This is a genomic window from Streptomyces pilosus (assembly GCF_014649835.1).
Classification (GTDB): domain Bacteria; phylum Actinomycetota; class Actinomycetes; order Streptomycetales; family Streptomycetaceae; genus Streptomyces; species Streptomyces pilosus.
The window spans coordinates 288358-398829 of sequence record NZ_BMTU01000002.1; the positions used below are offsets into that span (position 1 = coordinate 288358).

At 73.4% G+C, this 110472-nt stretch carries 115 protein-coding genes and 1 pseudogene (1 of these 116 only partly in view); 54 read left to right on the forward strand and 62 right to left on the reverse strand.

Annotation, left to right across the window (positions count from 1 at the left end):
* Nucleotides 1-655 carry the 3' portion of an Fpg/Nei family DNA glycosylase gene (locus IE118_RS06175; RefSeq protein WP_189556250.1) on the forward strand. It extends 209 nt beyond the left edge of the window, so the window shows 655 of its 864 coding nt (coding positions 210-864); the start codon falls outside the window, past its left edge; it ends in the stop codon at nt 653-655.
* Nucleotides 656-704: 49 nt separating this feature from the next.
* Here the strand turns inward: IE118_RS06175 and IE118_RS06180 are convergent, their stop codons facing one another.
* From IE118_RS06180 to IE118_RS06190, 3 genes are all read right to left on the reverse strand, one after another.
* Entirely contained in the window at nt 705-1364 is a 660-nt protein-coding gene (locus tag IE118_RS06180) for a zf-HC2 domain-containing protein (RefSeq protein WP_189556251.1), read from the reverse strand.
* Nucleotides 1365-1514: 150 nt separating this feature from the next.
* Nucleotides 1515-2027 (reverse strand): hypothetical protein, encoded by a 513-nt coding sequence (locus tag IE118_RS06185; protein ID WP_189556252.1) that lies wholly within the window; start codon nt 2025-2027, stop codon nt 1515-1517.
* 136 nt (nt 2028-2163) lie between these two features.
* The gene (locus tag IE118_RS06190) at nt 2164-2709 is read right to left on the reverse strand and encodes a sigma-70 family RNA polymerase sigma factor (protein WP_189556253.1); all 546 of its coding nucleotides are present in this window, start codon (nt 2707-2709) and stop codon (nt 2164-2166) included.
* 211 nt (nt 2710-2920) lie between these two features.
* Here IE118_RS06190 and IE118_RS06195 point away from each other — a divergent pair, with 211 nt between their 5' ends.
* Nucleotides 2921-4075 (forward strand): CapA family protein, encoded by a 1155-nt coding sequence (locus tag IE118_RS06195; protein ID WP_189556254.1) that lies wholly within the window; start codon nt 2921-2923, stop codon nt 4073-4075.
* A 6-nt stretch (nt 4076-4081) separates the two neighbouring features.
* Here IE118_RS06195 and IE118_RS06200 read toward each other — a convergent pair whose 3' ends face one another.
* Nucleotides 4082-4555, reverse strand: coding sequence for a MarR family winged helix-turn-helix transcriptional regulator (locus IE118_RS06200; RefSeq protein ID WP_189556255.1), 474 nt, complete (start codon nt 4553-4555; stop codon nt 4082-4084).
* A 57-nt stretch (nt 4556-4612) separates the two neighbouring features.
* Between IE118_RS06200 and IE118_RS06205 the strand changes: the two genes are divergently transcribed.
* Nucleotides 4613-5428, forward strand: coding sequence for an alpha/beta fold hydrolase (locus tag IE118_RS06205; protein WP_189556256.1), 816 nt, complete (start codon nt 4613-4615; stop codon nt 5426-5428).
* Nucleotides 5429-5493: 65 nt separating this feature from the next.
* Here the strand turns inward: IE118_RS06205 and IE118_RS06210 are convergent, their stop codons facing one another.
* Nucleotides 5494-5814, reverse strand: a complete 321-nt coding sequence (locus IE118_RS06210) for a universal stress protein (RefSeq protein WP_189556257.1) — start codon at nt 5812-5814, stop codon at nt 5494-5496.
* 145 nt (nt 5815-5959) lie between these two features.
* Here IE118_RS06210 and IE118_RS06215 point away from each other — a divergent pair, with 145 nt between their 5' ends.
* Nucleotides 5960-6796 carry a polysaccharide deacetylase family protein gene (locus IE118_RS06215; protein ID WP_189556258.1) on the forward strand — a complete coding sequence of 279 codons (837 nt, stop codon included), beginning with the start codon at nt 5960-5962 and terminating at the stop codon, nt 6794-6796.
* Nucleotides 6797-6826: 30 nt separating this feature from the next.
* Here IE118_RS06215 and IE118_RS06220 read toward each other — a convergent pair whose 3' ends face one another.
* Nucleotides 6827-7495 (reverse strand): class F sortase, encoded by a 669-nt coding sequence (locus IE118_RS06220; RefSeq protein ID WP_189556259.1) that lies wholly within the window; start codon nt 7493-7495, stop codon nt 6827-6829.
* A gap of 335 nt (nt 7496-7830) precedes the next feature.
* Between IE118_RS06220 and IE118_RS06225 the strand changes: the two genes are divergently transcribed.
* The gene (locus IE118_RS06225) at nt 7831-8328 is read left to right on the forward strand and encodes a hypothetical protein (protein ID WP_189556260.1); all 498 of its coding nucleotides are present in this window, start codon (nt 7831-7833) and stop codon (nt 8326-8328) included.
* Nucleotides 8329-8424: 96 nt separating this feature from the next.
* On the opposite strand, the gene IE118_RS06230 is transcribed toward IE118_RS06225, so the two are convergent.
* Nucleotides 8425-9189, reverse strand: a complete 765-nt coding sequence (locus tag IE118_RS06230) for a bestrophin-like domain (protein ID WP_189556261.1) — start codon at nt 9187-9189, stop codon at nt 8425-8427.
* A 31-nt stretch (nt 9190-9220) separates the two neighbouring features.
* Nucleotides 9221-9349 carry a hypothetical protein gene (locus IE118_RS34440; RefSeq protein ID WP_268248927.1) on the reverse strand — a complete coding sequence of 43 codons (129 nt, stop codon included), beginning with the start codon at nt 9347-9349 and terminating at the stop codon, nt 9221-9223.
* A gap of 625 nt (nt 9350-9974) precedes the next feature.
* On the opposite strand from IE118_RS34440, the gene IE118_RS06235 reads away from it, so the two are divergent.
* The 4 genes from IE118_RS06235 to IE118_RS06250 all read left to right on the forward strand — a co-directional run bounded on the left by IE118_RS06235 (nt 9975) and on the right by IE118_RS06250 (nt 14579).
* The gene (locus IE118_RS06235) at nt 9975-10919 is read left to right on the forward strand and encodes an SCO0930 family lipoprotein (protein WP_189556955.1); all 945 of its coding nucleotides are present in this window, start codon (nt 9975-9977) and stop codon (nt 10917-10919) included.
* Nucleotides 10920-11241: 322 nt separating this feature from the next.
* On the forward strand, nt 11242-12054 hold the full coding sequence (locus IE118_RS06240; protein ID WP_189556262.1) for an SAM-dependent methyltransferase: 813 nt from the start codon (nt 11242-11244) through the stop codon (nt 12052-12054).
* Nucleotides 12051-14195 (forward strand): putative bifunctional diguanylate cyclase/phosphodiesterase, encoded by a 2145-nt coding sequence (locus IE118_RS06245; RefSeq protein ID WP_189556263.1) that lies wholly within the window; start codon nt 12051-12053, stop codon nt 14193-14195. Before IE118_RS06240 ends, IE118_RS06245 begins: the two co-directional genes overlap by 4 nt.
* A gap of 63 nt (nt 14196-14258) precedes the next feature.
* Nucleotides 14259-14579, forward strand: coding sequence for a nuclear transport factor 2 family protein (locus IE118_RS06250; RefSeq protein WP_189556957.1), 321 nt, complete (start codon nt 14259-14261; stop codon nt 14577-14579).
* Between the two features lie 93 nt (nt 14580-14672).
* Here IE118_RS06250 and IE118_RS06255 read toward each other — a convergent pair whose 3' ends face one another.
* Nucleotides 14673-15557 carry a LysR family transcriptional regulator gene (locus IE118_RS06255; RefSeq protein ID WP_189556264.1) on the reverse strand — a complete coding sequence of 295 codons (885 nt, stop codon included), beginning with the start codon at nt 15555-15557 and terminating at the stop codon, nt 14673-14675.
* A 120-nt stretch (nt 15558-15677) separates the two neighbouring features.
* Here IE118_RS06255 and IE118_RS06260 point away from each other — a divergent pair, with 120 nt between their 5' ends.
* From IE118_RS06260 to IE118_RS06285, 6 genes are all read left to right on the forward strand, one after another.
* Nucleotides 15678-16349: a succinate dehydrogenase gene (locus tag IE118_RS06260; protein ID WP_189556265.1), complete on the forward strand. Its 672-nt coding sequence runs from the start codon at nt 15678-15680 to the stop codon at nt 16347-16349.
* Nucleotides 16350-16351: 2 nt separating this feature from the next.
* Nucleotides 16352-18301 (forward strand): fumarate reductase/succinate dehydrogenase flavoprotein subunit, encoded by a 1950-nt coding sequence (locus IE118_RS06265; RefSeq protein WP_189556266.1) that lies wholly within the window; start codon nt 16352-16354, stop codon nt 18299-18301.
* The gene (locus tag IE118_RS06270) at nt 18298-19047 is read left to right on the forward strand and encodes a succinate dehydrogenase/fumarate reductase iron-sulfur subunit (RefSeq protein ID WP_189556267.1); all 750 of its coding nucleotides are present in this window, start codon (nt 18298-18300) and stop codon (nt 19045-19047) included. The genes IE118_RS06265 and IE118_RS06270 overlap by 4 nt, the downstream gene beginning before the upstream one ends.
* A 268-nt stretch (nt 19048-19315) precedes the next feature.
* Nucleotides 19316-20104, forward strand: coding sequence for a GNAT family N-acetyltransferase (locus IE118_RS06275; RefSeq protein WP_189556268.1), 789 nt, complete (start codon nt 19316-19318; stop codon nt 20102-20104).
* Nucleotides 20101-20913, forward strand: coding sequence for a lysophospholipid acyltransferase family protein (locus tag IE118_RS06280; RefSeq protein WP_189556269.1), 813 nt, complete (start codon nt 20101-20103; stop codon nt 20911-20913). The genes IE118_RS06275 and IE118_RS06280 overlap by 4 nt, the downstream gene beginning before the upstream one ends.
* Before the next feature lie 103 nt (nt 20914-21016).
* Complete coding sequence (locus tag IE118_RS06285) at nt 21017-21946, forward strand: DUF2382 domain-containing protein (protein ID WP_189556270.1); 930 nt, start codon at nt 21017-21019, stop codon at nt 21944-21946.
* 40 nt (nt 21947-21986) lie between these two features.
* On the opposite strand, the gene IE118_RS06290 is transcribed toward IE118_RS06285, so the two are convergent.
* A complete protein-coding gene (locus IE118_RS06290; protein WP_189556271.1) occupies nt 21987-23006 on the reverse strand; it encodes an LLM class flavin-dependent oxidoreductase in 1020 nt (339 codons plus the stop codon).
* 60 nt (nt 23007-23066) lie between these two features.
* Here IE118_RS06290 and IE118_RS06295 point away from each other — a divergent pair, with 60 nt between their 5' ends.
* Entirely contained in the window at nt 23067-23558 is a 492-nt protein-coding gene (locus IE118_RS06295; protein WP_189556272.1) for a phosphatase domain-containing protein, read from the forward strand.
* 40 nt (nt 23559-23598) lie between these two features.
* On the opposite strand, the gene IE118_RS06300 is transcribed toward IE118_RS06295, so the two are convergent.
* The gene (locus tag IE118_RS06300) at nt 23599-23814 is read right to left on the reverse strand and encodes a dodecin (protein ID WP_189556273.1); all 216 of its coding nucleotides are present in this window, start codon (nt 23812-23814) and stop codon (nt 23599-23601) included.
* A 228-nt stretch (nt 23815-24042) separates the two neighbouring features.
* On the opposite strand from IE118_RS06300, the gene IE118_RS06305 reads away from it, so the two are divergent.
* Nucleotides 24043-25296 (forward strand): extracellular solute-binding protein, encoded by a 1254-nt coding sequence (locus IE118_RS06305; protein WP_189556274.1) that lies wholly within the window; start codon nt 24043-24045, stop codon nt 25294-25296.
* 22 nt (nt 25297-25318) lie between these two features.
* On the opposite strand, the gene egtD is transcribed toward IE118_RS06305, so the two are convergent.
* From egtD to egtA, 4 genes are read right to left on the reverse strand one after another with little or no spacing between them, the layout of a single operon-like run.
* Complete coding sequence (gene egtD, locus IE118_RS06310) at nt 25319-26281, reverse strand: L-histidine N(alpha)-methyltransferase (RefSeq protein ID WP_189556275.1); 963 nt, start codon at nt 26279-26281, stop codon at nt 25319-25321.
* Nucleotides 26278-27081, reverse strand: a complete 804-nt coding sequence (egtC, locus tag IE118_RS06315; protein ID WP_189556276.1) for an ergothioneine biosynthesis protein EgtC — start codon at nt 27079-27081, stop codon at nt 26278-26280. The genes egtD and egtC overlap by 4 nt, the downstream gene beginning before the upstream one ends.
* Nucleotides 27081-28397 carry an ergothioneine biosynthesis protein EgtB gene (gene egtB, locus IE118_RS06320; RefSeq protein ID WP_189556277.1) on the reverse strand — a complete coding sequence of 439 codons (1317 nt, stop codon included), beginning with the start codon at nt 28395-28397 and terminating at the stop codon, nt 27081-27083. Before egtB ends, egtC begins: the two co-directional genes overlap by 1 nt.
* Complete coding sequence (gene egtA / locus IE118_RS06325; protein WP_189556278.1) at nt 28394-29710, reverse strand: ergothioneine biosynthesis glutamate--cysteine ligase EgtA; 1317 nt, start codon at nt 29708-29710, stop codon at nt 28394-28396. The genes egtB and egtA overlap by 4 nt, the downstream gene beginning before the upstream one ends.
* A gap of 302 nt (nt 29711-30012) precedes the next feature.
* On the opposite strand from egtA, the gene IE118_RS06330 reads away from it, so the two are divergent.
* Nucleotides 30013-30888 carry a TIGR02452 family protein gene (locus IE118_RS06330; RefSeq protein ID WP_189556279.1) on the forward strand — a complete coding sequence of 292 codons (876 nt, stop codon included), beginning with the start codon at nt 30013-30015 and terminating at the stop codon, nt 30886-30888.
* On the opposite strand, the gene IE118_RS06335 is transcribed toward IE118_RS06330, so the two are convergent.
* Nucleotides 30842-31297, reverse strand: coding sequence for a type II toxin-antitoxin system PemK/MazF family toxin (locus IE118_RS06335; RefSeq protein WP_189556280.1), 456 nt, complete (start codon nt 31295-31297; stop codon nt 30842-30844). The two genes, IE118_RS06330 and IE118_RS06335, sit on opposite strands and share 47 nt — an antisense overlap.
* A gap of 73 nt (nt 31298-31370) precedes the next feature.
* Entirely contained in the window at nt 31371-31787 is a 417-nt protein-coding gene (locus IE118_RS06340) for a pyridoxamine 5'-phosphate oxidase family protein (protein ID WP_189556281.1), read from the reverse strand.
* Between the two features lie 130 nt (nt 31788-31917).
* Here IE118_RS06340 and IE118_RS06345 point away from each other — a divergent pair, with 130 nt between their 5' ends.
* From IE118_RS06345 to IE118_RS06360, 4 genes are all read left to right on the forward strand, one after another.
* A complete protein-coding gene (locus IE118_RS06345) occupies nt 31918-32454 on the forward strand; it encodes a cysteine hydrolase family protein (RefSeq protein ID WP_189556282.1) in 537 nt (178 codons plus the stop codon).
* Nucleotides 32445-33323, forward strand: coding sequence for a nucleotidyltransferase domain-containing protein (locus IE118_RS06350; RefSeq protein WP_229846688.1), 879 nt, complete (start codon nt 32445-32447; stop codon nt 33321-33323). Before IE118_RS06345 ends, IE118_RS06350 begins: the two co-directional genes overlap by 10 nt.
* A 114-nt stretch (nt 33324-33437) precedes the next feature.
* Nucleotides 33438-33866 (forward strand): VOC family protein, encoded by a 429-nt coding sequence (locus IE118_RS06355; RefSeq protein WP_189556283.1) that lies wholly within the window; start codon nt 33438-33440, stop codon nt 33864-33866.
* A gap of 166 nt (nt 33867-34032) precedes the next feature.
* Nucleotides 34033-34680 carry a phosphoribosyltransferase gene (locus IE118_RS06360; RefSeq protein WP_189556284.1) on the forward strand — a complete coding sequence of 216 codons (648 nt, stop codon included), beginning with the start codon at nt 34033-34035 and terminating at the stop codon, nt 34678-34680.
* A 51-nt stretch (nt 34681-34731) separates the two neighbouring features.
* Here the strand turns inward: IE118_RS06360 and IE118_RS06365 are convergent, their stop codons facing one another.
* Both IE118_RS06365 and IE118_RS06370 read right to left on the reverse strand, forming a co-directional pair.
* Nucleotides 34732-35922, reverse strand: coding sequence for a CaiB/BaiF CoA transferase family protein (locus tag IE118_RS06365; RefSeq protein WP_189556285.1), 1191 nt, complete (start codon nt 35920-35922; stop codon nt 34732-34734).
* An 80-nt stretch (nt 35923-36002) separates the two neighbouring features.
* Nucleotides 36003-36248 (reverse strand): hypothetical protein, encoded by a 246-nt coding sequence (locus IE118_RS06370; RefSeq protein WP_189556286.1) that lies wholly within the window; start codon nt 36246-36248, stop codon nt 36003-36005.
* Nucleotides 36249-36371: 123 nt separating this feature from the next.
* Here IE118_RS06370 and IE118_RS06375 point away from each other — a divergent pair, with 123 nt between their 5' ends.
* The gene (locus IE118_RS06375) at nt 36372-37277 is read left to right on the forward strand and encodes a LysR family transcriptional regulator (protein ID WP_189556287.1); all 906 of its coding nucleotides are present in this window, start codon (nt 36372-36374) and stop codon (nt 37275-37277) included.
* Between the two features lie 171 nt (nt 37278-37448).
* On the opposite strand, the gene IE118_RS06380 is transcribed toward IE118_RS06375, so the two are convergent.
* Entirely contained in the window at nt 37449-38012 is a 564-nt protein-coding gene (locus tag IE118_RS06380) for an NADPH-dependent FMN reductase (RefSeq protein WP_189556288.1), read from the reverse strand.
* Nucleotides 38013-38134: 122 nt separating this feature from the next.
* On the opposite strand from IE118_RS06380, the gene IE118_RS06385 reads away from it, so the two are divergent.
* Nucleotides 38135-38797 (forward strand): TetR/AcrR family transcriptional regulator, encoded by a 663-nt coding sequence (locus IE118_RS06385; protein ID WP_189556289.1) that lies wholly within the window; start codon nt 38135-38137, stop codon nt 38795-38797.
* An 85-nt stretch (nt 38798-38882) separates the two neighbouring features.
* Nucleotides 38883-39920 carry a LacI family DNA-binding transcriptional regulator gene (locus IE118_RS06390; RefSeq protein WP_229846689.1) on the forward strand — a complete coding sequence of 346 codons (1038 nt, stop codon included), beginning with the start codon at nt 38883-38885 and terminating at the stop codon, nt 39918-39920.
* Between the two features lie 18 nt (nt 39921-39938).
* Here the strand turns inward: IE118_RS06390 and trxA are convergent, their stop codons facing one another.
* Entirely contained in the window at nt 39939-40334 is a 396-nt protein-coding gene (trxA, locus tag IE118_RS06395) for a thioredoxin (RefSeq protein ID WP_189556291.1), read from the reverse strand.
* 118 nt (nt 40335-40452) lie between these two features.
* On the opposite strand from trxA, the gene IE118_RS06400 reads away from it, so the two are divergent.
* The gene (locus tag IE118_RS06400) at nt 40453-41898 is read left to right on the forward strand and encodes a dihydrolipoyl dehydrogenase family protein (protein WP_189556292.1); all 1446 of its coding nucleotides are present in this window, start codon (nt 40453-40455) and stop codon (nt 41896-41898) included.
* Between the two features lie 58 nt (nt 41899-41956).
* On the opposite strand, the pseudogene IE118_RS06405 reads toward IE118_RS06400, so the two are convergent.
* Nucleotides 41957-42598: pseudogene (locus IE118_RS06405) on the reverse strand (peptide deformylase); the annotation flags it as partial.
* Nucleotides 42599-42724: 126 nt separating this feature from the next.
* Here IE118_RS06405 and IE118_RS06410 point away from each other — a divergent pair.
* Nucleotides 42725-44134 carry a PepSY-associated TM helix domain-containing protein gene (locus IE118_RS06410; protein WP_189556294.1) on the forward strand — a complete coding sequence of 470 codons (1410 nt, stop codon included), beginning with the start codon at nt 42725-42727 and terminating at the stop codon, nt 44132-44134.
* Between the two features lie 76 nt (nt 44135-44210).
* Here IE118_RS06410 and IE118_RS06415 read toward each other — a convergent pair whose 3' ends face one another.
* The 3 genes from IE118_RS06415 to IE118_RS06425 are packed head-to-tail and all read right to left on the reverse strand — an operon-like array spanning nt 44211 to nt 45552.
* On the reverse strand, nt 44211-44558 hold the full coding sequence (locus IE118_RS06415) for a tetratricopeptide repeat protein (protein ID WP_189556295.1): 348 nt from the start codon (nt 44556-44558) through the stop codon (nt 44211-44213).
* A 50-nt stretch (nt 44559-44608) separates the two neighbouring features.
* Complete coding sequence (locus IE118_RS06420; protein ID WP_189556296.1) at nt 44609-45064, reverse strand: winged helix DNA-binding protein; 456 nt, start codon at nt 45062-45064, stop codon at nt 44609-44611.
* Nucleotides 45061-45552 carry a MarR family winged helix-turn-helix transcriptional regulator gene (locus IE118_RS06425; protein WP_189556297.1) on the reverse strand — a complete coding sequence of 164 codons (492 nt, stop codon included), beginning with the start codon at nt 45550-45552 and terminating at the stop codon, nt 45061-45063. The genes IE118_RS06420 and IE118_RS06425 overlap by 4 nt, the downstream gene beginning before the upstream one ends.
* A 138-nt stretch (nt 45553-45690) precedes the next feature.
* Here IE118_RS06425 and IE118_RS06430 point away from each other — a divergent pair, with 138 nt between their 5' ends.
* The 3 genes from IE118_RS06430 (at nt 45691) to IE118_RS06440 (ending at nt 47820) form a co-directional block, all read left to right on the forward strand.
* Nucleotides 45691-46380 (forward strand): helix-turn-helix transcriptional regulator, encoded by a 690-nt coding sequence (locus IE118_RS06430; protein WP_189556298.1) that lies wholly within the window; start codon nt 45691-45693, stop codon nt 46378-46380.
* Entirely contained in the window at nt 46377-47354 is a 978-nt protein-coding gene (locus IE118_RS06435) for a pyridoxal-phosphate dependent enzyme (protein WP_189556299.1), read from the forward strand. The genes IE118_RS06430 and IE118_RS06435 overlap by 4 nt, the downstream gene beginning before the upstream one ends.
* Nucleotides 47355-47445: 91 nt before the next feature.
* Nucleotides 47446-47820 carry a cupin domain-containing protein gene (locus IE118_RS06440; protein WP_189556300.1) on the forward strand — a complete coding sequence of 125 codons (375 nt, stop codon included), beginning with the start codon at nt 47446-47448 and terminating at the stop codon, nt 47818-47820.
* An 89-nt stretch (nt 47821-47909) separates the two neighbouring features.
* Here the strand turns inward: IE118_RS06440 and IE118_RS06445 are convergent, their stop codons facing one another.
* From IE118_RS06445 to rhaI, 10 genes are all read right to left on the reverse strand, one after another.
* Nucleotides 47910-49274, reverse strand: a complete 1365-nt coding sequence (locus IE118_RS06445) for a vWA domain-containing protein (protein WP_189556301.1) — start codon at nt 49272-49274, stop codon at nt 47910-47912.
* Nucleotides 49271-50128, reverse strand: coding sequence for an AAA family ATPase (locus IE118_RS06450; protein WP_189556302.1), 858 nt, complete (start codon nt 50126-50128; stop codon nt 49271-49273). The genes IE118_RS06445 and IE118_RS06450 overlap by 4 nt, the downstream gene beginning before the upstream one ends.
* Before the next feature lie 134 nt (nt 50129-50262).
* Complete coding sequence (locus IE118_RS06455; RefSeq protein WP_189556303.1) at nt 50263-51573, reverse strand: FtsX-like permease family protein; 1311 nt, start codon at nt 51571-51573, stop codon at nt 50263-50265.
* Between the two features lie 3 nt (nt 51574-51576).
* Entirely contained in the window at nt 51577-52362 is a 786-nt protein-coding gene (locus IE118_RS06460) for an ABC transporter ATP-binding protein (protein WP_189556304.1), read from the reverse strand.
* Between the two features lie 122 nt (nt 52363-52484).
* Complete coding sequence (locus tag IE118_RS06465) at nt 52485-53126, reverse strand: LutC/YkgG family protein (RefSeq protein ID WP_189556305.1); 642 nt, start codon at nt 53124-53126, stop codon at nt 52485-52487.
* Nucleotides 53123-54601: a lactate utilization protein B gene (locus tag IE118_RS06470; protein WP_189556306.1), complete on the reverse strand. Its 1479-nt coding sequence runs from the start codon at nt 54599-54601 to the stop codon at nt 53123-53125. The genes IE118_RS06465 and IE118_RS06470 overlap by 4 nt, the downstream gene beginning before the upstream one ends.
* Nucleotides 54598-55353: a (Fe-S)-binding protein gene (locus tag IE118_RS06475; protein WP_189556307.1), complete on the reverse strand. Its 756-nt coding sequence runs from the start codon at nt 55351-55353 to the stop codon at nt 54598-54600. Before IE118_RS06475 ends, IE118_RS06470 begins: the two co-directional genes overlap by 4 nt.
* A 70-nt stretch (nt 55354-55423) precedes the next feature.
* A complete protein-coding gene (locus IE118_RS06480) occupies nt 55424-56869 on the reverse strand; it encodes a rhamnulokinase (RefSeq protein ID WP_189556308.1) in 1446 nt (481 codons plus the stop codon).
* A complete protein-coding gene (locus IE118_RS06485; RefSeq protein ID WP_189556309.1) occupies nt 56866-58905 on the reverse strand; it encodes a bifunctional aldolase/short-chain dehydrogenase in 2040 nt (679 codons plus the stop codon). The genes IE118_RS06480 and IE118_RS06485 overlap by 4 nt, the downstream gene beginning before the upstream one ends.
* 108 nt (nt 58906-59013) lie before the next feature.
* Complete coding sequence (rhaI, locus tag IE118_RS06490) at nt 59014-60174, reverse strand: L-rhamnose isomerase (RefSeq protein ID WP_189556310.1); 1161 nt, start codon at nt 60172-60174, stop codon at nt 59014-59016.
* 261 nt (nt 60175-60435) lie between these two features.
* On the opposite strand from rhaI, the gene IE118_RS06495 reads away from it, so the two are divergent.
* From IE118_RS06495 to IE118_RS06540, 10 genes are all read left to right on the forward strand, one after another.
* Nucleotides 60436-61953, forward strand: a complete 1518-nt coding sequence (locus tag IE118_RS06495) for a sugar ABC transporter ATP-binding protein (protein WP_189556311.1) — start codon at nt 60436-60438, stop codon at nt 61951-61953.
* Nucleotides 61950-62990: an ABC transporter permease gene (locus tag IE118_RS06500; protein WP_189556312.1), complete on the forward strand. Its 1041-nt coding sequence runs from the start codon at nt 61950-61952 to the stop codon at nt 62988-62990. Before IE118_RS06495 ends, IE118_RS06500 begins: the two co-directional genes overlap by 4 nt.
* Nucleotides 62983-63996 carry an ABC transporter permease gene (locus IE118_RS06505; RefSeq protein WP_189556313.1) on the forward strand — a complete coding sequence of 338 codons (1014 nt, stop codon included), beginning with the start codon at nt 62983-62985 and terminating at the stop codon, nt 63994-63996. Before IE118_RS06500 ends, IE118_RS06505 begins: the two co-directional genes overlap by 8 nt.
* Nucleotides 63997-64024: 28 nt before the next feature.
* Entirely contained in the window at nt 64025-65107 is a 1083-nt protein-coding gene (gene rhaS, locus IE118_RS06510; protein WP_189556314.1) for a rhamnose ABC transporter substrate-binding protein, read from the forward strand.
* A 31-nt stretch (nt 65108-65138) separates the two neighbouring features.
* Nucleotides 65139-65459, forward strand: a complete 321-nt coding sequence (locus IE118_RS06515) for an L-rhamnose mutarotase (RefSeq protein WP_189556315.1) — start codon at nt 65139-65141, stop codon at nt 65457-65459.
* A gap of 158 nt (nt 65460-65617) precedes the next feature.
* Nucleotides 65618-65788 (forward strand): hypothetical protein, encoded by a 171-nt coding sequence (locus tag IE118_RS06520; protein WP_189556316.1) that lies wholly within the window; start codon nt 65618-65620, stop codon nt 65786-65788.
* A gap of 75 nt (nt 65789-65863) precedes the next feature.
* The gene (locus tag IE118_RS06525; protein WP_189556318.1) at nt 65864-66889 is read left to right on the forward strand and encodes a LacI family DNA-binding transcriptional regulator; all 1026 of its coding nucleotides are present in this window, start codon (nt 65864-65866) and stop codon (nt 66887-66889) included.
* A 101-nt stretch (nt 66890-66990) separates the two neighbouring features.
* Nucleotides 66991-68292, forward strand: a complete 1302-nt coding sequence (locus tag IE118_RS06530) for an alpha/beta fold hydrolase (protein WP_189556320.1) — start codon at nt 66991-66993, stop codon at nt 68290-68292.
* 44 nt (nt 68293-68336) lie between these two features.
* Entirely contained in the window at nt 68337-69101 is a 765-nt protein-coding gene (locus tag IE118_RS06535) for a PIG-L deacetylase family protein (protein WP_189556322.1), read from the forward strand.
* A complete protein-coding gene (locus IE118_RS06540; RefSeq protein ID WP_189556324.1) occupies nt 69098-70006 on the forward strand; it encodes a sigma-70 family RNA polymerase sigma factor in 909 nt (302 codons plus the stop codon). Before IE118_RS06535 ends, IE118_RS06540 begins: the two co-directional genes overlap by 4 nt.
* 81 nt (nt 70007-70087) lie before the next feature.
* Here IE118_RS06540 and IE118_RS06545 read toward each other — a convergent pair whose 3' ends face one another.
* A complete protein-coding gene (locus IE118_RS06545) occupies nt 70088-71575 on the reverse strand; it encodes a cytochrome P450 (RefSeq protein WP_189556327.1) in 1488 nt (495 codons plus the stop codon).
* 110 nt (nt 71576-71685) lie between these two features.
* Here IE118_RS06545 and IE118_RS06550 point away from each other — a divergent pair, with 110 nt between their 5' ends.
* Together IE118_RS06550 and IE118_RS06555 are read left to right on the forward strand one after the other, a co-directional pair.
* Nucleotides 71686-72294, forward strand: coding sequence for a TetR/AcrR family transcriptional regulator (locus IE118_RS06550; RefSeq protein WP_189556329.1), 609 nt, complete (start codon nt 71686-71688; stop codon nt 72292-72294).
* Between the two features lie 87 nt (nt 72295-72381).
* Nucleotides 72382-73131, forward strand: coding sequence for a DUF2470 domain-containing protein (locus tag IE118_RS06555; RefSeq protein ID WP_189556331.1), 750 nt, complete (start codon nt 72382-72384; stop codon nt 73129-73131).
* 81 nt (nt 73132-73212) lie between these two features.
* Here IE118_RS06555 and IE118_RS06560 read toward each other — a convergent pair whose 3' ends face one another.
* Nucleotides 73213-74445 carry an aromatic acid exporter family protein gene (locus tag IE118_RS06560; RefSeq protein WP_189556333.1) on the reverse strand — a complete coding sequence of 411 codons (1233 nt, stop codon included), beginning with the start codon at nt 74443-74445 and terminating at the stop codon, nt 73213-73215.
* An 81-nt stretch (nt 74446-74526) separates the two neighbouring features.
* Nucleotides 74527-75015 carry an FBP domain-containing protein gene (locus IE118_RS06565; protein ID WP_189556335.1) on the reverse strand — a complete coding sequence of 163 codons (489 nt, stop codon included), beginning with the start codon at nt 75013-75015 and terminating at the stop codon, nt 74527-74529.
* Between the two features lie 341 nt (nt 75016-75356).
* On the opposite strand from IE118_RS06565, the gene IE118_RS06570 reads away from it, so the two are divergent.
* Nucleotides 75357-76646, forward strand: a complete 1290-nt coding sequence (locus IE118_RS06570) for an ROK family transcriptional regulator (protein WP_189556337.1) — start codon at nt 75357-75359, stop codon at nt 76644-76646.
* 63 nt (nt 76647-76709) lie between these two features.
* Here the strand turns inward: IE118_RS06570 and IE118_RS06575 are convergent, their stop codons facing one another.
* From IE118_RS06575 to IE118_RS06595, 5 genes are all read right to left on the reverse strand, one after another.
* Entirely contained in the window at nt 76710-76991 is a 282-nt protein-coding gene (locus IE118_RS06575) for a hypothetical protein (RefSeq protein ID WP_189556339.1), read from the reverse strand.
* A 56-nt stretch (nt 76992-77047) separates the two neighbouring features.
* Complete coding sequence (locus tag IE118_RS06580) at nt 77048-78079, reverse strand: SDR family oxidoreductase (RefSeq protein ID WP_189556341.1); 1032 nt, start codon at nt 78077-78079, stop codon at nt 77048-77050.
* A 363-nt stretch (nt 78080-78442) separates the two neighbouring features.
* Nucleotides 78443-79636: an FUSC family protein gene (locus tag IE118_RS06585; protein WP_189556961.1), complete on the reverse strand. Its 1194-nt coding sequence runs from the start codon at nt 79634-79636 to the stop codon at nt 78443-78445.
* 51 nt (nt 79637-79687) lie between these two features.
* On the reverse strand, nt 79688-80344 hold the full coding sequence (locus IE118_RS06590) for an HAD family hydrolase (RefSeq protein ID WP_189556343.1): 657 nt from the start codon (nt 80342-80344) through the stop codon (nt 79688-79690).
* 37 nt (nt 80345-80381) lie between these two features.
* Entirely contained in the window at nt 80382-81422 is a 1041-nt protein-coding gene (locus IE118_RS06595) for a PHP domain-containing protein (RefSeq protein WP_189556344.1), read from the reverse strand.
* A 92-nt stretch (nt 81423-81514) separates the two neighbouring features.
* Here IE118_RS06595 and IE118_RS06600 point away from each other — a divergent pair, with 92 nt between their 5' ends.
* Nucleotides 81515-81790, forward strand: a complete 276-nt coding sequence (locus tag IE118_RS06600; protein WP_189556346.1) for a hypothetical protein — start codon at nt 81515-81517, stop codon at nt 81788-81790.
* 113 nt (nt 81791-81903) lie between these two features.
* Here the strand turns inward: IE118_RS06600 and IE118_RS06605 are convergent, their stop codons facing one another.
* The 3 genes from IE118_RS06605 to IE118_RS06615 all read right to left on the reverse strand — a co-directional run bounded on the left by IE118_RS06605 (nt 81904) and on the right by IE118_RS06615 (nt 83634).
* A complete protein-coding gene (locus IE118_RS06605; protein ID WP_189556348.1) occupies nt 81904-82380 on the reverse strand; it encodes a VanZ family protein in 477 nt (158 codons plus the stop codon).
* 59 nt (nt 82381-82439) lie between these two features.
* A complete protein-coding gene (locus IE118_RS06610) occupies nt 82440-83102 on the reverse strand; it encodes a DUF4230 domain-containing protein (RefSeq protein WP_189556350.1) in 663 nt (220 codons plus the stop codon).
* A 151-nt stretch (nt 83103-83253) separates the two neighbouring features.
* Nucleotides 83254-83634, reverse strand: coding sequence for an anti-sigma factor antagonist (locus tag IE118_RS06615; RefSeq protein ID WP_229846690.1), 381 nt, complete (start codon nt 83632-83634; stop codon nt 83254-83256).
* A 247-nt stretch (nt 83635-83881) separates the two neighbouring features.
* Here IE118_RS06615 and IE118_RS06620 point away from each other — a divergent pair, with 247 nt between their 5' ends.
* A complete protein-coding gene (locus IE118_RS06620) occupies nt 83882-84274 on the forward strand; it encodes a VOC family protein (protein ID WP_189556354.1) in 393 nt (130 codons plus the stop codon).
* Between the two features lie 9 nt (nt 84275-84283).
* Here IE118_RS06620 and IE118_RS06625 read toward each other — a convergent pair whose 3' ends face one another.
* On the reverse strand, nt 84284-84595 hold the full coding sequence (locus tag IE118_RS06625; RefSeq protein WP_189556356.1) for a DUF4235 domain-containing protein: 312 nt from the start codon (nt 84593-84595) through the stop codon (nt 84284-84286).
* Nucleotides 84596-84658: 63 nt separating this feature from the next.
* On the reverse strand, nt 84659-85684 hold the full coding sequence (locus IE118_RS06630; protein WP_189556358.1) for a glutathione S-transferase family protein: 1026 nt from the start codon (nt 85682-85684) through the stop codon (nt 84659-84661).
* 101 nt (nt 85685-85785) lie between these two features.
* On the opposite strand from IE118_RS06630, the gene IE118_RS06635 reads away from it, so the two are divergent.
* Complete coding sequence (locus IE118_RS06635; protein WP_229846691.1) at nt 85786-86754, forward strand: cation diffusion facilitator family transporter; 969 nt, start codon at nt 85786-85788, stop codon at nt 86752-86754.
* A gap of 75 nt (nt 86755-86829) precedes the next feature.
* Here IE118_RS06635 and IE118_RS06640 read toward each other — a convergent pair whose 3' ends face one another.
* Complete coding sequence (locus tag IE118_RS06640; protein WP_189556360.1) at nt 86830-87279, reverse strand: nitroreductase family deazaflavin-dependent oxidoreductase; 450 nt, start codon at nt 87277-87279, stop codon at nt 86830-86832.
* 89 nt (nt 87280-87368) lie between these two features.
* Nucleotides 87369-88001, reverse strand: a complete 633-nt coding sequence (locus IE118_RS06645; protein ID WP_189556361.1) for a LysE family transporter — start codon at nt 87999-88001, stop codon at nt 87369-87371.
* A gap of 169 nt (nt 88002-88170) precedes the next feature.
* Here IE118_RS06645 and IE118_RS06650 point away from each other — a divergent pair, with 169 nt between their 5' ends.
* Nucleotides 88171-88692, forward strand: coding sequence for a flavoprotein (locus IE118_RS06650; protein WP_189556363.1), 522 nt, complete (start codon nt 88171-88173; stop codon nt 88690-88692).
* Between the two features lie 135 nt (nt 88693-88827).
* Here IE118_RS06650 and IE118_RS06655 read toward each other — a convergent pair whose 3' ends face one another.
* Complete coding sequence (locus IE118_RS06655; RefSeq protein ID WP_189556365.1) at nt 88828-91206, reverse strand: SpoIIE family protein phosphatase; 2379 nt, start codon at nt 91204-91206, stop codon at nt 88828-88830.
* A gap of 241 nt (nt 91207-91447) precedes the next feature.
* Here IE118_RS06655 and IE118_RS06660 point away from each other — a divergent pair, with 241 nt between their 5' ends.
* The 5 genes from IE118_RS06660 (at nt 91448) to IE118_RS06680 (ending at nt 97215) form a co-directional block, all read left to right on the forward strand.
* Nucleotides 91448-93691 (forward strand): glycoside hydrolase family 9 protein, encoded by a 2244-nt coding sequence (locus tag IE118_RS06660; RefSeq protein WP_189556368.1) that lies wholly within the window; start codon nt 91448-91450, stop codon nt 93689-93691.
* A gap of 163 nt (nt 93692-93854) precedes the next feature.
* On the forward strand, nt 93855-94100 hold the full coding sequence (locus tag IE118_RS06665) for a hypothetical protein (protein ID WP_189556370.1): 246 nt from the start codon (nt 93855-93857) through the stop codon (nt 94098-94100).
* A 3-nt stretch (nt 94101-94103) separates the two neighbouring features.
* Nucleotides 94104-94481: a toxin Doc gene (locus tag IE118_RS06670; protein WP_189556372.1), complete on the forward strand. Its 378-nt coding sequence runs from the start codon at nt 94104-94106 to the stop codon at nt 94479-94481.
* Nucleotides 94482-95060: 579 nt separating this feature from the next.
* Nucleotides 95061-96707, forward strand: a complete 1647-nt coding sequence (locus tag IE118_RS06675) for an RICIN domain-containing protein (RefSeq protein ID WP_189556373.1) — start codon at nt 95061-95063, stop codon at nt 96705-96707.
* A 169-nt stretch (nt 96708-96876) separates the two neighbouring features.
* Nucleotides 96877-97215: an inner-membrane translocator gene (locus IE118_RS06680; RefSeq protein ID WP_189556374.1), complete on the forward strand. Its 339-nt coding sequence runs from the start codon at nt 96877-96879 to the stop codon at nt 97213-97215.
* A gap of 15 nt (nt 97216-97230) precedes the next feature.
* Here the strand turns inward: IE118_RS06680 and IE118_RS06685 are convergent, their stop codons facing one another.
* Nucleotides 97231-98400 carry a lactate 2-monooxygenase gene (locus tag IE118_RS06685; protein ID WP_189556375.1) on the reverse strand — a complete coding sequence of 390 codons (1170 nt, stop codon included), beginning with the start codon at nt 98398-98400 and terminating at the stop codon, nt 97231-97233.
* Nucleotides 98401-98488: 88 nt separating this feature from the next.
* Nucleotides 98489-99184, reverse strand: a complete 696-nt coding sequence (locus IE118_RS06690) for an alpha/beta fold hydrolase (RefSeq protein WP_189556376.1) — start codon at nt 99182-99184, stop codon at nt 98489-98491.
* Between the two features lie 408 nt (nt 99185-99592).
* On the opposite strand from IE118_RS06690, the gene IE118_RS06695 reads away from it, so the two are divergent.
* Nucleotides 99593-100027, forward strand: coding sequence for a subtilase-type protease inhibitor (locus IE118_RS06695; protein WP_189556377.1), 435 nt, complete (start codon nt 99593-99595; stop codon nt 100025-100027).
* Between the two features lie 160 nt (nt 100028-100187).
* Here IE118_RS06695 and IE118_RS06700 read toward each other — a convergent pair whose 3' ends face one another.
* Genes IE118_RS06700 through IE118_RS06710 form a run of 3 tightly spaced genes read right to left on the reverse strand, consistent with a single transcriptional unit; the run spans nt 100188 to nt 102064 of the window.
* Nucleotides 100188-100385 (reverse strand): CDGSH iron-sulfur domain-containing protein, encoded by a 198-nt coding sequence (locus tag IE118_RS06700; protein WP_189556379.1) that lies wholly within the window; start codon nt 100383-100385, stop codon nt 100188-100190.
* Complete coding sequence (locus tag IE118_RS06705) at nt 100366-101019, reverse strand: HemK2/MTQ2 family protein methyltransferase (RefSeq protein ID WP_373303159.1); 654 nt, start codon at nt 101017-101019, stop codon at nt 100366-100368. Before IE118_RS06705 ends, IE118_RS06700 begins: the two co-directional genes overlap by 20 nt.
* Before the next feature lie 22 nt (nt 101020-101041).
* Nucleotides 101042-102064, reverse strand: coding sequence for an iron-containing redox enzyme family protein (locus IE118_RS06710; RefSeq protein ID WP_189556381.1), 1023 nt, complete (start codon nt 102062-102064; stop codon nt 101042-101044).
* Nucleotides 102065-102144: 80 nt separating this feature from the next.
* Here IE118_RS06710 and IE118_RS06715 point away from each other — a divergent pair, with 80 nt between their 5' ends.
* On the forward strand, nt 102145-102753 hold the full coding sequence (locus IE118_RS06715; protein ID WP_189556383.1) for a flavodoxin family protein: 609 nt from the start codon (nt 102145-102147) through the stop codon (nt 102751-102753).
* 36 nt (nt 102754-102789) lie between these two features.
* On the opposite strand, the gene IE118_RS06720 is transcribed toward IE118_RS06715, so the two are convergent.
* From IE118_RS06720 to IE118_RS06745, 6 genes are all read right to left on the reverse strand, one after another.
* Nucleotides 102790-102969 carry a hypothetical protein gene (locus IE118_RS06720; protein ID WP_189556385.1) on the reverse strand — a complete coding sequence of 60 codons (180 nt, stop codon included), beginning with the start codon at nt 102967-102969 and terminating at the stop codon, nt 102790-102792.
* 45 nt (nt 102970-103014) lie between these two features.
* On the reverse strand, nt 103015-104025 hold the full coding sequence (locus tag IE118_RS06725) for a Ppx/GppA family phosphatase (protein WP_189556387.1): 1011 nt from the start codon (nt 104023-104025) through the stop codon (nt 103015-103017).
* A gap of 87 nt (nt 104026-104112) precedes the next feature.
* Nucleotides 104113-106944: an NHLP bacteriocin export ABC transporter permease/ATPase subunit gene (locus tag IE118_RS06730; protein WP_189556389.1), complete on the reverse strand. Its 2832-nt coding sequence runs from the start codon at nt 106942-106944 to the stop codon at nt 104113-104115.
* Between the two features lies 1 nt (nt 106945).
* Nucleotides 106946-109168: an NHLP family bacteriocin export ABC transporter peptidase/permease/ATPase subunit gene (locus IE118_RS06735; RefSeq protein ID WP_189556391.1), complete on the reverse strand. Its 2223-nt coding sequence runs from the start codon at nt 109166-109168 to the stop codon at nt 106946-106948.
* Nucleotides 109165-109971, reverse strand: coding sequence for an HlyD family efflux transporter periplasmic adaptor subunit (locus IE118_RS06740; RefSeq protein WP_189556393.1), 807 nt, complete (start codon nt 109969-109971; stop codon nt 109165-109167). The genes IE118_RS06735 and IE118_RS06740 overlap by 4 nt, the downstream gene beginning before the upstream one ends.
* A 110-nt stretch (nt 109972-110081) precedes the next feature.
* Nucleotides 110082-110297, reverse strand: coding sequence for a type A2 lantipeptide (locus IE118_RS06745; protein ID WP_189556395.1), 216 nt, complete (start codon nt 110295-110297; stop codon nt 110082-110084).
* Nucleotides 110298-110472: the final 175 nt, after the last annotated feature.

Sequence of the window (110472 nt, forward strand, 5' to 3'; positions counted from 1 at the left end):
CACCCATCTGGCCCGCGCGGGCTGGCTGCAGTGGCGGGACCCGCTGCCCGGCGGGCCGCCCCGCCCCGGCAGGGGACCGCTCGCGCTGCGGGTCGCGCTGGAGACCGGAGCGGGCTTCGATCTGACCGAGGCCGGCACCCAGAAGCGGCTCGCGGTGTACGTCGTGGCCGATCCCGGGGAGGTCGCGGGCATCGCCCGGCTGGGGCCGGACCCGCTGGCCGACGACTTCGACGAGCGGCGCCTGGCGGACCTGCTGGCCGGGGAACGCCGTCGGATCAAGGGCGCGCTGCGGGACCAGGGCCTCATCGCGGGTGTCGGGAACGCCTACAGCGACGAGATCCTGCACGCCGCCCGCATGTCCCCCTACAAGCCGGCCGGCTCGCTCACCCCGGAGGAGACCACCCGGCTGTACGAGGCCCTGCGGACCACCCTCGCCGAGGCGGTGGAACGCTCGCGGGGGGTCGCGGCCGGGCGGCTGAAGGCCGAGAAGAAGAGCGGCCTCAGGGTGCACGGCCGCACGGGCGAGGCCTGCCCGGTGTGCGGGGACACCGTCCGCGAGGTCTCCTTCAGCGACTCCTCGCTGCAGTACTGCCCCACCTGCCAGACCGGCGGCAGGCCCCTGGCCGACCGCAGGCTCTCCCGCCTGCTGAAGTGAGCCCCGGGCCGTGGCCCCCGAGGGCCGCGGCGTCACGGGGGCGCGGGCGTCACCGGGGCTGCAGTGTCACCAGATGCTCGCCCTGTGCCGTGCGCACCTCGTAGCGGGCGATCTCGTCGGGGTGCAGGGCCGAACCGCTCAGCATGGTGTTGGGGCGCGCGTCGTGACGGGCCACGCTCCAGCTGGTCACCGTCTCCTCGGAGCCGTCCCGGCCGACCACCACCAGACGGCAGACCCGGGGGCCCGCGCCGTCCTTCACCTTCAGCCGCACGTGGCTGCCCCACGCCTCGTCCGCCGCGGTCACCTCCGCCCACACCCCGGACCGCTCGTCGGTCGCCGCGACGCTCACGGCGCTCTCGCCGCCGCCACCGTCCTGCGCCATCACCGCGACCGAGGGCGCGGACACCGCGAGCACCACCGAGGCGGCCAGTGCGAGCAGCAGCCGGCGGCGCCCCGTGCGGTTGCGTGCCGCCACCTGGGACACGAGCCGGTCCAGCATCCGGGGGCCGGGCTTGGCCAGCGGGTGCACCGGGCGCGGTGTCGCGCTCCGGTACAACATCAACTGACGTGCCACAGGCCCGAATTCGGTCACCTGGACAGCGCAGCTCGGGCACTCCATGAGGTGGTCCTCGAAGCGGAACGCCTCCGCCTCGTCCAGCACGCCGAGCGCGTAGGCGCCGACGTCGCGATGCCTTTCCAGGGACCTCATGCCGAATCCTCGTGCCGTTGGGTGCGGGTGGGGTTACTCCTTGCTCCCACCGGTACGCACCAGTCGGCCGAATCACTCAAGCCACGTGCCGAATCGTGACCAAAGGATTCGGAGCCCTCCGGCCCGCGGATTGGTCGGATTCCGAGGAACCTAGAAAAGATGGATGGCGAGGTGGCCGAGCGGCAGTCCGAGCTCCCAGGCGGGCGTCCACACCTCGGGTCCCTCACCCTCGCCGCCCGCCGCGCCACCCGGTACCGCGTCGAGGTCCGGGGCGAGCAGTTCCGTCTCCCGCAGCCAGCGCCACGCCTCCCGGGCCAGCTCCAGATCCGGGTCCGGCGTCCCGCGGCCGGCCGCGCCCCGGGCCACGTCGGCCAGGCGGCCCTGCACCCATTCCTGCCAGGGCTGGTCGTACGCGGTCAGCGACAGCCAGGTCTCCAGCTGGGTGATCACCCGGATCCCGGACAGCTCGCCCTCGGTGTCGGACAGGAAGACGGTGAGCGCCAGCGCGTCCCGGCCGGCCCGGAACTCGAACGACGTCGGCGGCATGAGATCGCCGCTGCGCAGCAGCTCGTCGGCGATGTACTCGGCGTACAACCAGGCCATCGGGACGGTCAGTTCACCGTCACCGGTGTCGTCCGTGCTCTCTCGACCTCTGTGCAGCATCCCTTCCTGCCTTCCTCCGGTGCGTGCGCGTCGCCCGAACCCGGGCCCCCGGTCCGGAACACGGATGAGGACAGCCGATTACTCAACCGGGGTCGTCGGCAAGGCGCTTTACGGAGGCTTGACTCGGCAGTCGGTTTCACCGCATGTCGGGGGCGTATCCGGGAAGCACCCGGCGCAGGGCGCGCAGCGCGTAGTACGCGCGGGACTTCACGGTACCGGGCGGGATCCCGAGGGCCGTCGCGGCTTCCGCCACACTCGCCCCCTGGAAGTACACCAGCACCAGGACGTCACGGTGCTCCGGAGTGAGTGTCTTCACAGCCTCACGGACGTCGAGCGCCGCCGCGGCCCGCTCGGCGTGATCCGAGATCACCCGGGCGTTCTCCAGCACCGCGTCCCCGACCTCGGGCGGACGGGCCTGCCGGGCCCGCCGCGCGTCGATCGCGAGCCGCCGCCCCACGGTCAGCAGCCAGGGCCGTACGGAGTCGAAGTTCTCGGCGCGCAATGCCTCGGGGTGCTGCCACGCGCGCACCAGCGTCTCCTGCACCAGATCCTCCGCGCGCTGCCGGTCGCCGTCGCAGAGCCGGAGCAGCAGCGCGAAGAGGGGCCGGCCGTGCTCGCGCTGCAGTGCGGCGAGCTCGTGCTCGGCGGTCGTCCCGTTCGTGAGTGTGATTCCGGCCGTCATGGCCGTATGCCAGCGCACGGCGCCCGCCGGGGACAGGGCGCGTGCAGCGGCGTGCGGCGGACGGTCGATCGCGTCGGCGAACGGTTCGACGAACGGTCGGGACGGGCGTTCGCGCACGCCGGACGGCCTAAAGGGCGTGTCGGAGCGACCGTCGTCAGGACGCGGCTTCTTACCTGTTTATCCACAAATACGACTACAGCGGGGTGAAGTGATGATCGCACGCAGTCGGCAGGTGGCCCTCGTCCTGACCGTCGTCCTCGCCGCGGGGGCCGCCTGCCAGGCCCGCGACCACCGGCCGCCGGAACCGGGGCGTCCGGCCCCCTCCGCGCCGGGCCGCCCCGGCTTCACCCTCGTCGCCTCCGGTGACGTGCTGCCCCACACCTCGATCATCGAGCGCGCCCGCTACGACGCCGGCGGCACCGGGTACGACTTCCGGCCGATGCTCTCCGGCATCCGCTCCGTCGTCGCCCCCGCGGACGTGGCGCTGTGCCACATGGAGACCGTCTACGGCGCCGACGGCGACTACACCGGCTATCCCCTCTTCAAGTCGCCGCCCGAGATCGCCGACGCCCTCGCCGCGACCGGCTACGACGGCTGCTCCACCGCCTCCAACCACAGCCTCGACGACGGCGCGGAGGGCATCCGCCGCACGCTCGACGCCCTCGACCGGGCGGGCGTCCGGCACGCCGGCTCGGCGCGCAGCGAGCGGGAGGCCCGCACCGCCACCGTGCTCCGCGCGGGCGGGGCGCGTCTCGCCCATCTCGCCTACACCTACGACACCAACGGCCTGGCGATGCCCCCCGGCCGGCCCTGGGCGGTCAACCTGGTCGACGAGGCCCGGATCGTCGAGGACGCGCGGGCCGCCCGCCGGGCCGGAGCCGATGTCGTCGTGGTCTCGGTGCACTGGGGCACCGAGTGGCAGGACGCCCCCGACGAGCGGCAGACCGGGCTGGCCCGCTCGCTCACCGCCTCGACCACCGGCGGCCGCCCCGACATCGACCTGATCCTCGGCACCCACGCCCATGTGCCGCAGGCGTACGAGAAGGTCAACGGCACCTGGGTGGTCTACGGCATGGGCGATCAGATCGCCGGTGAGATGACCGGCCCCGACGGCGTGCGGGACGCCCGCGGCAACCAGTCCACCCTCGCCCGCTTCACCTTCGCCCCGCCCGCCCGCGAGGGCGGGCGCTGGGAGGTCGCCCGTGCCGAGTTCGTTCCGCAGTTCTTCGACGTGGACGCCGGGCGGGTGGTCGACCTCAACCGGGCGCTCGCCCGCGGGGCCGAGGTGCGCCCGGTGCGCGACCGGATCCGGGACGTGGTGCTGAGCCGTGGCGCGGCGCAGGACGGCCTGACGATGGGGGAGTAGGGGCCGTCAGTCGGTGTCGACGTGGTCCAGTGCCCGGAGCAGTTCGCCCAGCACCCGCAGACAGGCCGTCACGTCGGCCTCCGTCAGGCCCCCGCCGGTCTCCCGCAGCAGCCGGTGCTCGCTCTCCAGGACGGCGGCGATCGCCTCGGCGCCCTGCCGCGTCGGACGGATCAGGGGGGAGCGCCGGTGGGCGGGATTGGGGACGCTCTCCACCAGGTGCTGCGCCGCCGCGTCGTTCACCATGCGCTGGACGAACTGCCGGCTGATCGCCTGTGCCCGGCCCATCTGCGGCACCGTCATGGGCCCGTTGCGGTGCAGCAGCGTCAGCACGGCACGGACGCCCAGCGACAGTCTCGCGCCGTCCAGCCCCTGCTCCACGCTGCGCTGGGCGCGCCGGTAGAGGGGGCCGACCAGGTCGTACACCTCGGTGAGGCGGCGGCCGAGTTCGTCCGGGGGGAGGGGGGTGTCGATGTCCTTCACCCCGCCATCATGACATCCAGGTTGTCAAACTCGGCGCAAGATGACACCTTGGTTGTCATGACTGCTGCTTCGGACCTGCGTTTCCTGTCCACCGACGACGGTGATCTGGCCTACCTGGACACCGGTTCCGGCGATCCCGTCGTCCTGATCCACTCGGGGTACGTGGACCACCGGGTCTGGCGGGACCAGATCCCCGCCCTGGCCGCACACCACCGGGTGATCGCCCCGGACGTGCGCGGCCACGGTTTCTCGGCCAACGCGACCGCGCCGTTCCGCTGGGCCGACGACCTGGCCGCGCTGCTGCGCCACCTGGACGCGGGACCCGCCGTCCTCGTGGGCCTGTCCATGGGCGGTGTGATCGCCACCGACACGGTGCTGGAACATCCCGGGCTGGTCCGCGCCGTGGTCACCTCCGGCGCCGTGACCGGGGACTTCCAGTACACCGATCCCTGGCACGAGGAGCTCCGGGCGGAGAGCGCCCGGGCGCTGGCCGCAGGCGACCCGGAGGCCTGGCTGCGGTCCTTCCTGCGCGTGGTGCCCGGCCCGTACCGCAGCGAGGACGACATGGATCCGGACATCGTGCGCAGGCTGCGCGAGATGGCCCTCCACACGCTCGCCAAGCACACCCCGGACGAGAAGGACTGGCTGGTGCGCCTGACCGGCTCCTGGGACCGGGTGGCGGAGATCGGCGTCCCGGTGCTCGCCCTCAACGGATCCCTCGAACCCGCCGACCTGCACGCCGCGGCCGAGCGGCTCACCGCCGCCGTCCCCGACGGCCGGTCGGTCACCGTCGAGGGAACCGGCCACTACCCGAACCTGGAGCGGCCGCGGCTCTTCAACGACACCGTCCTCGGTTTCCTGCGCTCCCTCTGACGCGGCGTCGGCCGTGCCGCGGCGTGCCGGGCGGGCGGCAGCCCGTCCCCCCGGCACCCGCCGCGCTACGGCACCACCGTCACCGGCCGGCGCCCGGCCTTCACCAGGCGCACCGCGACCGATCCGGCGAACCTCGCCTCCCGGATCCGGGCCACCAGGTCCTCGGCGACCTCCTCCGTGGCGGCCGCCACCGGCGCGCCCAGGGCGACTCCGGCCGCGGCCACCCGCTGCACGTACACGGGGGCGAGCAGCGTGCCCTGACGCCGCGCCAGGCCGGTGGCGGACGCCGCGGCCCGCAGCGAGGAGTCGGAGCCGTCCACCCCGGCCACGATGACCTTCGGACCGTCCGTGCCCCGTTCGAACCGGGAGGACTGCTGTTCCGTCACGCGGACGAGGCCGGCGAACCGTCCGGTCCGGACCGCCGTTCACCCACCCCGTCCACCGGGCCGCGCTGCGCCGGCCGGGTGAAAAAGTGCCGCCGCACCAGTGTCGTCGAGGTGCGTCGGCCCTCCGCGGGGCGACTGATGAGTCATGCAGAAGGATCAGTTGCTCACCCGGCGCCGGGCGTTGCTCACCGGCGCCGCCGCCCTGGGTGCGGCGGGTGTCGCCGCGGCGCTCGTGCCGGGCACCGGGAACAGGGCCGCGCCCCCGGCGCCGCCCGCGCCCGGAGCCCAGGCCGCCCGCCGCCCGCTCAAGCCCTCCGAGTACCGCCTGAGGCCGCTGACCGGCTACGGCCCGCCGAGCGCGACCGGCAGCACACCGGTGCGCACGGAACCGCTGCTGCGGATGTCCGGGCGCGGCCGCACCATGGTGCTGACCTTCGACGACGGACCCGACCCCCGCTACACCACGCCGATCCTGGACACCCTGGCCCGCTACGAGGTGCGGGCCATGTTCTTCGTGTGCGGGGAGATGGCGGCCGAGAACCCGGACCTCCTGGCCCGGATGGCGGACGAGGGGCACGTGGTCGGCAACCACACCTGGAGCCACCCCCTGCTCACGCGCCTCGGCCGCCGCCGGATCCGCCTGGAGATGGAACGCACCTGCGACATCATCGAGAAGGCGCACGGCGAACGCCCCCAGTGGTTCCGCGCGCCCTACGGCGCATGGAACCGCGCCGCCTTCCAGCTCGGCGCCGAGCTGGGCATGGAGCCCCTTGCCTGGACGGTCGACACCCTGGACTGGACCACACCGGGCACCGCCACCATCGTCGACCGGGTGGAGGACGGCGCCGCCCCCGGCGTCGTGGTGCTCTCGCACGACGCCGGGGGCGATCGCTCGCAGAGCGTGCGGGCCCTGCGCGCCTACCTGCCCGGACTGCTCGACTCCGGCTACCACATCAGCGTGCCCCGCCGGCAGTACGCCTGAGCGCCCCCGCCCGCCCGGGCGGGGGACCGCTCAGCGGACCTCGGCCAGGCGGGCGAAGACGACGACGTTCCCGTCGTAGCCGTCCTGCGGGGAGAAGCCGCCGCCGCAGGTGATGACCCGCAGCTCCGCCGTCCCCTTGGAGGCGTAGACCCGGTCACCGGGGAAGTCGTTCTTCGCGAACACCTCGACCCCGTAGATCTCGAACACGGCCGTCTTCCCGTCCCTGCGGGCGATCTCGACGCGGCTGCCCTTCTGCAGCGCCCCCAGCCCGTAGAACACCGCCGGGCCCTGCGCGTTGTCGACATGGCCGACGACGACCGCCGTGCCCTTCTCGCCCGGCGCGACCGCGCCGGTGAACCAGCCCGCCAGATTCGGGTCCTCGGGCGGCGGCGCGTCCACCCAGCCCTCCACGTCCAGACCCACCGGCATGACCGGCGCGTCCACCTGGATCGCCGGGATGCGGACCCGTTCCGGCACGGCGTACGGCAGCGGCCCCACCGCGGGCACCGTGACCTCGCCGGGGGTCCGGACGTCGGCGGCGGCCGCGCCGGCCGGCTGGGGCGGACCGGTGTCGAACTCTCCCGAACCGTTGCGCAGGAGCGCGAGGCCGGTGAGCAGGACCAGCGCTATCACGCCCCACGGGGCGCGTCTTCTCCGCCGGGCCTCCCACTCGGCTTCGTCCGGCTCGAAAGCAGACATTCGCCTTCCCCTCTCGACACGGCCGTCGCCGTACCACTCGCGCATGACGAAAACGCTAGGCGGCGCGCGCGCAACCGGCGACGGGACGGCGGCGAACGGGTGGCCGGGACCCGACCCGGTGCGCCATCCGGGGCGGGACCCGACGAAGATTTTCTGACGGTCCGTGACCTGCGGTGATATCCCCTGGCGCGGTGGTCCGCCGGGGGCTGCGCTCACCGGTACGGACCATTCCCGAAATGCGGTGCGGCGCAGGGCAACTGAGGGTCTTTCCGGGAGGTGCTTTCTCGCCGATCGGACCGGGGACGGGCCCCGGGGCGCCTTCCGCGGAGGATCACATGCGCAACTCACGTGCCCTGGCGGTCGCCGGTGTCGCGGCCGCCGTCCTGGGGGCCGCCGCCCCGGCGGCCGTCGCGGACTCCGGCCGGGTCCCCAACCCGTCCAACATCGTCGCCCTGCCCAGCGTCATCGCCCGCGGGGGCCAGCTGACCATCACCGTCGACGGCTGCCCCAACGGCGGCACGGCGACCTCCAACGCCTTCCCCCGGACCAACCTGACGCCCATCCACGGTGCCAACAGCACCTCCAAGGGAACCGCCACCGTCGACGAGGACGCCCGCGCCGGTTCCTACGACATCACGGTCCACTGCTCCGGCAGGAGCCTGACCCGTCCGGCCGCCTTCACCGTCATCGGCGGTGTGCGCGGCGGCATCGGCGGCAGCAGCACCAGCGGTGCCACCCCCACCGACGTGGCGATCGGCGGGGCGCTGGTGGCCGCGGCGGTCGCCGGCAGCGGTGTCTTCTGGATGCGCCGTCGCGCCGAGAAGCGGATCTGAGCCGCTGTTCCCCTCGGTCCCGATGCGCACGTGTTCGACAGGCCGCGCCCCGGATCCCGCCGGATCCGGGGCGTCGCTCCGTCCCCGCGAGGCGGCTCAGCCGCCGACGTGCGGGAAGAGCCGCAGGAACGGGTCCGCCGACGTGGCCAGGCCCCTGCCGTACGGTGCGTCGAAGTCCCAGATGAGGAAGAGCAGGAAGGCGATCAGCGCGGAGAACAGCCCGGCGAGGACCATCTCCCGGGCGGTGCGCCGGATCTGCAGCGCGAAGATCATCCCGATGGTGATGACGGCCCCCGCGATCAGACCGAACCACACGACGCCCGGCATGGTCTCCCCGGTCGACTCGGCCCGCGCGCTGCGCGCCTCGTCGGCGGCGGCCACCTGGTCCACCAGCGGCTGGTAGGCCTGGGCCTCGAAGTCCGTCCGCGGCTGGTAGTCGGTGACGTCCCGGCGGACCCGGTCGAGCAGGGCGGTACCGCGCTCGGTGACCCGGCTGTCGTCGGCCATGGACCGCCACTCGGTGGTGACGACGTGTCCGACATAGGCGTTGACATCGTCCCGGATGCGGTCACGCACCTCGGCGGGATAGACCCGTACCCGCTCGCTGATCTCGTGCAGGGCGACCGCCTCCGCCCGTACGTGCTCCTGGGCGGCGCTGCGGCCCTCCCAGACACCGGCGATGGCGAGACCCAGGACGATGGCGTACACCACGCCGATCCACATCGTCATGTACTCGATGACGTCCGGGGTCTCGCTGGTGTCCTCGTCGTCGGCCGCCCTGCGGTGCCGCAGCAGCGTGATGACGACCACGACGGCACAGGCGGCGAGCATCGCGAGGGTGAGAACAAGCCATTCCGGCAAGAGGTGCCTCCAGAAAGGGGTCGGACGGGTCTCAGCGCGGACGCAGCGCGGCGATGGCGACCACCGCGGGCGTCGTGATGAGCAGGACGAAGGTGAGCGGCGAGGTGGTGCTGTTGCCGGGCTTGCGTGCCGGGGCCGCGCGGTACGCCGGGTAGTGCACGGGCGCGGCGGACGGCCGCGGCTTCGGCGGGTCCGGCGGCGGGGCCGGCGGTGGTGGCGGTGGTGGCGCCGGCCGGGGAGGCGAGGGCGGTGGGGCCGGCGGCGCGGGGGCCGGCGGCGGTACCGGACGGGCCCTGGGCGGAGGCGGTGGCGGTTCCGGCGTCGGGTCGGGACTCGGCGGGGGAGTGGGAGTCGGTGTGGGTGGGGGCGGTGGTGTCGGCGTGGGAGTGGGCGTCGGCGTCGGCGTCGGTACGCAGGGCGGGGGATCCGTCCAGGTGAGGCTGCCCGCGATCGCCACCGCCTCGGTGCCGCCCGGTCCCGTCGAGGCGTAGGCGCAGGCGTCGGCCACCGCCGCGCCGGGCGCCCCGGCGAGCGCCCAGACCAGCGCCGACGCGGCCAACGCGCGGGTCACCAAGCGGGATTGGGTCCGTACGAGAGGGTGCACGACGAGGATCATGAGTCGGGAACCGGCCGGTCACGCGTGGGAGCCCGGTGATTGCCCCGAAGGAGTTAAAGAAAGAAATACGGGCCGCCGTTGAACACGACGCGTGCTTCCGTGCGTACCCATCGTCGAGCGGCGGCACAGCAGGGCGCTGCAAGACCCTGGCGATGATCTGGAGTTGACGATGAAGACCACCTGGCGGACCGCCTCACTGGTGGCGAGCGCCGCGGCGGTGCTGGCCCTGACCACCGCGTGCGGTCAGGACGCCCCGCCGCCCCCCGTCAGCCAGAACGTGGGTGCCACGGCCGCGGCCGGCAGCGGGGGCGACCAGGCCGGCGGCGACCAGGCCGGTGCCGGACAGGCCGGCGGCGGGCAGGCCGCCGCGAGCCCCTCCGACACCGCGGGCGAGCTGAACGTCTCCACCAACGCCGAACTGGGCAAGGTGGTGACGGACAACCTCGGCCTGACCCTGTACCGCTTCGACCAGGACACCGCGAAGCCGCCCAAGTCCAACTGCGAGGACGACTGCGCCAAGACCTGGCCGCCGGTGCCCGCCGACGACGCCTCGGCCGGCGAGGGGATCGACGAGGCGCTGCTCGGGGAGGTCACCCGGGCCGACGGCACCAAGCAGCTCACCGTCGACGGCTGGCCCGCCTACCGGTACGTCAAGGACGTCAACGCCGGGGACGCCAAGGGCCAGGGCGTGGGCGGCAAGTGGTTCGCGTTCACCCCCGAGGGCAAGAAGGCGCGGGGCGCCGAACAGGCGGGGCTGTCCACCCGCCAGGACCCGAAGCTGGGCGAGATCGTCGTCGACAGGAACGGCATGACGGTCTACCGCTTCATGAAGGACGAGGCCTGGCCGAAGCCCGTCTCGGCCTGCACCGGCGCCTGCCTGGAGAAGTGGCCGGCGGTGGCACCGGTGGACTTCGCGGACACCAAGGGCATCCAGAAGAAGGGCTACATGACCTTCACCCGCCCGGACGGCGCCGCCCAGCAGACCATCAACTGCTGGCCCATCTACACCTTCGCCGGTGACAAGGCCGCCGGCGACACCAACGGTCAGGGCGTGGGCGGCACGTGGTACGCCGTACGCCCCGACGGCAAGCCGGTCGGCGCTCCGGAGAAGTAACAACCTCCCCAGGGTGTCGTCCGCTCCGGATGCCGCCGGCCGAGCGTCCGCCCCTCCGCAGCCCGCGGAGGGGCGGACCGTTTTGCCGTGATTCACCGGTACCCGTGGAAATACCGCCGGTCTTCACCGGTACTTCTCGGCCTGTCGGAACTCTCCGGAATGCCGCCGGCACTTCTCGTCACGCATACGGGTATACCGATTCGGCACGTGCCATTGGCAGTGACCGGGAACGGATGGTCAATTTCCGTTTGGGCTCGCCCGATTGGCAGGCGATCAGTAGCCTCTGCTCGAACACCGGATCGCCTACGTTGTGGAGAGTTGCATGGAGCGTCCCGCCTGGGCTCCCCGGAGCATCGACATCTCGGTGCCCAGCGTCTCCCGGATGTACGACTACTACCTGGGCGGATCGCACAACTTCGAGGTCGACCGGCAAGCGGCCCGCAGGGCCATGGAGTTCATGCCGGGACTCCCCAAGATCATGCAGGCGAACCGGGCGTTCATGCGCCGGGCGGTGCGTTTCGCCGTCGCCGGGGGCATCACCCAGTTCCTGGACATCGGCTCCGGCATTCCGACCTTCGGCAACGTCCACGAAGCGGCACAGGCGGCCGCTCCGGACGCCCGTGTGATGTACGTCGACCACGACCCGGTGGCGGTGGCACACAGCCAGGCGGTTCTCGAAGGCAACGACGGCGCGGGCATCCTCGCCGCGGACCTCCGAAAGCCCCGGGAGATCCTGGACAGTCCCGAACTGCTCCGGCTGATCGACCTGAATCGGCCGGTGGCGCTGCTTCTCGTTGCCATACTGCATTTCGTGGAGGACGCGGACGACCCGTATGCGGCGGTGGCCGAACTGCGCGAGGCACTCGCGCCCGGCAGCATGCTGGTGCTCAGCCACGCCTCCTACGACGGGATCCCGTTGCCGCCGGAGCGGGCCGAGGGCGCGGTGGACGTGTACCGGAACATCCGCAACCCGCTGATCATGCGCACGCGCGACGAGATCGCGCGGTTCTTCGAGGGGTACGACATGGTGGAACCCGGACTGGTGCCGATGCCGCAGTGGCGGCCCGACACCGCACCGGAGGACGAGGATCCCTACGCCTTCTCCGGTTTCGCGGGCGTGGGGCGTACGGCGTGAGCGCGGAGCCGGACGGGCCGGAGGACAGACTGCGCCGGTTCGCGACGATCTGGAGCCGGGCCGTCTTCCCGGTGACCTCGACCTCCTCGACCCGCCCCGAGTTCGAGGCGCGGCTGCTGCCGCTGGCCCGGCTGCTGAGCGAGGCGCTGCGGGCCAGGTCGTTCGACGCGGACGCGGGCAGGCAGGCCGGCGCGGGCCTGGTCCGGGAGCACTGCACCGACCCCGAGGCGCTCAGCCGCACCCTGGACTGCGTGGACGCCTACCTCGTCCTGTACTGCGGCGAGGGCGGCGACCGCGAGGACCTCAGGGCGCGCAGCGCCCGGCTCCAGCACGCCATGGCCGCGGGTTTCGCGCAGGCGCTGCGCGAGCGGACGCTGGCCGAGCAGGAGGCCATCGCGCAGGCCGCGCTGGAGGCCCAGGGCGTGGTGGCCCAGGCGCTGCACGCCACCGAGGCCCGCTTCCGCGCGGTCTTCGAGGGCGCGGCCATAGGCATCGGCATCGCCGACCTGGAGGGCAACATCCTCCAGGTCAACAACGCGCTGCGGCGCATGTTCGGCCTGTCCGAGCAGGGACTGCGCGGCCGCAACGTCAGGGACTGGGTCCACCCGGACGACCCTCCGCAGACCTGGCGGCTCTACGAGGAGCTGGTGAGCGGCGAGCGCGAGCACTACCACCTCGAGAAGGCCTTCTACCGCCCCGACGGAACGGTCCTGTGGACCAACCTGACGGTGTCCCTGCTGCGCGACGCCGACGGCGACCCGCAGTACCAGCTCGCCCTCATGGAGGACACCACCGAGCGGCGGTTGCTCAACCTCCGGCTGCGCTACGAGGCCACCCACGACGCGCTCACCGGGCTGCCCAACCGGACCTTCTTCTTCGAGCGTCTGGAGAAGGCGCTCGGCGCGGGCGAGGGCCAGCGGTTCGGGCTGTGCTACCTCGACCTGGACGGTTTCAAGACCGTCAACGACAGCCTCGGGCACGCTGCCGGCGACCGGCTGCTCGTCGAGGTCGCCGACCGGCTCCAGGCCTGCGCGACCGCACCCGGCGAGATGGTGGCGCGGCTCGGCGGCGACGAGTTCGTGGCGCTCACCACCGGCCCGGACACCCAGCGCACGGTCGACGAGCTCGCCGCCCGCATCATGAACGCGCTGCTCGCCCCGATCAGCGTCGACGGCCGGGAGCTGACCGTGCGCGGCAGCATCGGCATCGTCGAGGGGCCGGCCGGTGAGCGCAGCCCGGCGGAGATCCTGCGCAGCGCCGACATCACCATGTACCGGGCCAAGTCGGCGGGCGGCAACCGTTTCGAGCTCGCCGACCCGGAGGCCGACGCCCGCGCCATCACCCGGCACGGGCTCACCACGGCGCTGCCGACGGCCCTGGACCGGGGCGAGTTCTTCATCGAGTACCAGCCCCTGGTGCACCTCGGTGACGGCAGCGTCCGGGGCGCCGAGGCGCTGGTGCGCTGGCTGCATCCGCAGCACGGGGTGCTCTCCCCGGACCGGTTCATCCCGCTCGCCGAGCACACGGGACTCATCGTGCCGCTGGGCCGCTGGGTGCTGGAGCAGTCCGTGCGCCAGGCCAGGGAGTGGCAGGACCGGCACGGCGGTGCGGAGGCCCTCGGCCCGCTGCGCATCAACGTCAACCTCTCGCCCTGCCAGCTCACCCACCCCGGCCTGGTCCAGGACACCGTCGACATCCTGGAACGCACGGGGGTCGAGCCCGACGCGCTGTGCCTGGAGGTGACCGAGTCGGCGCTGATCGGAGCGGACGACGACCTGCTGAAGCCGCTGCGCCGCCTGGCGGAGATGGGCGTCGACATCGCCCTCGACGACTTCGGCACCGGTTACTCCAACCTGGCCAATCTGCGCCGGCTCCCGGTGAGCGTCCTGAAGCTGGACCGTTCCTTCACGCAGAGCATGCAGCAGTTCCCGGCCGACCCCGTCGACCTCAAGATCGTCGAGGGCATCGTCTCCCTGGCGCACAGCCTCGACCTCGCGGTCACGGTGGAGGGCGTGGAGACCGGCGCCCAGGCCGAGCAGCTCCGCATCCTGGGCTGCGACACGGCCCAGGGCTGGTACTACGCCCGCCCGGGACCGCCGGACCGGCTGCACGAACTGGCGCTCGTCGACGCGACGGGTTGAGCAGTGCGGACGAGCCAGGAGAGGGACCCGGTGCGCGCGGCGATCGAGGGTGAGCTGCGGCTCATGGACCCGGCGGTGCGGTCCTCCCGTACCGAGGTCGTGCGCCTGCTGGATCCGGAGTTCACCGAGGTGGGCGCCTCGGGCCGGCGCTACACGTACGAGGAGATGGTCGCCGAGCTGCACGACCAGCCGGGCAGTTCGGCGGACGGGCCTGTCCACGAGCCGTCGGGGATCACCGGGATGCTCCTGGCCCCCGGGCTGGTGCACCTCACGTACGAGACCCGCTTCGGCGGGCGCCGGGCCCTGCGCAGCTCCCTGTGGCGCGAGCGCGACGACCGCACCGGCTGGCGCATGTACTACCACCAGGCCACGCCGGCCCCCTGAGGCGCGCGATCGACGGCGCACGGGGACCGGGGGCGAAGCCCTCGGTGGCGGGACGGGCAGGGGCGGCGGGAGCGAGGGACTCGCACCCCGTCGTCAGCGCTCCAGCAGCATCCGCTGCAGCTCCCGCGCCGCGCGGGGCGGGGCCACGTCACTGCGGTGGGCCAGGGCGATGGCCCGGTGCAGCCCCGGCCGCGCCAGCGGAGTGACCCGCAGTCCGTGCCCCGACCGCGCGGCGACCATCCGCGGCACCACCGCCACCCCCAGCCCCGCCCGCACGAATCCCAGCACCGCGTCCATCTCCCCGCCCTCCACCGCGAACTCCGGCTCGAAGCCCTCCGCCCGGCAGGCCGCCACCGTCAGCTCCCGCAGGTCGTAGCCGTGCCGGAACATCACCAGCCGCTCACCCTCCAGATCGGCGATCCGCACCGTGCCCCGGCCCCGCCCCGGCCGCGTGGCGTCCGGCGACGACACCACCACCAGGTCCTCCCGCAGCAGCTCCACCGTGGTCAGCGCGGGCGACGGCGTCGGCAACGGCAGCACCACCAGGGCCAGGTCCAGCGCGCCCCGCGCCAGCTCCCGCACCAGGTCGTGCGAGCCGCCCTCCTCGATCAGCAGACGCACACCCGGATACCGGTCGTGAAAGGCGCGCAGCACGTCGGGCAGCAGGCCGGTGCACAGGCTCGGCGTCGCCCCCAGCCGCACCCGCCCGCCGCGCAGCTGTGCCACCTCCTGCACCTCGTGCCGCGCCGTCTCCGTGTCGGCCAGGATCCGCCGCGCCAGCGGCAGCAGCGCCTCGCCCGCGTCGGTCAGCGTGATGTTCCCCCGTGCCCGCCGGAACAGGTCCGCCCCCAGCTCCCGCTCCAGCGCCTTGATCTGCTGGGAGAGGGACGGCTGTGCGACGTGGACCAGTTCGGCGGCCCGGGTGAAGTGCCGGGTCTCGGCGACCGCCACGAAGTACTGGAGCTGCTGGAACTGCATACAGCCACCATAGCCCCTGCCTATCAAAACAAGGCGGACCATGTCTTGGACCGATGGGGCCTTCCGGCCCTAGCGTCTGATGCCATGGCTCTGGCAACGCGGACGGACCGACGACCGTCCATGGCACGCACCGTGTGGAACTCGACCGTCGGCAAGAAGACAGTGATGGCGGTCAGCGGCCTCGTCATGCTGCTCTACCTGGTCGCCCACATGATCGGGAACCTGAAGATCTTCTTCGGGGCAGGGGAGTTCAACCACTACGCCCACTGGCTGCGCACGGTCGGCGAACCGTTCATGCACTACGAGTGGACGCTCTGGCTGATCCGCGTCGTCCTCGTGGTCGCGGTGATCGCGCATGCCGTCTCCGCCTACCAGCTCAGCCGCCGCGACATCAAGGCGCGCCCCAGCAAGTACGTGCACAGGAAGCCGCGGGCGAGCTACGCCACCCGCACCATGCGCTGGGGCGGGATCATCCTCGCCCTGTTCATCGTCTGGCACCTCCTCGACCTGACCACCGGAACCGTGCACTCCGGTGGATTCGAGACCGGAAAGCCCTATCAGAACGTCGTCGACACCTTCTCCACCTGGTACGGCAACACCATCTACGTCGTCGCGATGATCGCCGTCGGCCTGCACATCCGGCACGGCTTCTGGAGCGCGGCCCAGACCCTCGGCGTCGGCAGCCGCACCCGTGACCGCGCCCTGAAGACCACCGCCAATGCCCTCGCGCTGCTGCTCACGGCCGGCTTCCTCGCCGTCCCCGTGGGCGTCATGACCGGAGTGGTGAGCTGACCATGACCTCCTACACCGCCTACACGACCGGCGAGCCCGTCGCCGACACCAAGGCCCCCGCGGGCCCGGTCCACGAGCGCTGGGACAGGCGCCGCTTCGAGGCCAAGCTGGTCAACCCCGCCAACCGGCGCGGCAAGACCGTCATCGTCGTCGGCACCGGCCTCGCGGGCGGCTCCGCCGGCGCCACGCTCGCCGAACAGGGCTACCACGTGGTCCAGTTCTGCTACCAGGACTCCCCGCGCCGCGCCCACTCCATCGCCGCGCAGGGAGGCATCAACGCGGCGAAGAACTACCGCAACGACGGCGACTCCGTCCACCGGCTGTTCTACGACACCGTCAAGGGCGGCGACTTCCGCTCCCGCGAGTCCAACGTCCACCGCCTCGCGCAGATCTCCGTCGAGATCATCGACCAGTGCGTCGCCCAGGGCGTGCCCTTCGCCCGCGAGTACGGCGGTCTCCTGGACACCCGCTCCTTCGGCGGTGTCCAGGTCTCCCGCACCTTCTACGCCCGCGGCCAGACGGGCCAGCAGCTCCTCCTCGGCGCCTACCAGGCGCTCAGCCGGCAGATCGCCGCCGGCAACGTCGAGATGCACCCGCGCACCGAGATGCTCGACCTGATCGTCGTCGACGGCCGGGCCCGCGGCATCGTCGCGCGCGACCTGATCACCGGGAGGATCGACACGTACTTCGCGGACGCCGTCGTCCTCGCGAGCGGCGGCTACGGCAACGTCTTCTACCTGTCGACGAACGCCATGAACTCCAACGCCACCGCGATCTGGCGGGCGCACCGGCGCGGCGCCCACTTCGCCAACCCCTGCTTCACCCAGATCCACCCCACCTGCATCCCGCGCACCGGTGACCACCAGTCCAAGCTCACCCTGATGAGCGAGTCGCTGCGCAACGACGGCCGGATCTGGGTGCCCAAGGCCAAGGGCGACACCCGCCCGGCCGACCGGATCCCCGAGGACGAGCGCGACTACTACCTGGAGCGCATCTACCCCTCCTTCGGCAACCTGGTGCCCCGCGACATCGCCTCCCGGGCCGCCAAGAACGTCTGCGACGAGGGCAGGGGAGTGGGCCCCGGGGGCCAGGGCGTCTACCTGGACTTCGCCGACGCCGTCAAGCGCATGGGACGTGAGGCGGTCGAGGCGAAGTACGGCAACCTCTTCGACATGTACCAGCGCATCACCGACGAGGACCCGTACCGGGTGCCGATGCGCATCTACCCCGCCGTGCACTACACGATGGGCGGACTGTGGGTCGACTACGACCTCCAGACCACCGTTCCGGGCCTGTTCGCGATCGGTGAGGCCAACTTCTCCGACCACGGCGCCAACCGGCTAGGAGCCTCCGCGCTGATGCAGGGCCTGGCCGACGGCTACTTCGTCCTCCCGGCCACCATCAACGACTACCTGGCCCGCAACCCGCACCAGGACGCGGTGACCGACGGGCACCCGGCGGTGCAGGAGGTGGTGGCCGAGACCCAGGACCGGCTGCACCTGCTCCTGTCGGTGGACGGCGACCGCACCCCCGACTCCTTCCACCGCGAGGTCGGCGAACTCATGTGGGAGTTCTGCGGCATGGCGCGCACCGACTCCGGGCTGCGCAAGGCCCTGGAGCGGATTCCGCAGATCCGCGAGGAGTTCTGGCGCCGCATCAAGGTCCCCGGCACCGGGGAGGAGTTCAACCAGTCACTGGAGAAGGCCAACCGCGTCGTCGACTATCTGGAGCTCGCCGAGCTGATGTGCCTCGACGCGCTGCACCGCTCCGAGTCCTGCGGCGGCCACTTCCGTGAGGAGTCGCAGACCCCGGACGGCGAGGCCGCCCGCAGGGACGACGCCTTCTCCTACGTGGCCGCCTGGGAGTTCACCGGCACCGGCGAGGCTCCCGTCCTGCACAAGGAAGACCTGGTCTTCGAGTACGTCCACCCCACCCAGCGGAGCTACGCATGAAGCTCACCCTGCGCGTCTGGCGGCAGAAGAACGCCGACGCCGACGGCGCCATGTCCACGTACGAGGTGGACGGCATCTCTCCCGACATGTCCTTCCTGGAGATGCTCGACACCCTCAACGAGGAACTCATCCTCAGTGGCGAGGACCCCGTCGCCTTCGACCACGACTGCCGCGAGGGCATCTGCGGCGCCTGCTCGCTGGTCATCAACGGCGACGCCCACGGGCCCGAGCGCACCACCACCTGCCAGCTGCACATGCGGTCCTTCGCGGACGGCGACACCATCGACGTCGAGCCGTGGCGGGCGTCCGCCTTCCCGGTCGTGAAGGACCTGGTGGTCGACCGGTCGGCCTTCGACCGCATCATCGAGGCGGGCGGCTACATCACCGCGCCCACCGGATCCGCGCCCGAGGCCCACGCCACACCGGTGCCCAAGCCGGACGCCGATTTCGCCTTCGAGCACGCGGAGTGCATCGGGTGCGGGGCGTGCGTCGCGGCCTGCCCCAACGGGGCGGCGATGCTGTTCACCTCCGCGAAGATCAACCACCTGAACGTGCTGCCGCAGGGGGCTCCCGAGCGCGAGACGCGGGTCCTGGACATGGTGGCGCAGATGGACGAGGAGGGGTTCGGCGGCTGCACCCTCGCGGGGGAGTGCGCCACGGCCTGCCCCAAGGGGATCCCGCTGACCTCCATCACAGGGATGAACAAGGAGTGGCTGCGGGCCACGCGCAAGGCCGGCAGGCGGTAACGCCTCCGCACCAGGGCACGCCCCGCGCCCGCGGGGCGCACCGGACGTTCGCCGGAGGTGCGGACGGACGGGGCCGGGAGAGGTGCTCCTCCCGGCCCCGTCCCGCGCGGCCGGGAGCGGTGCTCCTGCCGGCCCGTCCCGCGCGGTCGCTCCCGGCATTCAGCATCTCCACATCCGCACACCCGGCTCCGGTCACGTACCGGCCAACCCGGCTCGGGACAACGGGGGTGTCCCCACTCCCGCTCCGGTGCGTGATCAGGAGAGAGCCATGACCGGCGTACTGACCGTCGCCCAGCCCCCGCGGCCCACCGCCCCCGTCCGCTACACCGTCACCCTCGCCCGCGACGAGGAGCAGGTGCGGGCCGCCCAGCGCCTGCGCCACGACGTCTTCGCGGGAGAGATGGGCGCCCTGCTGTCCGGCTCCGAGCCGGGCCTGGACGCCGACCCCTTCGACGCCTACTGCGACCACCTGCTGGTGCGCGAGGAGGCGACCGGGCAGGTCGTCGGCACGTACCGGCTGCTGCCGCCCGAACGCGCGGGCATCGCCGGACGGCTCTACGCGGAGGGCGAGTTCGACCTGTCGGCGCTCGACGCGATGCGGCCGTCGCTGGTCGAGGTCGGCCGCTCCTGCGTGCACCCGGACCACCGGGACGGCGCCGTCATCGGCCTCATCTGGGCGGGCATCGCCCGCTACATGACCGACCGCGGCCACGGCTGGCTGGCCGGCTGCTGCTCCGTCCCGCTCGCCGACGGCGGCGCGCTCGCCTCCGCCGCCTGGGACCGGGTGCGGACCGGGCATCTGGCGCCCGAGGAGTACCGGGTGCGTCCGCTGCTGCCCTGGCGACCGCGGAACACGGCACCCGCCGTGGCCCCGGCCGGGCTTCCCGCCCTGCTGCGCGGCTACCTCAGGCTCGGCGCCTGGGTCTGCGGGGAGCCCGCGCACGACGTGGACTTCGGGGTGGCCGACTTCTACGTGCTGCTGCCGATGGACCGCGTCAACCCCCGCTACCTGCGCCACTTCCTCTCCCTCGCCCCCGCCCCCGTTCCCGTCCGGTGAGCGTCTGGCTGCCGGGCGCGCCGTGCACGCCCCGGGGCTGCGTGGACCGCACGGCGAGCGTGGCGTCCGCACTGCCGGCCGTGCTGCGGCTGGCCGCGGTCGGGCTGCTGCTGTTCGCCGGGACGGCGCTGCTGCCGTTCGGGCGGTGGATCCCGGCCGGCCCGGTGCGCCGGTGGTGCCGGTGGCTCGTGCGGGCGGCCGGGGTCCGGGTCCGTGTCGTCGGCGCCGCCCCGCCCACCGGCGGGCTGCTGCTGGTCGCCAACCACATCTCGTGGCTGGACGTCCCCCTGCTCACCGCGGTCCGCCCGGCACGGCTGCTGGCCAAGTCCGAGATACGGCGCTGGCCCGTCGCGGGAGCCCTGGCCGCCCGGGCGGGCGTGCTGTTCATCGACCGCGACCGGTTGCGGGGCCTGCCGGACACGGTCGCCGCGCTCACCGGGATCCTGCGCGCCGGTGCGGCGGTCGCGGCCTTCCCGGAGGGCAGCACCTGGTGCGGGCGGGGCCGGGGGGAGTTCCGCCGCGCGGTGTTCCAGGCCGCGCTGGACGCCGGGGTCCCGGTGCTGCCGGTCCGCATCCGTTACCGGAACGGACGGGGCGCACCGGCCACCGCGCCCGCCTTCGTCGGCGACGACACCCTGCTCGCCTCCCTGTGGCGGGTGGCGTCGGCCCGTGGCGTGACGGCCGAGATCGAGGTGGAGCGCCCCATCCCGCCGGGGCGTCACGCCGACCGCCGCGCCCTGGCCCGTGCGGCACAGCCGCCGGGCGCACCGGGTCACCGCCCGCCTCCCGTGGACGGGCACCACGAGTGAGCACTGTCGAAAATTCAGTGCTTTTTGTGCCATTTGGTCCGTTTTCTGGCCCCTGATCAGGAGAACCGGGGAGCAGAGACCCCCGAAAGGAGGGTGATGGAAGATGATCACCCGCGATGAGATCTCGATCCTGCTGGATCACCCCGTGTACGACGGGGACGGCAACAAGATCGGCGACGCGAAGCACGTCTTCCTCGACGACGCGAGTGGACGCCCCGAGTGGGTGACCGTCAAAACGGGCATGTTCGGATCCAGCGAGTCGTTCGTCCCCATGCGCGACGCCGCGCTGGTGAAGGACCACCTCGAGGTCCCCTACCGCAAGGACAAGGTCAAGGGCGCTCCCAATGTCGACATCGACGCGGGCGGCCATCTGTCGGTGGACGAGGAGCAGCGCCTGTACGAGTACTACGGCATCAACTGGGACTCCGTCCTGACCGACCCCGGGGAGCACGACCGGGGGACCGGCACGGGCACGGCGGACACGGGCACGGCGGGTGCCGCCGGGGCCGCGGGCGCGGCTGGTGCGGCCGGAGCCGCCGCCAGGCCGGGCGGGGCCGCCGGAACGCCCGGGGCCGCGGGAGGCGCGGGCCACCGCGCCGAGGCCCGCACCGGACCGCGCGACGACGCCATGACCCGCTCCGAGGAGCAGATGCACGTCGGCGTCGAGCGCCGCGAGGCCGGACGGGCCAGGCTGCGCAAGTACGTGGTCACCGAGGAGGTGCAGCAGACCGTGCCCGTGCGCCACGAGGAAGTGCGCGTGGAGCGCGAGCCGATCACGGAGGCCAACCGGGGCGAGGCCATGGAGGGCCCGGAGATCTCGGAGGCCGAGCACGAGGTCACCCTGCACGAGGAACGTCCCGTCGTGACCACCGAGACGGTCCCGGTGGAACGGGTCAGGATGACCACGGAGGAGAAGTCGGAGGACACGACGGTCCGCGGCAGCGTCCGCAAGGAGCGCATCGAGGCCGAGACCGAGATGGACGAGGAGTCCGGGCGCCGGGGCCGCGACGTCCCCGGCAGGGGCAGGGAATGACTCCCTCACCCACCTCGTGACCCCGTGGGCCGGTGACGCGTCACCGGCCCACGGAGCCGTCCCGGAGACCCGCGATCGCGGCCAGCCGCCGGTAGGAGTCCAGCAGTGCCTCCCGGTCGTGGGTGCTGGTGGTGACGAGCACCTCCTGCGCACCCGTCTCCGCGAGCAGCGACTCCAGCCCCCGGGCCACCTCGTCCTCCGTGCCCGCGAGCTGACCGGCCAGCCCGGCCTCGTAGAATCCGCGCTCCTTCGCCGTCATGGCGAGCGACTCGACGCGCTCGGCGGGCGGCAGCGGCGGGAATGTGCCGTGCGTGCGGGAGTACGCCATCGACCAGGCCTCCGGCACCAGCAGCCGCCGGGCCCGCTCGGCGGTGGCGGCCACCGCGACCGTGCCGGAGACGACGACGTACGGTTCGCTCGCCCACCGGGACGGGCGGAAGTGCTCGCGGTAGTGGTCGATGCCGCGCCGCATCCGGTCGCGGTCCCGCAGGTCACCGATGACCATCGGCAGGCCCGCTCGGGCCGCGACGGCGGCGCCCTCGCCCATGGCCAGCATGAAGGGTGGCACGGTGAGGCCCTCGGACGGCCGTGCGCGCACCCCCGTGGGGGAGGTGCCCAGGAACCAGCCGAGCAGTTCGTCGAGCTGCCCGGCGAAGTCCTCCGCGTCGCCCTTGCCGCGGCCCAGCGCCCTGCGCACCCCGTCGGTGAAGCCGACCGAACGCCCCAGCCCCATGTCGACGCGCCCCGGGAACAGCGATTCGAGCACCCCGAACTGCTCGGCCACGACGAGCGGCCGGTGGTTGGGCAGCATGACCCCGCCGGTCCCGACGCGGATCGTCCGGGTCGCGCCGGCCACGGCGGCGGCCAGCACCGTCGGCGCGGAGCCGGCCACCCCGGGCACGCCGTGGTGCTCCGACACCCAGAACCGGTGGTAGCCGAGCCGCTCCGCCTCCCGCGCCAGCGCGACGGTGTCCCGCAGCGCCTCGGGGGCGGTGTGCCCCTCACGCGTGCGGCTGCGGTCGAGGACGGAGAATCGGGCGGAGGCGATGACGGAGCTCATACCGGGTTCAACACCCGCCCGCCCGCGGGATTCCGCCCGGCCGGTGTCTAGAGTGGCGGTGTGACCGACCGTGACGAGCGGCCGCTGGCCGTGTTCGACCTCGACAACACCCTCGCCGACACCGCGCACCGGCAGCACTTCCTGGAGCGCCGGCCGCGCGACTGGAACGCGTTCTTCGCCGCGGCGCCCGCGGACCCGCCGCTGGCCGAGGGCATCGCGCTGGTGCGGGAGAGCGCGCGGGAGTGCGAGATCGTCTACCTCACCGGGCGCCCCGAGCGCTGCCGGCGCGACACGCTCGACTGGCTCGCCGCGCAGGGGCTGCCCGAGGGCGCCGTGCACATGCGCGGCAACGCCGACCGCCGGCCCGCCCGGCACACCAAGCTGGCCGTCCTGCGCCGTCTCGCCCGCACCCGGGACATCCGCGTCCTGGTGGACGACGACGAACTGGTCTGCCTGGACGCCCGGCGGGCCGGTTTCACCGTCGTGCAGGCCCGCTGGACGGCTCCGTCCGGGGAACTGAAGGACGCTCAGGAGCGCGAGGGGCGGACCTGAGCCGCACGGCCCGGGCCGCACGGCCCGGCGGTGGCCCCGCTCAGTCCGTCTCCTCCAGGCGGAAACCGACCTTGAGCCCCACCTGGTAGTGGGCGACCCGCCCGTCCTCGATCTGGCCGCGCACCTGGGTCACCTCGAACCAGTCCAGGTTGCGCAGTGTCTGCGACGCGCGCTCGATGCCGTTGCGCACGGCCTGGTCGACGCCTTCGGGCGACGTGCCGACGATCTCCGTGACCCGGTAGGTGTGGTCCGACATGCTGCCGCTCCTCTCCCCGGGGGCCGTCCGGCCGCACCGGGTGCCGCTCCTGTCACACGTCACTCCACGGTGCCCCACCCCGCGGCGGAGCGCGAGATGTCGGCCCCGTCCGCCTGACGGCTTGACCTACTCATTGGTCCATACCAAGATGCTGAGCACCCGCCCGAGCATCCGCTCGCCCCCCACGTCGGGCCCCGCCCTGTCCGTCAGACAGAAACAGGACCCCACGTGAAACGCCGTCTGCTCGCCCTCGCCTGTGTGTCCGCCACCCTGCTCAGCGGCTGCGGACTGGTGCCCGGCAGCGAACCGGAACGGCAGACGGTCACCGTGTGGGTGATGCAGCACAGCGCGTCGCAGGAGTATCTGGACCGCTTCACCGAGGAGTTCGAGCGCGAGCACACGCAGATCGACCTCGACGTCCGCGTCCAGGAGTGGACCGGCATCGGCGAGAAGGTGCAGCAGGCGCTGGAGACCGCCGACCCGGGCGGCCCCGACGTCATCGAGGTCGGCAACACCCAGGTCGCCACGTACGCGGAGGGCGACGGACTGCTCGACCTCACCCTTGAGTCGATGCGGGACTGGGGGCGCGACGAGTGGCTGCCCGGCCTCGCCGAACCCGGCCGGTGGGGCTCCCAGCAGTACGGCATCCCCTGGTACGCGGCCAACCGCGTGGTCGTCTACCGCAAGGACCTCTTCCGGGAGGCGGGCATCACCGCGCCGCCGAAGACCCGCGACGAGTGGCTCACCCTCACCGAGAAGCTCGACACCGGCGACGACCAGGGCATCTACCTCGCCGGTCAGGACTGGTACACGCTGGCCGGATTCATCTGGGAGGAGGGCGGCGAACTCGCCACGGAGCGGAACGGCGTGTGGCGCGGCACCCTCGACAGCCCGGAGGCGCTGCGCGGCATGGACTTCTACCGCCGGCTCCAGGCACTGGGCGACGGACCGGTCGACGCCGACGAGGAACACCCCCCGCAGGCCGGGGTGTTCGCCGACGGCCGGGTCGCGCAGATCGTGGCCGTGCCCGGGGTGGTGCGGGCCGTCCTGAAGCAGAACCCGGAGCTGGAGGGCAAGTTGGGCTACTTCCCCGTCCCCGGCAGGACGGCCGGCACCCCGGGCGCCGTCTTCACCGGCGGCTCCGACCTCGTCGTGCCCGCCAACACCGACGCCAGGGAGGCCGCGATCGAGGTGGTGGCGGCACTCACCGGCAAGCGCTGGAACACCGAACTGGCCCGCACCATGAACTACGTCCCCAACAAGACCTCCCTCGCCGGCGCGGTGGCGGAGGAGGAGGGGATCGCGGCCATGGCGGCCGGCGCCGCACAGGGCCGGGCGACCCCCGGAACACCCCAGTGGAGCGCGGTCGAGGCGGACAACCCGATCAAGGAGTACATGACGAAGGTGCTCCGGGGCGCGGACCCGGCCAGGGAGGCCGAACGCGCCGCCGAGCGCATCACCGAGGCCCTGGCCTTCGACTAGGGCCCGGCGCGTGCCGACCCGCTCAGCGTGCCGTACTCAGGGACAGCGCGAACCGCCGCTCCTCGTCCGTCCACCAGCGGGTCAGCTCCAGTCCCGCCGAGGCCAGTTCCGTACGCACCCCGTCCTGGCGGAACTTCGCCGACACCTCGGTGCGCAGGTCCTCGCCCGCCGCGAAGTCCACGACGAGCCCCAGGGCGGGGATCTTCACCGTCTGCGCCGTACGGGAACGCAGCCGCATCTCGATCCACTCCCGGCCGGCGTCCCACACCGCCACGTGGTCGAAGGCGCCCGGATCGAAGTCCGCGCCCAGCTCCCGGTTGATGACGGACAGGACGTTCTTGTTGAACGCGGCCGTCACCCCGGCCGCGTCGTCGTACGCCCGGACCAGCACCTCCTCGTCCTTCACCAGGTCGGTGCCCAGCAGCAGGGCGTCGCCCGGGGTGAGCAGGGCGCGGACGGAGGCGAGGAACGCGGCGCGCTCGGCGGGCAGCAGATTGCCGATGGTGCCGCCGAGGAACGCCACCAGCCGCGGCCCCGGAGTGGCGGGCAGCACCAGCCGGGCGGTGAAGTCGGCGATCAGCGCGTGCACGTCGAGCCCCGGCCGCTCGGCGGCCAGCGCCTGCCCCGCCCTGGTGAGCGCGCTCTCGCTGACGTCGACGGGGACGTACGCGCGCAGGTCCGTCAGCGCGTCGATCAGGTAGCGCGTCTTCTCCGAGGACCCGGAGCCCAGTTCGACCAGGGTGCGGGCCCCGGACGCCTCGGCGATCCCATCGGCGCGGGCGCGCAGGATCTCGCGCTCGCAACGGGTCGGGTAGTACTCGGGCAGCGCGGTGATCTCCTCGAAGAGTTCACTGCCCCGGGCGTCGTAGAACCACTTGGGCGGCAGCGTCTTCGGGCTGCCGGTCAGGCCCTCGCGGACGTCGGCGCGCAGGGCGGCGCCGGTGGTGTCCTCGGGCAGGGTGCGGGTGAGGTGGAACGGACTCACGTAAGGGGCTCCCTCGATGGTGCGGGCGCGTTGGCGGACGTCAGGGCGTCGCCGGGCTCCTTGAGCGGGGTCAGCAGGACGTCCGTACGGCTCGCGGCGAGCAGCGTGCGGTCGGGGACCTCCCGCCAGTGCGGGTCGTCGTCGTAGGGCTCGGACGCCACGACGGTGCCGCCGCCGGTCCGGGTGAGGTACCACAGCGTGTCGCCCCAGGCGGTCGCGGTGACGGTGTCGCCGTTGGTGAGCAGCAGGTTGAGCCGGGCGCCCGGGGCCGCCGCGGCGATGTCCAGGACCGTGTCGGCGAGCGCCTGGCCCTCCTCGTCGCCGGCCCGCAGCCGGGCCAGCACCAGCGCCCACACGAACGCCGAGTCGTTGCGCGCCTCCAGCGACAGCAGGTCCTCGGCGGGCAGGGCGGTGACCAGGGACGCGAGCGAGCCCGGCCAGCCGGGCACCGCCCCGTTGTGGCTGAACAGCCAGGTGCCGGCCGCGAACGGGGCCGCCGCGGCCTCCGCGTCGGCACCCGACAGCGTGGCGTCCCGCACCGCGGCCAGCAGCGCCCGGGTGCGCACGACACGGGCCAGGTCCGCGAACGACAGGTCCGCCCAGACGGGACCGGCCCTGCGGTACCGGGCCGGCACCGGATCGTCCTGCGCGTACCAGCCCACCCCGAACCCGTCGGCGTTGACCGTTCCGTACCGCTGCCGCCGGGGCGCCCAGGACTGCCGGTACAGGCCGTGCGGCGGCGCCACCAGCAGCTCGCCCAGCGAGACCTGCGGCCCCACGTAAGCTACATGACGGCACATCAGACATCCCCCGAGCGTGCCGTGCGGAACCCGGAGAAGATCTGCCGCCGCACCGGCAGGTCCCAGTTGCGGAAGGTGCCCCGGCAGGCCACCGCGTCCACGGCGAACGAACCGCCCCGCAGCACCTTGTACTCCGGCCCGAAGAACACCTCCGAGTACTCCTTGTACGGGAACGCCCGGAAGCCGGGGTAGGGCAGGAAGTCGCTGGCCGTCCACTCCCACACGTCCCCGATCAGCTGCCGAACGCCGAGCGGCGACTCACCGGCCGGATAGCTCCCCGCCGGCGCCGGACGCAGGTGCCGCTGGCCGAGGTTGGCGTGACCGGGCTCCGGGTCGGCTTCGCCCCAGGGGTAACGCATCGAGCGGTCGCCGGCCGGGTCGTGGCGAGCCGCCTTCTCCCACTCGGCCTCGGTGGGCAGCCGGCGCCCGGCCCAGCGGGCGTAGGCGTCCGCCTCGTACCAGCACACGTGCAGCACCGGCTCGTCGGGCGGCACCACCTCGGTGACACCGAACCTGCGCCGCAGCCACTGTCCGCCGTCCCGGCGCCAGAACAGCGGCGCGGTGACGGAGTTGCGGCGGATGTGGGCCCAGCCCTCGGCGGTCCACCAGCGGGGCTCGTCGTAACCGCCGTCCTCGATGAACGCCTGGTAGGCGGAGTTCGTCACCGGCGTGGTGTCGATGTGGAAGGGCGCCACCTCCCGCCGGTGCGCGGGGCGTTCGTTGTCCAGCGCCCACGGCTCGTCCGAGGTGCCCATCGTGAACGGGCCCCCGGGGACGAGCACCTCCGCCGGGCCCGTGTACAGCGGTACCGGGTCCGGGTCCGGGGCGGTGAGGGCCCGCGGCCCCCTGCGGAGCTGGTGGGTGATCAGCATCGTCTCGTCGTGCTGCTGTTCGTGCTGGGCGATCATCCCGAACGCGAAGCCCGCCTCGGTCAGCCGCGTCCCGTGGAACGCCGCCCCCTCCAGCACGTCCAGCGCCCGGCCGCGCACGTCGGCGGCGTACCGGCGGGCCTCCCGCGGCGGCAGCAGCGGCAGGCCGGGACGCTCGGCCCGCGGGTGCTCGAAGGCGTCGTACAGACCGTCGATCTCGGGCCGGATCGCCTCGTGGCCGGCGACGGCCCGCAGCAGCCACTGCTCCTCCTGGTTGCCGATGTGGGCCAGGTCCCACACCAGCGGGGACATCAGCGGCGAGTGCTGTGCGGTCAGGTCGGCCTCCTCGACGCAGCTGGTGAGCAGCGTCGTGCGGTCCCGCGCGGTGATCAGCGAGGCGACCGCGCGCTCGCGCAGGGCCTCGGCGTCGAGGGCGGGGTCGGTCATGAGGGGGTGTCCTTCCCGTGCGGGGAGTGGTGACGAGGGCGGCCGCCGGCCGTGGCGCGCAGGGTTTCGAGCAGGTCGTCGGCGGGGCAGCGGCCCCGGGCGACGTAACGGTCCCGGTACGCCTCCACCGCGTCGACGACCACCCGGCCGGCGCCGAGGCGGGGAAGGGCGCGCAGTGCGGCCGCGAAACAGCCGGCGGCCACCTCGCGCAGTTCCGGGTCGGCCAGTCCCACCCGGGCCGCGTCCCGCCACAGCGCGTTGTGCGGGGCGGGCAGGCCGTGCGTCCGCTCGGCCAGCGGTTTCACCGCGCGGTAGGCGGTCTCGGTGGCCTCCGGATCGTCGAACAGCGCCGTCGTCACCGCCAGCGGCACGATCCAGCCGTCGTCCCCCGGCTGCGCGTCGATCATGCGCAGCTCCAGGTGCCCGCGCGGCCGGACCGGCGGGAACAGGGTGGTCGCGTGGTAGTCGAGGTCCTCCCGGGTGGGCGGGCGCGGAGCGCCGGTCCTGATCCACTCGCGGAAGGTCAGGTCGCGGGGCACCTGCCACGGGCCGCCGTCGTCGCGCACGCACATGACGGGGGAGTCCAGTACGTGCCGGGCCCACGCCGCGCGCGGGTCGGTGTCCAGTGCGGGTCCGCCCGCCCGGCCGGTGCCGATCTGCTCCCAGCGCAGCTGCCGCGTGGACAGCCAGCCGGTCGGGCGGCCGTCGGCGAAGGGAGAGTTGGCGAACGCGGCGACCAGGACCGGGCCCAGCCGGTGCGCGAGCCACCAGCGCCGCACGTGGCCGAGGGGCCCGGGCTCCTCGTACCCGGCGTCCAGGCACACCTGCACGGAGGCGGAGGCGCGCATCATGGCGCGGCCCGCGGGGCCGCCGCGGTCGAGGCAGTCCTCCATGGCGTCGTACCGCGGTTCGCGCAGGAAGCGCGGGGGTGTCCGCCAGGGGTCGTGGCCGAGACCGGCGAGGACCAGGCCGTCCCGGCGGAGCACCGCGCGGACGGCGTCGAGGTCGGCGGAGACGGTGCCGACGCACTCCATCAGGGAGGCGGCGGGCGGCGAGCTCAGCTCCAGTTGGCCGCCGGGTTCGACGGTGAGCGCCGACCTCAGGGGCACCGTCCGTACGGCGGCGTGGGCGGCCGCGAGGCGCTCGGGGGACACGGGGAGCCGCGGGTCCCGCAGCTCGTGGACGAGCCATTCCACCTCGACACCGAGGCGGCGCGGCGGTCCGGTCTTGAAGCAGATGCCCCGCACCAGGGCGTCCACCTCGGCTTCGGTGACGGTTCGTGGCTGCGCACAGCCGTCTGACGCATCGGACATGTGAGGGATCCTCCTGAGATTCCACCATGTCGCCGACCCGGACCCTCGTCGGTCCCGGCCGGCACCAACCCGTCCACCCAAAACCTTCGCGCCGCCGGGCACAAGTGCGCCTCGCGGGCGTACCGGTTCACCCGTCCTTCCCTCCGGCCCGCTCACCGGGGCTTCCGCGCCCGGGGGGCCGGGCCTTCGCGACGCGGGGAAACTCCGTTGCGCCGCATCACCAGCATCGCTCAGGATGCGTGCATGAGCACGACGGGGGAGATCGCGCGGCGCGCGGACACGGCGGCTACGGGGGTGGCGCCGTGAGCGCGCGCCTGCGGGAGATCGCCCGGGAGACCGAGGGGATCGTCGCGGCGGGGGGCTATCGCGCGCCCGGTGGGCACGAGGTGTCCCTCGCGGCGCGGATCGACGCGGCGCGGGACGGCACGCGGACGTACGGGCCGGAACCGGTCGCGGTCCCGGCGTTCCGACCGGCCGTCACGCGGTTCGAGGTCACCGGTGAGAGCAGCTTCGAGGCCGCCCGCCGGCTCGCCGGTGCCACGGCCGTACTGAACTTCGCCTCCGCCCGGAATCCGGGCGGGGGATACCTGAACGGCGCCCAGGCCCAGGAAGAGGCCCTGTGCCGGGCGTCCGCGCTGTACACCTGCCTGCGGCGGGCGCCCGGCTTCTACGACCACCACCGCGCCCACCGCGACCCGTTCTACACCGACCGGGTGATCCACTCACCGGCCGTGCCGGTCTTCCGCGACGACCGGGGCCGACTGCTGGACGTGCCCTTCACGGCCGGGTTCCTCACCTCGCCCGCGCCCAACGCGGGCGTCGTCCTGCGCACCGCGCCGGAGCGGGCGGGCGAGCTGCCGCACGCCCTGGGGGCGCGGGCCGGACGGGTGCTGGAGACCGCCGCCGTCCACGGCTACCGGCGGCTGGTGCTGGGCGCCTGGGGCTGCGGGGTGTTCCGCAACGATCCGGCGCAGGTCGCGGCGGCCTTCCGCACCCATCTCGCGCCGGGCGGCCGGTTCGCCGGGGCCTTCGAGCACGTCGCCTTCGCGATCCTGGACCGCACCCGGGAGGGCACCGTCCGTGCCGCGTTCGAGCGGACCCTCGCGGACCTGCTGTCCGGGCCGCCGGGGGTCAGCTCCAGCCGTACCGCTCCCGCAGCCGCTGACGTACGAGGTTGAAGCGCATCCGGTCCAGGGCGCACGCCTCGCGGCGCATGCCGTCGTCGTGCAGCCGCAGCACCCGGTCCACGGCCACCCACGAGTCGCGGCCCGACCGGTCCCACGGCCCGCTGCCGATCGGCACCCACTCCCGGGCGCTCCCCCCGGCCGCGGGCCGCCTGCTGGACAGCTGGACGGCGAGCACCGTCCCGCCCGCCTCCCGGGCGACGACGAGCACCGGACGGTCCTTGCCCCGGCCGTCGTTCTCCTCATAGGGCACCCAGGTCCAGACGATCTCCCCGGGATCGGGGTCGCCGTCGTGTGCGGGCGCGTACTCGGTGCGCACCCGGCCCACCTCACGGGGCTCGGCCTCGACGGTGGCGGACGGGCCGTGGCGGCCGGGGGCGTCATCAGGGGTGAAGGCGGTCACAGCCGTACCGTACGGCACGGCGGGGACGCTCCCACGGGGTGCCCCGGCCACCGCCCGAGCGGGGACGGGACGCTCAGCCGGGTGTGCCCGTGAGTTCGCGGCCCGTGACCATCTCGGCCTCGATGCGGACGAACACGCCGTCGTGCATGGGCATCCAGGACCGCGGTCCGGTCCGCAGCAGACGTTCGTGCTCGGCCGGGTCGGTGATCACGGCGGCCCGGCCCGTGACCACCACGCTCCAGCCGGCCCGGCGCTCGGCCCGGAAGTCGTCGGCCTCGAAGGCGACCACCACCCCGTCGATCGCCCGCACCAGTTCGGAGGCCGCGGAGGTGCACAGCACCACGGAGGAGTCCGTGTCCAGGGAGAAGTTCAGGGGCAGGACCGCCGGCAGCGCCTGCCGGGTGTAGACGACGCGACCGACCGGCGCCTTGGTCAGCAGGCGCAAACACTCCTGCCGGTCGAGCAGGCGGAAGCCATCGGTATGGATCATTCGTCCATCGTCGGTGCCACGACCCGGCGCGGCTAGGGCCGGACGGCCCTGATGGCGGGTGCCTCGGGGCCTCGTGCCGTCTCCACGGCGGAACATGTTCGACTCGCTTCCCCGGTGGAACCCTGGACGCATGGGCAAGACCGCGCTGACCGTCATCGACATGATCAACACCTACGACCATCCGGACGCCGAGCAGCTGATCCCCTCCGCCGAATCGGTCGTACCGGTCGTCTCCGGCCTGCTGAAACGCGCGCGGGAGCAGGACGTCCCGGTCATCTACGTCAACGACAACTTCGGCGAGTGGCGCTCCCACCACGGTGAGCTGCTCGACAAGGCCCTGTCGGGACCCCACGCGCAGCTCGTGGAGCCGCTGCGGCCGGACGACTCCTCCCTCTTCGTGGTCAAGGCCCGCCATTCGATCTTCTTCGAGACGCCGCTGGGCTACCTGCTCAACCAGCAGGGCATCGACCGGCTCGTGCTCTGCGGCCAGGTGACGGAGCAGTGCGTCCTGTACTCCGCGCTCGACGCGCACATCCGGCACCTCGACGTGATCGTTCCCCGGGACGCCGTCGCCCACATCCACGCCGATCTGGCGGACGCCGCCCTGCGGATGATGGAGCGCAACATGGGGGCGCGGGTGTGCGCCGCCGACGAACTGTGGACCTGACCCCGGCGTCGTACGGACCGGGGGACGTCCGCCCCCCGAGCGGTCCCGCCGGTCCGCCGCGCGAGCTCCGTCCCTACCTGGACGAACTGGTGCGCCGCATCCGTGCCGTCTGCGGCCCCCGCCCGGTGAGCGTCCTGGCCGTCGGATCCGTCGCGCTCGGCGACTACCGGCACGGGCGCAGTGACGTCGACGTGACGGTGGTGGTCGAGGGCTCGCTCCCGCACCGGGAGCGGGCCGAACTGGCCGCCCGGCTGGTTCATCCCGCCCTGCCCTGTCCCGCGGCGGGCCTGGAGCTGGTCGTGTACCCGGCCGCCTTCACCGCCCGCCCGTCCGGCGACGCCGGCTACCTGATGGATCTCAACACGGGACCGTCCCTTCCCGAACGGGTCAGCTACGACCCCGGGGAGTCGCCCGCGTTCTGGTACGTCCTGGACCGCTCCGTCGCCCGTCAGTGCGGCCTCTCCCTGGCCGGCCGGCCGGTGCGGGAGGTGATCGCGGCGCCACGGCGTCCCGCCGTGCTCGCCGCGCTGCGCGCCTCGGTGCGCGAGCACGCCGGGGGCGAGGGGCACGTGGCCGACAACCGGGTGCTCAACGGCTGCCGCTCCGTGGTGTACTGCCGCACCGGTCACTGGTACGCCAAGCGCGGGGCGGCGGAGATCGTGGCGGCCGCCGAGGCGGGCTTCCGGCCACTGATCTCCGACGCGTTGCGCAGCTTCTCGCGGCCCCGTGAGTCGGCGCTCGCGCTGCCCGGCGCGCGGGTGCGGGACTTCCTGGGCTGGGTGGCGGACCGGGTGGACGAGAGCGTCGAGGCGGAGGTCGGGGACGGCGTCCGCGCCGAGGACGCCGATCGGCCCGGTGGCGGCGGTTAACCACCTCGACAGTCACCGGGCGGGACGTCTACGCTCTTCCGCGCGGCATCGCGTGCCGGTCACCGACCGGGTGAGGCATGGAGGCGCCGCGGATGCCCGTGGAGGCATTGCACCGTGTCAGTCGAGTTCAACCACACCATCGTGCTCACCCGTGACCGGGAGAGGTCCGCCCGTTTCCTCGCCGAGATCCTCGGACTGGAGGTCGGAGAGCCGGCCGGGATGTTCCTCCCGGTGACGACCGCCAACGGCGTCACCCTGGACTTCGCCACCGTCGACATCGACATCCCGGTCCAGCACTACGCGTTCCTCGTCTCCGAGGACGAGTTCGACGCCGTCCTCGGCCGGCTCGTGGCCGGCGGGGTCCCGCTGCAGGCCGACCCGCACGGCAGGCACCCTCGCCGCATCAACCGCAACGACGGGGGGCGCGGCGTGTACTTCCCGGATCCGTCCGGTCACGGGCTGGAGGTCATCACCCGGCCCTACGGGAGCGAGCCGGAGTCACCGCTGAACGGGGTCACCGAGGTGGTCGCCGGGGCGGTCTAGGCGGCAGGGGAGGGGCGGTGGGGTGTGTTCACCATCCCGACGCCCCTCCCGTCTCCCCGGCGGCGCTGCACCCCGGACCCCCGGCTCCCGGAACTCCCCGGAGGGGTGCTTCCCGGGCTGGAGGGCGCGGGCGCTTCGGGTGCCGGGAAAGGGGTACGCGGGAGGCATGCGGTTCCGTGATCGCCGGGAGGCCGGGCGGGAACTGGCCGCGCTGCTGCGGGAGCGGCAGGACGCTGGAGCCCTGCCCGACCCGGTCGTGCTGGCGCTGCCCCGGGGCGGTGTCGCCGTGGCCGCCGAGGTCGCCGGGACGCTCGGCGCGCCGCTCGACGTCCTCGTCGTACGGAAGGTCGGCGCCCCCTTCCACGAGGAGTTCGGGGTCGGCGCGATGGCCGGTGACGGGGTTCCGCTGTACGACGCCGAGGCCCTGCGCGGCCTGGGCCTGGACGAAGCCGATCTCGCGCCCGTCGTCGACCGGGAGCGCGCGGAGCTGCGCCGCAGGGAACGGCTCTACCGCGAGGGCCGGCCCGCCCCCGAGGTGCGCGGGCGGACCGTGGTCGTCGTCGACGACGGGCTCGCGACCGGTTCCACCGCCCGGGCCGCGCTGCGCTCCCTGCGCGCCGTCGGCCCCGGCCGGCTGGTGCTGGCCGTCCCGGTCGGCTCGCCCCAGGGCGTGGCGGCGATGCGGGCCGAGGCCGACGAGGTGGTGTGTCTCCACGAGCCCACCGCGTTCATGTCCGTGGGCCAGTGGTACGACGAATTCGGCCAGCTCACCGACGAGGACGTCCTGGGCGCGCTGCGCGCCGGGCGGGCGTAGCCGGGTCCGCCGTCCCCGCCCTGCCGTCCCCCCCCGCTGACCGCGGGGCCCTCAGACGACGGCGTCCGCGCGCAGGGCCTCGATCTCCTCGGGGCCGTGACCCAGTTCCGCCAGGATCGCGTCCGTGTGCTCGCCCACGGCGGGCACCGGGTCCATGCGGGCGGGGACGCCCGCGAGGTCGGCCGGCGGGAGCAGGGCCTCCACCGTCGCCCCCGGCACCGCGACCTCGCGCCGGCGGCCGCGGGCGGTGAGCACCGGATGGTCGAGGAACGCCGCGACGTCGTTGACCCCGGCGCAGGCGATGCCGATCGACTCGAGTTCCTTCAGCAGCTCCTCCGCGCCGTCGCGGGCGAAACGCTCCGCGATGACCGCGTTCAGCTCGTCCCGGTGCGCCACGCGGTCCGAAGCGGTCGCGAACCGCGGATCGCCGGCCAGCTCCGGCCGGCCGAGGAACCGGGCGCACAGGACCACCCACTCGCGTTCGTTCTGGACCGAGAACAGCACCTCGCGGCCGTCCGCCGCCGGGTAGGTCCCGTACGGGGCGATGGTGGCGTGCTGGGTGCCCAGGCGAGGGGGCTGGCTGCCGCCGTAGCGGGTGTAGTAGGCGGGCTGGCCCATCCACTCGGCCAGCGCCTCGAACAGGGACACCTCCACCGGATGGACCGTGCCGCTGGTGGCACGGGTGTAGAGGGCGGTCAGCACACCGCTGTACGCGTACATCCCGGCGGCGATGTCGGCGACGGAGATCCCGGTGCGTGCGGTCTCCTCCGGTGTGCCGGTCAGGGACACCAGGCCCGTCTGGCACTGCATCAGCATGTCGTAGGCCTTGCGGTCCGCCCACGGGCCGCTCGTGCCGTAGCCGGAGATCGTGCAGGGGATCAGCCGGGGGTGGCGGCGGGTCAGCTCCCCGGTCCCCAGACCGAGCCGGCCGGCGGCGCCGGGTGCGAGGTTCTGCACGAACACGTCGGCGTCCGCGAGCAGCCGGTGCAGGATCGCGCGGCCCCGCGGGTCCTTCAGGTCCAGGGTGAGGGACTCCTTGGAGCGGTTGATCCACACGAAGTAGCTGGAGTGGCCGTGGACGGTGGTGTCGTAGCGCCGCGCGAAGTCGCCCTCGCCCGGCCGCTCCACCTTGATCACACGCGCGCCCAGGTCGGCCAGCTGACGGGTGGCATAGGGCGCCGCCACCGCCTGCTCCACGCTGACCACCGTCACCCCGGACAAGGGGAGTCCCCGCACGTCCACGCCTTCCCGCCGGTTTCCGGAACACCGCCCGACGATTAGTACGGCGGGGGCGGCCGCCTGTCAACGGCCGCCCGGTCCGTTCACCGGCCGGTCCGGCCGGACGGGGCGTCGGCCGGACGGCTGCGCGACACGACGCGGGAGCCGCGCCCGTCGACCGCGCGGACCTGGAGAGAGCCGCAGCCGCAGCGGGTCCACACCGTGCTGCCCGACCCGGTGCCGTGCCGGGACACCACCCGGAACGGCTCGGCGTCGTCCGGCCACCCGCAGTACGGGCAGCGGGTGGCGGTCGTCCCCGTGGCGCCGGTGGTGCCAGTGGTGCCGGTCATGATGACTCCTCGGTTCCTCGACGGCTCGGTCCGTGCGGGTCGTCGCGACACAGCCAGGGTGCGTCGGCACATCCGTACACGTCCAGGTTGACTTTCCGCACCTCACCGTGAAGCGTGAGCTACATGATCGATCTGCGCCGGCTGCACGTCCTCAGGGCGGTCGCCCACTACGGCACGGTCACCGCGGCGGCCCGTGCCCTGCACTTCACCCCGTCGGCGGCCTCCCAGCAGATCCGTCAGCTCGCGCGCGACCTGGACGTCGTCCTCCTGGAGCCGCAGGGGCGCGGGGTACGGCTCACCCCGGCCGCCGAGAGCCTGCTGGCGCACGCCGACGCCATCGAGGCGCGCTGGGACCAGGCGGAGCAGGACCTGCGGGCCGGCCGCGACGCCCCGGCGGGCGTCCTGCGCGTGACCGGCTTCCCGGTGGCCGTCTCGGTGCTGCTGGCACCGATGGCCGCCCGGCTGCGCGAGCGGCACCCGCGGCTGTCGGTGCGGATCACCGAGGCGGCCGTCGGGCGGAGCTTCGACCTGCTCTTCGAAGGGGCCGTCGATCTGGCCGTGGTGGAGGCCACGCCGCTCGATCCTCCGCCGGGCGACGCCCGGTTCGACCGGCAGCCGCTGCTGGACGACCCGTTCGACCTGGTGGTCCCGGCCGGGCACCGGCTGGCCGGCGCCGAGCGGATCGACCTCGCCGAGGCGGCACGCGAGCCGTGGATCGCGCCGGCGCCGGAGATCCCCTGCCGGCTGCACGTCATGTCGGCCTGCGGCGCCGCCGGTTTCGCCCCGGACGTCGTCCACCACGCCCACGACTGGAACGCGATCGCCCATCTCGTGGCCCACGGACTGGGCGTCGCCCTGATCCCGCGCCTGGCCCGTCCCGCCCCGGACCTGCCGATCGTCCGGGTGCCCTGTGCGGGCGACCCGCACCGCGCGCTGCTGACCTGCACCCGTGCCGGCGGCCACGCCCGCCCCGCGGTGGACGCCGCCGTGCGCGAACTGGGTGAACTGGCGCGGGCCGCGGTCGCCTGAGCAACCCCGGCCGACGGGCGGACGGTGCCGTGCGCCGGCCACGGAGCGAGACGGCGCGGAGGGGCCGCGGTCCTCAGGACCGCGGCCCCTCCGCGCCGCGTGGCCGGCGTCCCGCCGGTGGAACGGCGGGTGCGGGACCGGAGGCCGCGTGCCGCCGCCCCGGGGGGTGGGTCAGGCGGCCGTCGGCCGGTCGAGCAGGATCTGCAGGCGGCTGATGACGTCGGTCAGCTGCTCGGTGACCTCGGCGTCGTCGGCGGGGTGGGTCTCGGCGAAGCGGGTCACCGAGCCGGGGATGGACAGCTTGATGTCCTCGATGACCTTGCCGCCGGCGATGCCCACGGCCTTGCGGGCCTCGTCCTGCGCCCAGACGCCGCCGTACTGGCCGAACGCGGTGCCGACGACGACGACCGGCTTGCCGCCGATGGCGCCGGCGCCGAACGGGCGGGAGAGCCAGTCGATGGCGTTCTTCAGGACGGCCGGGATCGTGCCGTTGTACTCCGGCGTGAAGAGCAGCAGCGCGTCGGCGCCGGCGGCGGTCTCCCGCAGCTTGGCGGCGGCGGCCGGGACGCTGCCCTCGACGTCGATGTCCTCGTTGTAGAAGGGAATCTCGGCCAGACCCTCGTAGAGGGCCACCTCGGTGCCGGCGGGCGCGAGCTTCACCGCGGCCTCGGCGAGCTGCCGGTTGTGCGAACCGGAACGAAGGCTGCCGACGAGGGCGAGGATGCGAACAGACATGACGAAACTCCTGGGGGGGATGAGAACGAGGCCTCGATAATCCGGACCGGGGTCCGGTTTGTAGTTGTAGCACTCCAACCGGACCCCGGTCCAGTTTCTTCCCGATGCTTTACGCTGGCTTCATGTCCGCCGCGACGCCGCCCGTCCCCAGGCCCCAGGAGCCCGTCGAGCCGCAGGAGTTGTTCCGGCTCGGCACCGACGCCGACGAGCCCTGCCTGCGCGCCGACGCCGCCCGCAACCGCGCCCGGTTGCTGGAGGCGGCCGCCCGGCTCGTCGCCGAGCGCGGGGCCGACGGCATCACCATGGAGGAGGTGGCGGCCGCCGCCCGCGTCGGCAAGGGGACGGTCTTCCGCCGGTTCGGCGACCGCACCGGGCTGCTCACCGCGCTGCTCGACCACTCCGAGAAGAAGTTCCAGGCCGCTTTCCTCAGCGGCCCCGCGCCGCTCGGCCCGGGAGCGCCCCCGGTCGACCGGTTGCGGGCGTTCGGTCTCGCCATGCTCCGCCGCACCGCGGACGAGCTGGAACTGCAACTGGCCGCCGAGGCGGACGCCGGACGCCGCTACACCGTGGCTCCCCGCCGGGTGCTGCGCCACCACGTCACCCTGCTGCTGCGCGAGGCGGTCCCGGACGCGGACTGCGAGCTCCTGGCCTACACGCTGATGGCCCAGCTCGACCCCGCCCTGGTCCACCACCTGGTCCGCCAGTGCGGCATGCCGCCGGAGCGTCTCGAAGCCGCGTGGACCGACCTGGTCGACCGGGTCACGGGTTCCGCCGCCGCCCGCTGACACTCCCCGGCGCCCACTCCGCCGGGGAGCGTCAACTCACCCGCCGCGAAGCCCCGTTACCGCTTCTGCAAGGATGCGGTACGTCATGGTGCAGATATCGAACCCGCCCGCGCCCGCGACCCCGGCACCGACGCGCTCCGTACCCACGAGCGCCGATGTGGCCCGCCTGGCCGGCGTCTCGCGCGCGACCGTCTCCTACGTCCTGAACAACGCCGGCGCCGTGCGGATCAGCGAGCCCACCCGACGCAGGGTCCGCGAGGCCGCGAGGGAACTCGGCTACGTGCCGCACGCCGCGGCCCGCAGCCTGCGCGCCGGGCACAGCCGCATGGTCCTGATGCCGGCGCCCGCCTTCCCGGTGGGCCCGCTCTACAGCCAGTTCATCAACGATCTCCAGGCCGCCCTCGGCCGCCTCGACTACACGGTCGTGCAGTACGGCACCGTCGGCCTGCACGACGACGAGGCCGCCCGGGCCTGGGCGGAGCTGCGGCCGGTGGCCGTGCTGGTCCCCGGCTCGGGTCTCGGCCCGCGCGGTGTCGAGGTGCTCAAGCGCTCGGGGGCGCGGGCCGTCGTCACGCTCGGCCCCGAGCCGGTGGAAGGGGCGCACGCCCTGCTCATGGACCACGACGTGGTCGGCCACAGCGCCGGCGCGCACCTGTTCGACCGGGGGCGCCGCCGGATCGGCGTGGTCGTCCCGCGCGAGCCCGGCCTGGAGGCGTTCTCCGCGCCCCGGCTGGCCGGCGTGCGCGCCGCCCTGAGCGGGACCGGCGCGACGGTCACCGAGCTGCCGCTGGCCCACGACGAGGGAGCCGCCGCCCGGCTCGCCGGCCGCTGGCGCGCTCTCGGCCTCGACGCCGTGTTCACCTACAACGACGAGTACGCGATGCTGCTGATGCGCGCGCTCCAGGACGAGGGTGTGCGCATCCCCGAGGAGACGGCCGTGCTCGGCGCCGACAACCTGATGCTCGGCAGGCTGCTGCGGCCCCGGCTGAGCACCGTCCACCTCGACCTGCCCACCGGCCGCGAACTGGCCGACCTGGTCGACCGCGCGGTGCGCGACCCGGCCGCGGCACCCGAGGCGCACAAGGTGCTCGGGGCGTCGGTCGTGCGGCGCGAGTCCAGCTGACCCCGCCGCGCCGCGGCGTCAGGCGCTCGCGTCGGGCGCCTGACCCTGCTGCGCCTGCTGCTCGGCGATCTGCTTGCGCACGTCGTCCATGTCCAGCTTGCGCGCCTGCCCGATCACGTCCGTCAGCGCCGCCTCCGGCAGCGCACCCGGCTGGGCGAACACGGCCACCTGGTCACGCACGATCATCAGCGTGGGGATCGACTGGATGCCGAAGGCCGCGGCCAGCTCCGGCTGCGCCTCCGTGTCCACCTTGCCGAAGACCAGGTCGGGGTTCTCCTCCGCCGCCTTCTCGTACACGGGGGCGAACTGCCGGCAGGGACCGCACCAGGCCGCCCAGAAGTCGATCAGCACGAACTCGTTGTCCGTGACCATCTGGTCGAAGTTCTCCTTGGTGAGCTCCACGGTGCTGCTCATGGCGTGTTCCCTCTTCCTGGTGTGGGGGGCGGGGTTCGGCACAACACGGCCGGCCGGTCGCGTATTCCGCGCCCCTACCCATGTGGTCACGGAGCACACCGCCCACCAGACTGACGTCATGACGGAAACGCAACCGACGCAACCGGAATCAGCCGCCTACGACGTCGTGGTGCTCGGGGCCGGGCCCGTGGGCGAGAACGTCGCCGACCGGACCCGGGCCGCCGGACTCACCACCGCGGTCGTGGAGGGCGAACTGGTCGGCGGCGAGTGCTCCTACTGGGCGTGCTCGCCCAGCAAGGCACTGCTCCGCCCGGTCATCACCCGTGCCGACGCCCGCCGCACCCCCGGTCTGAAACAGGCGGTCCAGGGGCCCCTGGACACCGCCGCCGTCCTCGCCCACCGGGACGCGTACGCGTCCCACTGGAAGGACGACGGCCAGGTCCAGTGGCTGGACGGCACCGGAGCGGACCTGTACCGGGGCCACGGACGGCTCACCGGCCCGCGCACCCTCACCGTCACCGGACCTGACGGCGGGGAACGCGTCCTGACCGCCCGGCACGCCGTCGCCGTCTGCACCGGCAGCCGCGCCAAGCTGCCCGACCTGCCCGGACTCGCCGAGGTCAGGCCCTGGACCAGCCGGGAGGCCACCAGCGCCCGGTCGGTTCCCGGCCGGCTGGTCGTGGTCGGCGGCGGCGTCGTCGCCACCGAGATGGCCTGCGCCTGGCAGGCGCTCGGCTCCCGGGTCACCCTCCTCGTCCGCGGCGGAGGGCTGCTGGACCGCATGGAGCCCTTCGCCGGGGAGCTGGTCGCCGAAGCGCTCACGGAGGCCGGCGCCGAGATCCGCACCGGCACCTCCGTGAAGTCGGTGACCCGGGAGAACGGCACCGTCCACGTCGTCACCGACGGCGGTGACCGGATCGAGGCCGACGAGATCCTCTTCGCCACCGGCCGCGCCCCGCGCACCGACGACATCGGCCTGGAGACGATCGGCCTGGAGCCGGGCTCCTGGCTCACCGTCGACGACACCCTCCGCGTCACCGGCCACGACTGGCTGTACGCCGTCGGCGACGCCAATCACCGTGCCCTCCTCACCCACCAGGGCAAGTACCAGGCCAGGATCGCCGGCGCCGCCATCGCCTGCCGGGCGGCGGGCGAACCGGTGCGCGCGGACGAGTGGGGCGCGCACGCCGCCACCGCCGACCACGCCGCCGTGCCCCAGGTGGTCTTCACCGACCCCGAGGCGGCCGCCGTCGGCCTCTCCCTGGCCGAGGCGGAACGGGCGGGCCACCGCGTCCGCGCCGTCGACGTGGACCTCTCCTCCGTCGCCGGCGCGAGCCTGTACGTCGACGGCTACAAGGGCCGCGCCCGCATGGTCGTCGACCTCGAGGAGGAGATCCTGCGCGGCCTCACCCTCGTCGGCCCGGGCGTCGGCGAACTCATCCACGCGGCGACCGTCGCGGTGGCCGCCCGGGTCCCGGTCGACCGGCTGTGGCACGCGGTCCCGTCGTACCCGACGATCAGCGAGGTGTGGCTGCGTCTGCTGGAGGCGTACCGGGACGCGTGAACGGGCCGGCGCCGGCCGGTGCGCCGCCGGGGTCCACCGGCCCCGGCGGCCGTCCCTGCGGCAGGCCGAAGCCCAGGACCCGTGCCGCCCGCTCCGGCGTGGGCTGCGCCCAGTGCTCCGCCGCGGCCTGATGGGTGGACAATGAGCGCGGTTCGGCCCGGTCCAGGTACAGGGTGCCGTCGAGGTGATCGACCTCGTGCTGGACGATCCGGGCCGGCCAGCCGTCGAACGCCTCGTCCAGCGCCCGCCCGTGCTCGTCCTGCCCGGTCAGCCGCACCCGCGCGGCCCGCGCCACGACCGCCTGGTACCCCGGCACGCTCAGACACCCCTCGTAGAAGGCGGCCAGCCCGGCGCCCACCGGCTCGTACGCCGGATTGACCAGCACCCGGAACGGCTGCGGAACCCGCCCGCGCACCAGCCGCACCTCCTCCGGAACGGGCGCGGGATCCTCGATCACCGCGATCCGCAGCGCCACCCCGACCTGCGGCGCGGCCAGCCCGACTCCCGGTGCCGCGCGCATGGTGACGCGCAGCGCCTCCACGAACCGGGCCAGCAGGGCGGGCCCCAACTGGCCGTCGTACGGCTCGGTCCCGCCCCGCAGCACCGGATCACCGGCCGCGACGATGGGCAACGGCCCCTCCACGGCGAGCAGTTGCTCGATCCTCTCGGCCAGGGGTGCGCGATTGTCCGGAATTTCCATACCGTCAGGATCGCACGCCCGCTGCCCGTGTCGCAGGTCACATCTCCTTCCCGGGAACTCGGCGGCCCGCCGCCCCGACTACTGCACCGCCATGCCCTCTCCGACGTCCCCGGGAGAACCCCACCGATGACCACCGCTCCCACGGCCACCACGGACGAAGCTGCTCAACCTCCCGCTCCCGCACCCGCGAAGAGCGCGTGGGCCACCCTGCGCCCTCTCGTCCTGCGTCTGCACTTCTACGCGGGCGTGGTGGTGGCGCCCTTCCTCCTCGTCGCCGCCCTCACCGGCCTGCTCTACGCCGCCTCCTTCCAGGCCGAGAAGATCGTCTACGACCACGAGCTGACCGTCCCCGCGGGCGACCGCGAACTGCCCCTGTCCGAACAGGTCGCCGCCGCCCGTGAGGCCCACCCCGGCGGCACGATCGCCGCCGTGCGTCCCGCACCCGAGGCGGACGCCACCACCAGGGTGATGCTGTCCGGCATACCGGGGGTGGACCCCGGCCACACCCTGGCCGTGTTCGTCGACCCCTACACGGCGGAGGTGCGCGGCGAGCTGGAACAGTACGGCTCCACGGGCGCGTTGCCCCTGCGCACCTGGATCGACGAGTTCCACCGCGATCTCCACCTCGGAGAAACCGGCCGTCTGTACAGCGAGTTCGCGGCCAGCTGGCTGTGGGTGATCGCCGCGGGCGGCCTGGTGCTGTGGTTCTCCCGCCGCCGCGCCCTGCGCACGGTGCGCGGCACCGGCGGACGGCGCCGCACGCTGGGACTGCACGGCAGCGTGGGCGCCTGGGCCGCGATCGGCTTCCTCCTCCTCTCGGCGACCGGACTCACCTGGTCCACCTACGCCGGCGCGAACATCGGCGAACTGCGTGCCTCCCTCGGCCAGGAGACCCCGTCGGTGTCCGCCGCGGGCGGCGGCGAACACGCGGGCCACGGACCGGCCGGCGGTCCCGCGGGCGACGCGGCGCACGGAGTGGGCCTGGACAAGGTGCTCACGGCGGCACGGGCCGAGGGCCTGGGCGATCCGGTGGAGATCGTGCCGCCCGCCGACGAGACCTCCGCGTACGTCGTGAAGCAAATCCAGCGCAGCTGGCCCGTGAAGCAGGACGCGGTCGCCGTCGACCCCGCCACCGGCGAGGTCACCGACGTCCTGCGGTTCGCCGACCACCCCGTCCTCGCCAAACTGACCCGCTGGGGCATCGACCTGCACACCGGCACCCTGTTCGGCCTGCCCAACCAGATCGTGCTCATGGCGCTCGCCGCGGCCCTGATCCTGCTGATCCTGTGGGGCTACCGCATGTGGTGGCAGCGCGGCCGGGGCTCGGCCTTCGGCCGCCCGATCCCGCGGGGGGCCTGGCAGCAGGTGCCGCCCCACGTCCTCGTCCCCCTGCTGGCGCTGATCGCCGTCCTCGGCTACTTCGTCCCCCTGCTCGGCATTCCCCTCGCGGTGTTCCTCGCCGTCGACATCCTCCTCGGGGAGATCGCCCACCGGCGCGGGCGGCGGACGTATTCGGGCGGCCCGGCGGTGCGGTGACGGCGGCGGTGCGCCGCCGGACCCTCGTGCGGACGGCCCGGCTCCCGCACCGGGAGCCGGGCCGTCCGCCGGCGGGCTACTCCTCGTCGAACTCGCCGCCCAGCGCGGCGGCTATGCGCAGATGCGGCCGGGCCTCGTCGTCGCGTCCCTGCCGCTGGAGGGTGCGCCCGAGCATCAGCCGGGCGTAGTGCTCCACCGGGTCGCGTTCCACGATCACCTTCAGCTCGGCCTCCGCGCGGCGCAGTTGGGCCGAGTGGTAGTAGGCGCGCGCCAGCAGGAGGCGCGGCCCGGTCTGCTCCGGCACCTCCTCGACCAGGGAGTCCAGGACGCGCGCGGCGGCGGCGTAGTCCTTGGCGTCGAAGAACATCCCGGCGCGCTCCCAGCGCTCGGCCGGCGTTCCGTGGTCGTAGTACATGGTGTCCACTCGTGGCCTCCTTCGAGCGCGACAACGGCCCCGGACACCGCGGTATTCCGCTATCCCGCGCTGCCGGCCGCGGCGGCCAGTTCCGCGTCGGCCCGCTCCCTGACCAGGGCGAGCACGCGCCCGGCGGCGGCCAGGTCCGCCGCCGGGATGCCCGCGTAGATCCTCCCGGAGGCCGCCCCCGTCTCGGCGGAGATGCTCTCCTGCGTCCGCCGGCCGGCGTCCGTGACACGGACCGAGGACGGCTGCCCCGCCGCCAGCAGCCCCGCGTCGATCAGGGCGTCGACGACGGCGGCGGCGTCCGCCCCGGTGACCTTGAGCGAGCCGGCGAGGTGCCCGGCCAGCTCCGCCCGGCCGAGCGGACGGCCGGACGCGACGGCGAACCGCAGCGCGACGGACTGCGGGAAGGTGACGCCGTGCCGCGCCAGCACGCCCTCCAGGACCGCCCGGCTCGCGTAATGGGCCAGGCCGATGGCGCGGCCGTCGACCGTGGGTGAGGTGGTGGTCATGACTGCTCCGTCTCGTGGGTGCCGGTGTCCGGCGGAAGGGCGAGCGGTGTGTCGAGCAGGGTCGTCAGGTCGTCCGTGAACGCGCGAGTACGCGGGCCTTCCAGGCCGCCGAGGGGCTCCAGCAGTTGCCGCAACAGCCCTTGAACGGTCTCGATCGCCCGACCGGTGACCTCCACCCCCCGCGGGGTGAGCGCCAGTTGCACGGCGCGCGGGTCGCGCGGATCGCGGGTGCGCTCCAGCAGACCGGCGCTCTCCAGGGACCGGGCGAGCTTCGACACGTACAGCGCTTCGAGCCCGGTGCGGTCGGCGAGCCGGCGCTGGCTGGGCCGTTCCCCCGAGCGCCGCATTCCGTACAGGGTCGCGACGACGGAGTACTGCGCGTGCGTCAGCCCCAGGGGCGACACCGCCCGGTCGACCGCCACACGCCATTTCATCGACAGCCGCCACACCAGGAACCCGGGCGTCGCGCCCTCGTACACCGCATTCATGACAGATACGGTACATGGCTATGGTGGCCATGGCTACTGTTCGGGCTTCCGCGCTCCGCCCGGCACTTCTGGACTGGAAGTCCAGACACTGGACGTTCCGTCCAGCTAGGGTGTGCGGTGAGGAAACGGGAGGTGCTCATGGACGCCGGACAGGCCCGGGAGGCCGAGCGGGACGCGATCCTCGCCGCGACGGTGCCCGTCGTCGACGGGATCGCGGCGACGTTCGGACCGCTGTGCGAGGTGGTGCTGCACGACTACCGCCGCCCGGAGGAATCGGTGGTCGCCGTGGCCGGGTCGGTGACCGGGCGGACGGTGGGCGGGGCGATGAGCGAGATCGGCATGCGGATGCTCGCCCGCGGCGACGAGGCGGCCGACGAGCTCAACTACCTCACCGCGACCGGCGACGGCACCCTCGTCAAGTCCTCCACGATGGTGCTGCGGGACTCCACGGGAGCGGTGTTCGGCGCCCTGTGCGTCAATGTCGACGTCACCGCCGTGGGACAGGCGCACGCGCTGCTCGGCGCGCTCGCCGGCCCGGGCGCCGCTCCGGCCGGACCGCCGACGACCACCTTCGGCGACGACCTCGACTCCGTCGTCGGAGCCATCGTCGACGACCACCTGCCGCGACGGCACCGCGGCTGGGCCCAGCTCGACCGCGAGGAGCGCCTGCGGCTGTTCCGGAGCCTCGACGCGCGCGGTGTCTTCGCCGTGCGGCGCGCGGTCGAGCAGGTCGCCGCCCGGCTCGGCATCTCCCGCGCCTCGGCGTACAGCTACCTCTCCCAGTCCAGGACGACCGCCGACCCGACCGACACCGGAGGCCCCACGTGACGACCACCACCCCGCCGATCACCCTCGACGACGTCCGCTCCGCCGCCGCCCGCCTGAAGGGCGTCGCCCACCGCACCCCCGTCCTGCGCTCCCGCACACTGGACGCGCTCGTCGGCGCCGAGGTGCACCTGAAGTGCGAGAACTTCCAGCGCGTCGGCGCGTTCAAGTTCCGCGGCGCCTACAACGCGGCCTCCCGGCTCGCCCCCGGACAGCTGTCGCGGGGCATCGCGGCCTACTCCTCCGGGAACCACGCGCAGGCCGTCGCCCTGGCCGCCCGGGAGCTCGGCACCACCGCCGTGATCGTCATGCCCGAGGACGCCCCGCCCTCGAAGCGCGCGGCCGCAGAGGGGTACGGCGCCGAGATCGTCACCTACGACCGGTACACCGGCGACCGGGTCGCCGTCGCCGAGACCCTCGCCGCCGAGCGGGGACTCGCCCTCGTCCCGCCCTACGAGCACCCGCACGTGATGGCGGGGCAGGGCACGGCGGCCCTCGAACTCGTCGAGGAGACGGGCGAGCTGGACGCCCTGCTCGCACCGGTCGGCGGCGGCGGACTGATCGCCGGAAGCGCCACCGCGGTCAAGGGCCTCCATCCCGCCACCCGGGTCATCGGAGTCGAACCCGAGGCCGGCGACGACACCAGGAGGTCCCTGGAGGCGGGCCGGCGCGTCAGCATCCCGGTACCGCGCACCATCGCCGACGGCCAGGCGCTGCACACCCCGGGCGAGCTGACCTTCTCCGTCAACTTGCGCCTCCTCGCCGGGATCGTGCTGGTCGGCGACGACGAGATCAGGGACGCGATGCGGTTCGCCTTCGAGCGCCTGAAGATCGTCCTGGAGCCCAGCGGCGCCACGCCCCTCGCCGCGCTGCTCACCGGCCGCGCCGGTCCGCTCCCGCCCCGGGTCGGCGTGATCCTCTCCGGGGGCAACGTCGACGCCGAGCGGTTCGCCCGGCTCTGCGGGACGGGCGGCTGACCTGCCCGCACGGACGGCATTCACCCGAATGGCGGCGCCGGGTGGACGGACGGACGATGAGGGGGTGGGGGAAGCGGAAGGGAGCAGGGGCATGCTCGAGATCAAGATGCTGGAGAAGCCCGACGAGCGACGCGACTTCCCGAGGGGCCATCTCGAAGCCGTCCACATGTCGGGACTCGACTTCGCCGTGGCCACCTTCGAGCCGGGGTGGCGCTGGTCGCAGTCCGTCGGACCCATCGCCGGGACGGAGAGCTGCCAGATCCACCACAACGGGTGCGTGGTCCAGGGCCGCATGCGCATCCGGATGGACGACGGAGCCGAGGGCGAGGTCGGGCCGGGCGACGTCTTCGTCTGCTCGCCGGGACACGACGCGTGGGTCATCGGGGACGAGCCGGTCGTGGTGTACGACTTCGCCGGCGCCATGGCACAGGAGTACGCGAAGACCGACCGGCGCGTCACGCGCTAGCGGAACCCGCCCGGCGACGTATCCGTCCCGAGTACCCGAGCGCGAGCGCGGAGTGACCAGCGAGCGCCGCACGAGGGGCGACGGGAGGTTCACACCGGCAGCAGCCGGCCCACCAGGGCGTCGAGCCGGCGTACGGTGCGGCACTCGTACATCTCCACCAGCTCCGCGTACGCGGGGGCCGCGGAGTCGCCCGTGCCCCAGCGGGAGCGCTGTTCGGGATTCAGCCAGTGGACCCGGCGGGCGCGCCGGGACAGGATGCGCAGAGCCGGCAGGTTCGGGTCCGCCGAGTTGGTGCGGGCGTCGCCGAGGACGAAGACCGTCGTGCGCGAGCCCACCGCATCGGCGTACCGCTCGGTGAACTCGCCCAGCGCCGTGCCGTAGTCGCTGCCGCCGTGCCAGCCGGTGAGGGCAGCCTCCGCCCGGATGCGCGCACCCAGGCCCTCCGGGTCGGCGGCACCGTGCTCCAGCAGTCCGGTGACCTCGCCGATCCGGTTGACGAAGGCGAACACCCGGACCTTGGAGAACTCGTCGTGCAGCGCCTGTACGAGCAGCATCGTGAAGTCGGAGAACCCGGACACCGAGCCCGACACGTCGCACAGCAGCACCAGTTCGGGTCGGGCGGGCCGGCGCCGGCGCAGCACGGGCCGCATCGGCACCCCGCCCGTCGACAGCGAACCGCGCAGTGTCCGGCGCAGGTCGACACTGCCGCGCGCGGCCCTGCGGCGTCGGGCCGCCAGCCGGGTCGCCAGCTTCCTGGCCAGGGGCCGCACCGTCCGGCGCAGTTCGGCCAGCCGGTCCTTCCCGGCGAACAGGAAGTCGACCCGGTCGGCGGTGGGGGCCACCGCGCGCCGGGCGACCTCCTCCCGACCGCGCCGTTCCGCCACCCGGCGCCGCGCCTCCGCCGCCACCGCCCGCCGGAATGTCTCGATGCGCCGCCGGATCTCGTCCTCCAGCAGCCGGTCGGTGAACCCCGCCGCCCCGTCCCGCCCCCGTACCTCGTCCCGCACCCGGGCCAGCAGCGTCTGCGGACGCAGCCGGTCCAGCGTTTGGTACGACGACCAGCCGTCCGACCCCGGTGAACTCCCGTACCCGCCGAAACCGTCGACCGCCTCCACCGCCAGCCGGCGCAGCAGAGCGGTGTCGTCGTCGGCGAGGGCGGCCGCCAGCCGCTCGCGCAGGCGGTCCCGGTCGGCCGGCCCGCCGTCGGGCCCACCGACCCCGCACGGGAAGTACAGGTCGAAGACCGCGTCGAACACCGGACGCTGGGCGATGCCGTGCAGCAGGGTCGCCGCCAGGCCCTCCCGGAGCAGCTCCCGGTCGGCGAGCCCCAGGGCCTCCACCGCCCGGGCCGCGTCCACGGTCTCGCCGGTGCCGACGCGCAGGCCGTGGGCGCGCAGGGCGCCGGCCAGGCCGGTCAGCCGGGCGGCGAGATCCCGGTCCGCGACGCCGTTCACAGGGCGTCCAGGTCGAGTCCGGCCGCCGCCTTCTCGATGTCGCCCCGGTGCTTGAGAATCACACCCAGGGTGTCGCGTACGACCGTCTCGTCCAGGGTGCCGGCGCCCAGCGCCAGCAGGGTGCGGGCCCAGTCGACGGTCTCCGCCACCGATGGCGCCTTGCGCAGGTCCATCGCCCTAAGCGCGCCCACCACCCGGACGACGGACTCGGCCAGCGCCGTGCCGATGTCCGGAACCCTCAGCCGCACGATCCGCCGCTCCAGTTCCGCGTCGGGGAAGCCGATGTGCAGGAACAGGCAACGGCGGCGCAGCGCCTCGGACAGCTCCCGGGTCGCGTTCGAGGTGAGGACCACGAACGGCCGACGGGTCGCGGTGACGGTGCCCAGCTCCGGAACGGTCACCTGGAAGTCGCTCAGCACCTCGAGGAGCAGCCCCTCGACCTCGACGTCCGCCTTGTCGGTCTCGTCGATCAGCAGCACCTTGGCGTCGTCGCCGCGGATCGCGGTGAGCAGCGGCCGGGGCAGCAGGAACTCCTCGCCGAAGATGTCGGTGCGCGCCTCGTCCCACGTCTCGTCCTTGCCCGCGCTGATCCGCAGCAGCTGCTTGGCGTGGTTCCACTCGTACAGCGCGCGTGACTCGTCCACGCCCTCGTAGCACTGGAGCCGGACCAGCCGGGCCCCGGCGACCCGGGCGACGGCCTTGGCCAGCTCGGTCTTGCCGACCCCTGCGGGCCCCTCCACCAGCAGCGGCTTGCCGAGCCGGTCGGCGAGGAAGACGGTCGTGGCGACCGCGGGCGACGCCAGGTACCCGGTCTCGGCGAGGCGCGCGGAGACGTCGTCGACAGAAGTGAACAACAGGATCCTCCGGCGGTGCGCGGGAACGACGGTCCGGGCACCCAGGGGTGCCCGGACCTATCCAAGCGCTTGCTCACCCACCTGTCACGCGGTCGGGACCACCGCTCCGGCGGGCGACGGCGACCACCGCCCCCTCACGCGGCCGGCGCCACCGCCCGCACCGCCGGGACGCGCAGCACACGCCGGGCCGTGGCCAGACTCGTCCCGAGCGTCACCGCCGCACCGGTCGACGCCACCGCCGCCCACACGCCGAACACCTGTCCCGGCAGCACCTCGTCACCGCGGACCACGGCGAACGGCACGATCCCGGCCAGCGCCGCCAGCGTGCCGAAGAGCACCCCGACGACCGTCAGGACCAGAGCCTCGGTGCCCACCACGCGCAGCACCTGCCCGGGCGTCGCCCCGGCGAGGCGCTGCTGCCCGAACTCCCGGACGCGGTAGGTGGTCGCCGCGTAGAGCGCGTTCACCAGCATCACGCAGACGAAGACCACGATGATGCCGACCACGGTGAAGTTGAGCGTCTCGAGGTTCTTGGCGTCCACCGACTTCACCAGCCCCGACGCCGCGACCGCGTCGCTCTCCACCGCCTGCATGGTGAGCGTCGCGGTGGACACCGCCGTGAACAGGATGAGCGACATCAGGATCCCGGCGAGGTCCCCGGCCCGCTGCCGCAGGTTCCGCACCGCCAGCCACCCGCTCGCCCCGCCCGGTACCGGACCGTCCAGCACGCCCTTCAGCAGGCGCGGTGCCCGCGCGGCCAGCCCCACCGACAGCAGGATCGCCCCGTACGCCGCGGGCGCCATCAGCATTTCGTCCGTCCCCGACAGGGCGAACGTGGAGCACACCGACACCGCACCGCACACCAGCGCTGCCCAGGCGAGGAACGACCGCGCCCCGCCGTGCCGCCGCCGCCCCCGGGTCACCCTGCGCACCGCGAGGAACGCCGCGCCCGCGGACGCGGCCAGCGTGACACCGAAGCCGGACAGCAGGCCGACGACGCCGAAGGCGTGGTCCACGGACCGGGCCACCTGCCCGCTGTCGCGGAACACCTCCAGCAGCAGCCGCCCGCCGGCCCCCGCCGCCGGGACCGCGAGTGCCGCGCCCGCCAGGGACACGACCACCGCCTCGCCCACGACCATCCACCTCAGCTGCGCCGGGGTCGCCCCCGAACAGCGCAGCAGCTCCAGCTCCGCGGAGCGCTGCCGCACGTTCACCGTCAGCGTCGAGGCGACGGCGAAGAACACCAGCAGCGTGCCGTACCCACCGACCACGCCGGCCGACATGCGGAGGGTCTCGGAGCTGACCGTGTCCACGCCCGGCCGCCCGGCGGTGTCGTGCAGGGACTGGAACGTCATCACGATCGCCGCGCCCAGGAAGGCGGACAGCAGCGTCGCGAGGAACCGTCCGGGGCGCCGCCGGACCGACCGCAGAGCCAGTACGAACACGGCTCACACCCCCGCCGTCACGATGTCGCCCAGGTGCGCCAGCCGCTCGGCCACCGCGTCCGCCGTCGGCGCGTCCAGCCGGCCCGCCAGCCGGCCGTCCGCCAGGAACAGCACACTGTCGGCCCAGGAGGCGGCGACCGGGTCGTGCGTCACCATCACCACGGTCCGCCCGTGCACCCGCACCGCCTGCTGGAGCAGCGTCAGCACCTCCCGCGCGCTGCGCGTGTCGAGCGCACCGGTCGGCTCGTCGGCGAAGATCACCCTCGGTTCGGTGACCAGCGCCCGCGCGATGGCGACCCGCTGCCGCTGCCCGCCGGACAACTGGTCGGGCCGGTGCCCGAGCCGGTCGCCCAGACCGACGGCGGTGAGGATCTCCCGGACCCGCTTCCGGTCGACGCGCCGGCCGGCCAGCCTCAGCGGCAGCACCGTGTTCTGCGCGACGGTGAGCGTCTCCAGCAGGTTGTACTGCTGGAACACGAACCCGATCCGCCCGCGCCGGAACTTCGTCAGCTCCGTCTCGCTCCCGCCCGTCAGCTCGGTGCCGTCGACCCGGACGATCCCGCTGTCCGGCCGGTCCAGTCCCGCCGCGCACTGCAGCAGCGTCGACTTGCCCGAACCGGACGGTCCCATCACCGCGGTGAACGTGCCCCGCTCCAGACCGAGCGTCACCCCGTCCAGGGCCGTCACGGAACTGTCCGCCGTCCCGTAGGACTTGGTCACCTTGACCAGACGCAGTGCCTCGGGGGCGGGCCCCGGGTCGTGGTCGCGTCGTGTTCCCGTGCGCACCATGTCATCGCCTCCTCCGGCACGCCCTGTGCCATGCCGACGACGCTACGGAGGAGACGGCCGCGCCACATTGGGCGCAGAACCCGTATCGGGGGGTGTGCCCAGGGACACCCCCCGCAGGGGGCTCACCCGACCAGCACGACCTCCAGCGTGCGCGGGCCGTGCACGCCCTCCACCCGGTCGAGTTCGATGTCGCTGGTCGCCGACGGGCCGGAGATCCAGGTGAGCGGGCGGGCCGCGTCGAGGCGTTCGAGGGCCTGGGGGACGGAGGAGACGACCTGGTCCGGGACACGGACCACGCAGATGTGGTGGTCGGGGACGAGGGTGATGCGGCGCCGGCCCTGGTCGGGGGAGCCGTCCAGCACGATCGTGCCGGTCTCGGCGATGGCGACCGCGCAGGCGGTGACCACGCTGTCGACCCGATCGAGTTCGTGGGGCGTGCTCACCGCCCGGTCGTGAACACGGGTGGGATCGGCGGCCGACATCCATTCCGGCGGGAGACCGGGCGGCACGAGCACGGACTGTGAGCCGCGCTCGGCAAGCAGCCGCATGATGAGGTACGGCAGCTCCTCGGAGTCCGTACGATGCACGACCGCCCGGTAGTCGGCCAGGTTCTCCGCGAGGAGGTCCACCGTCTCCTCGACGGTGCGCTCACCGTGCTCGCGCAGATAGCCGCGGGGGACCGCCCGCTCGTACGGGGTGTCGTCCACCGGCGCGTCGGCGAGGGCACGTCGCACCCGGCCCAGGATCCTCTCCCTGCTGCTCACTTCGCCGCTCCCTTCCCGCTCCGCGTACGCTGCCACCAGTCCCGGAACGGCTCCGCCGGCACCGGGGGCAGATCCCGGGTGCCGCTCCACGCCCGGCCGGGGCCCGGCAGGGTGCGCGGATGGAGCCGGCGGGTGCGTGAGGCGAGGCGCTGGCCGGTGCGCAGGGCTCCGGGGCAGGTGAACGCCCAGCGGGCGGCGCGCATCGCGGCACGCTCGGCGGCGTGCCCCTTGGCCGGCTTGAGCACCACCTTGTTGCCGCCCCGGGTCACCTCCCCGCCCTGGGCCACCCGTTCCCGCAGGTGCACCAGCACCTCGGGGATGTCGATGGCGACCGGGCACACCTCGTAGCAGGCCCCGCACAGCGAGGACGCGAACGGCAGGGAGGCGTCGACCTCGCTCCCGGTGCCCCGCAGCTGAGGGCTGAGGATGGCGCCGATCGGCCCCGGGTAGACCGAGCCGTAGGCGTGGCCGCCGGCCCGCTCGTACACCGGGCACACGTTCAGGCAGGCCGAGCAGCGGATGCAGCGCAGCGCCTGCCTGCCCACCTCGTCGGCGATCGTGTCGGTGCGGCCGTTGTCCAGCAGGACCAGGTGGAAGCTGCGCGGGCCGTCCCCGTCCGTGGTGCCGGTCCACGTCGAGGTGTACGGGTTCATCCGCTCGGCGGTCGAGGAGCGCGGCAGGGTCTGCAGGAACACCTCCAGGTCCCGCCAGGTCGGCACGACCTTCTCGATGCCGACGACCGAGATCAGCGTCTCGGGCAGGGTCAGGCACATCCGCCCGTTGCCCTCGGACTCCACCACCACCAGGGTGCCGGTCTCGGCGACCATGAAGTTGGCGCCGGAGATCCCGACCCTGGCGCGCAGGAACTTCTCCCGCAAATGCTGCCGCGCCGCCTCGGCGAGTTCGGCGGGCGTGTCCGTCAGCCCCTCCGGGGCGGGGCGGCCCCACTCGCCCATCTCGCGGGCGAACATCTCCCGGATCTCCCCGCGGTTGCGGTGGATCGCCGGCACCAGGATGTGCGAGGGCCGGTCCTTGCCCAACTGCACGATCAGCTCGGCCAGGTCGGTCTCGTAGGCGGCGATGCCCTCCGCCGCCAGGGCCTCGTTGAGGCCGATCTCCTGCGTGGCCATCGACTTGACCTTGACGACCTCCGACTCGCCGGTCGCCTTCACCAGTCCGGCGACGATCCGGTTGGCCTCGTCGGCGTCGGCGGCCCAGTGCACGGTGCCGCCCGCCGCCGTCACCGACTCCTCCAACTGCTCCAGGTAACGGTCGAGGTGACGGAGCGTGTGGTCCTTGATCCGCTTGCCGGCCTCGCGCAGCTCCGCCCAGTCGGACACCTCGGCGACCGCGGCGGCGCGCTTGGCCCGGATGGTGTGCGTGGCGTGCCGCAGATTGCCGCGCAGGGTGGTGTCGCGCACGGCGTCCCGCGCGGCCACCGGAAACGCCGGCATCCCGAGATACGTCCCGCTCATACGGCCGGTTCCTCCTCCGTGCTCGCCAGGATCTCCGCGATGTGCACCGGCCGCATGCCGGTCCGCAGCCTGGTCATCGTTCCGCCGATGTGCATCAGGCACGAGTTGTCCGCCGCGCACAGCACCTCGGCGCCCGTCGATTCGGCGTTGCGCACCTTGTCGGTGCCCATCGCCGCCGAGACGTCGGAGTTCTTCAGGGCGAAGGTGCCGCCGAACCCGCAGCACTCCTCGGCGCCGGGCAGCTCGGCCAGCTCCAGGCCCTTCACCGCCCGCAGCAGCCTCAGGGGCCGTTCGCCGAGCCCCAGCCCCCGCAGCCCGTGACACGTGGGGTGGTAGGTCACCGTGTGCGGGTAGTACGCCCCCACGTCCGTCACCCCCAGCACGTCCACCAGGAACTCCGTGAGTTCGTACGTCTTCGGCACCACCGGCGCCAGCGTCGCCGCGAGGGTGTCCCCGCGGCCCTCCGCCCGGGCCCGCTCACCCATCCGCGGATACAGCTCCCGCACCATCGCCCCGCACGACCCGGACGGCGTCACGACCGCCTCGTAGTCCCTGAAGACGTCGGAGAAATGCCGGGCGAGCGGTTCGGCCTCATGACGGTAGCCCGAGTTGTAGTGCGCCTGGCCGCAACAGGTCTGCGCCATCGGGAAGTCCACGTCGACGCCCAGCCTGGTCAGGAGTCTCACCACGGCGCGCCCGGTGTCCGGATACAGCGTGTCGTTGACACAGGTCAGGAACAGTGCGACACGCATCGCGGCTCCTAGGGATCGATCATCGGGTGGATGCAGGGTAGTGGGGGAGCGGGGCCCGGGGGAGACCGTGTCAGCCCCGGGCGAGCCGGGCCTGCGCCGCCTGCCACCGCTGCGTGCCGCCGCGCGGTTCGTACCGCGTCAGCAGTTGCGTGCGGGTGAGCAGCCGCCGCATCCCGGCCAGGTCGCCGACCAGGCCGTGGGCACGGGCCTGCACCAGCACGTTGCCCAGCGCCGCCGCCTCCGTCGGGCCGGACACCACCGGCAGCCCGCAGGCGTCGGAGGTCAGCTGGCACAGCAGGGCGTTGCGGCTGCCGCCGCCCACGATGTGCACGACGTCGGCCGGCTGCCCGGCGAGCCGCTGCGCGTCGGTGACCGCCTTGCGGTGGGCCAGGGCCAGCGAGTCGAGGATGCACCGGGTGATCTCGGCGGGCGTGGCCGGCGCGGGCTGTCCCGAGGCCCGGCAGGCCTCGGCGATCCGCTCCGGCATCCGCCCGGGCGCGAGGAACGCCGTGTCCCCGGCGTCCACCACCGACCGCAGCGCGGGCACCTTGCCCGCGTCGAGGAGCAACGCGCCCAGGTCCGGCTGCCCCCAGGCCCGCAGGCACTCCTGGAGCAGCCACAGGCCCATGATGTTGCGCAGGTAGCGGACCGTGCCGTCCAGGCCCAGCTCGTTGGTGAAGTTGGCGGCCCGGCTCTCCTCGGTGAGCACCGGCGCCTCCAGCTCCAGGCCGGCCAGCGACCAGGTGCCGGTGCAGATGTACGCGAACCGCTCGCCGCCCGCCGGTACGGCGGCCACCGCCGACGCGGTGTCGTGCGAACCGACCGCCGTCACCGGGACCGGCCCGGCCAGCCCGGTCTCCTCCAGCACCTCGGGCCGCAGCACCCCGGCCGCGTCCCCCGGCCGGCGCAGCGGCGCGAACAGCGAGAGGTCGATGCCGAGGCGCTCCGCGAGGCCGTGCGCCCAGTCGCGGGTGCGCGGGTCGACCAGCTGGGTGGTCGAGGCGTTGGTCAGCTCCGTGCCCTGCTCGCCGGTCAGCCAGTACGTCAGCAGGTCGGGAATCAGCAGCAACCGCGCGGCCCGCTCGAGTTGCGCCGAGTCACGGGCCGCCGTCAGCTGGTACAGCGTGTTGAACGGCGCGTACTGCAGACCGGTCGTCGCGTACAGCTCCTCGGCGGGCACCTTCGCCCACACCCTCTCCGCGATCCCGTCGGTGCGGCCGTCGCGGTAGTGCACCGGGTTGCCGAGCAGCGCCCCGTCCGCGTCCAGCAGCCCGTAGTCCACCGCCCAGCTGTCGATGCCGACGGAATCCACCGCGCCGGCCCCCTTCAGCCCGTCCAGCACACCGGCGTACAGCCCCAGGACGTCCCAGCGCAGGCCCTCGGGCACGCGCACCGGCCGGTTGGGGAAGCGGTGGACCTCGGCCAGCTCCAGGCTGTCGGGGCCGACGCGGCCGACCATGACACGCCCGCTGGACGCGCCGAGGTCGACCGCGGCGTAGGACCTCACGGCGCTCATCGCAGGAACGCGGCGGCGACGCCGGCGTCGACCGGGACGTGCAGTCCGGTGGTGTGGGTGAGGTCGCCCCCGGTCAGCGCGAACACGGCGTTCGCCACGTGCTCGGGCAGCACCTCGCGCTTCAGCAGCGTCCGCTGGGCGTAGAACTCGCCCAGCTTCTCCTCCGGCACCCCGTACACGGCGGCGCGCTCGGCGCCCCAGCCGCCCGCGAAGATCCCGGAGCCGCGCACCACGCCGTCCGGGTTGACGCCGTTGACCCGGATGCCGTGCGCACCCAGCTCGGCGGCGAGCAGGCGCACCTGGTGCGCCTGGTCGGCCTTGGCGGCGGAGTAGGCGATGTTGTCGGGGCCGGCGAACACCGCGTTCTTCGAGGCGATGTAGACGATGTCGCCGCCCAGTCCCTGCGCGGTCATCACCCGGGCCGCCTCGCGCGAGACGAGGAAGGAACCGCGGGCCATGATGTCGTGCTGGAGGTCCCAGTCCCCGGCGGACGTCTCGAGGAGCGGCTTGGAGATCGAGATGCCGGCGTTGTTCACCACCAGGTCGACCCCGCCGAAGGCGAGCACGGCGGCCTGGAAGGCGTCCGCGATCTGCTCCTCGGACGTCACGTCGACGGTCACGGCGACGGCCTTGTCGGAGCCGCCCAGCTCCTCGGCGACCCGTGCGGCGTTCTCCCCGTCGAGGTCGGCCACGACGACGCACGCGCCCTCGGCCACCAGCCGCTGGGCGATCGCCCTGCCGATCCCGCTGCCGGCGCCGGTGACGAGCGCGACCCGCGTCGCGAGCGGCTTCGGCCCGGGCATCCGCTGGAGCTTGGCCTCCTCCAGCGCCCAGTACTCGATGCGGAACTTCTCCGACTCCTCGATCGGCGCGTACGTGGAGACCGCCTCGGCCCCGCGCATCACGTTGATCGCGTTGATGTAGAACTCGCCGGCCACGCGAGCGGTCTGCTTGTCCTTGCCGAAGCTGAACATGCCCACGCCCGGCACCAGCACGATCGCCGGGTCGGCCCCGCGCATAGCGGGGGAGCCGGGCTCCGCGTGCCGCGCGTAGTAGGCGGCGTACTCCTCGCGGTAGGCCGCGTGCAGCTCCTTCAGCCGGGCGACCGCCTCGGCCGGCGGGGCGGACGGCGGCAGGTCGAGGACGAGCGGCCGGACCTTGGTGCGCAGGAAGTGGTCGGGGCAGGAGGTGCCCAGGGCGGCCAGCCGCGGGTGCTCGGCACGGGCCAGGAAGTCCAGGACGGCGTCGGAGTCGTCGAAGTGCCCGACCTGCGGCCGGTCCTGCGAGGCGACGGCACGGACGTACGGCGCGAGGGCGGCGGCCCGCTCCCGCCGTTCCTCCCCGGACAGCGCCTCGTACCCCTCGATCACCGGGCCGAACGGCTCCGGCCGGCCGCGCTCGGCGAGGAACGCCTCGGCGGTGCGGATGATGTGCAGCGAGTTGCGCTCGCACTCCTCGGAGGTGTCGCCCCACGCGGTGATGCCGTGCCCGCCGAGCACACACCCGATGGCCTGCGGGTTGGCCTCCTTCACGGCGGCGATGTCCAGCCCGAGCCGGAAACCGGGCCGCCGCCAGGGCACCCACACCACGGTGTCGCCGAAACACTGCGCGGTCAGCTGCTCCCCGTCGGCCGCGCAGGCGAGCGCGATCCCGGAGTCGGGGTGAAGGTGGTCCACGTGCGCGGCGTCGACCAGCCCGTGCATCGCGGTGTCGATCGACGGGGCCGCACCGCCCTTGCCGTGCAGGCAGTAGTCGAACGCGGCGACCATCTCGTCCTCGCGTTCGACGCCCGGGTAGACGTCGGTGAGCGCCCGCAGCCGGTCCAGCCGCAGCGCGGCCAGCCCCGCCCCGGTCAGCGTCCCGAGGTCGCCCCCGGACCCCTTGACCCACATCAGCTCGACGTCGCCCCCGGTGACGGGGTCGGTGTCGGTGCCCTTGGCGGAGGTGTTGCCGCCGGCGTAGTTGGTGTTACGGGGATCGGCGCCGAGCCGGTGCGATCGAGCGAGGAGGGCGGCGACTTCGGTGTTGGTCGTCATGAACTTCGGTTCCTTCTCGGGAGGGAGTGGGTGAAGAAGGGGCGCGGGGAACTGCGCGATCAACCACGACCGATCCGCAGCCCGCGATGAACAGAACCCGGCAGACGCCTACGCCCCCCAGCCGGCCTGCTCCCCGCCGACCCGCTCGGCAACGATCTTCTCCGCCCACCCGGACCGCCGGTAGGCGGCCATGGGCTCGGGGTCCAGCCCCATCTCCTCCCGCACCTCACGCAGCAGCGGACGCACGTCCGTGTTGTACGCGTCCATCAGCACGGCGTTGGCCTCGAGCACATCCCCGGCCCGCTGGGCATCGTCCAGCGCCGCCCGGTCGACCAGCAGCGCCTTGGCCGTGGCCTCCTGGACGTTCATGACGGAACGGATGATCGCCGGGATCTTCGCCTCGACGTTGTGGCACTGGTCGAGCATGAACGCCACCCCGGGGGTGAACCCGCCCCCGCGGATCACCTCGTACATGATCCGGAACAGCTGGAACGGGTCGGCGGCGCCGACCATCAGGTCGTCGTCGGCGTAGAACCGCGAGTTGAAGTCGAACCCGCCGAGCTTCCCCTCCCGCAGCAGCGTCGCCACGATGAACTCGATGTTGGTCCCCGGGGCGTGGTGACCGGTGTCGACGACCACCTGCGCCCGCTCGCCCAGCTTCAGGCAGTGCGCGTAGGCGGTGCCCCAGTCCGGCACGTCCGTCGTGTAGAACGCCGGCTCGAAGAGCTTGTACTCCAGCAGCATCCGCTGGTCGTCCCCGAGCCGCTCGTACACCTCGGCGAGCCCTTCGGCGAGCCGGTCCTGTCGCGCCCGGATGTCGTCCTGGCCGGGGTAGTTCGTCCCGTCGGCGAACCACAGCTTCAGGTCCTTGGAGCCGGTCGCGTCCATGATGTCGACGCACTCCAGCAGGTGGTCGACGGCCTTCCTGCGCACCGCCGGGTCCGGGGCGCAGATGCTGCCCAGCCTGTAGGCGTCGTCCTGGAAGGTGTTGGAGTTGATCGCTCCGAGCCGCACCCCGCGGTCCTCGGCGTGCCGGGCCAGCGCCGCGTAGTCCTCGACCTCGTCCCACGGGATGTGCAGCGCCACGGTCGGCGCGACACCCGTGAACGCGTGCACCCGGGCGGCGTCGTCCAGCTTCTCCCGCGGGGTGCGGGGGACGCCCTGTTGCGCGAACACCTTGAACCGGGTCCCCGAGTTCCCGTACGCCCAGGACGGCGTCTCCACGGCCTGTGTCTTGAGAGCGGCTTTCACCGCGGCGAGCTCGGTCACGTCGGGGCTCCTGTGACATCGGGTCGTGACGACCACTGAATGAAACGATTCAGAACGGGAAGCTAGGGGTCTCCCGAAAGGGTGTCAACCCCTTCGGTGGAGACCGTCCTCCGTGGCCAGGCCGCAAACCGAAGGTGTCGAAAGTTTTTCGACCGGGACCCATTGACGTGACATGTGTCGCGCGCCTAACGTCCCGGCAATCCAGTTGAAACCTTTCACGACGTCGCGAGGGCCTCCCACCGGCGTCGTCGAGGAGCCCTCATGACCCACCCGTCCGACACGGGTCCGGCCCCGGTTCTCGCGCTGAAGGACATCTCCAAGTCCTTCGGCGCGGTCCGCGCACTGCGGGACGTCTCCCTGGAGCTGTTCCCCGGGGAGGTGCACGCCCTCGCCGGCGAGAACGGAGCCGGCAAGTCGACCCTCATCAAGACGCTCGCCGGGGTGCACCGGCCGGACACCGGCCAGGTGCTGCTCGACGGCGCCCCCGTCGTCTTCCACGGCCCCGGTGACGCCCGCGACGCCGGCATCGCCGTGATCTACCAGGAGCCCACGCTCTTCCCCGACCTGTCGATCGCCGAGAACATCTTCATGGGCCGGCAGCCCCGGCGGGCGCTCGGCCGGATCGACCACCGGGCCACCCACGAGGCGACCGCCGCCCTGATGAAGCGGCTCGGCGTCGGGCTCGACCCGGACCGCCCGGCACGCGGTCTGTCCATCGCCGACCAGCAGATCGTCGAGATCGCCAAGGCGCTCTCCTTCGACGCCCGGGTCCTCGTCATGGACGAGCCCACCGCCGCCCTCACCGGCAGCGAGGTCGCCCGCCTCTTCGGCGTCGTGCGCACCCTGCGCGAACAGGGCGCCGCGGTGCTGTTCATCTCCCACCGGCTGGAGGAGATCTTCGAGATCTGCCAGAGGGTCACCACGCTCCGCGACGGCGCCTGGATCTCCAGCGAGCCGCTGGACGGCATGACCGAGGACGACCTGGTCCGCCGCATGGTCGGCCGCGACCTCGAGGAGCTCTACCCCAAGCAGGACGTGACACCGGGCGAGACCGCCCTGAGCGTGCGCCGGCTGACCCGCGAGGGCGTCTTCACCGACATCTCCTTCGACGTGCGGCGCGGCGAGATCGTCGGCCTGGCCGGACTCGTCGGCGCCGGACGCACCGAGGTCGCCCGTGCCGTGTTCGGCATCGACCGCTGGGACGCCGGCGAGGTGGAGGTCGACGGACGCAGGCTCACCAACGGCGCCCCGTCCACGGCCATGGCGGCGGGCCTCGCCCTGGTCCCCGAGGACCGGCGCGCCCAGGGCCTGGTGATGGACATGTCCATCGAGCGCAACATCGGCCTCACCGGGCTCCGTACGACGGTGCGGGCCGGCCTGATGGACCGCGGCGCCGAACGCAGCCGCTCCCTCGACTGGGCCGTCAGGCTCCAGGTCAAGTACGCCAGGATCGCCGACACGGTGAACACCCTGTCCGGCGGCAACCAGCAGAAGGTCGTCCTCGCCAAGTGGCTCGCCACCGGGCCGAAGGTGCTGATCGTCGACGAGCCCACGCGCGGCATCGACGTCGGCACCAAGGCCGAGGTGCACCGGCTGCTGTCGCAGCTCGCCGCCGACGGCGTCGCCGTCCTGATGATCTCCTCCGACCTGCCCGAGATCCTCGGCATGGCCGACCGCGTGCTGGTGATGCACGAGGGCCGGCTCGCCGCCGAGATCCCCCGCACCGACGCCACCGAGGAAACCGTGATGGCCGCAGCCACGGGGAGGGCCGCCGCATGACGGTCGCCGCTCCCGGAGAAGCCCCCGTCGCCGAGGTGCCGGAGGCCGGCGCCACACGGCTGGTGGACCGCGTCTTCAAGATGCGCGAACTCGCCATCCTCGCCGTCTTCCTGGTCATGATCGCCGTCACCCAGGCCGGCAACAGCGAGTTCCTGTCCGAGCAGGGCATCAAGGACCTGCTGCTGAACGCGACCATCCTGGTCCTGGTCGCCACCGGCCAGTCCCTGGTCGTCATCACCCGCAACGTCGACCTGTCCGTCGGCTCCACCCTCGGCATCAGCGCCTTCGCCGCCGGCGTCCACCTCCAGGGCGGCGGTGACCCGGTCGTCGCCGTCGCCCTCGCCGTCCTGCTCGGTCTCGGCTTCGGCCTGCTCAACGGCCTGCTCGTCAGCCTCGGCCAGGTGCCCGCCCTCGTGGTCACCCTCGGCACGCTCTACATCATCCGCGGCATCGACTCCGTCTGGGTCGGCTCCCGTCAGATCACGGCCGCCGATCTCCCCGGCGGGTTCGTCGACTTCGGCTCGGGCGGCGTCTCGGCCGTGCCCTATCTGGCCCTGATCGCGCTCGCGGTGCTCGTGGCGACGGCGTACTACCTCAAGCACTTCGGCAGCGGACGCGAGCTGTACGCGCTCGGCTCCAATCCGGAGGCCGCCCGGCTCGCCGGCATCCCCGTACGCAAGCGGATCCTCGCCGCGTACACCTTCTGCGGCGCCCTCGCCGGCCTCGCGGGCGCCCTGTACCTGGCCCGGTTCGGCAACGTCGACTCCGGCACCGGCAACGGCTACGAACTCACCGTCGTCAGCGCGGTCGTGGTCGGCGGCGTGGTTTTCACCGGCGGCTCCGGCAGCGTCTACGGCGCGGCGCTCGGCGCGCTGCTGCTGACCTCCGTCAACAGCGTGCTGCCCGCCCTCGGGGTCAGCTCCGTGTGGGTGCTCGCCATCAACGGCATCCTGCTCATCCTCGCCATCGCGGTCGACCGGATCGTCGCGCTGCGCGTGGCCTCCGCCCTGAAGAAGAGGAACGCCCGCCATGCCTGAGTCCCTGACGCGCGCCGTCCGCTGGGACACGGTCGTCGGTGCCCTGCTCGTCGTGGTCCTGCTGCTGTCCTTCACCACCGTCGACGGCTTCGGCAACGCGCTCAACCTGTCGTTCCTCATCGGCAACACCCTGCCGATCGCGCTGATCGCCCTGCCCATGACCCTGCTCGTGGTCTCCGGCGAGATCGACCTGTCCGTGGCCTCCACGGCCGGTCTGTCCGGGGCGGTGATGGGCGCCCTGTGGAACCAGGGCATGACCATCGAGACGATCATCCCGGTCTGCCTCGTGATCGGTGTCGTCTGCGGCCTGGTCAACGGCCTGCTCGTGACCCGTCTCGGGCTGCCGTCCCTCGCCGTCACCATCGGTACGCTGGCCGCCTACCGGGGCATCGCGCAGATCGTGCTCGGCTCCGACGCGGTGACCGACTTCCCCACCCCGTACCTGGACTTCGCCGCCGGGCGTATCGGCGACACGTTCGTCCCGTACGCCCTCCTGCCCTTCCTGGTGCTGCTCGCCATCGCCGTCGTCGCCCTGCACGCCACCCCGTTCGGCCGGTCGCTGTTCGCGATCGGCGCGAGCGAGGAGGCGGCCCGGTTCGCCGGCATCCGCGTCAGGCGGCAGAAGCTGATCCTGTTCACCCTGACCGGTCTGATGGCCTCCCTCACCGGCGTCTTCTGGGCGCTGCACTACGCCAGCGCCCGCTACGACAACGCCACCGGCCTCGAACTCTCCGTGGTGGCGGCCGTCCTGCTCGGCGGCATCGACTTCGACGGCGGTAAGGGCACCCTGGGCGGCGCCGTCGCCGGTGTGTTCCTGCTCGGCGCGCTGCAGAACGTGATGAGCCTCCAGGACGTCTCCGCGCAGTCGCAGATCGTCGTCACGGGCGTGCTGCTGGTGCTGTCCGTGCTCGGACCGCGTGTCGTCCGGCAGATCGCCGTAGCGAGGGCCGGACGCCGGGCCGCCGCGTCACCACCGGTCTCCAAGGCCCCCGCTCCCACCCCCTGAACCCTCCTCGCCCTCTAAGGAACCCACCATGCGCAAGGCATCCATCCGCCGCACCTGCGCGGCCCTCGCCGCCGTCACCTCGCTCGCCCTGGCCGCCACCGCCTGCGGCGGCACCACCAAGGAGGACGTGAAGAACGAGAGCGGCGCGGCGGCCTCGGCCGGCAAGGCCGACCCCGACGCGGCCACCAAGAAGGGCCTGACCATCGGCTTCCTGCCCAAGCAGGTCAACAACCCCTACTTCACCACCGCCGACAAGGGCGGCGAGAAGGCCGTCGAGGAGCTGGGCTCCACCTACAAGGAGGTCGGCCCCTCCAGCGCCACCGACACCGCCGGACAGGTCTCCTACGTCAACACCCTGACCCAGCAGCAGGTCGACGCCATGGCCGTTTCCGCACAGGACCCCGGCGCCCTGTGCACCGCGCTCAAGCAGGCGATGAGGAACGGCATCAAGGTCGTCACCTACGACTCGGACACCACCCCCGACTGCCGCAACGCCTTCGTCTCGCAGGCCGGCGGTGAGGACCTGGGCCGCACCGAGGTGCAGCTGCTCGCCGAGCAGATCGACTACAAGGGCGAGATCGCGATCCTGTCCGCAGCGCAGACCGCGACCAACCAGAACGCCTGGATCGAGTTCATGAAGGACGAGCTCAAGGATCCCCGGTACGAAGACATGAAGCTGGTCGAGGTCGCCTACGGCAACGACGACGCCCAGCAGTCCTTCCAGCAGACCCAGGGACTGCTCCAGGAGTACCCGAACCTGAAGGGGATCATCTCCCCGACCACCGTCGGCATCAAGGCCGCCGCCCAGTACCTGTCCGGCTCCAAGTACAAGGGCAAGGTCAAGCTGACCGGCCTCGGCACCCCCAACGACATGCGCAAATACGTCAAGAACGGCACCGTCGAGGCGTTCGAGCTCTGGGACCCGGCCAAGCTCGGCGAGCTGGCCGCGCGCACCGCCGTCGCCCTGTCCTCCGGCCAGATCACCGGCAAGGAGGGCGAGACCTTCAAGGCCGGCGCGATGGGGGAGTACACCATCGGCAAGGACGGCGTGATCAACCTCGGCAAGCCCACCGTCTTCAACGCCGGGAACATCGACCAGTTCGACTTCTGACCCCCACTTCCCCCTGAAGGAGCGGTACTTCATGCAACGCGTCTGTTTCCTGCTCAGGGTCCGACAGGACCGGATCGCCGAGTACCGCGAACGCCACGCCGCCGTGTGGCCCGAGATGTGTGAGGCGCTCTCGGCCACCGGCTGGCACAACTACTCCCTCTTCCTGCGCGACGACGGCCTCCTCGTCGGCTACCTGGAGACCGAGGACTTCGCGGCGGCGAAGGCCGGCATGGAGGCCACCGAGGTCAACGCCCGCTGGCAGGCCGAGATGTTCCCCTTCTTCGAGTCCCCCGACGGCTCCCGGCCGGACGAGGCGATGACACCGCTGACCGAGGTCTTCCACCTCGCCTGACGAAGGAGCCCGCGAGGGGACGGCGCACGCTCCCGGCCGGCGCGCTCCCCGGCACCGCGGCGGCCCCCGCCCCGGCCCCCGGCACCGCCCGGGCCGAGCCCGGGCCGTCGGACAGCACCGCCGACGGCACCGCGCCCGGCAGCAGGGCCCTCCGCTTCGTGTCCCGCGACGGCCCGGCCGACACCGACGCGTTCCGGAAGGACGGCCCGCTCACCCCGGAGGGCCACCAGCACGCGACCCGGTACACCGCCGTGGACCAGGAGAAGTCCACCGGCACGACACCCTCGCCGCTGCACGTCGTCGACTTCGGTCCGCCTGCCCGGCCGTGACCGGCACGGGGCGGCCGTGCGGGTAGTGTGATGGCCCGCCGCGCCGCCCCCCGTCTCCCTGGAGGTCCCAGCCCGATGGTCCAGTCGGTGGGTATCAAGGACGTCGCCCGCGTCGCCGGAGTCTCCGTCGGCACGGTCTCCAACGTGATCAACCGGCCGGACACGGTCGCGACCGAGACCCGGGCGCGGGTGCTGTCCGCCATAGACCGGCTCGGTTACGTCCGCAGCGAGTCCGCCCGGCAGCTGCGCGCAGGACGCAGCCGCATCATGGGTCTGCTCGTCCTCGACATGGGCAACCCCTTCTTCGTCGACGTCGCGCGCGGCGCCGAACGCGCCGCGCGCGCCGCCGGGCTCGGCGTGATGGTCTGCAACAGCGCGCAGGACCCGGGGGAGGAGGCCGAGTACCTCTCCCTCTTCGCCGAGCAGCGGGTGCGGGGCGTGCTGCTCACCCCGGCGGACGCCACCGGCCGCAACATCGAGGCGTTCCGCCGGCACGGCATCCCCTTCGTGCTGGTCGACCGGGTGGCCGAGGGCACCACCGAGTGCTCCGTCTCCGTGGACGACGTGGCGGGCGGCGCGCTGGCCGTGCGGCACCTCGTCGACGCCGGGCACCGGTCCCTCGCCTACGTCAGCGGCCCGCCCGGGCTCAACCAGGTCCGGGACCGCCGCACCGGCGCCCTGAACGCCCTCGCCGAAGCCGGACTCGGACCCGACCGCCTGCGCGAGCTGCCCACCGAGCGGCTGGACGTCGCCGCCGGACGCGACGCCGGCGCCCGGCTCCTCGGACTCGCCGACCGCCCGACCGCCGTGTTCTGCGCCAACGACCTGCTCGCCCTGGGCGTGCTCCAGGCGATGTACGCGGCCGGGGTCGGTGTCCCCGACGACCTGGCAATCGTCGGCTACGACGACATCGAGTTCGCCGCCGCGGCGGCCGTGCCGCTCACCTCGGTGCGCCAGCCCGCCGTCACCATGGGCGCCCTCGCCGCCGAACTGCTGCTGGAGGAGACCGAGAGCGACGGCACGCGGCAGCCCCACGAGCACCGCAGGGTGGTCCTCCGCCCGGAACTGGTGGTCCGGCGCTCCAGCCTCTCGGCCCGCTGAACGTCGTTTCCGTAAAATCGCGTGATCCCGGGCTCGGTGACCGCAAGAACATGTGCTGAACTGGGTCACGATCCGACCATCCGTTCGTCCCAGGAGTTCCCTTGCCCGTCAGCTACCGCCAGCCCGGCGTGGTCCTCACCGACCGCCGTTTCACCGTGCCCCTCGATCACGACGACCCCTCGGGCGAGACGATCGAGCTGTACGCGCGGGAGGTCGTCGCCGGGGACAGGGCCGGCCGGGACCTGCCGTGGCTGCTGTACCTCCAGGGCGGACCCGGCTTCGGGGCGAACCGTTTCGTCGGCAAGGAGGCCTGGCTCGGCAGGGCCCTGGAGGAGTACCGGGTGCTGCTCCTCGACCAGCGCGGCACCGGCCATTCCACCCCCGCCAACCGGCAGACGCTGCCCTTGCGCGGCGGCCCCGAGGAGCAGGCCGGCTACCTCGCCCTGTTCCGCGCCGACTCCATCGTGCGGGACTGCGAGGCCATCCGCCCGAGGGTGACCGGCGGCGCCCCGTGGACCGTGCTCGGCCAGAGCTTCGGCGGCTTCTGCACCGTCGCCTACCTCTCCACGGCCCCCGAGGGCCTGGACACCGCCCTCGTCACCGGCGGCCTGCCCTCCCTCGACGCGCACGCCGACGACGTCTACCGGGCCGCCTACCCGCGCGTCGAACGCAAGGTCGCCGCCCACTACGCCCGCTACCCGCAGGACGTGGAACGCGCCCGGCGCATCGCCGACCACCTCCTCAGCCACGACGTCGTCCTCCCGGGCGGGTACCGGTTCACCGTCGAGGCGTTCCAGTCCCTCGGCCGGATGCTCGGCAGCGGCGACGGCAGCCACCGGCTGCACCACCTCCTGGAGGACGCCTTCGTCCGCACCCCGGGCGGCCCCGCGCTCTCGGACGCCTTCCAGGAGCAGGCGCAGGGCCTGCTGTCGTTCGCCGGCCACCCGCTCTACGCGCTGATCCACGAGGCGATCTACGGCCAGGACGCCCGGCCCACCGCCTGGTCGGCCGAGCGGGTACGGGCCGGGTTCCCGCGCTTCGACGCGGCCAAGACCCTGGCCGGCGACGAGCCGCTGCTGTTCACCGGCGAAACGATCCACCCCTGGATGTTCGACTGCGACCCGGCGCTGCGCCCCCTGCGCGAGACCGCCGCAATCCTCGCCGCGCGCACCGACTGGACGCCGCTGTACGACCCGGCACGCCTCGCCGGCAACGAGGTTCCGGCCGCCGCCGCCGTCTACCACGACGACATGTACGTCCACACCCCCCACTCGCTGGAGACCGCGCGGGCGATCCGCGGCCTGCGCACCTGGGTCACCGACGAGTTCGAGCACGACGGGGTCCGCGCCGGCGGCCCCCGCGTCCTGGACCGGCTGCTCGCGCTGGCCCGCGACGAGGTCTGAAGCACGTCCGGTGCGCTGTCGGTGCGGCGCGTTAGTCTGCGGACATGACCGAGCCGACGATCAGTCAACTCGAGCCGACGACCAGTCGACTCCAGCCCATGCCGGACGACTGGCAGCGCGCCCTGGCGGTGGTCGCCCACCCGGACGACCTGGAGTACGGCTGCGCGGCGGCGATCGCGTCCTGGACCGACGCGGGCCGCGAGGTCTCCTACGTGCTGGCCACCCGCGGCGAGGCGGGCATCGACACCCTGGAACCGGCGAAGTGCGGCCGGCTCAGGGAGCGCGAGCAGCGGGCGAGCGCCGCCGTGGTGGGCGTGACGGAGGTCGACTTCCTCGACCACGCGGACGGTGTCGTCGAGTACGGCCCCGCCCTGCGCCGTGACATCGCCGCCGCCGTGCGCCGGTACCGGCCCGAGCTGGTGATCACCCTCAACCACCGGGACACCTGGGGCGGCACCTTCTGGAACACCCCGGACCACGTGGCCGTCGGGCGCGCCACGCTCGACGCGGCCGGTGACGCCGGCAACCGCTGGATCTTCCCGGAGCTGACCGAGCGGGGCCTCGAACCCTGGAACGGCGTCCGCTGGGTGGCGGTCGCCGGTTCGAGCAACCCCACGCACGCGGTGGACGCGACCGCCGGCCTGGAGCGGGCCGTGCTCTCCCTGCTCGAACACCGCACCTACATCGAGGCGTTGACCGACGAGGACCCGGAGGCGTACGCACGGGGGCTGCTGACCGGGTTCGCCGAGGAGACGGGGAAGCGGTTCGGGGACCGTCCCGCCGTCGCCTTCGAGCTGTTCCCACGATGACCCGCCAGGACGAGGACGGGGACGAGGCGCTGGCGCGGAGCTTCGAGGAGCACCGCGGCCGCCTCGGGGCGATCGCCTACCGCATGCTCGGCTCGCTCGCCGAGGCCGAGGACGCCGTCCAGGAGGCCTGGCTGCGCCTGGGCCGGGTGGACCCCGGCGGCATCGGCAACCTGGGCGGCTGGCTGACCACCGTGACCGGCCGGATCTGCCTGGACCTGCTGCGTTCCCGCGCCGTCCGCCGGGAGCAGCCGATGGACGAGACCTTCGTCCCGGACCCGGTCGTCGCACCCCTCGGTCAGACGGACCCCGAACGGGAGGCGCTGCACGCCGACTCGGTCGGCGTGGCCCTGCTGGTCGTCCTGGAAACACTGGAACCCGACGAGCGGCTGGCGTTCGTGCTGCACGACATGTTCGCCGTGCCGTTCGACGACATCGCCCCGGTCGTGGAGCGCAACGCGGCCGCGACCCGGCAGCTCGCCTCACGGGCCCGCCGCCGGGTACGGGACGCCACGCCACCGTCCGACCCCGACCTCGGCCGGCAGAGGCAGGTGCTCGACGCCTTCATGGCCGCCGCGCGCGGCGGTGACTTCGAGGCGCTGGTCGCCGTCCTGCACCCGGACGTGGTGCTGCGCGCCGACGCGGGCGCACTGGTCCGCGGCACGGCCGCGTCCAGGATTCTCCGGGGCGCGCAACCGGTGGCCGAGTCGGCGCTGCTGTTCGCCCGCTACACCGCCGCGGCACGCATCGTGCTGGTCAACGGCTCCCTGGGCCTGCTCAGCGTCGTCGACGGCCGCATCGGGTCGGTCATGTCCGTCACCACCACCGGCCACCGCATCACGGGGATGTACGTGCTCGCCGACCCGGAACGCCTCGGCCGCCTGCGGGTCCCCGACGACGAGAACTGACCCGGCGACCGGCCGCAGCGGGGGTCGTCCGCGTCGCGGACCGGCGCGCACCGGCGGACCCGGTCCGAACCCGCCCGGCCGTCAGGGCGACGGCGGCCCGGCGGGGCGGGCGGCGGGCACGGCGGACGGCGTCCTGCGGTGCGGGTACAGCCGCAGACGCTCCGGCATCAGCGTGAGGCGTTCGGTCACGCTCAGCCGGTAGCCGGGGTCCGGGGTCAGGTCGTAGCGGCGCAGGAGGAGGCCGAGGACCAGCGTCGCCTCGTGCAGGGCGAACTGCCGCCCGATGCACGCCCGCGCTCCCGTCCCGAACGGCTTGAAGACGTGCGCGGGCCGGGACCGTACCGCCGCCGCGTCGAAGCGGTCCGGGTCGAACCGCTCGGCGTCCGCTCCCCACACGGCGGGATCCCGGTGCAGCATCGGTGTCAGCACCAGCGTCCAGGCACCCCGGCGCATCGGGTGATCCCCGCCCAGGACCGTGTCCCGGGTCGCCTCCCGGGCGTAGGCCGGAGCTGTCGGCCACAGCCGCAGCGACTCGTCGAGCACCCGGCGCACGTACCGCAGTCTGGCCACCTGTTCGTAGCCGGGCGCCGCCGTGTCGCCCCAGACGCGCTCCACCTCGGCACGCGCCCGGGCTGCCACCCCGGGCTCGCGGGACAGGTAGTGCAGCGCGAACGACAGCGCGCCCGACGTCGTCTCGTGACCCGCCACGAGGAAGGTGATGACCTGCCGCCTGACGTTCTCCGCCGACAGGCGCTCCCCGGTCTCCGGGTGCGCCGTCTCCAGCATCCGGTCCAGCAGGTCCCCGTCCCCCGGGCCCCCCGCGCGCCGGATCCGCACCACCTCGTCGACGATGCGGTCGAGGTGCGCGATGTCGGCCGTGTTGCGGCGGCTCGCGCGACGCAGCAGCAGCGGGGCCAGCGGCGCCGGAACGCTGTTGAGCCGCTGGGCGTAGGTGAGCGTGCCGACCATCGCCGTGACGAACGGATGGGGGCGTGCCCGCTCGAAGGATCCGAAGTCGTGCCCGAAGCCGGTCCGCGCGATCGTCTCCAGCGTCAGTTTCGTCATGTCACCGGGCACGTCCACCGGCCGCCCCCCGGCCGCCGCGCGGTCCCAGTGCTCCGTCAGCCGCTCCGCCACGGCCAGCATCATGGGGTGGTACCCGGCCATGGCCTCACGGCTGAACCCGGGAGCCAGCACGTCGTGCGCCAGTTGCCAGTTGGGCTCGTGGTTGTAGGCGGTGAACAGTCCGTCGCCCGCGACCGGCCGCAGATTGGCGACACCCAGCCCCACGTGCTTGGCGAAGCGCGACTCGTCGGACAGGTCCGCCACCAGAGCGGCACCCCAGGTGAACACGAACTCCCTGCCGAAGGCGTTCCGGCGGAAGATCGGCCCGAGGTCCCGGGCGTACTTCATCGAGTCCTGCAGCGGAGTCCGCCTGCTCGCGCCGACGACGTCGCCCACCAGCGGCAGGCGGCGCGGCGGGTGGGGTATGCGGTGCAGCGCCGGCCAGCCCTGCTCCGCGCCGCGGAAACCCTTCGGCAGCCCGGACCGTGTCGTCGTCTCCGCCATGACGCGTTCTCCTTCGACCCGGCGAGCGGGTGCGGCCTGTTGTACGCGAGTTCAATAGCGCGCCATCAGTCTGGTCCGGTTGTCGAACCGGCGTCAAGTACAGTGCGGGGATGGCCGTGAACCAGGGTGGGCGTGCCCGCCGCCGGCTCAGCACCGGGGAGCGCCGCGAGCAGCTCCTGTCGGTCGGCGCACGGCTGTTCTCCGAGAGTCCCTACGACGACGTGTGGATCGAGCAGGTCGCCGAGATCGCCGGGGTGTCGCGGGGGCTGCTCTACCACTACTTCCCCACCAAGCGGGACTTCTTCGCGGCGGTGGTGGAGCGGGAGAGCGAGCGGATGCTCCGGATGACGGCGGCGGTCCCCGGCGTCCGGGTGCGGGAACAGCTCACCGCCGGTCTCGACGCGTATCTGGAGTACGTCGAGGCCCATGCGCACGGCTACCGCGCCTTCCACCGTGCCGACGCCGCGGGGGACCAGTCCGTACGCCGGGTCTACCGGCGGGCGCTGGCCGCACAGGAGCAGCAGATCCTGGCGGCGCTCGCGGCGGATCCCGAGTTCGGTCCGGCCTTCGAGGCGCGGCCGGACACCCGGCTCGCGGTGCGCGGCTGGCTGGCCTTCACCACCGCGGTCTGCCTGGAGTGGCTGCGCGGCGCCGAACTGGGCCGTGAACAGGTGCGCGACCTGTGCGCGCGGGCCCTGCTCGGTGTGCTCGCGCCCTGAGAGGCCCCGCGGGGATCACGACATCCGGTTGGCGCGCACCCCGATCTTCGATAGGTTAGGCAAGGCTTACCTAAGAGGAGGTTCGGGATGGGTGACGACTCGCAGAGCTGGACGGCCGCACCGGGCGCGGCGGAGCGGGCCCGCTCGGTGCTCGCCGCCGCGTGGTCCTGCGCGGTGACCGCGGAGGGCACCCGCGAGGAGTTCGTCGGCGCGCACACCGTGACCGACGACGGACGGGTGCTCCTGGAGGTCCCGGAGGACAGCGTCCTGCGCGCCGCCGCGATCTGCGCGCCGCGCGGCGAGCCGTCCGCGGTGCTGGAGTTCGCCGACGTCGCTCCCGTCCCCGTGCGCGACCGGATCCGCGCCCGGCTGTGGCTCGCCGGCTGGTTCTCCGACCGGGACGGCCCTCTCGCCTTCCGGCCGACGCGCGTCGTCCTGCGGCAGCAGTCCGGCGCCGTGCTGGTCGACCCCGGCGAGTTCGCCACCGCGGCCCCCGACCCGCTCGCCACCGCCGAGGCCCGGCTGCTGACCCACCTCGCGGACTGCCACGCCGACGCGGTCGAACGCCTCACCCGCCTGGTCGACACGAGCAGCCTGCACGGCGCGGTCCGCGTCCAGCCGCTCGCCGTCGACCGGCACGGACTGACCCTGCGCATCGAACGCGTCCGCGCGGGCGGTGACGTACGGCTGCCGTTCCACGCGCCCGCCGACGACCTCGCCCAGCTCACCGAGCGCATGCACGTCCTGCTCGCCCAGGCCGCCGCCGCCTCCTGCCCCCGCGCGCTGCAGCGCCGGGGCATGGACGACGACGTGGCGGGCGGACGGCCGGCGGCCTGACCACCGGTCACCGTCCTGTACCGGCGCCCCGGCGCGTCTCCCCGGGGTTCCACCCGGTGGGGCGAGGGATCCCGCCCGTGCTCAGGAACGAGCGGAGGCGCCGCGGCGGTTCCGGCTCAGCCGGTCCCGCAGCCGGCTGAGCCGGGGCAGCCGCTCGCGCTGCTCCTGCGAGTGCCGGTCCAGTTCCTCGAAGAGGCGGCGCGTGCGGTGTTCGGTGTCCATCTCGTCGAGGATGCGGTTGACCTCGGTCAGCACCGCGCCCAGCAGCTGCCACTCGCGCGCGTCGCGCCGGGCCTCGGCGAAGAGCAGTTCGGCCAGCTTGTCCCGGGTGGCCGACGCCTGCCGCAGCTGGGAGGCGAGCCGGTCCTCCGCCGACTCCGCGTTGGCGCTCACACTCGTGGTCACCAGCACCGCGAAACTGACGACGGCGTCGGAGATCTCGGACAGCAGCTGCTCGAAGACGACCCCGGTGTCCGGCGCGAACAGCCTCCCGGGGCCGCGCTCCTTGGACAGGTCGGTCAGGGTGCGGGCCAGCACCCGCAGCACCACCGTGCAGATCTCCAGCGTGTCCAGACCGGTGCGCAGCACGATCCGGTGCAGCAGCCCCTCACGCACGCGCGGATTGAGCCGCAGGCTGTCCTCCGCCTGCCGGAGGTCCGCGTCCACCTCGGAGATGTCGTGGTCCAGCCGGCGGGCCTCGTGCAGCCGGGCGGCCGCGCGGTCCGAGGGCGGTCCCTGCGCGGCCTCCTCCCCGATCCGCAGCATCAGCTGCCGCACCCGCCGCGCCAGCTCCTCGATCGACTCACCGGCCTCCTCCACCCACACCGGCGGGGCCAGCAGCAGGTTGAAGCCCATCCCGACGACCGCTCCGATCAGAGTCTCGACGATTCGGGCCCAGGCGGTGTCGCCGTGGGTGGTCACCCCGAGCACCAGCATCGCGCTGATCGCCACCTCCGGGACGAACTCGTCCACCCGTACCAGATGGCCGACGATCAGCGACGCCAGGATGAGCAGGCCCAGACTCCACCAGGTCAGACCCACCAGGAGGCTGAAGAGGATCGCCAGGACGACGCCGGTCACTACGGCGTTCACCCGGCGCAGCCCGGTGGTCAGCGTGGAGTACAGGGTGACCTGGACGACGAGCAGCGCGGTCAGCGGCGCGGTGAGCGGGGCGGCCTCGGGACTGAGCCGCACGGCGATGACGTAGGCGACCGTGGCCGCCGCCGCCGACCGCACCGTCTGCACGGTCACCGGGTCCCGGCGACGCTTGACGAACTGAACGGCGGGGGCGGTCATCTCACGTACAACTTGCATCTCGGGACGGTTCCCCTTCCCCGGACGCAACGAACGTGTTCCGTGGCGACGGCAGTCCCCCGGCGGACAAACGGGCGGGGACTACAGCTTGTCGAGGAAGGCGAGGAGGTTGCGCCGGGTGCGGTCGATCTGCTCCTCCAGGGTGAGGCTCTCCTCGAAACGGGCCCCGCTCTCGGGCACCTTCAGACCGCGCAGGTAGAGGGAACAGGCCAGGTCGGTACACATGTAGGCGCCGACCGAGTTGCCCTCGCGGCCGGCCGCTCCCGCCCTGCGCGCCGTCATCAGGGAGACTCCGCCGCGCGGATGCGTCGTCAGGCACAGGGAGCACATGCTGCGGTGCAGGAAGCCCCGCTGGGCGGGCTGGAACCGCATGGCCACCCCGACGGGACGCCCTTCGCGCTCGACGACGAGGTAACTGCGGTCGGGTGCGCCCGGATCACGCCAGCCCAGGAAGTCGAGATCGTCCCAGGGGCGCGCCTCCAGGCCCCGGGGCACGGCCAGCCGCTTGGCCTCACCCTTCGAGCAGTTGATGAACGACGTGCGGATGTCCTGCTCGGTGAGCGCTTTCATGAAGGCCGTCTCCTGGCGTGCGCCGCGGCGCGTGCTGTGCGTGATCTCCCGGAGCCCAGAGGTCAGGGGGTCCGGATCTTTCCGGTTCAGGGTAGGGACCGGGCCGCCGGGGGAGCCAACGGATTTTCCGCAGGAGCACGCCGCGTCGCGCGTTCCGTACGCTGTACCGCAGTCGCCGGGGGGCGGGAGCGGGCTCGTGGGGGAGCGCCGGAACCGCGACCGCGGCGCGACCAGGGAACACCCCCGTTAGTTCACAACATGAAATAAGGGGGGAGGAAAGTCGCGCCGAAACCTTCCCCACCGGTATGTTGCAGGTCGGGCAGGGTTTCGGGAGGAGCCACATGGCGGGGCGGAACGGACGCACGGTGCGCGACCTCAGGCGGGCCAACCGCACGGCCGTGCTGCAACGGCTGTACTTCGACGGCCCGCTGAGCCGCTTCGAGCTCGGCCCCGCCACCGGCCTCAGCTCCGGATCGGTCAGCAATGTCGTCGCCGACCTGGTCGCCGACGGGCTCGTGGAGGAGGCCGGCAGCGTCGACTCCGACGGCGGCCGCCCGCGCACCCTGCTGCGGGTGGCACCGGCCAGCGGCCACATGATCGGCGTCGACGTGGGGGAGACCCGGGTGCGCGTCGAACTGTTCGACCTCACCCTCACTGAGCTCGCCCGCGCCGAACGCCCGCTCACGCAGCAGCGGTACGAGGTCGAGGTCATCGTCGACCACATCCGCTCCGGCATCGACGAGGTGCTCGCCGCCGCGGGGCTCGCCCCCGAACGGCTCCTCGGCGTCGGCATCGGCGTTCCCGGCATCGTCGAGCACACTCCCGAGGGCGGCGCCGTCGTGCACGGGCAGACCATCGGCTGGGACGCGATCCCGCTGGAGTCGCTGCTGCGCACCGGCTCCCCGCTGCCCGGCAGCGTGCCGTACTTCATCGACAACGGCGCGAGGACCCTCGGCCAGGCCGAGATGTGGTTCGGGGCCGGACGCGGTGCCAGGAACGCGCTCGTGGTCCTCTTCGGCTCCGGCGTCGGCGCCTGCCTGGCCACCCCGGAGGTGGAACACGGCCGGGCGGTGGAGTGGGGGCACCTGACGGTACGGGTCCGGGGGCGCCGCTGCCGCTGCGGCGCGCTGGGCTGCCTGGAGGCGTACGCCGGCGCCGAGTCGCTGCTCGCCCGGTGGCGCGAGGAGGGCGGCGCGGTGCCCGGGGGCACGGACGAGGAGACGGCCCTGACGGCGATGCTCGCCGCCGCCTACCCCGCCGGCGACACGGCGCCCGACCCGGTCGCGCTCGCCGTCCTGGAGGAGACCGCCGAGTACCTGGGCGCGGGCCTGTCCGACCTGATCAACCTCTTCCAGCCGGAGCGCATCCTCATGGGCGGCTGGGCGGGACTCCAGCTCGGTTCCCGCTTCCTGCCCGCCGTGCGCAGGCACGCCCTGTCGTACGCACTGCGCCATCCGGCGGAGAAGGTGACGATCGAGCTGGGCCGCCTCGGTCCCGACGCGGTCACCGTGGGCGCCGCGATCCTGCCGCTCGCCGACTTCTTCAGCCGCGGCGGTCGCCGCCCGGCCCCGGACCCCGAATCCCCGCCCCCCGCCTGGCGCACGGCCCTGGAGGACCGCGTCCCGCGCTGAACGGCGTCCGCCGGGCGGCCCGGGCGGCCCCGCCCGGGCGCGGCCCCGCCCGGGCCGGTCCGGTCAGCCCGTGGGCTCGTCGGGGACCGGGTTCTCCTCGTTGCCGGACGCCGGCCGCGACGCGCCCCTGCGGCCCGTCCCGGCCTCGTCCGTGTCGGGGACGTCCGTCCCCGCCTCGTCCGCCTCCCGCTCCTCCGACGCGTCTGCCTTCTTCTCGCTCTCCCGTTCCGCGGCGCCGGGCGCGACCTCCCAGGGGTCCTCACCGGGGCCGGCCTGCTGGTCGGGCAGGTCGCGGGGCACACCCGCGCCGTTCTCACCGGGTCCTTCGAGGCGGTGGTCGGTCACGTCGCTCTCCCTCCATCCGTGTGCGGACCCTCGCGGGTACCCGCGAAACCCGGCACTCAGCCCACCTTGCGCCCGCGCATCGGCTCCGTCGCCTCCCCCGCCCCCTGCCGCATGCCCAGCAGGAACTCCTCCACCACCTGCGTCGCCGTGCGCGTCGGCCGCCAGCCCAGTTCCACCCGCGCGCGCGTGCAGTCCATCAGCGGCAGCCTCAGCACGGCGTCGAACAGGTGCGGGGAGGCCGGCAGCAGGCGCAGCCCCCACGCGGCGGCGACCGCCGAACGGGCCGCGGTGCGCGGCAGCCGCACCCGGCGGGTGCCGAGCATCTCCCCGAGCAGATCCGCGTCGACGGCCGGCTCGGCGGCGAGGTTGAAGGCGCCCCGCGCCCCGTCGGACAGCACCGCCAGCCGGTAGGCGTCGGCGGCGTCGTCGGTGTGCAGCGCCTGGACCCGCAGCCCCGGGACGTCGGGCAGGAACGGCAGCAGGTCGGGCCGCGCCATCGGCCCCGGCAGGAAACGCCCGCCGAAGATGCGGCGCTGTTCGCTCGCCGACTCCCGCTTGAAGAGGAACGCGGGCCGCATCCGTACCACCCGGGTGCCGGGGTGGTCCCGCTCGAACGTGTCCAGCGCCCTCTCCAGGTACGCCTTCTCCCGGCAGTACGCGGCGTCCGGCCAGCCGTGCGTCGGCCAGGACTCGTCCACCGCCCGGTCCTTCGGGCCCGGCGAGTACGCCCCGACGGACGAGGCGTGCACCAGCGCCGGCACTCCCGCCCCGGCCACCGCGTCGAACACCCGCATGCTGCCGAGCACGTTGGTGCGCCACGTGGTCGCCGGATCGTGGGTCGGCTGGAACGCCCAGGCCAGATGGATCACCGCGTCGGCGCCGGTGAACTCCTCCACGAGATCGAACCGGTCCGAGGCCACGTCCACCGCCGCCCACTCGGTCTTCGGCGGGGACCACTCGGGCACCCGCCGGGCCAGCCCCCGTACGGACGCCACCCGTGGTTCCGCCGCGAGGGCCCGCACCACGCTGGTCCCGACGTTGCCCGTGGCACCCGTGACGACCACCTTCATGCCCGTTGCGCTGCTCACTTCCGCTCCTCTCGGCCGTACGCTCCGCGGAAGCGGCGGGTACCCCTCAGGCGGAGGCGTGCACGCCGCGGCGCGGCGGGGGCGGGTGGGTGACGGGGCGCCGTACGTCCATCGGCTGCGTGACGGGCGCCGTACATGGAGAGCCCCGACCGCGACGGGGGAATCACGGTCGGGGCGGACAGAGGGTGGGCACGGACGGCGGTCGCCTCTCGGCGAAAGGCTCCACAGGGCTTCAGCCGAACGATCGTCCCTGTGGGCGGATGGTGAGGCCCGGGGACACTGTCCCGTCCGCACCCACGTCCTGTTCAACGGCCGGCGCCGGCGTGCTGTTCCGCGTCCGGCGGGACAGGCGCGTGAGGTGTGTCACCGCGGCCGCTCCCCGCCGTCGAGCTCCGCCCAGAGGTTCTCCGCCTGGAGCAGCAGCGTGCCCAGGACCGCCGCCCGCGCGGCGCCCCGACCGGCGTGCTCGCGCAGTCCCTCCTGCAGCCGCTCGTGCAGTTCCCGCATCACCGCCTCTGTCCGCTCGTCCAGCAGGGGGTCCTCCCGCGTGCCGTCGCCCACCAGCCGGTCGGCCTCGGCCCCACAGCTGTCGCCGAGCAGCTCCAGCAGTTCCGCGTAGCAGCGCAGCACCGCCGCGTCCGGTGCGGAGGGCGTGCGCCTCTCGTCCGCGGCCACCGCCAGGGTGCGGGTCAGCGCGGTGACGTGCCCGGTGATCCGGGCGAACCGCTCGTCCTCCTCCGCCGGAGGCAGCGCCTTGGTCGGCGCCCGGTGCAGGCCCCGCAGGAGGCCCGAGGTCAGCCGCAGGCTCTCCGTGCTCCAGCCCCGGGCCGAGCGCAGCGCCTCCAGACGGTCCTGGAGCCGCGCGGAGGCACCCACCCAGCCGACGGCCGTCTGCCCGTCCCACTCGCCCTCCCGCAGGTCCCCGGCGACGGTGCGCAGCAGATCACCCGTCTCCCGGGCCAGCGCCGACAGGTTCTCCCGCACGTCCCGCAGGTGGATCGGCGGCAGCACCAGCGCGTTCACGGCGATCCCGATGACCGCGCCGAGCGCGGCCTGGCCCAGCCGGTGTCCGACGGCGACCGCGCTCACCGTACCCGTGGCGATGGTGAACACCGCCGTGGTGGCGGCGTAGATGCCCTGGTCGCCGAAGCGCGGCCAGTTCGACAGCAGCACCAGCACGGGCACGGACAGCGCGAGCGCGCCCGTCGTGTCCCCGGTGACCGCCTGCGCTCCCGAGGCCACCAGGGCGCCCACACAGATCGCGGCGAACTGGCGGGTGCCCTGGACGACCGAGCTGTAGACCGTGGCCTGCACCAGGACCAGCGCCACCCACGGCGCCATCAGGGCCATCGGGTCGCCGAGCCAGACCTGCGCCAGCAGCCAGGCCAGCAGTGCCGCCGCCGCGGCCTTCAGCGACTGGACGAGCAGGTCCCGTTCCCGGCCCGGCCCGCGCCACGCGGCCCGCGCCGCCCGTCCGACGGATCGCGCGTCCCAGCGCACGGCCTCGCGCAGCCGGGCCGCCGCCGAGACCCGCCCGCCGGTCCCGCCCGGCGGCATCTCTTCCCACGTACGCACCATGTCCTGCGGGTATCCCGTTCGCCGGGCCCCTCATGCCAGGGGGCTGTCCGACAGGGACGCCAGGAGCTGAGCCGGACCGTCGTAGACAGCGTCCGCGCCGGCCTCCTCCAGATCGGCCCGCGGGATCCCCCCGCACAGCACGCCCACGCAGCGCACCCCGGCGCGGCTGCCCGCCCGCATGTCCCACACCGTGTCACCGACGAAGACCGCCCGGCCGGCCGGCACCCCGGCCAGCTCCAGGGCGTGCTCCACGGTCTCCGGCGCGGGCTTGCCCCGCTCGACGTCGTCGGCGCTCGCCGTCGCGGTGATCGCCTCGTCCGCGTCGATCGCCCGGCGCAGCGCGCTCAGCTCCGCGCCGCCGGCCGAGGTGGCCAGCACCACCGCCCAGCCGTCCCGGTGCAGCCGTTTCAGCAGCCGGCCGGCGTCCGGCAGCGCGGGCAGCCGGTCGAAGTACTGCCCGTACAGCGCCTTGTGCGCGCTGCTCAGTTCCTCGTCGAGCGCGGTGTCCCGGTCCTCGCCCAGCAGGTGCGCGACGAGATCGGAGGAGGGCAGTCCCACGGCCCGGTGGACGTCGTGCATCCGCACCCGGTGGCCCGCCTGCCTGAGCGCTTCCCACCAGGCCGTCACGTGCAGGTGGTTGGTGTCGACCAGGGTGCCGTCGACGTCGAACACGGCGGCCCGTTCCATAAGCGATCCTTCCTCGGGGGCGGGGACGGGTACCACCTCAGCCGCCCGCCACTCCGGAGGGCACCATCCGGTCCCGGGCCCACTCCAGCACCTCGTCGAGGGACCAGGTGGTGACCACCCGCTCCGGAGGTACCCCGCACTCCTGCGCCCGGGCGCAGCCGAGAATCTGCCAGTCCAGCTGGCCCGGCGCGTGCGCGTCGGTGTCGACGGAGAACAGCACACCCGCCCCGACGGCCCGGCGCAGCAGCCGGCGCGGGGGGTCGAGCCGCTCCGGCCGGCTGTTGATCTCCACGGCGGTGCCGGTCTCCGCGCACGCCGCGAACACCTCGTCGGCGTCGAACGCGGACTCGGGCCGGCCGCGCCCGGTCAGCAGCCGTCCGGTGCAGTGGCCGAGGACGTCGGAGTGCGGGTCGCGCACGGCCGCCACCATGCGGCGGGTCATGGACCGCGCGTCCATCCGCAGCTTGGAGTGCACCGACACCACCACGACGTCCAGCCGGTCCAGCAGCTCCGGCTCCTGGTCGAGGGTGCCGTCCTCCAGGATGTCGCACTCGATCCCGGTCAGCAGCCGGAAGGGCGCCCACCGCTCGTTGAGCTCCGCCACGACGTCCAGTTGCTCGCGCAGGCGGCCGGGCGACAGCCCGCGCGCCACGGTCAGCCGCGGCGAGTGGTCGGTCAGCACGGCCCACTCGTGCCCCAGCTGAGCGGCGGTGCGGCCCATCTCCTCGATCGGGCTGCCGCCGTCCGACCAGTCCGAGTGCAGATGGCAGTCCCCACGGAGCAGGTCCCGCAACCGCCGGCCGTCCCGGTCCGCGGGCTGCCGCTCCGCCTCGTCCTCCAGCTTCCGCAGGTAGCCGGGCACCTCGCCGGCCAGTGCCTCGTACGCCACCTGCGCGGTCTTCGGCCCGACCCCCTTGAGTGCTTCGAGGGTCCCGGCCGCCGCCCGCTCGCGGATCCCGTCCGAGCCGAGTTCCGCCAGCGTGCGGGCGGCGGTGCGGAAAGCGCGGACGCGGTACGCCGGTGCCAGGGACCGCTCCAGCAGGAAGGCGATCCGCTCCAGTGCCTCGACGGGTTCCATCGACACCTCCTCGCTCCAGGGTTCCCCAGCGCGGGTGGGGCCGCACGACGGCGGACGCCGCGTTCGTCCGGTTTGCGCTCTACCCTCGAGGCATGACCGAAAGCGCGAGCCCGTACATGTCGCACCCGCGGATCATGGTGCTCGGGGTGCAGCCCGGGACCCCGCCGTTCCGGATCGTGGAGATCGACGGACAGGTGGTCGGTGAGGCCAGAACGCTGACCGACGTGCTGCAGGCCGCCGCCGCGTTCGGGATCACCGTCCACGACCTGGACGACCCGGACACGGTCCGCTGGGTGGGCGGTGACAAGCTCACCTGGACCGTGCGCCGGTTCCCCCAGGAGCAGCGGGAACGGGACGAGCGGTCCTAGCCGGGGGCCGCCGGTCCCGCCCGGGCAGCCGCGGCGCACGGACGGCTGCCCCGCGACGGCGCGCGCGGCGGGCGACGGGAGCCCCGCCGCCCGCGGTCGTCCCCGGACCTCCGCTAGACCTTCTCCTTGCGCGCGTGCACCGCGCGGCTGAGGCGCCGGCCCACGAGCAGGTAGCCGATCAGCGCCCCGGAGGTGTTCAGGATGACGTCGTCGATGTCGAAGGCGCGTCCGGTGACCAGGAAGCCCTGGGCGACCTCGACCAGCAGCATCACCACGGCCGTCAGCACCAGTATCCGCAGGAATCCGCGGGTGCGCGGTGCGACGACCGGCGCCAGGACGCCGAAGGGCACGCCGAGCAGGATGTTGCCGCCGATCTGGCGCACGGCGTCGCGCAGCGCGGGCTGGTCCAGGTAGGCCCTCAGGGAGCGCCCCGGATGCAGATTGGTGTGGGTCAGCGCCTCCGAGGCGGGCGAGGGCTGCAGGGTGAGCCGGGCCAGCACCACCGCGAAGACGACCATGAACACGAGGGCGCACAACAGCACCAGCAGCCGCAGGGGCAGGGGGAGCGGGCGTGGGGCGGCGCGGGCCATTCGGTCCTCCAGTTGTCAACTTCCCTTGGTGGTACGGCGGTTACCCCCGGCTCAGGCCGTCAGTCGCCGTAGGTGACGCGCACCTTCTCGAACCCGAGGGAGCGCAGCAGGCCTTCGAGCATCTCGGTGGTGTTGGTCTCGGCCCGGGCGGTGAGTCCGCTCTCCTTCGCCGCGTCACCGATGTGCCGCACCGCGAGCTTCTGCACGGCCTGCTCGCTGTTGGGGTTGTCGGAGAAGAGGTCGCCGAGCCGGTCGAACAGCCCGCGCTGCTTGGAGACGGCGTAGGACCGCTCGGGGTCCAGCGCCGGTGTGCCCAGGCGCGCGTGGGGCAGGCGCAGCGTGGCGGACGTGCGGTTCTCGTCGACCCGTACGTCGTCCTTGCCCATCTTGCCGAGGTCGACGTAGGCGTCGACGGTGCCCGCGCCCACGTACAGCGTGCGGCTGCCGCGGACCGCGTCGGGCAGGTACTTGGCGTCCTTCTCCAGGTCCACCACGACCTGGAAGTTGCCCGAGGCGGCGTCGTAGCGGCTGATGTCCTGGATGGACTCCAGGAGCGCGGGGCCGGAGCGGTCCCGGGTCTCGGTGCCGAACAGGTCCTTCAGACCCGGCAGCACGCTGAACCGGATGCCGGCGAACAGCAGGGCCAGCACGAGCACCACCGAGCCGACCACCTTCACCCAGCCGGGCACGCGAGCGGTCATTGCCTTCACGGGAGTCGTCATGGCGACGGCCCTCCTTCCTGAAGTCCGGATGCCCTGCGGTTCGCCTGCCAGACAAGGAAGTTGAGGATCCGACGGCCGTGGCGGAAGCATGGAGGGGCGCACGGCGGGCGTCTCGCCCGTCACGGGGGATCCATCGGGGGCCGCGGTGCCGTCAGGCCGGGCCGGAGGCCGACTCCGGCTGCTCCAGGGCCGCCTGCAGGGTCGGCCGCGGCGGCAGCAGCCGGGACAGGCCCGTGATGCGGAGCATGCGCAGGGTCAGGGGATGCGCGCAGACGAGGTACAGGCTCCCGGACCCGTCCGCGGTCCGGTGCAGTGCCCGGTACAGCAGGCGCAGGCCCGAGCAGTCGAAGAATTCGACCCGGGTCAGGTCGATCACGATCCGGGCGTCCGGTTCGGCGGTCGCCATGTCCAGGTGCGGGACGATCTCCGCGGCCGCGGCGATGTCGATCTCACCGCGGAACTCCAGCACCGTGTGGCCCCGGTCCTGGCGGACGCGCAGATGCCGGGTCAGCGGCGCAGGTTCGTACCGCACGACGCCATCTCCTCCAGCCTGCTCCGTGCTACGGGGAAGGGGAGCGGTCCCAACACCGTTTCCTACCCGGCAAGTTACCCTCGAACGAGTGCATTGGAGCATGCCCGGTTGACATATGTCTTCGCATTGCGACCGAGTTCTTTCGTGTCGTCTCCGAGCCGGGAGGCCGACTGAAACCGGCGAGCCGGGACAGGTTTCCCGTACAGGGCGGGGCAGCAGCGCCCCGCACCGGGACCCCGGAGGAGACATGGCACTGGTGACGACGGGCGTGGTGGTGCTCGACTGCGCCGAGCCCGAGAAACTCGCCGAGTTCTACAAGGAGTTGCTGGGAGCCGACGAGGCCGGCGCCAACGCCAACCGGGTGGAGATCCGGGCCGCCGACGGCTTCCGGCTGGCGTTGCGCCGCGACGTCAACGCGACCGCGCCCAGCTGGCCCCGCCCGGAGAACTCCCTCCAGGCGCACCTGGAGTTCGTGGTGGACGACCTGGACGCGGCGGAGCGCCGGATCGTGAGTCTCGGGGGCCGCCCGATCGAGTCGGGCGACCCCGCGGGGCCCGCCGAGGAGCGCGGCTACGCCGACCCGGCGGGCCACTCCTTCGTCGTCCGCCGGGGCACCCCGACGGCACCGAAGCAGGGCTGAGCCCTCACCTCAGTCGCGGCCGCCCTTGTCCGGGACCGGCCAGCTGCCCGTGGACCGCTCGATCGCCTTGGCGCCCGCGCGGTCGACGGCGCTGCGCACCACCGCGAAGATGGCGCCCTGGATGGCGGCGGCCAGCAGGATCTCTCCCCAGCGGCGGTCGCGGTCCAGGGCGTCCGGCGCGTCGTCCTCGTGCCGGATCACCTTCCAGGTCTTCTGGAACGCCATCCCGGCCAGGGTGCCGCTCGTCCAGCCCAGTACGAACCCGACGGGCTTGTACGCCAGGGGCATCTTGTTCTTGACCTTCTTGCTCTTCTTCGCCATGTCGATCTCCCGGATCGGTTGCCTGCTCGGTTCTGTTCGGTGGATGTCGTTCGGGCCGGCTGGTCAGGGGCGGCCCCGCGCGGGCACCTCCTCGCCGGCCGGCACGGGCCCCGGGGGAGTGCCGTCCCCGAACGGCCGGCCGCCCAGCTCCTCGCGGTGGTGCGGCGTCGTCCAGCCGGACAGGTCGGGGCCCAGCGGCACGATGCCGGACGGATTGACGCCCGTGTGCACCTGGTAGTAGTGCCGCTTGATGTGGTCGAAGTCCACGGTGTCGCCGAAGCCCGGTGTCTGGTAGAGGTCGCGGACGTAGCCCCACAGCACCCGGTTCTCCGCCAGCTTCCACCGGTTGCACTTGAAGTGGCCGTGGTACACCGCGTCGAACCGCACCAGCGTGGTGAAGAGCCGGATGTCCGCCTCGGTGATGGTGTCGCCGACCAGGTACCGCTGCCGCTCCAGCCGTCCCGCCAGCAGCTCCAGCCGCCGGAACACCGCCGTGCACGCGGCCTCGTACTCCTCCTGGTCGGTGGCGAAACCCGCCCGGTACACGCCGTTGTTGACGTCCTGGAAGACGTCCTCCACGAGCGCGTCGATCTCGTCGCGCAGCGCCCGCGGATACAGGTCGGGCGCCCCTTCACGGTGCAGGTCCGTCCACTCGGTGGCCAGGTCCAGCGTGATCTGCTGGTAGTCGTTGGTGACCAGCTTCCCGCTCGGTACGTCCACGACCGCCGGCACACTGACCCCGCCCGGGTGGTCCGGCTCGCGCCGGTCGTACGCCTCGCTCAGGTACCGGATCCCGAGCACCGGGTCGCGGCCGTCCGGATCCAGCGTGAAGCGCCAGCTCCGGTCGTCCTGCACCGGGTCGGTCACGGCCAGGGACAGCGCCTCCTCGAGACCGAGCAGCCGCCGGGACACCAGAGCCCGGCTCGCCCACGGGCAGGCGCGGCTCACCACCAGCCGGTAGCGCCCCGCCTCCACGGGCCAGCCGTCCCGGCCGTCCGCGGTGATCCGGTCCGCGAAGTGGGCCTTGGACCTCCTGAACTTCTTCCTGCCGTACGCGCTGTTGCCGACGCCCCCGTCGTCGCCGCCCATGGTGCCTCCCTTGTCGCCGTTCCGATGTCCCTGTCACCGCGTTCCCCGTTTTCCGCCGACGGCACGGTGTGTCCTGGGCCGACCGGGGCAACCGGCCGGGGGTGAGTACTCGATCGGATCGCAGAACCCGGATCACGGTGCTGGTGGCCCTCGCCGCCAACCTGGTGATCGCCGTCGCCAAGGCCATCGGCGGACTGGCGGCCTCCTCCCCGGCGTTGCTGTCGGAAGCGGCCCACTCCGTCGCCGACAGCCTGAACGAGGTGTTCCTGCTGGCCGCCCTGCGGCGCAGCCGCCGCCCCGCCGACCGCCGTCACCCGTTCGGCTACGGCAAGGAGCGCTTCTTCTGGTCGCTGCTCGCGGCCGTCGGCATCTTCGTGATGGGCGGCTGCTTCTCCTTCTACCAGGGCATCGAGGCGCTCGGCAGCGGAGGCGAGGAGAAGGACCTGGACGGCTACGTCGCCGGTCTGGTCGTGCTCGGCGTCGCCCTGCTCGCCGAGGGCGGCTCACTGCTGCGCGCCCTGTACCAGGTGCGCCGGCAGGGCGGACTCGCCAGCGGGCTGCGCGATCCGGCGCTGCGCACCGTGGTCGCCGAGGACGGCACGGCGGTGGTGGGCGTCACCCTGGCCATCGCCGGCATGGCACTGCACATGGTCACCGGCCAGGTGGTGTGGGAGGCGGCCGCCTCGCTCGCCATCGGCGCGCTGCTCGTCTACGTCGCGTACCGGCTCGGCCGCGAAGCCCGGGACCAGCTGATAGGCGAGGCCGTCGCCCCCGAGACGAGCGGGCGCATCCGGGAGCTGCTGCGGGCCCAGCCCGAGATCGACAGCGTGGAGGCGCTCCTCACCATGAAGACGGGCCTGGACAGCGTCCTGGTGGCCGCCCGCGTCGACCTGGTGCCCGGACTGGACAGCGAGCGGGTGGAGGAGGTCGCCGTACGCATCAAGCGGTCCATCTCCCACACGTTCCCCGAGGCGGAACAGATCTTCCTCGACGTCACCGAACGGGGCTCCCCGGAAGCGTGCGAGGCATGGGAAAGCCCCGCCGCGACGGGGGAGCGCGGCGGGGCCTGAGGCACGGATGCCCGGCGGCCGGGGCTTCATGCGCACCGGGCGCGAGAATCCTCCGGACCGCCGGGCCGGCGTCCCTCAGCCCTGTTCCCGCCGCTCCAGGACGAAGACCGGGATCTCACGGTCCGTCTTCTCCTGGTACCCGGCGTACGCCGGGTAGGCCGCGACGGCGCGCTTCCACCACTCGGCCTTCTCCTCCCCGGTGACCTCACGGGCCGTCATGTCCCACTTCTCGGGCCCGTCCTGGAGTTCGACGTGCGGGTCGGCCTTGATGTTGTGGTACCAGACCGGATGCTGTGGCGCGCCGCCCAGCGAGGCCACCGCCGCGTAACGCCCCTCGTGCTCGACCCGCATCACCGGGGTCTTGCGCAGCTTGCCGCTCCTGGCACCCCGGCTGGTCAGCACGACGACGGGTCGCCCCGTCTGCTGCAGCGTCGTCCCGCGGGTGCCGCCCGAACTCTCGTACAGCTCCACCTGTTCGCGCACCCACCGCGTCGGGCTGGGTTCGTACTCACCTTGCAGAGGCATGGCATCGTCCCCTCGTCGTCGTGTACTCGGCCGAGTCGATCATCAGTGGAACACCGCCGCACCCGGGAGTCATCCGGAGCGCGCGCTTTTCAGACAGGTGCCACCGCCATGCGCAGCGCGAGCGCCGTCATCACGCCACTCGCCACCAGAGCGGTCACCAGACGCCCCCGGTGCCCCGTCAGCATGCGGCCGAGCAGCGCACCGCCCCCGGCGAGCAGCACCTGCCAGCTCGCGGAGGCGGCGAACGCCGCCGCCACGAACACGACCCGCTCCCCGGACCCGGCCGCGTCCCCGGTCTGCGAGCCGAGCACGAGCGCCGCGAAGTAGATCACGGTGGTGGGATTGAGCAGCGTGATCCCCAGCAGCGCCAGGTAGGCGCGGGCCGGACTCACGGGCGCGGCCCCGGCGTGTGTGGCGAGCCGGTGGTGCCGGTACCGCCGCACGGCGCCCGCCGCACCCCACGCCGCCAGGGCCAGCAACACCAGTACGCAGACCCACCGCAGGGGCCCCAGCACCGGCCGCAGCGCCGCCGCGAGTGCCGGGCCGCCGAGCGTGGCCGCCAGGGCGTACAGCCCGTCGGCCGTGGCGACGCCGAGGGCGGCGCAGACCCCGGTGCGCAGGGTGGTGCGGGCGGTGAGCGAGACGAGGTACGTGCCGACGGCGCCCACGGGGATCGCGATGCCGTAGCCGGCGAGCACTCCCGCGAGCAGCGCGGCCGTCATGAGCGCGGCGGTGTCGGGCCTCCCCGGGGGCCGGACCGCTGCTGTCGGCCCGCGGCGGACGCGGTGACGGACAGCGGCATCGGGAGGGGAGGAGTGCTCATGGCAGGATCCTGGAGCCTGTCCGGGGAAACGGGCAATGGGTTTTCGCGGGGGTGGTTAGGGTTTCCCGATGACCGAGAAGCCCTTCCTCTACGTCGTGGTCTGCGCCGCGGGTGTCGCCTCGGACGTCGGCGAGCTGATCGCCCGCGCGCAGGAGCGGGGCTGGGAGGTCGGCGTCATCGCGACGCCCCTCGCCATGAACGGCTTCTTCGACGCCGCCGCGGTCGAGGCGCGGACCGGCCGCCCGATCAGGTCAGCCTGGCGCAGCCCGGGCGACCCGCGCCCCTTCCCGGCCCCCGACGCCGTGGTGGTCGCACCGGCCACCTTCAACACCGTCAACAAGTGGGCGGCCGGCATCGCGGACACGCTCGCCCTGGGCACCCTCTGCGAGGCCGCCGGTCTCGGGGTGCCCGTCGCCGTCCTGCCGTGCGTCGCCGGCGCGCTGGCCTCCCATCCCGCCTACCGGGACAGCCTCACCCGGCTGCGCGGCATGGGCGTCCGCTTCGGCGATCCGTACGCGGGCGAGGCCCGACCCGACGGCGGACGCCCCGAGTTCGGCTGGCAGCGGGCGCTGGACCTGCTGCGGGACTGACCCACCGGACCGCCCCACGCGGCCGTGGGCCCGCCCGGCGGGGAAGGCCGGCCGCCGCGCCGCGACACCGCGGAGGCCGGGCGGACCCGTTGCTCCGCCGGGGTGAGGGGCGGACCGCCGGCGGCCGCCCGGAGGTCAGACCCCGTCCGTCAGGGACAGCTCCGCCCAGATGGTCTTGCCGTCGGCCGTGTGCCTGCTGCCCCAGCGCTGGGTGAGCTGGGCGACCAGCAGCAGACCCCGGCCGCCCTCGTCCCAGGTCTTCGCCCGGCGCAGGTGCGGGGCCGTGTGGCTGGTGTCCGACACCTCGCAGATCAGCGTCGAGGCGTCGTGGATCAGCCGGAGCCGGATGGGCGGGGCGCCGTACCGGATGGCGTTGGTGACCAGCTCGCTCACCACCAGCTCCGCCGTGAACGACGCCTCCATGAGCGCCCAGGCGGCCAGCTGGTCGAGGACCTGCTTGCGGACCGGGGCGACCAGCGCCGGATCGGCGGGGATGTCCCAGGTGGCGACCTGCGCGGACGGCAGCCCGTGGATACGGGTCAGCAACAGGGCCACGTCGTCGCTCGCGCCGCCCGGCGCGAGCACCGACTGCAGCACACGGTCGCAGGTCTCGTCGAGCGGGCCGGCGGCGTCGGACAGCGCCTCGCGCAGCAGCGCGTGGCCCACCTCGGGGTCGCGCCCGGGGGACTCCACCAGCCCGTCGGTGTAGAACGCCAGCACCGCCCCGTCGGGCAGCTCCAGCTCGGCCGACTCGAAGGGCAGTCCGCCCACCCCCAGCGGCGGGCCGGAGGGCAGGTCAAGGTGCCGGGCCGCGGCGCCCGGCGCGATCAGGACCGGCGCCGGGTGCCCGGCCCGGGCGAGGGTGCAGCGGCGCGACACCGGGTCGTACACCGCGTACAGACAGGTCGCGCCGACCTCGTTCTGCACCGGGTCGCCGCCCGACTCCTGCGACAGGTGGTGGACCAGGTCGTCGAGGTGGGTCAGCAGTTCGTCGGGCGCCAGGTCGATGTCCGCGAGGGTGCGCACCGCGGTGCGGAGCCGGCCCATCGTCGCGGACGCCTGGATGCCGGATCCGGCCACGTCGCCCACCACCATGGCCACCCGCATCCCGGACAGCGGGATCACGTCGAACCAGTCACCGCCCACACCGGAGCGCGCCGTCGGCAGATAGCGGGTGGCCGCCTCCACGGCGGCCGTGCGCGGCAGGGTGCGGGGGAGCAGGCTGCGCTGGAGGGCGAGGGTGGTCTCGCGCTCCCGGGAGTAGCGGCGGGCGTTGTCGATGCAGACGGCGGCCCGTGCCGTGACCTCCTCGGCGAGCAGCACGTCGTCGTGGGTGAACGCCTCGGGGTGGCTGAAGCGGGTGAAGGCCGCGACGCCCAGCGTGGTGCCGCGGGCCTGCAGCGGCACGGACAGGATCGAGTGCACTCCGTGCTCCCGGATCTCCCGGGCCCGCTCCTCGTCCACGGCGAGCCAGGGGTCGAGCTCACCGGAGGCCATCGAGGCCATGATGCTGTGGCCCGCGATCAGCGAGTCGGCGTGCGGCGCGGCAGCCGGGTAGACGACCACCTCGCCCGTTTCGGCGGTCGCTTCGGGGGCGCCCGGTGTGCGGGAGCGGTGGGCGACCCGGCGCAGCGACACCGGAGTGGTCAGCGGCTGGGCGGGCTCACCCCCGGGTTCGTCCGGCTCCAGCAGGTCCACGCTGACGAAGTCGGCCAGCACCGGTACGCAGACTTCCGCCAGCTCCTGCGCCGTACGGGTGACGTCCAGGGTGGTGCCGATGCGCATGCTGGCCTCGTTGACCAGTTGCAGCCGCTCGCGCGCCCGGAACTGTTCGGAGAAGTCGTGGGCGGTCACGCACACGCCCCGCACCCGGCGCGTCCCGTCGGTGAGCGGTGCCAGCCGGGCCAGCCAGGCGTGCGCGCGGCTCTCGCTCGTGGCCTTCATGTACGTCTGCATCTCGTGCGGACGGCCGGTGCGCAGCACCTGGTCCAGGTGCCGCTCCAGCTCGCTGTGCTGGACCCGCCCGCCGACGTCGGTGGGCCGCAGCCCGCGCAGGTGGTCGGCCGGCAGCCCGAGGAGGTGCGCCATGGCGTCGTTGACCCCGCGCAGCCGCAGCGACCGGTCGAAGACCATCGCGGCACAGGGTGACTGGTACACGGCGGCCCTGACCAGCGGTTCGTCGGGCAGTTCGTGGTCGGAGGTCTCCAGCGGGGTGACGGCGAGCCAGTCGCCCCGGCCGCCTTCTGCCGGAGTCCGGTGGTGCGCGAGCACCCACACGGTGACGGTGCCGCCGTCACGGTGCCGCAGCGCGAGGGTGCCGCTCCAGCGGTCGGCCGGGAGCGGGGCGGGGTCCGCCCCCTCGGCGAGCAGGAAGGAGGCCGGGCGGCCGACGACCTCCTCGGCCGTGTGCCCCAGCAGCAGGCGCGCGCCCTCGTTCCACCGCGCGAGCGTGCCGTCGGCGGCGATGACGGCCCGGGCCGTCACGGCATCGTCGAACGGGTCGTCCGGGCTCATCGTCGCCACTCCATCGCGCACACTCACCGTCAACCGGTGTATCGCCAGAGCCCCAGCCTAGTGCGTCCGGGCCCCGCGCGAACGCGAACACGGCGCGGGCGCCGACCTTCAGCCGACCTCCACCAGTCCCGTCCCACCCGTTGACGGACCGTCACAGCAGCCACAACCATGGTCCGCGCACGGAGATGGGAGCGCTCCCAAAACGCGCTCCGGCCCCGCACCTCCCCAGAGGAGCCCAGACGTGAACAGACGCAGAACCGCTCTGCTGTCCCTGACCGGCCTGCTGGCGACCGCCCTCACCGCGCTGCCCGCCGCCCCGGCCGGGGCCGACGAGGTCGAACAGGTCCGCAACGGAACCTTCGACACCGGCACCGACCCCTGGTGGGCCTCGCCCGGCGTCACCGCCGGGCCGTCCGACGGCCGCCTGTGCGCCGACGTGCCCGGCGGCACCGCCAACCGCTGGGACGCGGCCGTCGGGCAGAACGACATCACCCTGGTGAAGGGCGAGTCGTACCGCTTCTCCTTCAGCGCGAACGGCTCTCCCGCGGGCCATGTGGTGCGGGCGATCGTCGGCCTGCAGGCGGCGCCGTACGACACCTACTACGAGGTGTCCCCGCAGCTCAGCGTCTCGGGTGACACCTACTCGTACACCTTCACCTCGCCCGTCGACACCGCGCAGGGGCAGGTCGGCTTCCAGCTCGGCGGCAGTCCGGACCCCTGGCGGTTCTGCGTCGACGACGTGTCGCTGCTCGGCGGCGTCGCCCCGGAGCCGTACGTGCCCGACACCGGCCCCCGGGTCCGGGTCAACCAGGTCGGCTATCTGCCCTCCGGGCCGAAGAACGCCACCGTGGTCACCGACGCCGTGGAGCGGCTGCCCTGGCGGCTCAAGGACGGCGACGGCCGGGTGGTCCGCACCGGCTGGACGGTGCCGCGGGGCGTGGACGGCTCCTCGGGGGAGAACGTCCACTCCCTCGACTTCGGCTCCCACCGCAAGCGCGGGACCGGCTACACCCTCACCGTGGACGGCGAGACCAGCCGCCCCTTCGACATCGACGCGGGCGCCTACGAGCGGCTGCGGCTGGACTCGGCCAAGTACTACTACACCCAGCGCAGTGGCACGGCGATCCGCGACGACCTGCGCCCCGGCTACGGCCGCCCCGCCGGACACGTCGACGTGGCCCCCAACCGCGGCGACGGCGCGGTGCCCTGCCGGCCGGGGGAGTGCGACTACACCCTCGACGTCACCGGCGGCTGGTACGACGCCGGCGACCACGGCAAGTACGTCGTCAACGGAGGCATCAGCACCTGGGAGGTGCTCAGCACCTACGAGCGCGCCCGGCACGCCCGCACCGGCGAGGCGGACAGGCTCGGCGACGGCACGCTGAACATCCCCGAGAGCGGCAACAAGGTCCCGGACATCCTCGACGAGGCCCGCTGGGAACTGGAGTTCCTGCTGAAGATGCAGGTCCCCGACGGTGAGCCGCTGGCCGGCATGGCGCACCACAAGATCCACGACGAGCAGTGGACCGGGCTGCCGCTGCTGCCCAGCGACGACCCGCAGAAGCGGGAACTGCACCCGCCGACCACCGCTGCCACCCTGAACCTCGCGGCCACGGCCGCCCAGGCGGCACGGCTGTACCGCCCCTACGACAAGGAGTTCGCGGCCACGGCGCTGGCGGCCGCGCGCAAGGCCTGGACCGCGGCCCTCGCCCACCCGGACGTGCTCGCCGACCCCGACGACGGGATCGGCGGCGGCGCCTACCCGGACGACACCGTCTCCGACGAGTTCTACTGGGCGGCCGCCGAGCTCTACCTCACCACGGGGGAGCGGCGGTTCGAGGAGTACGTGCTCGGCTCACCGGTGCACACCGCCGACATCTTCGGCCCGATCGGCTTCGACTGGGCGCGCACCGCCGCGGCCGGCCGGCTCGACCTCGCGACCGTGCCGAACCGGCTGCCCGGCAGGGACAAGGTCCGCCGCTCCGTGATCGAGGGCGCCGACCGCTACCTGGCCACGCTGAAGGCTCACCCGTACGGCATGCCGTACGCGCCCGCCGGCAACGTCTACGACTGGGGCTCCAGCCACCAGGTGCTCAACAACGCCGTCGTCCTCGCCACCGCCTACGACCTCACCGGCGCGTCGAAGTACCGCGACGGGGCGCTGCAGAGCATGGACTACATCCTGGGCCGCAACGCCCTGAACATCTCCTACGTCACCGGCTACGGAGAGGTCAGCGCGCAGAACCAGCACAGCCGCTGGTACGCCCGGCAGCTCGACCCGAACCTGCCGAACCCGCCGGCCGGCACGCTCTCCGGCGGACCGAACTCCAGCATCCAGGACCCCTTCGCCCAGTCGAAGCTGCAGGGCTGCGTCGGTCAGTTCTGCTTCATCGACGACATCCAGTCCTGGTCGACCAACGAGCACACGATCAACTGGAACGCGGCACTGACCCGGATGGCCTCCTTCGTGGCCGACCAGGGCTGACGCCGGCACCGCGGGCCGGTCGCCGACGCCCGGCCGGCCCGCACCCGGCACGCCCGGCCGGCGGCGCGGCGACCGGCCGTGTCGCCGGCCTGCGGTACCCCTGTAGGGGGCGCTTGACCTGGGGGTATTTACGGTCGAGTACCCGAGCGGTACCGTTGAGGGCATGCCTGCTCTCAACGTGGAGTTCAGTGACCGCGAGCTCGAGGACCTGCGGCAGATCGCCAAGGAACGCGGTACGTCCATGAAGGCGCTCGTGCGCGAGGCGGCCGCGGCCGACATAGCCCGCCACCGCGCCCTCCAGGAGGGCGCGGAGGCGTTCCGCCGCTTCTTCGCCTCCCACAAGGACGAGTTCGCCGCCGCCTTCCCCGACGACGAACCTCCCGCCAGGGGCGAGGGGCGGGCCGCCTGACCGATGGCACCCGTGCTGCACATCGACGTGCCCTGGCTGCTCCAGCGCCACGAGGAGGTCCTCCCGGACCAGCCCACCGTCAACGACTTCTCCGCCCTGGTCGCGGCCGTCGCCCGGCATCGCGTCGACCCGCCCCGGCTGGGCGTGGACTCCGATCCGGCCTGGCGGGCGGCGGCCCTGCTGCACACCCTGGCCGTGCTCCGGCCGCTGCCCTCGGCCAACGCCCGTTTCGCCTGTTCCACCGCCGTGGCCTACATGTTCGTGAGCGGGGTCGGCATCGACCCGCCCTACGGCGCCCTGGTCGATCTCGCCCGTGACCTGATCTCCGGCGACGCCGACGTCTACGCCGCGGCCGACCGGCTGCGTTCCTGGCAGATCTGAGACCGCGCCGGACGGGGTGCGGGCGGTGCCCGCTCCCCCCCGGGGCCGCCGGCCGGGGGCGGGAGGGTCAGGGCCGGCGGCCGGGCGCGCAGGACGGCCGCCGGCCCCGCGCGTGACCTCCGAGAGGGTCGTGACCAGTCGACCGCGCTCCGGCGTGCGCCGGGAGCGTGCGTGGTCGTCCGGCGCGGGCGCGGCGTTCACACGGGGTGCGTGACGCGTCCGGCCGCCACGCGGGTGAGCGCCGGGCGGCATCCGCGTGAGGGCCGGCTGTGAACCGCGGGAAAACGCAGGTCGAAAGCCGGAGTGACGGCTTGCGGGCACCCTTGTCTTTCTGACTTTCTGTCAACGCCGGGATGTTGCCCCACCGCCTTGTTGGCCGAGCGCCGGTTGTGCGAGAGTGAGCCACCCGCGAGGGGGTAAAGGCCGGGGACGCACGTGAGTTGAGGAACCGGATCCGATTCGCCGCCGGTGAATTCGCGCCCCCCGCACCACGCCAAAGAGGTATGCACCAATCGGGCTTCCTTTTTCGGCGTCGGAAACGCTCGAATGTCACATGCGCTGTGGGAAGGAACCATCTCAGTGCACACCCCCCACCCCCCTCGACCTCCCTATCCGCCGCCGGGCGGGGACCCCGGGGAATCCGACGAGGCCCTCGCCGCGCGCCTGCGGAGCCGGCCGGAGGGCGAGGCCGCCCGCTCCGTCGCGCTGCTGACCGCGCGGCACTGGCGGTCGATGCAGGACTACGCGGCCGTCTGTCTCGCCTCGTCGGGACAGACGGCCGCGATGGTCACCGCGGCCGCCCTGCACCGTGTCCTCGACCGGGTCGCCGTGGGCGAACCGGCCGTCGCGCTACGGCCGGTGCTGCTGGTCGGAGTGCGGGACACGGTCCGGGAGTGGGCCGCCGACGACCGAATAGCAGGCGTTCTGCCGGGCCTGCAGAAACCGGCCGGCGGACGCGGCATGCGCGCGGCGACGACCATGACGCCGGAAAACCGCTCACTCGCCCAACGGGCATTCCGGTCCCTGCCCGCACTCGCCCGCTGTTTGCTCTGGCATGTCGAGGTCGAGGCCGAGCCGATTTCCGTACCGGCCGGTCTGCTGGGCATGGATCCCGACATCGCGTCGGGCGCACTCGAACAGGCACGGGAAAAATTCCGTCAGGGTCTTGTCCATGCCCATCAGGAACTGGCACCGACGAAGGACTGCGGCTTCTACAACCGTCTCCTCGACGTGCCCATCCGCCGGGGCGGGGCCCTGCTGCCGGACGTCCGCAGGCATCTGGCGGAGTGCCGCTACTGCCGGAACGCCGCTGAGCAACTGAGCCACTTCGAGGGCGGGTTGGGCGCGCTGCTCGCCGAGGCCGTGCTCGGCTGGGGTGCCCGGCGCTACCTCGACTCGCGCCCGGGACGTGCGGCCGCGGGCCCGCGCGGCGGCCGGGCCGCCCGCCGCCGGCGTCGGGGCGGCGACGGGGAGTCCGGCGGCGGCCGGCACCGTCTGCTGTCCCGGCTGCCCGTGCCCGACCGTCTCGCGGGCATCGCCCTCCCGGACCCGGTGCGCTCCACCAGGACCCTGCTCACCGGTCTCGGCGCGGTGTCCGCCGGTGTCCTGGTGAGCGTGCTCATCGCCGGGTCCTCCACACCGGACGGCGGCGCGGCCGACCCGACCGGCTCCACCGGTGCGGCGGGCGGGCGCGCGGCCGTGCCGTCCGCGTCCCCTCCGGGCGCCGCCGGACTGCCGAGCGCCCCGGGGCGCACCCGGCTGCGCAACATCGCCTCCGGCCTCTGCCTCGACACCCGTGGCGAGCCGCGGGACGGCTCGGGCACCCGGCTCGCGGACTGCTCCTCCGCGTGGACCCAGCAGTGGACGTACGAGGACGACGGGCTGCTGCGCAGCGTCGCCGACCCCGGTCTGTGCCTCGACTCGCACAAGGACGCCGGTGTCGTCGTCCTCGGGACGTGCGCCGACCCCGGCGACCCGCGCCGCGACGACGTGCGCTACGACCTCACCCTCCAGGGGGAGCTGCTGCCCCGCTGGGACGAACAGCTGGCTCTCCTCCCCGCTACCCCTGACGCGAACGCCGACATCGTCGTCAAGGTGCGCGACCGGACGGTGAACCAGCGCTGGGCGGCCGAGTCCGTGGACACCCTCACCACCGAGTCCCTCTCCATCACGGGAACGGGCGCCCCGCCGGCCCGCCACGCGAGGCTGCCGGAACCCCTGGCGTGACGGTGCCGGCGGCCGGGACGGGACCCACTCGGGAGGTCCCGTCCCGGCCGCCGGCCGTGCGGCGGGCGTGGCCGGCGGCGGAGAGGAGTCCGTGACGCACGGAGTACGGCCCGGTTGCGAGTCGGTGACGGACCGTTCGGACGGGACCGTTCCGGGCGATCGTCACCCCATGCCCGAGCGCGCCGGCGAGCAGCCCACCCGTCTCGGCAGCGCCGCCACCACAGGCTGCCTGCTGCTGCTCGTGCTGCTGGCGGACGCGGCGGCGGGCGCCTTGGTCGTCCTCGTGCTCGCCGTCCGCGGACTGGGGCGGCTGGACGCCGCCATGGCGTACGGCGCGACCGGCGGGCCGCCCCCGGACTGGGGGCCGCTGACGGGCTTCGGCGTGCTGGCCCTGGCGGTCGGCGCGACGGCGTTCCTGCTGATGCGGACGGGGGAGCGGGTCGCCGCCGCGGTGCAGCTGACGTTCTGCGTCGTCGTGGCGGTCCACGCGCTGCGGTTCTGGCCCTGACCCGCCCCGCCCCGGTCAGCGGAGTGCGGGGGTGAGGTCGCCGGGGCCGGGCGTGGCCGGTGTGGCGTGGCCGGACAGTGCCAGGGTGAGGTCGAGTTCGGCGAGCAGGCAGCGGATGACGTGCTCCACGCCCGCCTGCCCGTCGAGACCGAGCCCGTACACGTACGGGCGTCCCAGCAGGACCGCCCGGGCGCCGAGGGCCAGCGCCTTGAAGACGTCGTCGCCGGTGCGGATCCCGCTGTCGAACAGCACGGTGAGGCGGTCGCCGACGGCCTCCACCACGCCGGGCAGCGCGTCCGCCGCGGCGACCGCCCCGGCCACCTGACGGCCCCCGTGGTTCGACACCACCACACCGTCCATCCCGGCATCGGCCGCGAGCCGGGCGTCGTCGGGGTGGAGCACCCCCTTCAGCACGATCGGGCCGTCCCAGTTGTCCCGCAGGAACGCCAGGTCCGGCCAGGACTTGGCGGGGTCGGCGAACATGCCGACGAAGTGCATCACCGCCGCGTCGGGGTCCTCGTGCACCGGCTTGGCCAGGCCGGCCCGGAACGCCGGGTCCGAGAAGTAGTTGGCGGTGCCCACTCCATGCAGGAACGGCAGGTACGCCCGGTCCAGGTCACGCGGGCGCCAGGACAGCAGGGGAGTGTCCAGGGTGACGACGAGCGCCGTGAACCCGGCGGCCTTCGCCCGTTCCAGGAAGCTCCGGGCGACCTCCACGTCCTTCGGCCAGTACAGCTGGAACCAGCGCTCCGCCCCGCCCATCGCCTCCGCGACCTGCTCCATGGGCGTACTGGAGGCGGAGGACAGGACGAACGGCACACCCTGGGCGGCGGCGGCCCGGGCCGCCGCGGACTCCGCGTCCGGGTGCATGATCGAGAGCACTCCGACCGGGGCCAGCGCCAGTGGTGCCGGCAGGGTGCGGCCCAGGACCTCCACGGACAGGTCACGCTCGTGCACGTCCCGCAGCATGCGCGGAACGATCCGGTGGCGGTCGAGCGCGGCACGGTTGGCGCGGGCCGTGCTGCCGTCCCCGGCGCTGCCGGCGACGTATCCCACCGGACCGGGACCCAGCCGCTGCTCGGTCAGCTCCTCCAGCCGGGTCAGATCGGTCGGCAGCCGGGGCACGGCACCGGTCATCCCGTTCAGGTAGATCTCGTACTGGAAGTCGGCCCAGTGCTTCGCCATCCGTCCCGCCCCGTCTCCTCGAGCCGTGTCGTCCTGACGCATACTGGCCGGTATGCGCGGGTCGCGTCCAGCACGGGGCGGCCGGAGTTCAGCGGGTGGCAGCCGCCTCGTGCAGGATCCGGGCCAGCTCCCGCGGCCGGGAGAACATCGGCCAGTGACCGGTGTCCATGGTCACCAGCTCCCAGCGGCCGCTCCTCAGCGGCCCGGCCGCCGCGGCCGGGGGTTCGTCGCCGTCGAGGAGGCACTTGACGTACGTCGCCGGCAGCCCGGCGAGCGGCCGGTCGAGGACGGCCGGCTCGGTGAGCGTCGCGCCGGGGTGCGGGGTCGCTCCTGCGACGATCGCCGCGATCTGACCGTCCGTCAGCCCCTGGCCCGCGTACTCGTCCGCCCCGGACGGCGGCCAGAAGCCTTCGTTTGCCTCGACGGCCCGCCGGACGTGGTCACTGGGCCAGCCCGCGAGGAACGACTCCCCGTCGACCGGCACGGCCGCGTCGACGAACACCACCCGCCGCAGCCGTCCCCCGATCAGCGCCGCCGCCTGGCCGACCGGGATCCCGGCGTAGCTGTGCCCCACGAGGACGACGTCACCCGGACCGAGGCGCTCCACCTCGTCCACGACGTCCTGGACATGCGTCTGCTGCCCGGCCGGCGTGCTCCGCCTCTCGGCGAGGCCGGACAGCGTCAGGGGACGGGCCTCGTGGCCCGCCGCGCGCAGCCCGGCCGCCACCTCGTCCCACGCCCACGCCCCGAGCCACGCCCCGGCCACCATCACGAATCGAGTCATGGGCGCACCGTAACGAAGGCCACTGACACAGCCGTTCGGCCGACGCGAGCGGGGGCCGCGGTCCGCCGGTGCGCGGGCGACCGGGCGATGACCACCGCACGCGACTTTCATGAACACAGGACGTCACGGAACGGTCCGCCGGGAACGGATTCGGAATGTTTCAGGCCGATTAAAGAGCGACGGATATTCGGCCATCTGGCCACTTCGGCTCCGCGCCGGCCGCCCGGTTACCGGGTCGAGCCCTGTGCACGCTGTCGCTTCGCGCCACTGCTTCAACACGCAATGTTACCTAAATCTGCACACCCGATGTGAGTTTCCGTCCCGGACTCGGCAGACTCCGGCACGCCGGTCCGGCTCCACCGGGCACGGGCCGGCGACCCGACGAAACGAAGCGGAAGGATGCACACAATGCGGAACACCGCGCGCTGGGCCACCGTCCTCGGCCTCACGGCCGCTGCCGTCTGCGCACCCCTGTCCGGGGTCGCGCTGGCCGCACAGGGAGATGCCCCGTCCGCGCTCTACGCCCCCTCGGCCCTGGTGCTCACCGTGGGTCACGGCGACAGCACGGCAACCGTCACGCCGGAACGCGCGGTCACCCTGACCTGCGCGCCCGGCCCCTCGGGCACCCACCCGGCCGCGGCCTCGGCCTGCGCGGACCTGAACCACGTCAGCGGCGACTTCGACGCGCTGACGATGCGGGAAGGCGTCTTCTGCACCCAGCAGTACGACCCGGTGCTCGTCACCGTCGACGGGGTGTGGCAGGGGCAGCGCGTCTCCTACGAGCGGATCTTCCCCAACGCATGCGTGATGAACGCTCACGGTTCGAGCGTCTTCGCGTTCTAGACCGGGATCGCACGGTTCCCGTGACCGCGCGGCGGCCCGCAGACTTGGGGAGTGCGAGCCCCCACGCGGAACGTGCGATCTCGCGGAAGGAGGCCGGCGGGCGGAGTGGGGCCGCCCGCCGGCCTCCGGGCTTCCGGCGGACCGGACGGACCGGACGGACTCACGCCCGGTCGCGGTGACTGGTGTCGCACCACGGATAGCGCCGGCTGCGGCGACAGGTGCACAGGGCCACCCGGAAGCGGTCGGAGGACACGACCGAACCGTCCTCCAGCTCCACCTCCACCGGACCCTCCAGCAGCAGCGGCCCCTTGCGCTGCACGGTGACCCGCCGCGGGGCGTCAGACGGGGAGTTCGGCACGGACCACCACCAGCTCTTCCTCGTTCTCGTCCGGGAGCAGCAGCCCCCGCTCGCGCAGCCACTTCTCGCGTTCCTGGAGCACCGGCCCGAAGGCGATGCGCCGGCGCCGGGTGACCGCGGCCTTCAACCCGGCCGCCCGCAGCGGACCGAGCGTCGCCTCGGGGTCGCTGAGCGCGGACTGCACCAGGAGCAGGACACCGCCGGGCCGCAGCAGCCCCGGCGCCTCCCGGCAGATGCGGTCCAGCACCATCCTGCCGTCGCCTCCGGCGTCCCAGGCCCGCGCTGCGCCGCGCGGCATCCGGTGGCCCCCGGGTGCGGGCACGTACGGAGGATTGGCGAGGATCAGGTCGAAGGACCGCCCCCGCACCGGATCGAACAGGTTCCCGTGGTGGACCCGCACGGGAACACCGGCCCGGAACGCGTTCATCCGCGTCGCGCACACCGCCCGCCACGACACGTCGACCGCGGTCACCCGGCCGCCGCGCCGCGCGGCGGTCACCGCCAGCGCGCCGGACCCGGTTCCCACGTCGAGCACCTCGGCGCCCGGTGCCACAGGCTCCTCGAGCAGGGCGCCGGCCAGGAGTTCGGTGTCCTCTTGAGGGGCGTACACGCCCGGTGGTACGAGTGATTTCACAGCCCGCCGAGTACCCCCGTGCTCACGAGGTATGGGTGGAGTCCTGAGCCACCTGGTCCAGGGGTTCCCGCAGTCCGGAACGGCCTGCCCGCCAGTCGGCCAGCAGGGCGTCACCGAGCAGGTCCTCGGTGAACACCGTGGCGTCCACACCGAAGGCGATGTCCTGGGCCAGATACGGCTCGTCCTCCAGCAGGCCGCCGATGACCTCGTGGCGCACCACCTGCTCGTGCACCGCGTCCGCCTCCACGTGCTCGTCGTAGAAGTGCTCGGCCGCCGGCCCCGCGCCCGTACGCCGCATCGCCTCCGCGAGCCGCCGGGACCCCGGCGAGGAGGTGATCTCGACCGTGGCGAAGTGGCCCACCAGGGCACCCCGCAGGGAGCGGTGCAGACCGAAGAGCGACATCAGGTTCACCACCACGAGAAGCTCGGCCCGGGCGGCGTCCAGATAGCGGCCGTACGTCGTGTCCAGGCCCAGGTCCGTCATCAGGTCGGCGAACAGGCGGGCGTGCACGCGGTCGGCCCGGCCGCCGCCGTACTCGTCGAACTCGACGGCCGCCATCGCCGCCTTGGCCCGCCCCCGCAGCCGGGGGAGCACCCAGGCGTGCGGGTCGGCCTCCTTGAGGTGGTACAGCGACCGCAGGGCGGCGTACTCGCGCAGGTGCCACAGCTCGCCCTTGTCGCGCAGGAAGTGGCTGACGCCGGTGCCGTCGACCGGCTCCACGAGGATCCCGGCGAGCGCGTCGTCGACGGTGTCGTGCCGCCGGGCGTCCGCGCGGAGCGCGCCGAGGAAGCGCCGCTCCAGCGCGGCGCGGGTGCGCAGCAGCTCCGGGTCCCATTCCAGGCCGGGGGCGACGCCCGCGAACCCGCGGTAGTGCAGTTCGTAGCAGAGGTACAGGGCGAGCTGGAGGTCGTCGCCGTACACCGGGGCCGCGTCGACGTCCTGCTCGGACGGCAGCGGGCCGGTGCCGCGCAGATGGGCCTGAACGGCGCTGCTCACGGGACCGCGCGGCGCGGGCAGCAGAGGTTCGTCTCGGAGGTCTTCCATGGTCCGACGGGTACCCGGACGGCGCACGGAAACCCCTGCCCTTGTGGCGGCGGGCCGTGCACGGGGTACTCCATGTCGTCATGAAGGCACTAGTGATCAACTGCACCCTCAAGAAGTCACCGGAGACGTCGAACACCGAGGCGCTGTTCCGCACCGTCACGGAGCAGCTGGAGAAGGACGGCGTGCAGGTCGACGTCGTCCGCGCGGTGGACCTGGACATCGCGCCGGGCGTGGTCAGCGAGGCCGTGCACGAGGGCGACGACTGGCCGGACGTGCACGAGAAGATCCTCGCCGCGCGGATCCTCGTCATCGCCACCCCGACCTGGCTCGGCCAGCCCTCGTCGGTGAGCAAGCGCGTCCTGGAACGCATGGACGGCATGCTGTCCGAGACCGACGACGCCGGCCACCCGGTCGCCTACAACAGGGTCGCCGGAGTGGTCGTCACCGGCAACGAGGACGGCGCCCACCACGTCATCAGCGAGATCACCGGAGGTCTGCAGGACATCGGCTACACCATCCCCGGCCAGGCGTGGACCTACTGGAACCAGGGCCCCGGGCCCGGACCGAGCTTCCTCGAGGGCGGCAGCGGCCACGACTGGTCCCGCAAGACCGGCCGTGCCATGGCGGCCAACCTGCTGGGCGTGGCCCGCGCCCTGGAGGCCCGGCCGCTCGGCCCGCCCCCGCAGTAGGCGCGGGCCGGCCCGCCGGGGCTCCGCGGCGCGGGTTCAGCGGTCGCCCCGCGACTCCTCCTGTGCCTCGGTGTTCGGCGTCACGGCGTCCCCGGCTTCGCCGCGCCGGTCACCGGCCCCACCGGGGTCGCGGGTGCGGTGTCCGGCCTCCTCGACCTCGTGCAGCACCTCCTCGGCGGCCGTCCCGGGCTTCTCGCGGTCGTCGTGCTCGGACACGGTGATCTCCTTCGCGGTGGGTAGGGACACGCGCGCGGGCTCGGCTCAGCCGCGCGCGGTGGCGAGACGCAGGGGGACGGGACCGGCGCCCGCCGCCTCCTTCTCGTTGAGGCGGGTGATCTCCGCCCACCAGGACGGACCGTCCTCGACATGACGCAGCAGCACCCCCTCCCGCAGTGCCCACGGGCAGATCGTCACCGACCGCAGTCCGGTCAGCTTCATCGCCGTGTGCGCCACGACCGCGCCCGCCAGGCTCTGCACGGAGCGGGGCGCGGAGATGCCGGGCAGCCGGGCGCGGTCGGCGGCCGGCAGGGCGGCCAGCCGGTCGATCGCCCCCCGCAGGTCGGCGCTGCGCAGCTCCCGCTCCACGAACGGCCCGTGCCGTCCGGGTGCGGCCCCGCACAGCCGGCCCAGCTGCTGGAACGTACGGGAGGTGGCGACCGCCGTACGGGGCCCCTCCCAGCGGATCCGGGCCGCCACGTCACGCATCTGGTGACGCACCCGGCGGCGCAGCGCCCGCACCCGCTGCGGGGCGGGCGGGTCCTCCTTCTCGAAGTACTCGTGCGTCAGCCGGGCCGCTCCCAGGGGCAACGACGCCGCGAAGTCGGGCAGCCTGCCGCGCCCGAAGGCGACCTCCATCGACCCGCCGCCGATGTCCAGCATCGCCAGCGGTCCGCACCGCCAGCCCATCCAGCGGCGCGCCGCGAGGAAGGTGAGCTCCGCCTCGACCTCGCCCGGGAGGGTGCACAGCTCGACGCCCGTCCGCTCCCGGACCGCGCGCAGCACCTCCAGCCGGTTCGGGGCGCCGCGCACCACGGCCGTCGCGAACGCCAGCGGGCCGGCCGCCCCCCAGCGCGCGGCGGCCCGGTCCGCGGCGGCGACGGCCTCCACCAGGTCCTCCACCGCCTGCTCCGGCACCGGCCCGCCCGGCGTGACCTGTTCGGACAGCCTGAGCCGCCACTTGGAGGTGTGGACCGGAAGCGGAGCGCCGCCCTCCGTGTCCGACACCACGAGTCTGACGGTCTTCGACCCCACATCCACCACGCTGGTCCGCATGGCCCGTGAGTACCCATTTAGCGGGCCGGCCAACGAAGTCGGCCGCCCGGGGGTCGAAGACCCGCCACGGGGACGGCGCCCGGCGGCTCACGCCAGCTGGCGGCGCACCAGCTCGTGCAGCCGGCCGCCGGTGTCGGCGAGCAACTGGGCGGGCGGCCCCTGCTGGACGACCTTGCCGCCCTCCATCACCACCACCCGGTCCGCGTCCAGGACCGTGGACAGCCGGTGCGCGATGACGATCCGGGTCGCCTCCAGGGCCTTGGTGCTCTCGATGACCGTGCGCTGCGTCTCGTTGTCCAGGGCGCTGGTCGCCTCGTCGAAGAAGAGGATGCGCGGCCGGCGGATCAGCGCCTGGGCGATCATCAGCCGCTGGCGCTGCCCGCCGGAGACCGCGCCGCTGCCCGAGACGATGGTGTGCAGCCCCATCGGCATCCGCCGGATGTCCTCGGCCAGCCCCGCCATCTCGGCCGCCGCCATCGCCTCCTCCGGCGTGTACGGCTCGGCCCCGCAGATGACGTCGAGGACGGATCCGGTGAACGGCTGCGCGTGCTGGAGCACCACACCGCACTGCCGGCGCACCGCCGACTGGTCGAGGGCGGCCAGGTCCTGCCCGTCGTAGAGGACGCTGCCGGACACCGGCCGGTCGAAGCCGATGAGCAGCCGCAGCAGCGTGGACTTGCCGCAGCCGCTCGGGCCCACGACCGCCACGAACTCGCCCGGCCGCGCCTCGAAGGACACGTCGTCCAGGACCAGCGGGCCGTCGTCGGAGTAGCGGAAGGACAGCCGGCGCGCCTCGACCGCCCCGGTCAGCGGGCCCGGCCGGGTGCTCGCCGCGCGCACCTCGGGAGTGGCGTCCAGTACCGGCCTGATCTGCTCGAACAGCGGCAGCGCGGCGACCCCCGAGACGAACGCGCCGGTCAGCTGCGTGACCGAGGTCAGCACCATCGTCACCGACGTGTTGAAGGTGAGGAACTCCGCCGCCGTCATCGACCCGCGCGCGGGACCCGCCAGCAGCATGAACATCGCCAGCGTGCACAGCGGCAGGTAGACCGCGCCGAGCACCGCCGTCAGGTTCTTGATCCGGCCGGCCCTGCGCTGCAGCTCCCGGCTGCGGGCGAACTCCGACGCCCAGGCGGCGTACGCGTAGTTCTCCGCGGCCGCCACCCGCAGCTTCGGCAGCCCGCGCAGGGTCTGGAAGGCCTGGTTGTTCAGCTTGTTGGTCAGTACCACCAGGCGGCGCTGCCAGCGCACCTGCCACAGCCCGAGCCCCAGGAACACGGCCGCGACGACGACCAGCATGCCGATCGCGGCGAGCGCCATCGGCACGCTGAACCACAGCAGCACCCCCAGGTTCACCGCCCCGACGGTGACCGCCTGGGCCACCGTCGGGCCGACCCCGGCCAGCAGCCGGCGGATCGCGCTGATGCCCATGGCCGCGCTCGCCAGCTCACCGGTGGACCGCTCGGTGAAGAACCGGGTGGGCAGCCGCAGCAGCCGGTCCCAGACGGCGGGCTGGAGCGTGGCCTCCACCCGGCCCTCCAGCCGCAGCAGGGTGAGGTTCTGCAGCAGCATGAAGGCGGCGGCCACCACACTGCCGACGATCACCGCGAGACACACCTGGACGATCAGCCCGGTCTGTGCCCTCGGCACGAACTCACCGAGCACCTTGCCCGTCGCGAGCGGCACCAGCGCCCCGATCGCCACGGTCACCAGACCGCTCAGCAGCAGACCGGTCAGATCACCGCGCGTACCGGTCATGCAGAAGCGCAGCAGCCGCAGCGGACTCGGCCGCCGCTCGGGCAGCGGACGGTAGAACATCACCGCGCGGGGTGCGAACTCCTCGGCGTTCGCCTTCTCGACCGGCGTCTCCCGGCCGGTCGCGGGGTGCACCGCCACATAACCGCCGCGCCGCCACAGCAGCGCCACCGGTGCCCCGGACAACGCCCGGTGACCCACCAGCGGGCCGGTGTCGTCCCGCCACCAGCGGCCGTGCAGCCGCACCACGCGGGTGCGTACCCGGGACGCCAGCGCGATCCGCTCGACCGGATCGAGACGGTCCGCGCCGATGCCGGACCGCGCGGGCGCGGCCAGGGAGATGCCCGCCGCGCGCGCCACCAGCTCGCAGGCCGCGTACGTGGCGTCCGCGTCGGCCGCCGTCGCGCGCCGCCCCGACGGCTTGCCGATGGCGGCGAGCAGCGTCCGGTCGGCCTGGGCGCGCACCGCCTCGCCGGCCCTGATGCCCTCCGCGGTCCGCGCCTCGTGGGTGTGCTCCAGCTGTTCGATCCACCGGTCCAGCGCGGTCATCAGCCGGTACTGCTGGTCGACCATGCTCTGCCACAGCGCCGGATCGACCAGCAGGTCGGCCGCCGCCTCGGCGCCGTACAGCGAGCCGTACCGGACGCTGCCCGGCGGCACCTGCATCCAGAACACGTCGTCGTCACCGGGCGCGGCGGCGCGCTCGGTGGCCATCGGCGCCTGGAACAGCACCGCGAGGCCGCGGCCGGTGCCCAGCGCGAGGGCGTACTCCAGCGGACTCGTCGTGGGCGGCACGTACTGCGGATGGCCGTACTCGTCGTACGACCAGGTCTGGGTGTGCGCCGGCTGGTACAGCTCGCGCAGCCCGATGCGGTGCACCACGCAGTCCCGCAGCGGACGCGCCACCAGCGTGTGCGCGGGACCGGCCGGCGGGCCCAGCACCAGGGAACCGGCCTCCAGCCGGCCCAGATGGTGCCAGTGGCCCCGCTGCTCCGCGTCCACCGCGAACAGGTCCACGGCGCCGGACGCGATCAGCCACAGCACCTGGGGCCCCTCCAGGTCCAGCCGGCCGAACCCGGAGGCGTCGATCGGCGTGCCCAGCGATCCGAGCGCGCCCAGGACGAGGTCGCCGCCGCCCCGGCCGTCGTCGTGCACGGCTGTCATTTCAACGCTCCCTGACCAGCGCCGCGTACGCGCCGCCGCGCGCCACCAGTTCCTCGTGCCGTCCGCGTTCCACGACCGTGCCGTGGTCCAGGACGACGATCTCGTCGCTGTCGCGCACCGTGCTCAGCCGGTGCGCGATCACCACGCACGCGCAGCCGCGCCGGCGCAGGTTGTCCATCACCACCAGCTCCGTCTCGGCGTCCAGTGCGCTGGTCACCTCGTCCAGCACCAGGATGCTCGGCCGGCGCACCAGCGCCCGGGCGATCTCCAGCCGCTGGCGCTGACCGCCGGAGAAGTTCCGGCCGTCCTGCTCGACCGGGCTGTGGATGCCGCCGGGACGGCGCGTGATCACGTCGTACAGCGCCGCGTCCCTGAGCGCCTCCACCACCGCCTCGTCCGGGATCGACGGGTCCCACAGCGCCACGTTGTCCCGCACGGTGCCCTCGAACAGGAACACGTCCTGGTCGACGAAGGACACCGACGCGGCCAGCGCCCCGCGCGGGATGTCCTCGATGCGCTGCCCGTCGATCCGGATCACGCCCTCCCACGGCGTGTACAGGCCGGAGATCAGCCGCGACACGGTGGACTTGCCGCTGCCGGAGCCGCCCACCAGGGCCACCTGCTGTCCCGGTCCGACGGTCAGGTCGAAGCCGGTGAGCAGCGGCGCGTCCAGCGGGTTGTAGCCGAAGGCGAGATTCCGCAGCTCGACGTGCCCGTGCAGCCGGCGGGTGGATTCCCCGGCGCCGGGACGGTCGTGGAGCGGGTCGGTCCGGAAGTTCTCCACGTCCTTCAGCCGGGCCACGTCCGCCGCGAAGTCCTGGATGCGGCCCGCGACGCCGTTGAGCCGGGTCAGCGGGGCGGTGAACCGGGTGACCAGCGCCTGGAAGGCCACCAGCAGACCGACCGACACGTACCCCTCGACCGCCCGCAGACCGCCGATCCACAGGATGAGCGCGCTGTTGAGCGTGGCGAGCGTCGGCGCCACGACGCCGAGCCACGCCGTCGGCACCCCGAGCCGCTGTTGTTCCTCCAGGGTCGTGGCGTGCTGCCCCGCCCACTTGCGGAAGTAGGCGTCCTCCCCGCCGGTCGCCTTCAGCGTCTCGATCAGCTGCAGACCGGTGTACGCCGTGTTGGTGAGCCGCGCGGTGTCCGCCCGCAGCTTCGCCGTACGGGTCGCGCGCAGCCGGATGACGACCCGCATCGCCGCGATGTTCAGCAGCGCCACACCGATGCCCACGAAGGTCAGCTGCGGGTCGTAGGTGTAGAGCAGCACCGCGTACAGCACGACGATCAGGGCGTCCACGCCCGCCGCCGACAGGTCGCGGGACAGTGTCTCGGCCACCGCGTCGTTGGACTGCAGCCGCTGCACCAGGTCGGCCGGGCTGCGCTGGGCGAAGAACGTCACCGGCAGGCGCAGCAGATGGCGCAGGAAGCGGGCGCTGGTCAGGGTGGAGGAGATCAGCCGGCCGCGCAGCAGGTTGCCCTGCTGGAGCCAGGTCAGCACCAGGGTGAGCAGCACGCAGGCGCCCATCGACGCGAACAGCACGTCCAGCGTCGAGGTCCGGCCGCCGATCAGGAAGTCGTCGATGAAGGTGCGGCTGAGTCCGGGCACCGCCGCGCCCACCGCCACCAGCAGCAGGCTGGACAGGACCACCGCGGGCATCGTTCCCGCCGTGCCGCGCAGCCGGGCCGGCATCGCGCCGAGCACGCCCGGCCTGCGGCCGCCCCGGGTGAAGTCCTCACCGGGCTCCATCACCAGCACGACACCGGTGAAGCTGCCGTCGAACTCCTCCAGGGGCACGAACCGCCGCCCCTTGCCCGGGTCGTTGACGTACACCCCGCGCCGCCCGAACCGGCGGCCCATGCCGTCGTAGACGACGTAGTGGTTGAACTCCCAGAACAGCACCGCCGGCGCGGTCACTTCGGCGAGGGCGGCCAGGTCCATCTGCATGCCCTTGGCGGTCAGCCCGTAACTCCGGGCCGCCTTCAGGAGGTTGCCGGCGCGCGAGCCGTCCCGCGAGACACCGCACGCGATCCGCAGCTCCTCCAGCGGGACATGGCGCCCGTAGTGGCCGAGCACCATGGCGAGCGAGGCGGCGCCGCACTCCACGGCCTCCATCTGGAGCACGGTGGGCGTACGGACGGTCCTCACCCGGGCCCTGGGCACCTTGCGCCGGGGCGGCGCGGCGCGGCGTCTGCCGCGGTTCTCCCGTGCGGTGGTCACGGCAGCAGCCAGTCGACGGGGCGCCGGTCGGCCAGCCGGACCGAACCCGTGGCCGGCGTCATGGACGTCAGCTCGAACGGCGGGCCGTCCGCGGAGGACCACGCGTAACCGCTCCTCGTGGCCGACGACTTCCTCAGCTCCACCGTGACCGCCACCGGTCTGCCCTCCCTGGTGAACTGCTCGCCCAGCTGGGTGTCCCCGAGGAACGCGGCGATCTGCCGGGCCGACTGGGCCGACCGGCCGACCGACGTCACCTCGCCGCGCAGTACGCCGTACTCCTGACTCGGCACCGACTGCACGGTGAGGTCCACGGCGGCGTGGGCGGGGATGCCGGCGGCGCTCTCGGCGGGGACGTACACCGTCGCCCGCAGCGGTGCCCCGGCACGGGCGACCTTCTCCACTGCGGCGACGTTCGCGCCGGTGGAGATGATCTGCCCGGTACTCGCGGCGAGCGCGGTGATCCGGCCCGCGTCGAGGGTGCGCACGGTCTCGTCGCCCCGCGCGGTGCGCACCTTCAGGACGGGGGAGCCGGCGGGAAGCCGTTCGCCCTCCTTCGCGAGCACGGCGGTGACCTGCCCCGCGACCGGACTCTGCAGCACGTAACTGCCCTGCCCGTACGTCAGGACGGCGGGCGCGTCGACGGTGGAGGAGACCGATCCGGTCACCGCCCACACCGAGGCCGCCGCCATCACGACCACCGTCACGGACAGCACCAGCCAGCCCTGCGGGCGGGCGAAGCGCACCGGGAGATCGAGCTCCTCGGGGGACTGGAGCCTGGCGAGGGCCTGCTGGCGGAACTGCACGGCTTTTCCCTCACCTGGACGGACTGTGCGTGGGGACGGGGGACTTCACACGCATCGCGGAGTCCCGGAGCCGGGGGGCGGCTCCGGGACTCCGCGATGCGAGGGCGCGATCAGAGACCGGCGACCAGGTTCGTGACCGGGGCCGTGTTCAGACCGGTGGCGCCCTCGACCGTGCCGACGACCGTGTCGACCAGGCCGGAGACCGGGGCGATGCCGTCCACCGCGCCCGTGAGGGTGTTCACGGCGTTCACGGACAGGCCGCCGGAGACGTTGTCGAGGTCGGCGTCGGAGATCTCGGCGGTCTCGAAACGGGGGGTGGAGTTCATGACGGAACTTCCCTTCCTATGGGTTTTCTCAAGGGGGAGCGGCCCCCTCTGGGGACAGACGAAAGCCGCGAACCGCAGGGGCCGGACCACCGTCGCCGGGAGCCCGGAGCGGCCTTGCGGTGCGATGGATCAAAGCACGCCGCCGACGCGGGCTTCCACTCAACCAAACGTCTCA

What these genes read in the sequence shown, in the direction of transcription:
- IE118_RS06285 (WP_189556270.1), top strand. Translation starts at nt 21,017, where the DNA reads ATGATCACCCGCGATGAGATCTCGATCCTGCTGGATCACCCCGTGTAC.
- IE118_RS06440 (WP_189556300.1), top strand. Translation starts at nt 47,446, where the DNA reads ATGCTCGAGATCAAGATGCTGGAGAAGCCCGACGAGCGACGCGACTTC.
- IE118_RS06715 (WP_189556383.1), top strand. Translation starts at nt 102,145, where the DNA reads ATGAAGGCACTAGTGATCAACTGCACCCTCAAGAAGTCACCGGAGACG.
- IE118_RS06620 (WP_189556354.1), top strand. Translation starts at nt 83,882, where the DNA reads ATGGCACTGGTGACGACGGGCGTGGTGGTGCTCGACTGCGCCGAGCCC.
- IE118_RS06485 (WP_189556309.1), bottom strand. Translation starts at nt 58,905, where the DNA reads ATGACGACCAACACCGAAGTCGCCGCCCTCCTCGCTCGATCGCACCGG.
- IE118_RS06195 (WP_189556254.1), top strand. Translation starts at nt 2,921, where the DNA reads ATGATCGCACGCAGTCGGCAGGTGGCCCTCGTCCTGACCGTCGTCCTC.
- IE118_RS06360 (WP_189556284.1), top strand. Translation starts at nt 34,033, where the DNA reads ATGCGGTTCCGTGATCGCCGGGAGGCCGGGCGGGAACTGGCCGCGCTG.
- IE118_RS06625 (WP_189556356.1), bottom strand. Translation starts at nt 84,595, where the DNA reads ATGGCGAAGAAGAGCAAGAAGGTCAAGAACAAGATGCCCCTGGCGTAC.
- IE118_RS06710 (WP_189556381.1), bottom strand. Translation starts at nt 102,064, where the DNA reads ATGGAAGACCTCCGAGACGAACCTCTGCTGCCCGCGCCGCGCGGTCCC.
- IE118_RS06270 (WP_189556267.1), top strand. Translation starts at nt 18,298, where the DNA reads ATGAAGCTCACCCTGCGCGTCTGGCGGCAGAAGAACGCCGACGCCGAC.
- IE118_RS06745 (WP_189556395.1), bottom strand. Translation starts at nt 110,297, where the DNA reads ATGAACTCCACCCCCCGTTTCGAGACCGCCGAGATCTCCGACGCCGAC.
- IE118_RS06375 (WP_189556287.1), top strand. Translation starts at nt 36,372, where the DNA reads ATGATCGATCTGCGCCGGCTGCACGTCCTCAGGGCGGTCGCCCACTAC.
- IE118_RS06655 (WP_189556365.1), bottom strand. Translation starts at nt 91,206, where the DNA reads ATGAGCCCGGACGACCCGTTCGACGATGCCGTGACGGCCCGGGCCGTC.
- IE118_RS06670 (WP_189556372.1), top strand. Translation starts at nt 94,104, where the DNA reads ATGGCACCCGTGCTGCACATCGACGTGCCCTGGCTGCTCCAGCGCCAC.
- IE118_RS06380 (WP_189556288.1), bottom strand. Translation starts at nt 38,012, where the DNA reads ATGTCTGTTCGCATCCTCGCCCTCGTCGGCAGCCTTCGTTCCGGTTCG.
- IE118_RS06180 (WP_189556251.1), bottom strand. Translation starts at nt 1,364, where the DNA reads ATGAGGTCCCTGGAAAGGCATCGCGACGTCGGCGCCTACGCGCTCGGC.
- IE118_RS06265 (WP_189556266.1), top strand. Translation starts at nt 16,352, where the DNA reads ATGACCTCCTACACCGCCTACACGACCGGCGAGCCCGTCGCCGACACC.
- IE118_RS06685 (WP_189556375.1), bottom strand. Translation starts at nt 98,400, where the DNA reads ATGGCGAAGCACTGGGCCGACTTCCAGTACGAGATCTACCTGAACGGG.
- IE118_RS06605 (WP_189556348.1), bottom strand. Translation starts at nt 82,380, where the DNA reads ATGGCCCGCGCCGCCCCACGCCCGCTCCCCCTGCCCCTGCGGCTGCTG.
- egtC (WP_189556276.1), bottom strand. Translation starts at nt 27,081, where the DNA reads ATGTGCCGTCATGTAGCTTACGTGGGGCCGCAGGTCTCGCTGGGCGAG.
- egtA (WP_189556278.1), bottom strand. Translation starts at nt 29,710, where the DNA reads ATGTCCGATGCGTCAGACGGCTGTGCGCAGCCACGAACCGTCACCGAA.
- IE118_RS06565 (WP_189556335.1), bottom strand. Translation starts at nt 75,015, where the DNA reads ATGAAAGCGCTCACCGAGCAGGACATCCGCACGTCGTTCATCAACTGC.
- IE118_RS06590 (WP_189556343.1), bottom strand. Translation starts at nt 80,344, where the DNA reads ATGGAACGGGCCGCCGTGTTCGACGTCGACGGCACCCTGGTCGACACC.
- IE118_RS06425 (WP_189556297.1), bottom strand. Translation starts at nt 45,552, where the DNA reads ATGAATGCGGTGTACGAGGGCGCGACGCCCGGGTTCCTGGTGTGGCGG.
- IE118_RS06495 (WP_189556311.1), top strand. Translation starts at nt 60,436, where the DNA reads ATGACCCACCCGTCCGACACGGGTCCGGCCCCGGTTCTCGCGCTGAAG.
- IE118_RS06475 (WP_189556307.1), bottom strand. Translation starts at nt 55,353, where the DNA reads ATGCGTGTCGCACTGTTCCTGACCTGTGTCAACGACACGCTGTATCCG.
- IE118_RS06190 (WP_189556253.1), bottom strand. Translation starts at nt 2,709, where the DNA reads ATGACGGCCGGAATCACACTCACGAACGGGACGACCGCCGAGCACGAG.
- IE118_RS06390 (WP_229846689.1), top strand. Translation starts at nt 38,883, where the DNA reads ATGGTGCAGATATCGAACCCGCCCGCGCCCGCGACCCCGGCACCGACG.
- IE118_RS06630 (WP_189556358.1), bottom strand. Translation starts at nt 85,684, where the DNA reads ATGGGCGGCGACGACGGGGGCGTCGGCAACAGCGCGTACGGCAGGAAG.
- IE118_RS06460 (WP_189556304.1), bottom strand. Translation starts at nt 52,362, where the DNA reads ATGGTGCGCACGGGAACACGACGCGACCACGACCCGGGGCCCGCCCCC.
- IE118_RS06290 (WP_189556271.1), bottom strand. Translation starts at nt 23,006, where the DNA reads ATGAGCTCCGTCATCGCCTCCGCCCGATTCTCCGTCCTCGACCGCAGC.
- IE118_RS06600 (WP_189556346.1), top strand. Translation starts at nt 81,515, where the DNA reads ATGACCGAAAGCGCGAGCCCGTACATGTCGCACCCGCGGATCATGGTG.
- IE118_RS06585 (WP_189556961.1), bottom strand. Translation starts at nt 79,636, where the DNA reads ATGCCGCCGGGCGGGACCGGCGGGCGGGTCTCGGCGGCGGCCCGGCTG.
- rhaS (WP_189556314.1), top strand. Translation starts at nt 64,025, where the DNA reads ATGCGCAAGGCATCCATCCGCCGCACCTGCGCGGCCCTCGCCGCCGTC.
- IE118_RS06215 (WP_189556258.1), top strand. Translation starts at nt 5,960, where the DNA reads ATGCAGAAGGATCAGTTGCTCACCCGGCGCCGGGCGTTGCTCACCGGC.
- IE118_RS06505 (WP_189556313.1), top strand. Translation starts at nt 62,983, where the DNA reads ATGCCTGAGTCCCTGACGCGCGCCGTCCGCTGGGACACGGTCGTCGGT.
- IE118_RS06410 (WP_189556294.1), top strand. Translation starts at nt 42,725, where the DNA reads ATGACCACCGCTCCCACGGCCACCACGGACGAAGCTGCTCAACCTCCC.
- IE118_RS06555 (WP_189556331.1), top strand. Translation starts at nt 72,382, where the DNA reads ATGGGTGACGACTCGCAGAGCTGGACGGCCGCACCGGGCGCGGCGGAG.
- IE118_RS06235 (WP_189556955.1), top strand. Translation starts at nt 9,975, where the DNA reads ATGAAGACCACCTGGCGGACCGCCTCACTGGTGGCGAGCGCCGCGGCG.
- IE118_RS06300 (WP_189556273.1), bottom strand. Translation starts at nt 23,814, where the DNA reads ATGTCGGACCACACCTACCGGGTCACGGAGATCGTCGGCACGTCGCCC.
- IE118_RS06545 (WP_189556327.1), bottom strand. Translation starts at nt 71,575, where the DNA reads ATGGCGGAGACGACGACACGGTCCGGGCTGCCGAAGGGTTTCCGCGGC.
- IE118_RS06480 (WP_189556308.1), bottom strand. Translation starts at nt 56,869, where the DNA reads ATGAGCGCCGTGAGGTCCTACGCCGCGGTCGACCTCGGCGCGTCCAGC.
- IE118_RS06525 (WP_189556318.1), top strand. Translation starts at nt 65,864, where the DNA reads ATGGTCCAGTCGGTGGGTATCAAGGACGTCGCCCGCGTCGCCGGAGTC.
- IE118_RS06220 (WP_189556259.1), bottom strand. Translation starts at nt 7,495, where the DNA reads ATGTCTGCTTTCGAGCCGGACGAAGCCGAGTGGGAGGCCCGGCGGAGA.
- IE118_RS06560 (WP_189556333.1), bottom strand. Translation starts at nt 74,445, where the DNA reads ATGCAAGTTGTACGTGAGATGACCGCCCCCGCCGTTCAGTTCGTCAAG.
- IE118_RS06680 (WP_189556374.1), top strand. Translation starts at nt 96,877, where the DNA reads ATGCCCGAGCGCGCCGGCGAGCAGCCCACCCGTCTCGGCAGCGCCGCC.
- IE118_RS06595 (WP_189556344.1), bottom strand. Translation starts at nt 81,422, where the DNA reads ATGGAACCCGTCGAGGCACTGGAGCGGATCGCCTTCCTGCTGGAGCGG.
- IE118_RS06610 (WP_189556350.1), bottom strand. Translation starts at nt 83,102, where the DNA reads ATGACGACTCCCGTGAAGGCAATGACCGCTCGCGTGCCCGGCTGGGTG.
- IE118_RS06640 (WP_189556360.1), bottom strand. Translation starts at nt 87,279, where the DNA reads ATGCCTCTGCAAGGTGAGTACGAACCCAGCCCGACGCGGTGGGTGCGC.
- IE118_RS06185 (WP_189556252.1), bottom strand. Translation starts at nt 2,027, where the DNA reads ATGCTGCACAGAGGTCGAGAGAGCACGGACGACACCGGTGACGGTGAA.
- IE118_RS06695 (WP_189556377.1), top strand. Translation starts at nt 99,593, where the DNA reads ATGCGGAACACCGCGCGCTGGGCCACCGTCCTCGGCCTCACGGCCGCT.
- IE118_RS06420 (WP_189556296.1), bottom strand. Translation starts at nt 45,064, where the DNA reads ATGACCACCACCTCACCCACGGTCGACGGCCGCGCCATCGGCCTGGCC.
- IE118_RS06430 (WP_189556298.1), top strand. Translation starts at nt 45,691, where the DNA reads ATGGACGCCGGACAGGCCCGGGAGGCCGAGCGGGACGCGATCCTCGCC.
- IE118_RS06345 (WP_189556282.1), top strand. Translation starts at nt 31,918, where the DNA reads ATGGGCAAGACCGCGCTGACCGTCATCGACATGATCAACACCTACGAC.
- IE118_RS06690 (WP_189556376.1), bottom strand. Translation starts at nt 99,184, where the DNA reads ATGACTCGATTCGTGATGGTGGCCGGGGCGTGGCTCGGGGCGTGGGCG.
- IE118_RS06540 (WP_189556324.1), top strand. Translation starts at nt 69,098, where the DNA reads ATGACCCGCCAGGACGAGGACGGGGACGAGGCGCTGGCGCGGAGCTTC.
- IE118_RS06515 (WP_189556315.1), top strand. Translation starts at nt 65,139, where the DNA reads ATGCAACGCGTCTGTTTCCTGCTCAGGGTCCGACAGGACCGGATCGCC.
- IE118_RS06340 (WP_189556281.1), bottom strand. Translation starts at nt 31,787, where the DNA reads ATGATCCATACCGATGGCTTCCGCCTGCTCGACCGGCAGGAGTGTTTG.
- IE118_RS06535 (WP_189556322.1), top strand. Translation starts at nt 68,337, where the DNA reads ATGACCGAGCCGACGATCAGTCAACTCGAGCCGACGACCAGTCGACTC.
- IE118_RS06550 (WP_189556329.1), top strand. Translation starts at nt 71,686, where the DNA reads ATGGCCGTGAACCAGGGTGGGCGTGCCCGCCGCCGGCTCAGCACCGGG.
- IE118_RS06665 (WP_189556370.1), top strand. Translation starts at nt 93,855, where the DNA reads ATGCCTGCTCTCAACGTGGAGTTCAGTGACCGCGAGCTCGAGGACCTG.
- IE118_RS06205 (WP_189556256.1), top strand. Translation starts at nt 4,613, where the DNA reads ATGACTGCTGCTTCGGACCTGCGTTTCCTGTCCACCGACGACGGTGAT.
- IE118_RS06255 (WP_189556264.1), bottom strand. Translation starts at nt 15,557, where the DNA reads ATGCAGTTCCAGCAGCTCCAGTACTTCGTGGCGGTCGCCGAGACCCGG.
- IE118_RS06275 (WP_189556268.1), top strand. Translation starts at nt 19,316, where the DNA reads ATGACCGGCGTACTGACCGTCGCCCAGCCCCCGCGGCCCACCGCCCCC.
- IE118_RS06730 (WP_189556389.1), bottom strand. Translation starts at nt 106,944, where the DNA reads ATGACAGCCGTGCACGACGACGGCCGGGGCGGCGGCGACCTCGTCCTG.
- IE118_RS06400 (WP_189556292.1), top strand. Translation starts at nt 40,453, where the DNA reads ATGACGGAAACGCAACCGACGCAACCGGAATCAGCCGCCTACGACGTC.
- IE118_RS06500 (WP_189556312.1), top strand. Translation starts at nt 61,950, where the DNA reads ATGACGGTCGCCGCTCCCGGAGAAGCCCCCGTCGCCGAGGTGCCGGAG.
- IE118_RS06470 (WP_189556306.1), bottom strand. Translation starts at nt 54,601, where the DNA reads ATGAGCGGGACGTATCTCGGGATGCCGGCGTTTCCGGTGGCCGCGCGG.
- IE118_RS06645 (WP_189556361.1), bottom strand. Translation starts at nt 88,001, where the DNA reads ATGACGGCCGCGCTGCTCGCGGGAGTGCTCGCCGGCTACGGCATCGCG.
- IE118_RS06570 (WP_189556337.1), top strand. Translation starts at nt 75,357, where the DNA reads ATGGCGGGGCGGAACGGACGCACGGTGCGCGACCTCAGGCGGGCCAAC.
- trxA (WP_189556291.1), bottom strand. Translation starts at nt 40,334, where the DNA reads ATGAGCAGCACCGTGGAGCTCACCAAGGAGAACTTCGACCAGATGGTC.
- IE118_RS06385 (WP_189556289.1), top strand. Translation starts at nt 38,135, where the DNA reads ATGTCCGCCGCGACGCCGCCCGTCCCCAGGCCCCAGGAGCCCGTCGAG.
- IE118_RS06225 (WP_189556260.1), top strand. Translation starts at nt 7,831, where the DNA reads ATGCGCAACTCACGTGCCCTGGCGGTCGCCGGTGTCGCGGCCGCCGTC.
- IE118_RS06725 (WP_189556387.1), bottom strand. Translation starts at nt 104,025, where the DNA reads ATGCGGACCAGCGTGGTGGATGTGGGGTCGAAGACCGTCAGACTCGTG.
- IE118_RS06650 (WP_189556363.1), top strand. Translation starts at nt 88,171, where the DNA reads ATGACCGAGAAGCCCTTCCTCTACGTCGTGGTCTGCGCCGCGGGTGTC.
- IE118_RS06250 (WP_189556957.1), top strand. Translation starts at nt 14,259, where the DNA reads ATGGACCCGGCGGTGCGGTCCTCCCGTACCGAGGTCGTGCGCCTGCTG.
- IE118_RS06240 (WP_189556262.1), top strand. Translation starts at nt 11,242, where the DNA reads ATGGAGCGTCCCGCCTGGGCTCCCCGGAGCATCGACATCTCGGTGCCC.
- IE118_RS06260 (WP_189556265.1), top strand. Translation starts at nt 15,678, where the DNA reads ATGGCACGCACCGTGTGGAACTCGACCGTCGGCAAGAAGACAGTGATG.
- IE118_RS06370 (WP_189556286.1), bottom strand. Translation starts at nt 36,248, where the DNA reads ATGACCGGCACCACTGGCACCACCGGCGCCACGGGGACGACCGCCACC.
- egtB (WP_189556277.1), bottom strand. Translation starts at nt 28,397, where the DNA reads ATGACCGACCCCGCCCTCGACGCCGAGGCCCTGCGCGAGCGCGCGGTC.